At 61.3% G+C, this 113,605-nt stretch carries 101 protein-coding genes and 1 pseudogene (2 of these 102 cut by a window edge); 59 read left to right on the top strand and 43 right to left on the bottom strand.

Going from position 1 to position 113,605, the window contains the following annotated elements; all coding sequences use genetic code 11:
- On the top strand, positions 1-193 hold the 3' portion of the coding sequence (locus Q9451_RS31115; protein ID WP_012274863.1) for a GlsB/YeaQ/YmgE family stress response membrane protein. The gene continues 53 nt to the left of window position 1, outside the view; only the last 193 of its 246 coding nucleotides appear in the window; its start codon lies off the left edge, out of view; the stop codon is at positions 191-193.
- A 48-nt stretch (positions 194-241) separates the two neighbouring features.
- Entirely contained in the window at positions 242-775 is a 534-nt protein-coding gene (locus tag Q9451_RS31110) for a DUF3299 domain-containing protein (protein ID WP_012274862.1), read from the top strand.
- A 62-nt stretch (positions 776-837) separates the two neighbouring features.
- On the opposite strand, the gene Q9451_RS31105 is transcribed toward Q9451_RS31110, so the two are convergent.
- Together Q9451_RS31105 and Q9451_RS31100 are read right to left on the bottom strand one after the other, a co-directional pair.
- Complete coding sequence (locus Q9451_RS31105; RefSeq protein WP_041166621.1) at positions 838-1,734, bottom strand: D-hexose-6-phosphate mutarotase; 897 nt, start codon at positions 1,732-1,734, stop codon at positions 838-840.
- Between the two features lie 71 nt (positions 1,735-1,805).
- Positions 1,806-2,204: an acyl-CoA thioesterase gene (locus Q9451_RS31100; RefSeq protein WP_012274860.1), complete on the bottom strand. Its 399-nt coding sequence runs from the start codon at positions 2,202-2,204 to the stop codon at positions 1,806-1,808.
- 360 nt (positions 2,205-2,564) lie between these two features.
- Between Q9451_RS31100 and Q9451_RS31095 the strand changes: the two genes are divergently transcribed.
- The 11 genes from Q9451_RS31095 to Q9451_RS31045 all read left to right on the top strand — a co-directional run bounded on the left by Q9451_RS31095 (position 2,565) and on the right by Q9451_RS31045 (position 17,622).
- A complete protein-coding gene (locus tag Q9451_RS31095; protein ID WP_012274859.1) occupies positions 2,565-3,854 on the top strand; it encodes an MFS transporter in 1,290 nt (429 codons plus the stop codon).
- Positions 3,855-3,981: 127 nt separating this feature from the next.
- Positions 3,982-6,570, top strand: a complete 2,589-nt coding sequence (locus tag Q9451_RS31090) for an S-type pyocin domain-containing protein (protein ID WP_012274858.1) — start codon at positions 3,982-3,984, stop codon at positions 6,568-6,570.
- Between the two features lie 3 nt (positions 6,571-6,573).
- Positions 6,574-7,047, top strand: a complete 474-nt coding sequence (locus Q9451_RS31085) for a hypothetical protein (protein WP_123108838.1) — start codon at positions 6,574-6,576, stop codon at positions 7,045-7,047.
- Complete coding sequence (locus Q9451_RS31080) at positions 7,037-8,554, top strand: S-type pyocin domain-containing protein (RefSeq protein WP_012274857.1); 1,518 nt, start codon at positions 7,037-7,039, stop codon at positions 8,552-8,554. The genes Q9451_RS31085 and Q9451_RS31080 overlap by 11 nt, the downstream gene beginning before the upstream one ends.
- Before the next feature lie 159 nt (positions 8,555-8,713).
- Positions 8,714-9,712, top strand: coding sequence for a phosphate ABC transporter substrate-binding protein PstS (locus tag Q9451_RS31075; protein ID WP_012274856.1), 999 nt, complete (start codon positions 8,714-8,716; stop codon positions 9,710-9,712).
- A gap of 138 nt (positions 9,713-9,850) precedes the next feature.
- Positions 9,851-12,139: an ABC transporter permease subunit gene (locus Q9451_RS31070; protein ID WP_012274855.1), complete on the top strand. Its 2,289-nt coding sequence runs from the start codon at positions 9,851-9,853 to the stop codon at positions 12,137-12,139.
- A gap of 71 nt (positions 12,140-12,210) precedes the next feature.
- Positions 12,211-13,827, top strand: a complete 1,617-nt coding sequence (pstA, locus tag Q9451_RS31065) for a phosphate ABC transporter permease PstA (protein WP_171577244.1) — start codon at positions 12,211-12,213, stop codon at positions 13,825-13,827.
- Positions 13,828-13,899: 72 nt separating this feature from the next.
- Positions 13,900-14,733 carry a phosphate ABC transporter ATP-binding protein PstB gene (gene pstB / locus Q9451_RS31060; RefSeq protein ID WP_012274853.1) on the top strand — a complete coding sequence of 278 codons (834 nt, stop codon included), beginning with the start codon at positions 13,900-13,902 and terminating at the stop codon, positions 14,731-14,733.
- Between the two features lie 63 nt (positions 14,734-14,796).
- The gene (gene phoU, locus Q9451_RS31055; RefSeq protein ID WP_012274852.1) at positions 14,797-15,567 is read left to right on the top strand and encodes a phosphate signaling complex protein PhoU; all 771 of its coding nucleotides are present in this window, start codon (positions 14,797-14,799) and stop codon (positions 15,565-15,567) included.
- Positions 15,568-15,720: 153 nt separating this feature from the next.
- Positions 15,721-16,611 (top strand): response regulator, encoded by an 891-nt coding sequence (locus tag Q9451_RS31050; protein ID WP_012274851.1) that lies wholly within the window; start codon positions 15,721-15,723, stop codon positions 16,609-16,611.
- Positions 16,612-16,725: 114 nt separating this feature from the next.
- Entirely contained in the window at positions 16,726-17,622 is an 897-nt protein-coding gene (locus Q9451_RS31045; RefSeq protein WP_012274850.1) for a peptidoglycan DD-metalloendopeptidase family protein, read from the top strand.
- A 33-nt stretch (positions 17,623-17,655) separates the two neighbouring features.
- Here the strand turns inward: Q9451_RS31045 and Q9451_RS31040 are convergent, their stop codons facing one another.
- The 3 genes from Q9451_RS31040 to phoB all read right to left on the bottom strand — a co-directional run bounded on the left by Q9451_RS31040 (position 17,656) and on the right by phoB (position 21,268).
- Positions 17,656-18,996, bottom strand: a complete 1,341-nt coding sequence (locus Q9451_RS31040; protein ID WP_012274849.1) for a hemolysin family protein — start codon at positions 18,994-18,996, stop codon at positions 17,656-17,658.
- Between the two features lie 226 nt (positions 18,997-19,222).
- Positions 19,223-20,530 (bottom strand): phosphate regulon sensor histidine kinase PhoR, encoded by a 1,308-nt coding sequence (gene phoR / locus Q9451_RS31035; protein WP_012274848.1) that lies wholly within the window; start codon positions 20,528-20,530, stop codon positions 19,223-19,225.
- 48 nt (positions 20,531-20,578) lie between these two features.
- On the bottom strand, positions 20,579-21,268 hold the full coding sequence (phoB, locus tag Q9451_RS31030) for a phosphate regulon transcriptional regulator PhoB (RefSeq protein ID WP_003253341.1): 690 nt from the start codon (positions 21,266-21,268) through the stop codon (positions 20,579-20,581).
- A gap of 172 nt (positions 21,269-21,440) precedes the next feature.
- Between phoB and Q9451_RS31025 the strand changes: the two genes are divergently transcribed.
- Positions 21,441-21,809 carry a hypothetical protein gene (locus tag Q9451_RS31025; protein WP_041166620.1) on the top strand — a complete coding sequence of 123 codons (369 nt, stop codon included), beginning with the start codon at positions 21,441-21,443 and terminating at the stop codon, positions 21,807-21,809.
- A 33-nt stretch (positions 21,810-21,842) separates the two neighbouring features.
- On the opposite strand, the gene ubiA is transcribed toward Q9451_RS31025, so the two are convergent.
- Both ubiA and Q9451_RS31015 read right to left on the bottom strand, forming a co-directional pair.
- A complete protein-coding gene (gene ubiA, locus Q9451_RS31020) occupies positions 21,843-22,733 on the bottom strand; it encodes a 4-hydroxybenzoate octaprenyltransferase (protein ID WP_012274846.1) in 891 nt (296 codons plus the stop codon).
- On the bottom strand, positions 22,733-23,290 hold the full coding sequence (locus Q9451_RS31015; RefSeq protein ID WP_012274845.1) for a chorismate lyase: 558 nt from the start codon (positions 23,288-23,290) through the stop codon (positions 22,733-22,735). The genes ubiA and Q9451_RS31015 overlap by 1 nt, the downstream gene beginning before the upstream one ends.
- Before the next feature lie 173 nt (positions 23,291-23,463).
- On the opposite strand from Q9451_RS31015, the gene Q9451_RS31010 reads away from it, so the two are divergent.
- The 4 genes from Q9451_RS31010 (at position 23,464) to Q9451_RS30995 (ending at position 25,811) form a co-directional block, all read left to right on the top strand.
- Positions 23,464-23,631: a rubredoxin gene (locus Q9451_RS31010; RefSeq protein ID WP_003253349.1), complete on the top strand. Its 168-nt coding sequence runs from the start codon at positions 23,464-23,466 to the stop codon at positions 23,629-23,631.
- Positions 23,632-23,647: 16 nt separating this feature from the next.
- On the top strand, positions 23,648-24,796 hold the full coding sequence (locus tag Q9451_RS31005) for an FAD-dependent oxidoreductase (protein WP_012274844.1): 1,149 nt from the start codon (positions 23,648-23,650) through the stop codon (positions 24,794-24,796).
- Between the two features lie 187 nt (positions 24,797-24,983).
- Positions 24,984-25,289 carry an HU family DNA-binding protein gene (locus Q9451_RS31000; RefSeq protein WP_012274843.1) on the top strand — a complete coding sequence of 102 codons (306 nt, stop codon included), beginning with the start codon at positions 24,984-24,986 and terminating at the stop codon, positions 25,287-25,289.
- Positions 25,290-25,436: 147 nt separating this feature from the next.
- The gene (locus Q9451_RS30995) at positions 25,437-25,811 is read left to right on the top strand and encodes a helicase (protein ID WP_012274842.1); all 375 of its coding nucleotides are present in this window, start codon (positions 25,437-25,439) and stop codon (positions 25,809-25,811) included.
- Between the two features lie 33 nt (positions 25,812-25,844).
- On the opposite strand, the gene Q9451_RS30990 is transcribed toward Q9451_RS30995, so the two are convergent.
- From Q9451_RS30990 to exbB, 6 genes are all read right to left on the bottom strand, one after another.
- Complete coding sequence (locus Q9451_RS30990) at positions 25,845-27,248, bottom strand: aminoacyl-tRNA deacylase and HDOD domain-containing protein (protein ID WP_012274841.1); 1,404 nt, start codon at positions 27,246-27,248, stop codon at positions 25,845-25,847.
- A 78-nt stretch (positions 27,249-27,326) separates the two neighbouring features.
- Positions 27,327-29,405, bottom strand: coding sequence for an ATP-dependent DNA helicase RecG (gene recG, locus Q9451_RS30985; RefSeq protein ID WP_012274840.1), 2,079 nt, complete (start codon positions 29,403-29,405; stop codon positions 27,327-27,329).
- A gap of 3 nt (positions 29,406-29,408) precedes the next feature.
- Positions 29,409-30,335, bottom strand: coding sequence for a hydrogen peroxide-inducible genes activator (locus tag Q9451_RS30980; protein ID WP_012274839.1), 927 nt, complete (start codon positions 30,333-30,335; stop codon positions 29,409-29,411).
- Positions 30,336-30,429: 94 nt separating this feature from the next.
- Positions 30,430-31,161 carry an energy transducer TonB gene (locus Q9451_RS30975; RefSeq protein WP_012274838.1) on the bottom strand — a complete coding sequence of 244 codons (732 nt, stop codon included), beginning with the start codon at positions 31,159-31,161 and terminating at the stop codon, positions 30,430-30,432.
- On the bottom strand, positions 31,158-31,586 hold the full coding sequence (gene exbD, locus Q9451_RS30970) for a TonB system transport protein ExbD (RefSeq protein WP_012274837.1): 429 nt from the start codon (positions 31,584-31,586) through the stop codon (positions 31,158-31,160). The genes Q9451_RS30975 and exbD overlap by 4 nt, the downstream gene beginning before the upstream one ends.
- Before the next feature lie 3 nt (positions 31,587-31,589).
- Entirely contained in the window at positions 31,590-32,570 is a 981-nt protein-coding gene (gene exbB, locus Q9451_RS30965; protein WP_012274836.1) for a tonB-system energizer ExbB, read from the bottom strand.
- A 190-nt stretch (positions 32,571-32,760) separates the two neighbouring features.
- Here exbB and Q9451_RS30960 point away from each other — a divergent pair, with 190 nt between their 5' ends.
- Positions 32,761-33,630 carry an SDR family oxidoreductase gene (locus Q9451_RS30960; RefSeq protein WP_012274835.1) on the top strand — a complete coding sequence of 290 codons (870 nt, stop codon included), beginning with the start codon at positions 32,761-32,763 and terminating at the stop codon, positions 33,628-33,630.
- A 141-nt stretch (positions 33,631-33,771) separates the two neighbouring features.
- Here Q9451_RS30960 and Q9451_RS30955 read toward each other — a convergent pair whose 3' ends face one another.
- From Q9451_RS30955 to Q9451_RS30935, 5 genes are all read right to left on the bottom strand, one after another.
- Positions 33,772-34,503 (bottom strand): hypothetical protein, encoded by a 732-nt coding sequence (locus tag Q9451_RS30955; protein ID WP_041166619.1) that lies wholly within the window; start codon positions 34,501-34,503, stop codon positions 33,772-33,774.
- Between the two features lie 59 nt (positions 34,504-34,562).
- On the bottom strand, positions 34,563-34,943 hold the full coding sequence (locus Q9451_RS30950; protein ID WP_012274833.1) for a RidA family protein: 381 nt from the start codon (positions 34,941-34,943) through the stop codon (positions 34,563-34,565).
- 23 nt (positions 34,944-34,966) lie between these two features.
- The gene (gene spoT / locus Q9451_RS30945; RefSeq protein ID WP_012274832.1) at positions 34,967-37,075 is read right to left on the bottom strand and encodes a bifunctional GTP diphosphokinase/guanosine-3',5'-bis pyrophosphate 3'-pyrophosphohydrolase; all 2,109 of its coding nucleotides are present in this window, start codon (positions 37,073-37,075) and stop codon (positions 34,967-34,969) included.
- A 59-nt stretch (positions 37,076-37,134) separates the two neighbouring features.
- Positions 37,135-37,398: a DNA-directed RNA polymerase subunit omega gene (rpoZ, locus tag Q9451_RS30940; protein ID WP_003253383.1), complete on the bottom strand. Its 264-nt coding sequence runs from the start codon at positions 37,396-37,398 to the stop codon at positions 37,135-37,137.
- Between the two features lie 240 nt (positions 37,399-37,638).
- A complete protein-coding gene (locus Q9451_RS30935) occupies positions 37,639-38,511 on the bottom strand; it encodes a LysR family transcriptional regulator (RefSeq protein WP_012274831.1) in 873 nt (290 codons plus the stop codon).
- A gap of 205 nt (positions 38,512-38,716) precedes the next feature.
- On the opposite strand from Q9451_RS30935, the gene Q9451_RS30930 reads away from it, so the two are divergent.
- The 3 genes from Q9451_RS30930 (at position 38,717) to Q9451_RS30920 (ending at position 42,532) form a co-directional block, all read left to right on the top strand.
- A complete protein-coding gene (locus tag Q9451_RS30930; RefSeq protein WP_012274830.1) occupies positions 38,717-40,099 on the top strand; it encodes a glutamine synthetase family protein in 1,383 nt (460 codons plus the stop codon).
- 4 nt (positions 40,100-40,103) lie between these two features.
- Positions 40,104-40,871 carry a gamma-glutamyl-gamma-aminobutyrate hydrolase family protein gene (locus Q9451_RS30925; protein ID WP_012274829.1) on the top strand — a complete coding sequence of 256 codons (768 nt, stop codon included), beginning with the start codon at positions 40,104-40,106 and terminating at the stop codon, positions 40,869-40,871.
- A gap of 119 nt (positions 40,872-40,990) precedes the next feature.
- Positions 40,991-42,532, top strand: a complete 1,542-nt coding sequence (locus Q9451_RS30920; RefSeq protein ID WP_012274828.1) for an APC family permease — start codon at positions 40,991-40,993, stop codon at positions 42,530-42,532.
- 115 nt (positions 42,533-42,647) lie between these two features.
- Here the strand turns inward: Q9451_RS30920 and gmk are convergent, their stop codons facing one another.
- Entirely contained in the window at positions 42,648-43,268 is a 621-nt protein-coding gene (gene gmk / locus Q9451_RS30915; RefSeq protein ID WP_012274827.1) for a guanylate kinase, read from the bottom strand.
- A 13-nt stretch (positions 43,269-43,281) separates the two neighbouring features.
- Complete coding sequence (locus Q9451_RS30910; RefSeq protein WP_012274826.1) at positions 43,282-44,145, bottom strand: YicC/YloC family endoribonuclease; 864 nt, start codon at positions 44,143-44,145, stop codon at positions 43,282-43,284.
- Between the two features lie 228 nt (positions 44,146-44,373).
- Between Q9451_RS30910 and rph the strand changes: the two genes are divergently transcribed.
- On the top strand, positions 44,374-45,096 hold the full coding sequence (gene rph, locus Q9451_RS30905) for a ribonuclease PH (protein WP_012274825.1): 723 nt from the start codon (positions 44,374-44,376) through the stop codon (positions 45,094-45,096).
- 61 nt (positions 45,097-45,157) lie between these two features.
- On the opposite strand, the gene Q9451_RS30900 is transcribed toward rph, so the two are convergent.
- Positions 45,158-45,937, bottom strand: coding sequence for an exodeoxyribonuclease III (locus Q9451_RS30900; RefSeq protein ID WP_003253401.1), 780 nt, complete (start codon positions 45,935-45,937; stop codon positions 45,158-45,160).
- 80 nt (positions 45,938-46,017) lie between these two features.
- Between Q9451_RS30900 and pyrE the strand changes: the two genes are divergently transcribed.
- The gene (gene pyrE / locus Q9451_RS30895; RefSeq protein ID WP_003253405.1) at positions 46,018-46,659 is read left to right on the top strand and encodes an orotate phosphoribosyltransferase; all 642 of its coding nucleotides are present in this window, start codon (positions 46,018-46,020) and stop codon (positions 46,657-46,659) included.
- Positions 46,660-46,738: 79 nt separating this feature from the next.
- Here pyrE and argB read toward each other — a convergent pair whose 3' ends face one another.
- From argB to coaBC, 4 genes are all read right to left on the bottom strand, one after another.
- A complete protein-coding gene (gene argB, locus Q9451_RS30890; RefSeq protein ID WP_012274824.1) occupies positions 46,739-47,644 on the bottom strand; it encodes an acetylglutamate kinase in 906 nt (301 codons plus the stop codon).
- Positions 47,645-47,674: 30 nt separating this feature from the next.
- The gene (locus tag Q9451_RS30885) at positions 47,675-49,075 is read right to left on the bottom strand and encodes a phosphomannomutase/phosphoglucomutase (RefSeq protein ID WP_012274823.1); all 1,401 of its coding nucleotides are present in this window, start codon (positions 49,073-49,075) and stop codon (positions 47,675-47,677) included.
- Positions 49,076-49,186: 111 nt separating this feature from the next.
- Positions 49,187-49,642, bottom strand: a complete 456-nt coding sequence (gene dut, locus Q9451_RS30880; protein ID WP_012274822.1) for a dUTP diphosphatase — start codon at positions 49,640-49,642, stop codon at positions 49,187-49,189.
- A 5-nt stretch (positions 49,643-49,647) separates the two neighbouring features.
- A complete protein-coding gene (gene coaBC / locus Q9451_RS30875; RefSeq protein WP_012274821.1) occupies positions 49,648-50,859 on the bottom strand; it encodes a bifunctional phosphopantothenoylcysteine decarboxylase/phosphopantothenate--cysteine ligase CoaBC in 1,212 nt (403 codons plus the stop codon).
- Positions 50,860-50,987: 128 nt separating this feature from the next.
- On the opposite strand from coaBC, the gene radC reads away from it, so the two are divergent.
- Positions 50,988-51,668: a DNA repair protein RadC gene (gene radC, locus Q9451_RS30870; RefSeq protein ID WP_012274820.1), complete on the top strand. Its 681-nt coding sequence runs from the start codon at positions 50,988-50,990 to the stop codon at positions 51,666-51,668.
- Between the two features lie 61 nt (positions 51,669-51,729).
- On the opposite strand, the gene Q9451_RS30865 is transcribed toward radC, so the two are convergent.
- Positions 51,730-53,337: an ABC transporter substrate-binding protein gene (locus Q9451_RS30865; protein ID WP_012274819.1), complete on the bottom strand. Its 1,608-nt coding sequence runs from the start codon at positions 53,335-53,337 to the stop codon at positions 51,730-51,732.
- A 361-nt stretch (positions 53,338-53,698) separates the two neighbouring features.
- Between Q9451_RS30865 and rpmB the strand changes: the two genes are divergently transcribed.
- Together rpmB and rpmG are read left to right on the top strand one after the other, a co-directional pair.
- A complete protein-coding gene (rpmB, locus tag Q9451_RS30860; RefSeq protein WP_003253504.1) occupies positions 53,699-53,935 on the top strand; it encodes a 50S ribosomal protein L28 in 237 nt (78 codons plus the stop codon).
- A gap of 11 nt (positions 53,936-53,946) precedes the next feature.
- Positions 53,947-54,102, top strand: coding sequence for a 50S ribosomal protein L33 (rpmG, locus tag Q9451_RS30855; RefSeq protein WP_003253507.1), 156 nt, complete (start codon positions 53,947-53,949; stop codon positions 54,100-54,102).
- Positions 54,103-54,172: 70 nt separating this feature from the next.
- Here rpmG and Q9451_RS30850 read toward each other — a convergent pair whose 3' ends face one another.
- A complete protein-coding gene (locus Q9451_RS30850) occupies positions 54,173-54,532 on the bottom strand; it encodes a cupin domain-containing protein (RefSeq protein ID WP_012274818.1) in 360 nt (119 codons plus the stop codon).
- A gap of 196 nt (positions 54,533-54,728) precedes the next feature.
- Between Q9451_RS30850 and Q9451_RS30845 the strand changes: the two genes are divergently transcribed.
- The gene (locus tag Q9451_RS30845; RefSeq protein WP_012274817.1) at positions 54,729-56,222 is read left to right on the top strand and encodes an aldehyde dehydrogenase; all 1,494 of its coding nucleotides are present in this window, start codon (positions 54,729-54,731) and stop codon (positions 56,220-56,222) included.
- 104 nt (positions 56,223-56,326) lie between these two features.
- Positions 56,327-57,466: an MFS transporter gene (locus Q9451_RS30840; protein ID WP_012274816.1), complete on the top strand. Its 1,140-nt coding sequence runs from the start codon at positions 56,327-56,329 to the stop codon at positions 57,464-57,466.
- Positions 57,467-57,505: 39 nt separating this feature from the next.
- Here the strand turns inward: Q9451_RS30840 and Q9451_RS30835 are convergent, their stop codons facing one another.
- Entirely contained in the window at positions 57,506-59,059 is a 1,554-nt protein-coding gene (locus Q9451_RS30835; RefSeq protein ID WP_012274815.1) for a phospholipase D family protein, read from the bottom strand.
- Positions 59,060-59,119: 60 nt separating this feature from the next.
- The gene (locus Q9451_RS30830) at positions 59,120-60,550 is read right to left on the bottom strand and encodes a PLP-dependent aminotransferase family protein (protein ID WP_171577243.1); all 1,431 of its coding nucleotides are present in this window, start codon (positions 60,548-60,550) and stop codon (positions 59,120-59,122) included.
- 178 nt (positions 60,551-60,728) lie between these two features.
- On the opposite strand from Q9451_RS30830, the gene Q9451_RS30825 reads away from it, so the two are divergent.
- Positions 60,729-60,959 carry a DUF1127 domain-containing protein gene (locus tag Q9451_RS30825; protein WP_012274813.1) on the top strand — a complete coding sequence of 77 codons (231 nt, stop codon included), beginning with the start codon at positions 60,729-60,731 and terminating at the stop codon, positions 60,957-60,959.
- Positions 60,960-61,115: 156 nt separating this feature from the next.
- Here the strand turns inward: Q9451_RS30825 and Q9451_RS30820 are convergent, their stop codons facing one another.
- A complete protein-coding gene (locus Q9451_RS30820) occupies positions 61,116-62,408 on the bottom strand; it encodes an FAD-binding oxidoreductase (protein ID WP_012274812.1) in 1,293 nt (430 codons plus the stop codon).
- Positions 62,409-62,555: 147 nt separating this feature from the next.
- Between Q9451_RS30820 and Q9451_RS30815 the strand changes: the two genes are divergently transcribed.
- Positions 62,556-62,909: a YkgJ family cysteine cluster protein gene (locus Q9451_RS30815; RefSeq protein WP_012274811.1), complete on the top strand. Its 354-nt coding sequence runs from the start codon at positions 62,556-62,558 to the stop codon at positions 62,907-62,909.
- A gap of 2 nt (positions 62,910-62,911) precedes the next feature.
- Here the strand turns inward: Q9451_RS30815 and dadR are convergent, their stop codons facing one another.
- Positions 62,912-63,400 carry a transcriptional regulator DadR gene (dadR, locus tag Q9451_RS30810; protein WP_003258963.1) on the bottom strand — a complete coding sequence of 163 codons (489 nt, stop codon included), beginning with the start codon at positions 63,398-63,400 and terminating at the stop codon, positions 62,912-62,914.
- A gap of 156 nt (positions 63,401-63,556) precedes the next feature.
- Between dadR and dadA the strand changes: the two genes are divergently transcribed.
- The 5 genes from dadA to Q9451_RS30785 all read left to right on the top strand — a co-directional run bounded on the left by dadA (position 63,557) and on the right by Q9451_RS30785 (position 69,320).
- A complete protein-coding gene (dadA, locus tag Q9451_RS30805) occupies positions 63,557-64,861 on the top strand; it encodes a D-amino acid dehydrogenase (RefSeq protein WP_012274810.1) in 1,305 nt (434 codons plus the stop codon).
- 146 nt (positions 64,862-65,007) lie between these two features.
- On the top strand, positions 65,008-66,081 hold the full coding sequence (gene alr, locus Q9451_RS30800) for an alanine racemase (protein WP_012274809.1): 1,074 nt from the start codon (positions 65,008-65,010) through the stop codon (positions 66,079-66,081).
- A gap of 109 nt (positions 66,082-66,190) precedes the next feature.
- The gene (locus Q9451_RS30795; RefSeq protein ID WP_012274808.1) at positions 66,191-66,739 is read left to right on the top strand and encodes a cupin domain-containing protein; all 549 of its coding nucleotides are present in this window, start codon (positions 66,191-66,193) and stop codon (positions 66,737-66,739) included.
- 154 nt (positions 66,740-66,893) lie between these two features.
- Complete coding sequence (locus Q9451_RS30790) at positions 66,894-67,298, top strand: c-type cytochrome (RefSeq protein ID WP_033693936.1); 405 nt, start codon at positions 66,894-66,896, stop codon at positions 67,296-67,298.
- A gap of 165 nt (positions 67,299-67,463) precedes the next feature.
- Positions 67,464-69,320 (top strand): acetyl-CoA hydrolase/transferase C-terminal domain-containing protein, encoded by a 1,857-nt coding sequence (locus Q9451_RS30785; protein WP_012274806.1) that lies wholly within the window; start codon positions 67,464-67,466, stop codon positions 69,318-69,320.
- A 122-nt stretch (positions 69,321-69,442) separates the two neighbouring features.
- Here Q9451_RS30785 and Q9451_RS30780 read toward each other — a convergent pair whose 3' ends face one another.
- Positions 69,443-70,015 (bottom strand): xanthine phosphoribosyltransferase, encoded by a 573-nt coding sequence (locus tag Q9451_RS30780; RefSeq protein WP_003253535.1) that lies wholly within the window; start codon positions 70,013-70,015, stop codon positions 69,443-69,445.
- Between the two features lie 64 nt (positions 70,016-70,079).
- A complete protein-coding gene (rep, locus tag Q9451_RS30775; protein ID WP_012274805.1) occupies positions 70,080-72,089 on the bottom strand; it encodes a DNA helicase Rep in 2,010 nt (669 codons plus the stop codon).
- A gap of 293 nt (positions 72,090-72,382) precedes the next feature.
- Here rep and Q9451_RS30770 point away from each other — a divergent pair, with 293 nt between their 5' ends.
- Complete coding sequence (locus Q9451_RS30770; protein ID WP_012274804.1) at positions 72,383-74,047, top strand: bifunctional diguanylate cyclase/phosphodiesterase; 1,665 nt, start codon at positions 72,383-72,385, stop codon at positions 74,045-74,047.
- A 71-nt stretch (positions 74,048-74,118) separates the two neighbouring features.
- On the opposite strand, the gene Q9451_RS30765 is transcribed toward Q9451_RS30770, so the two are convergent.
- Positions 74,119-75,507 (bottom strand): NorM family multidrug efflux MATE transporter, encoded by a 1,389-nt coding sequence (locus tag Q9451_RS30765; protein WP_012274803.1) that lies wholly within the window; start codon positions 75,505-75,507, stop codon positions 74,119-74,121.
- 157 nt (positions 75,508-75,664) lie between these two features.
- On the opposite strand from Q9451_RS30765, the gene Q9451_RS30760 reads away from it, so the two are divergent.
- On the top strand, positions 75,665-76,591 hold the full coding sequence (locus tag Q9451_RS30760; RefSeq protein ID WP_345960868.1) for a LysR substrate-binding domain-containing protein: 927 nt from the start codon (positions 75,665-75,667) through the stop codon (positions 76,589-76,591).
- Between the two features lie 51 nt (positions 76,592-76,642).
- On the opposite strand, the gene Q9451_RS30755 is transcribed toward Q9451_RS30760, so the two are convergent.
- Both Q9451_RS30755 and Q9451_RS30750 read right to left on the bottom strand, forming a co-directional pair.
- Complete coding sequence (locus Q9451_RS30755) at positions 76,643-78,037, bottom strand: VOC family protein (RefSeq protein ID WP_012274801.1); 1,395 nt, start codon at positions 78,035-78,037, stop codon at positions 76,643-76,645.
- A 140-nt stretch (positions 78,038-78,177) separates the two neighbouring features.
- A complete protein-coding gene (locus tag Q9451_RS30750) occupies positions 78,178-79,068 on the bottom strand; it encodes a LysR family transcriptional regulator (RefSeq protein WP_012274800.1) in 891 nt (296 codons plus the stop codon).
- A gap of 136 nt (positions 79,069-79,204) precedes the next feature.
- Between Q9451_RS30750 and Q9451_RS30745 the strand changes: the two genes are divergently transcribed.
- Together Q9451_RS30745 and Q9451_RS30740 are read left to right on the top strand one after the other, a co-directional pair.
- A complete protein-coding gene (locus tag Q9451_RS30745; RefSeq protein ID WP_012274799.1) occupies positions 79,205-80,695 on the top strand; it encodes an aldehyde dehydrogenase family protein in 1,491 nt (496 codons plus the stop codon).
- Positions 80,696-80,882: 187 nt separating this feature from the next.
- The gene (locus Q9451_RS30740; RefSeq protein ID WP_012274798.1) at positions 80,883-82,169 is read left to right on the top strand and encodes an FAD-binding oxidoreductase; all 1,287 of its coding nucleotides are present in this window, start codon (positions 80,883-80,885) and stop codon (positions 82,167-82,169) included.
- Between the two features lie 46 nt (positions 82,170-82,215).
- Here Q9451_RS30740 and Q9451_RS30735 read toward each other — a convergent pair whose 3' ends face one another.
- Positions 82,216-83,643, bottom strand: a complete 1,428-nt coding sequence (locus Q9451_RS30735; RefSeq protein ID WP_041166807.1) for a mechanosensitive ion channel family protein — start codon at positions 83,641-83,643, stop codon at positions 82,216-82,218.
- 232 nt (positions 83,644-83,875) lie between these two features.
- On the opposite strand from Q9451_RS30735, the gene ycaC (Q9451_RS30730) reads away from it, so the two are divergent.
- From ycaC (Q9451_RS30730) to Q9451_RS30720, 3 genes are all read left to right on the top strand, one after another.
- The gene (gene ycaC / locus Q9451_RS30730) at positions 83,876-84,505 is read left to right on the top strand and encodes an isochorismate family cysteine hydrolase YcaC (RefSeq protein ID WP_012274796.1); all 630 of its coding nucleotides are present in this window, start codon (positions 83,876-83,878) and stop codon (positions 84,503-84,505) included.
- A 116-nt stretch (positions 84,506-84,621) separates the two neighbouring features.
- On the top strand, positions 84,622-84,930 hold the full coding sequence (locus tag Q9451_RS30725) for a hypothetical protein (protein WP_012274795.1): 309 nt from the start codon (positions 84,622-84,624) through the stop codon (positions 84,928-84,930).
- A gap of 166 nt (positions 84,931-85,096) precedes the next feature.
- Positions 85,097-87,079: an amidohydrolase gene (locus Q9451_RS30720; RefSeq protein ID WP_012274794.1), complete on the top strand. Its 1,983-nt coding sequence runs from the start codon at positions 85,097-85,099 to the stop codon at positions 87,077-87,079.
- Between the two features lie 76 nt (positions 87,080-87,155).
- Here the strand turns inward: Q9451_RS30720 and Q9451_RS30715 are convergent, their stop codons facing one another.
- Positions 87,156-88,067 carry a LysR substrate-binding domain-containing protein gene (locus Q9451_RS30715; RefSeq protein WP_012274793.1) on the bottom strand — a complete coding sequence of 304 codons (912 nt, stop codon included), beginning with the start codon at positions 88,065-88,067 and terminating at the stop codon, positions 87,156-87,158.
- 135 nt (positions 88,068-88,202) lie between these two features.
- Between Q9451_RS30715 and ycaC (Q9451_RS30710) the strand changes: the two genes are divergently transcribed.
- Entirely contained in the window at positions 88,203-88,832 is a 630-nt protein-coding gene (gene ycaC / locus Q9451_RS30710; protein ID WP_012274792.1) for an isochorismate family cysteine hydrolase YcaC, read from the top strand.
- 115 nt (positions 88,833-88,947) lie between these two features.
- Here ycaC (Q9451_RS30710) and Q9451_RS30705 read toward each other — a convergent pair whose 3' ends face one another.
- From Q9451_RS30705 to Q9451_RS30695, 3 genes and pseudogenes are all read right to left on the bottom strand, one after another.
- On the bottom strand, positions 88,948-89,241 hold the full coding sequence (locus Q9451_RS30705) for a hypothetical protein (protein WP_012274791.1): 294 nt from the start codon (positions 89,239-89,241) through the stop codon (positions 88,948-88,950).
- A gap of 391 nt (positions 89,242-89,632) precedes the next feature.
- The gene (locus Q9451_RS30700) at positions 89,633-91,420 is read right to left on the bottom strand and encodes a monovalent cation:proton antiporter-2 (CPA2) family protein (protein WP_012274790.1); all 1,788 of its coding nucleotides are present in this window, start codon (positions 91,418-91,420) and stop codon (positions 89,633-89,635) included.
- A 175-nt stretch (positions 91,421-91,595) separates the two neighbouring features.
- Positions 91,596-92,240 (bottom strand): annotated as a pseudogene (locus Q9451_RS30695) (ATP-binding protein); the annotation flags it as partial.
- A 258-nt stretch (positions 92,241-92,498) separates the two neighbouring features.
- Between Q9451_RS30695 and Q9451_RS30690 the strand changes: the two are divergent.
- The 4 genes from Q9451_RS30690 (at position 92,499) to Q9451_RS30675 (ending at position 98,361) form a co-directional block, all read left to right on the top strand.
- Positions 92,499-93,047 carry a TnsA endonuclease N-terminal domain-containing protein gene (locus Q9451_RS30690; RefSeq protein WP_345960965.1) on the top strand — a complete coding sequence of 183 codons (549 nt, stop codon included), beginning with the start codon at positions 92,499-92,501 and terminating at the stop codon, positions 93,045-93,047.
- The gene (locus Q9451_RS30685) at positions 93,044-94,966 is read left to right on the top strand and encodes a DDE-type integrase/transposase/recombinase (protein ID WP_345960867.1); all 1,923 of its coding nucleotides are present in this window, start codon (positions 93,044-93,046) and stop codon (positions 94,964-94,966) included. The genes Q9451_RS30690 and Q9451_RS30685 overlap by 4 nt, the downstream gene beginning before the upstream one ends.
- Positions 94,963-95,853 (top strand): TniB family NTP-binding protein, encoded by an 891-nt coding sequence (locus tag Q9451_RS30680; protein ID WP_345960866.1) that lies wholly within the window; start codon positions 94,963-94,965, stop codon positions 95,851-95,853. Before Q9451_RS30685 ends, Q9451_RS30680 begins: the two co-directional genes overlap by 4 nt.
- A 1,716-nt stretch (positions 95,854-97,569) precedes the next feature.
- Positions 97,570-98,361, top strand: a complete 792-nt coding sequence (locus Q9451_RS30675) for a hypothetical protein (RefSeq protein WP_345960865.1) — start codon at positions 97,570-97,572, stop codon at positions 98,359-98,361.
- A 1-nt stretch (position 98,362) separates the two neighbouring features.
- Here the strand turns inward: Q9451_RS30675 and Q9451_RS30670 are convergent, their stop codons facing one another.
- Positions 98,363-100,093, bottom strand: coding sequence for a hypothetical protein (locus Q9451_RS30670; protein WP_345960864.1), 1,731 nt, complete (start codon positions 100,091-100,093; stop codon positions 98,363-98,365).
- Between the two features lie 452 nt (positions 100,094-100,545).
- Between Q9451_RS30670 and Q9451_RS30665 the strand changes: the two genes are divergently transcribed.
- Genes Q9451_RS30665 through Q9451_RS30655 form a run of 3 tightly spaced genes read left to right on the top strand, consistent with a single transcriptional unit; the run spans position 100,546 to position 103,199 of the window.
- Positions 100,546-101,661 carry an alcohol dehydrogenase catalytic domain-containing protein gene (locus tag Q9451_RS30665; protein WP_345960863.1) on the top strand — a complete coding sequence of 372 codons (1,116 nt, stop codon included), beginning with the start codon at positions 100,546-100,548 and terminating at the stop codon, positions 101,659-101,661.
- Between the two features lie 52 nt (positions 101,662-101,713).
- Positions 101,714-102,253 carry a cupin domain-containing protein gene (locus tag Q9451_RS30660; protein WP_345960862.1) on the top strand — a complete coding sequence of 180 codons (540 nt, stop codon included), beginning with the start codon at positions 101,714-101,716 and terminating at the stop codon, positions 102,251-102,253.
- A 28-nt stretch (positions 102,254-102,281) separates the two neighbouring features.
- The gene (locus Q9451_RS30655; protein WP_345960861.1) at positions 102,282-103,199 is read left to right on the top strand and encodes a transporter; all 918 of its coding nucleotides are present in this window, start codon (positions 102,282-102,284) and stop codon (positions 103,197-103,199) included.
- On the opposite strand, the gene Q9451_RS30650 is transcribed toward Q9451_RS30655, so the two are convergent.
- Positions 103,194-103,859 (bottom strand): GntR family transcriptional regulator, encoded by a 666-nt coding sequence (locus Q9451_RS30650; protein ID WP_345960860.1) that lies wholly within the window; start codon positions 103,857-103,859, stop codon positions 103,194-103,196. The two genes, Q9451_RS30655 and Q9451_RS30650, sit on opposite strands and share 6 nt — an antisense overlap.
- 338 nt (positions 103,860-104,197) lie before the next feature.
- Between Q9451_RS30650 and mhpB the strand changes: the two genes are divergently transcribed.
- The 8 genes from mhpB to Q9451_RS30610 all read left to right on the top strand — a co-directional run.
- Positions 104,198-105,142, top strand: coding sequence for a 3-carboxyethylcatechol 2,3-dioxygenase (mhpB, locus tag Q9451_RS30645; protein ID WP_345960859.1), 945 nt, complete (start codon positions 104,198-104,200; stop codon positions 105,140-105,142).
- Between the two features lie 23 nt (positions 105,143-105,165).
- Positions 105,166-106,023 (top strand): alpha/beta fold hydrolase, encoded by an 858-nt coding sequence (locus Q9451_RS30640; RefSeq protein ID WP_345960858.1) that lies wholly within the window; start codon positions 105,166-105,168, stop codon positions 106,021-106,023.
- Positions 106,024-106,035: 12 nt separating this feature from the next.
- The gene (gene mhpD / locus Q9451_RS30635; protein ID WP_345960857.1) at positions 106,036-106,830 is read left to right on the top strand and encodes a 2-keto-4-pentenoate hydratase; all 795 of its coding nucleotides are present in this window, start codon (positions 106,036-106,038) and stop codon (positions 106,828-106,830) included.
- Between the two features lie 13 nt (positions 106,831-106,843).
- Positions 106,844-107,782: an acetaldehyde dehydrogenase (acetylating) gene (locus Q9451_RS30630; protein WP_345960856.1), complete on the top strand. Its 939-nt coding sequence runs from the start codon at positions 106,844-106,846 to the stop codon at positions 107,780-107,782.
- Positions 107,783-107,793: 11 nt separating this feature from the next.
- Positions 107,794-108,804 (top strand): 4-hydroxy-2-oxovalerate aldolase, encoded by a 1,011-nt coding sequence (mhpE, locus tag Q9451_RS30625; RefSeq protein ID WP_345960855.1) that lies wholly within the window; start codon positions 107,794-107,796, stop codon positions 108,802-108,804.
- Positions 108,805-109,062: 258 nt separating this feature from the next.
- The gene (gene mhpT / locus Q9451_RS30620) at positions 109,063-110,280 is read left to right on the top strand and encodes a 3-(3-hydroxy-phenyl)propionate transporter MhpT (RefSeq protein ID WP_345960854.1); all 1,218 of its coding nucleotides are present in this window, start codon (positions 109,063-109,065) and stop codon (positions 110,278-110,280) included.
- A gap of 43 nt (positions 110,281-110,323) precedes the next feature.
- On the top strand, positions 110,324-111,592 hold the full coding sequence (locus Q9451_RS30615) for an OprD family porin (protein ID WP_345960853.1): 1,269 nt from the start codon (positions 110,324-110,326) through the stop codon (positions 111,590-111,592).
- A 418-nt stretch (positions 111,593-112,010) separates the two neighbouring features.
- A protein-coding gene (locus tag Q9451_RS30610) for an FAD-dependent monooxygenase (RefSeq protein WP_345960852.1) crosses the window boundary here: on the top strand, positions 112,011-113,605 show its 5' portion. 154 nt of this gene lie beyond the right edge of the window; the window shows 1,595 of its 1,749 coding nt (coding positions 1-1,595); its start codon is at positions 112,011-112,013; its stop codon lies beyond the right edge, outside the window.

Raw genomic sequence — 113,605 nt, 5'->3', positions numbered from 1 at the left:
CTTCATCAAGCCGGGCGACGACAGCATGGGCTGGATCATGACCATCCTGCTGGGTATTGCCGGCTCCCTGTTGGCCACCTATGGCGGCCAGGCGCTGGGCATTTACCAGGCTGGGCAGGCAGCAGGCTTCCTTGGCGCCTTGATTGGTGCGGTCATCCTTCTGGTGATCTACGGATTCATCAAGAAACGCTGAATACTGGTTAGAATGCCCGGCAATTCATCCGAGTTGCCGAGCATTTCCATGCGTGCCTTTTTCCTTGTCCCCCTGCTGTTGGCCAGCGCCCTGGCCCATGCTGAACTGCCTGAAACCGACTGGCTGGAGCTGATGCCCAAGTCGGACCAGAAGGCGCTCGAGCAAATGCCCGAAATCGACCACAACTCGCCAGAAGCCATGGGCACCTTTACCGACAAGGGTGGCCTCAAGCAGAGCAAGGGCTTGCCGGCGGTGATGTACTCGACCAAGACCGTGGCGGCCATGAACGGCAAAGACATCCGCTTGGGCGGTTACCCGGTGCCGCTGGAAAGCGATGCCAAGGGCAACAGCACGCTGTTTTTCCTGGTGCCGTACCCAGGTGCATGCATCCATGTGCCGCCACCGCCGCCGAACCAGTTGGTGCTGGTGCGCTACCCGAAAGGGTTGAAGATCGATGACATCTACACACCGCTGTGGGTCAGCGGCAAGCTGAAGGTGGAAAAGGTCAGCAACGACCTGGCCGATGCGGCCTATGCACTGGATGCGGGGAAGGTGAGGGTGGTGGAAGACGCAGACCTCTGATTATCTGCACGGGCCCCTTCGCGGGTAAACCCGCGAAGGGGCCCGAAAAACCACGGCAAAACTCAGATCATTTCACAACCGATCTGCAGTCCCAGCGAATGACTTGCCCCCGGCTTCAGTTCCACCAGGTCATCCCACACATTCGCCGTTTCGATGCACAGCATTCGCTGCCAGCCATCGTCGGCCATATCTGCCAGCTCCCGCGCCCGCTCGGTCCAGGGGTTCCAGATCACCGCCGAACGTGATCCATTGCTGGTCAAGGTAACTCGCCGGTTCCAATGCGGGTCGACAATGCTCAGTCGCGATGGAGTGTCGAGGTAAATCCGGTCAGTCTCCCCGGTAAACGCCAGTGCTCCCAGCTGCTGGCGCTGTTCCCAGTCCGCCAGGGTTTCGATATAACCCAGCCCCTCGACCCCTTCGACCCGTGCCTGGCGTACATCGCTGACGGCAAAGTAGCTGTGCAGGGCTTGGCTGATAGTAACGGAGGTATTGCCCATGTTGCGGCTGGTCAGGTTCAGCTTCAGCGCCTCGCCCAGCTCCACCACCAGCTTCAACTCGACGTCATGAGGCCAGCCGGGCAGGTCGCCCTGCGCTTCAGGCAGTTCGAATTCAATGCGCAGGCCGCCGCCCACCTCCTCGATGCCCAGCAACTGCCAGTCACGCGAGCGCGCCAGCCCGTGAGCAGGTGCCTGCTCAGCGTGGTACATGGCCTGCACGGCCTCGGGGTTGCGTTGCAGGTTGCCAAACCACGGCCAGCACACCGGTACCCCGGCGCGTACCGACTTGCCCTGGCGGAAGATGTCCTGGTCGCTCAGCCACAGCAGCGGTGGTTCGCCCACCCGCTGGTAGCTGAGGATCTGTGCGCCCTGCTGGGCGATCAGGAGTTCGGCGCGGTCGCTGCTGATACGCCAGCAGTTGAGTTCGCCATGTTGCTCGGTTACGACCTGGAAGGTAGCCATTGCGTTCATCTCATTGATTGCCAGTGGGCCTTGGACCCGGGCACATGCAATGAGTTTACCGCCGGCGTGGCTCAGCGACGAGGCACGGAGCGGGTGCGGCCACTGCCGTCGATGGCGACGAAGACGAATGCCGCTTCGGTGACCTTGCGCCATTCGCTGGACAGCGGGTCGTCGCTCCACACTTCGACCATCATCTGGATCGAGCTGCGGCCGATTTCCAGGGTCTGGGTGTAGAACGACAGCTGCGCGCCTACTGCCACCGGTACCAGGAAGGCCATGCGGTCGATGGCCACGGTGGCCACGCGGCCGCCAGCAACACGGCTGGCCATGGCGGTGCCGGCCAAATCCATTTGGGCAACCAGCCAGCCGCCGAAGATGTCGCCAAACCCGTTGGTCTCGCGCGGCAGTGCGGTGATCTGCAAGGCCAGGTCGCCTTGCGGGATCGGATCTTCTTGTTCGAGCTCAATCATGCGATGGGGCCTCTGACCCGTGACGCTTTCGTTGGTGTGGCGCAAAGGCCGGGTAAACGATTCAGCTTGAAACATACTACGCCGATTTCGTTTCACTGGGCGGCCGTAGGGAAACTCTGCGAAACCGCCTGACATAAAGACCGGAGTTTTCGCACAACATCCCACGCTAGCAGCAACCTTTTCCTACGAACTGCCAGTATATAGAGCATAACGGCCAGCGACGACCGTGCATTCATGAATATCTGTAGGGATTTTGTATCGCTTTCGGCGCAGCTCGGCAATTTGCTATCTTCGCTTGTCTCCCAATCCAGAAGCCGCGTGCCAAGCGGCCTGCATGCCCTACAAAGAGAACAACGAGCGATGACTTCCGTGCCGAGCAGTATCGAGCAGCCCTCGCGGCCGCTGACCCGCAGTGACTACAAGACCCTCTCACTGTCCGCCCTGGGCGGCGCGCTGGAGTTCTACGACTTCATTATTTTCGTGTTCTTCGCCACGGTGGTGGGCAAGTTGTTCTTCCCGGCCGACATGCCGGAGTGGCTGCGCCTGATGCAAACGTTCGGCATCTTCGCCGCTGGCTACCTGGCGCGGCCGTTGGGCGGCATCATCATGGCCCATTTCGGCGACCTGCTCGGGCGCAAGAAGATGTTCACCCTGAGCATTTTCATGATGGCCGTGCCGACCCTGATCATGGGCCTGCTGCCGACGTATGCACAAATCGGCATGTGGGCACCTATCCTGCTGTTGCTGATGCGCGTGATCCAAGGCGCGGCGATCGGCGGCGAGGTGCCGGGTGCCTGGGTGTTCGTCTCCGAGCATGTGCCAGCGCGCAACACTGGCTACGCCTGCGGTACCCTGACGGCAGGCCTGACCGCCGGCATTCTGCTTGGCTCGCTGGTAGCGACACTGATCAACAGTGTGTACAGCGTGGAAGAAGTGGCCGATTACGCCTGGCGTATCCCGTTCCTGCTGGGTGGCGTGTTCGGCCTGTTCTCGGTCTACCTGCGCCGCTGGCTGCACGAAACCCCGGTGTTCGCCGAAATGCAGCAACGTAAGGCACTGGCCGAGGAGCTGCCACTGCGCGCCGTGCTGCGTGACCACCGTGGCCCGATCATCCTGTCGATGTTGCTGACCTGGATGCTGTCGGCCGGGATCGTGGTGGTCATCCTGATGACCCCGGCGCTGCTGCAGAGCTTCTACCACATCAGCCCGACCGACTCGCTCAAGGCCAACAGCCTGGCCATTGTATTGCTTAGCTTTGGCTGCATCGGCGCCGGCAGCCTGGCCGACCGCTTTGGTGCGGGCCGGGTGTTCGTGATCGGCAGCCTGCTGCTGCTGGCCAGCTCCTGGACCTTCTACCACAGCCTGCCAACCCGGCCCGAGCTGCTGTTCCCGCTGTATGCCGTGACCGGCCTGTGCGTGGGCGTGATTGGCGCGGTGCCTTATGTAATGGTCAAGGCATTCCCGGCGGCGGTGCGCTTCAGCGGGCTGTCGTTCTCGTACAACGTGGCCTACGCGATCTTCGGCGGTTTGACGCCGATGGTGGTGACCGCGCTGCTGAAGGTGAGCCCGATGGCGCCTGCCTACTATGTGGCAGGCTTGTGCGCCGTTGGTCTGGCTGTGGGGCTGTACCTGCTCGCCAACAAGCGCTGATCTGCGCTGGGGCTGACTCTCGTTTGCTGCAACATGTTGAAAGACGTGAACAAGGACAGAGGAATAAGTAACGCAGTGACCGACGGCTAGATCGTCAGCCTGAGCCATACAGAGAAGGAGAATCTGTATGGCTCAAAACACACTTCATGACAGCTCCACGGGTGATGTTGTCATCACCCCTGGCTCCTCAGGTTCCAGTAGCGGCGGGGGCGGCTTCTTCAGCATTGGCGGCGGCGGTGGCTTCGGTGGTGGCTTTGGCGGTTCCAGCCGACGTCGCAAGAAGAAGCGTGCCAGAGCGCGTGCTGCTGCCTTGGCGCAAGCAAGAGCCCAGGAGCAGGCTCGCCAAGCGGCAGCCGCAAGGGCTCATGCCGAAATGCTGGCTGCATTACATAGGCAGCAAGTGGAGGCTCATAGCCAGGCACGTGAAGTTCGGCGCGTGCAGCTTGATGCGCATTTCGCTGGCCAGGCGCAAGGCTTGGCACAGGCGCTACAGCAGGAGATCAACGCAGCGCGCAAACGCCCGGAATACGACGGCAGTGAGCGTTGGCAGCTTTACCAGATCACCAAAGCGCAAAACGAAACCAAAGGGCTTATAGCCGCCAAGCAGCTTGAGTTGGCGAATCGGCAGGCGTTGGCCGGGGCTTTTGCTGGCCATGATGCTGATGCAGGTACATACGCCGCCCGACTGGCCGGGCTGGCGACCGCGCAACACATGCAGCAACTGCATCAGGGCTGGGAAACAGCGTACGTAGCGGCCTCAGAGGCTCGTTTGCTGCAGGAGGCAATTGCCCAGCTGTCGCAGCGCTCAGCCGAGCTGGCTGTAGAACATGCCCAACAGGAACAGCTCTGGCGCGCCAGGGAGGCGGAATGGGAGCGTCAGCGGCAATACGCTGAGCTGCGCGAATCCAGAATTCGCTACAAGCAGCAGGTTGACGAAGACCGGCGCCTTGTTCGGCTGAAGGAGGCCGCCACGCTGACCGTGCCAGTAGCGGCTGCGTCGGCTGGGGGCGTGTTGCTTGGTCAGGCAGGCGCGCAGGTTGCGGCTGAGCTGGCAACGGCTATCGAGCAGGCGATTGCTAGCGCGGCCAAGGAAGTGCTGAGGGTTGCAGCTATCCGCCTTGGTCAGGCGGTCGGTCTCTCGGCCACGGCCATGCTGTATTCGCCGGCGCTGGGGAATGGCGAACTGACCGAAGCCCAGCGCAGGCGTCACTTCGAAGGTTTGGGCATACATGCAGACCTGCTGGGCATTGCGCCAGGGCAGGATCTTCAGGCTATCGCCGATGCGGGTGGGTCGGCCCGTCTGGGTCAGCGCATCAAGATCGAGCATCTTCCAGGTGGCAGTGCGATAGCGGTGGCCGCCACAGGCGCCGGAATCGCCCCGGAGGTCCGGGTCAGGAATGCCGTTTACGACCCCGTCACCGATACCTACCGAGTCGAGGCACAGACGCCCGACGGGAAAACCATCGTTCTGGGTAACGCTACCCCGGTGGCGGAAAGCCCGTCCAACGGCCGGATGCTCGCGCTTGAGCCACAAGCTGCAGAGGTTGGCGCTGGCGTGGACCTTCGCTTCGATGACTGCATCGTCTGTATCCCTGGTCAACTGCCCCAGTACTTTTCATTCGTAGTTTCGCCGGCGGGTACTGGTGTTGTCAGCGGTAATGGCCAAGTCGCTGGCGCTGACTGGTGGCCCGCGAATGGCGCTGCCGCTGGCGTAGCAATGCCGGTGCAGGTTGGTAACCAGCTACGCGGCCGCTTGTTCACCGGCATGCCGGCATTCGAAAGCGCGGTATGGCGGGCCATTGCGGCGGAGCAGGGGTTGCTCGGTCAATTCGATGAGGTGAATCAGCGTCGAATCATCAGGGGTTTTCCACCCGTGGCCCCGCGAGCAAGTTGGAGCGGCGCGCGACACGAGTTTGAGCTTCGTCATGTTGGAGCTGTTGATGTTGGCTCTGGGTTGTACAACCTTGACCAGCTAAGAATCCACACACCAGCGGACACTCTAGGCGTGCCGGCAGTGGTCCTGCCGTTCGAGCCGTGGTTCGCCGCCAGTCTGGCCCTTGAGTTCGATGCTGGCATTGTTCAGGGCCAACCATCACGCACCTGGACGCCGTTGGTGGCCCCAGGCGCGGAGCTGCTCGGCCCGACACCCTTGCCGGAGGGGCCGTTACTGCCGGGCATTCTGCCAGGCGATACCTTGGATCCTGTGGGGCCAAGTCTTGAAATACTTCCTGGCGAGAATCCGGACGAGACAGGGGCCATAATTCCTGGATTCGGTGGTGATGTAGATCTGCCGGAGCCTGGGCTGGTTAATAATGAACCTGCAGAAGTCGGAGAAACTGGGAATTATAATGACTTGGAGCGTCGCAGCATAAGGGATGACATGGACGTGGACCACATTCCATCTCAATCCGCATTGAAACGATGGTTACAGAAAAATTTTCCAGACCTGCAACTGTATGAAATATACCAAATACTAAGGCGTGCACCTGCTGTCGTTATTCCTACAGAAGTGCATCGAAAGTACAGCGAAACGTACGGCGGGCGTAACACCAAAGCTAAACAAGCTCTAGATGCCAAAGATCCCTTGTCAGCTATTGGCAGTAATGTTGAAGCACTAAAGAAAGGTTTAATAGAAAATGGAATTTCGCCTGAACGTGTTGAGGGTATCAAGGTGGAGCTTACAGAATTGCTCAAAAAACTGATTAATAAAAGGTGACGCATGAAAAGGATTGTAGCAGTTGAGCCTTGGCTGGAAAGCGTTAACAGGACTTATGCTGATTTAGTTGAGAATGGGCTTGATCCGAATCTGCGACATATCAAGCTTTACCCGGGGGCGGAGGATTTTTACCTAGAGCCGGAGCCGGGTGTTAGTTTTGAGTTTGATTCAGACAGCAAAATGTTAAAAGCGGTGGCTATAACTATCATAAGGCGAGTGGATTTGGCGCCTGAATTTAAAGATTGTTTATCTGAGCCCTACGGTTGTTTAGATAAGAGCGCTGTTAGAACTGCTTGGGGTAGTCCTCTAAGAACGAGCGAGCCGTTGGTAATGCCGGAACCGATAGGTAAGACGGGTGGGTGGGATATGTATCGACTCTCCGGTGCGGGCTTTGGGTATATTGATTTGATTTATTCGTACACTAAGGATTTTGTTGTATCCGGTCTGGTTTTAAGGGGCGCGGAAGATGAAGCTTGAAAGTCGACTGCAAGATCACGACGAGCAAAGTTTCTTATCGCTAGTCACTACGCTATGGAACGTTGAGACTCAGAGGTCTGAGCACAACGCTCTCATCGATCATTTCGACCAGATAGTCGGCCACCCCGCCGGTAGTGACCTTTTGTTCTACTCAAACGCCGATGCCGTCGGCGCTATAAACTCGCCAGAGCATATCGTTGCAACAATCAAATCGTGGCACCAGAGAAATGGCCTTCCGGCCTTCAAGGGGCAGCATTTACAGCCGTCAAGAGCGCTTCGAAGCATGGCGAGCGAACAGCGTGCCAGCCAGTCTTCCACTCGCAACCTGGAGAAAGTGCGCAAGTTGGTGGCGCAGGTTCATGCCGCTGAGCAGCAGGCAACGCTGCAGCTTGCTGCACTTGAGCAACAGCTAACCATTGACCCAGTGGCCAGCACGCCGGAACAGCAACTGGCTTTCAGCCTTGCTACGCTGCGTGCTCTGGAATCCATTCAGCACCAAGCTGCGCAGGCAGTGTTTCAACTTGAGCGGTTGCACATGTCGGTCAAGTTCGCACTCGACGCTGCCGTGCGTGATGCTACCAGCCCCTTCCTGGACGCAGCGATTCAGGCCGTGGCGCTGCAAGAAATGAATGCCGGTAGCCAGCGTCATGCTGCGGCCTTGGCCATGGCGCAAGGGCGTCATTCCGTGTTGTACGCTCGCGGTGTGACACTGATAGAACATCTGGAAGCACGTATTGCCCAGTTGGCCAAAGCGACCGGGGCTGGCCCAGGGCATGGGCCTTTGACGTTGGTAGCGGCAGCTGATGCCTCAAACCTGCACCCGGCATTGCTGATGTCGCAGGGCTTGAACGGTGACGTTGCCCAACAGCAACGCCATCTGATCAAGACCGTGCGCTCGGCGGTGGCAGAGCTGGAGTGGCAGGCGACCTCCTTGCAAGGTGACCACCCCGGTACGTATGCGGATTTAATCGAGTTTGTGCAGGGAACCCCAAGCGATGACCCGCGTTTCGGGCTGACGGTGCCACTTGCTGAAATACTCGACGAAGATCGGCAGGATTGGGCCGATCTGGCCGCTGAACGGGCAGAGGTGGATCTGCCCATGCGTCTGTGCTCGATGGTGCGTGGTGCCCGCTCCGGCAGCACCAAAGGTGTAAAACCCTTTACCCGTTACTGTCATGTGCTGATGACCTCGACGCAGGGCCCCATCGTGCCTTCGCGCGTGCGGGTGCGGGAAGCTGGTTGGGATGCGGGTCGGCGGGCTTTCGCATTCACTAGCGAGACCGGGGCGCCTGTTACCGTTCTGTGGCAGAAGGGCAGCGCGCCCTATCCGCCGATAGACATCTCCCGGCCGCCGAGCATTAGCTATCTGCACATGCCCAATGTGCCTATCATAGAGCGCTTCATGGACCTGACGCAGGTTCAATTCGATGACTACATCGTGGTGTTTCCGCCGCAGGCTGGGCTGGCACCGGTATACGTCATGTTCAGGGATCGCCGCGAGCTTTAGCGCCGCCAGTTTCCCAGCGATATCAAGTCAGGCCATCCCGGATAACCGATGATGGCCTTTCATCCAATTGTCACAATGAAGTCATATCGTGTTCATGCGGCCTGCCGATACTTGGGCCCGTTCCATCCAACACCCCAATATTCCTGCTAGGAGCAAGGCATGAAACTGAAGCGTTTGATGGCGGCCCTCACCTTTGCCGCCGCTGGCGTTGCAACCGCCAACGCGGTAGCCGCTGTCGATCCTGCGATCCCGACCTACACCAAGACCACCGGTGTATCGGGCAACCTCTCCAGCGTTGGTTCCGACACCCTGGCGAACCTGATGACGCTGTGGGCCGAGGCCTACAAGAAGGAATATCCGAACGTAAACATCCAGATCCAGGCAGCCGGCTCCTCCACCGCGCCACCCGCGCTGACCGAAGGCACCGCCAACCTCGGCCCGATGAGCCGCAAGATGAAAGACGTCGAGCTGCAGGCCTTCGAGCAGAAGTACGGCTACAAGCCGACCGCAATCCCGGTCGCCGTCGATGCCCTGGCCGTGTTCGTGCACAAAGACAACCCGATCAAGGGCCTGACCATGGCTCAGGTCGACGCCATCTTCTCCTCCACCCGCCTGTGCGGTGGCAAGGCCGAGATCAAGACCTGGGGTGACGTCGGTGTGACCGGCGACCTGGCCAACAAGCCAATCCAGCTGTTCGGCCGCAACTCGGTCTCGGGCACCTACGGCTACTTCAAGGAAGAAGCCCTGTGCAAAGGCGACTTCAAGCCTAACGTCAACGAGCAGCCTGGCTCGGCTTCGGTCGTGCAGTCGATCAGCTCTTCGCTGAACGGCATCGGTTACTCGGGCATTGGTTACAAGACTGCCAGCGTCAAGACCGTGGCCCTGGCCAAGAAGGAAGGCGGCGAGTTCGTCGAAGACAACGAAACCAACGCCCTGAATGGCAGCTACCCGCTGTCGCGCTTCCTGTACGTTTACGTCAACAAGGCGCCGAACAAGCCTCTGGCTCCGCTGGAAGCCGAGTTCGTCAAGCTGGTGCTGTCGCAAGCTGGCCAGCAGGTCGTGGTGAAGGATGGCTACATTCCGCTGCCGGCCAAAGTCGTCGACAAGACCCTGGCTGACCTAGGCCTGTCCCACGCGGGTAACGTTGCAAAGAAGTAAGTAATTAAGAAGAGGCCGGAGCCACTGCCCGGCCTCTTCCACGAATTTCCAGTCCGAAGCCAGGTTCCCTGTGCGGCGGGCTTTCGCGCGTCACCACTTTGTAATGTTTTTGTCACACGGGACCGCTAGGGTGTGCGCATGAATGATCTGGCCAATTCCAACATGACCCAAAACTCCCAGCCCGTGCGCATTGATTTCAATACGCCCGAGTTGCAACGCAAGCGCCGCATGCGCGCGCTCAAGGACCGCCTGACCCGCTGGTATGTGCTGGTCGGCGGTCTTGCCGTACTGGCGGCAATCACCCTGATCTTCTTCTACCTGGCGTACGTGGTACTGCCACTGTTCCAGGGCGCCCAGCTGACCAGCAAGAAAGCCCTGGAGCCGACCTGGCTGCAGCAGGATGCCGGCAACCCGCTGATGATCGCGCTTGAAGAGCAGAACCTGGTGGGGATGCGGGTTTCGGACAAGGGCCAGGCATTGTTCTTCGATACCAAAACCGGCAACGCGCTCAAGCGGGTCGACCTGCCGGTGCCGGCAGACACCCAGGTCACGTCGATCAGTACCGACCAGCCGGGCAGCCCGCTGGTGGTGCTTGGCTTGTCCAATGGCCAGGCGCTGGTGTTCCACCACACCTACAAGATCACCTACCCCGACAACAAGAAAACCATCGCCCCCGGCATCGACTACCCGTACGGCGAGCAGCCGTTCGTGCTCGACGAACAGGGCCGCGCGCTGGAGCACGTGAGCGTCAACGTCAATGGCGACACCTTGCTGCTGGCCGGTTCCACTGGCGCGCACCTGCAGGTGGTCGAGCTGACTCGCACGGAAAACATGATGACCGAAGAGGTCACCACCGAGCAGAACCGTATCGCCCTGCCGCAGATGACCGAAACGGTGAAGAACATCTTCATCGACCCGCGCCAGCAGTGGTTGTACGTGATCAACGGTCGCGCCACGGCTGACGTGTTCAGCCTGCGCGACAAGAGCCTCAACGGCCGTTACAAGTTGTCTGAAAGCGCCGACACTGAAATTACCGCCACGGCCCAGCTGGTCGGTGGCATTTCGCTGATCATCGGTGACTCCAAGGGCGGCCTGGCCCAGTGGTTCATGGCCCGCGACCCGGATGGCGAATCGCGCTTCAAGCAGATTCGTACCTTCCAGATGGGCAAGGCGCCTATCGTGCAGATCGACGCCGAAGAGCGCCGCAAGGGCTTCATCGCCCTCGACGCCGACGGCAAGCTGGGCGTGTTCCACAGCACCGCGCACCGTACCTTGCTGGTCGAGCCGGCTGCCGAAGGCCCTGGCATCCTGGCCCTGTCGCCACGCGCCAACCGCATCATCATCGAAGAAGGTGGCAAGCTGCTGCCGCTGAGCCTGCGCAACCCGCACCCGGAGGTTTCCTTCAGTGCGCTGTGGGGCAAGGTGTGGTACGAGAACTACGACGAACCCAAGTACGTCTGGCAATCGACCGCTTCGAACACCGACTTCGAGCCCAAGCTCAGCCTGTCGCCGCTGACCTTCGGTACCCTCAAGGCCGCGTTCTACGCGATGATCCTGGCCGCCCCGCTGGCCATTGCCGCTGCCATCTACACCGCCTACTTCATGGCCCCTGGCATGCGCCGCAAGGTCAAGCCGGTGATCGAGCTGATGGAAGCGATGCCGACGGTGATCCTCGGCTTCTTCGCCGGCCTGTTCCTGGCCCCATACCTGGAAGGCCACTTGCCGGGTGTGTTCAGCCTGTTCCTGCTGATGCCGTTTGGCATCCTGCTGGCCGGCTTCGTCTGGAGCCGCCTGCCGGAGTCGATCCGCCTGCGTGTGCCGGATGGCTGGGAAGCGGCGATCCTGATCCCGGTCATCCTGTTCACCGGCTGGTTCGCCCTGACCATGAGCCCGCACCTGGAAAGCTGGTTCTTCGGCGGTGACATGCGCCTGTGGATCACCAACGACCTAGGTATCACCTACGACCAGCGCAACGCCCTGGTAGTGGGCATCGCCATGGGCTTCGCGGTCATCCCGAACATCTATTCCATTGCCGAAGATGCGGTGTTCAGCGTGCCACGCAGCCTGACCCTCGGCTCGCTGGCACTGGGCGCGACGCCCTGGCAGACCCTGACCCGCGTGGTCATCCTCACCGCCAGCCCAGGCATCTTCTCGGCGTTGATGATCGGCATGGGCCGGGCAGTGGGCGAGACCATGATCGTGCTGATGGCCACCGGCAACACCCCGGTGATGGAAATGAACCTGTTCGAAGGCATGCGCACCCTGGCCGCCAACGTGGCCGTGGAAATGCCGGAATCGGAAGTCGGTGGCAGCCACTATCGCGTGCTGTTCCTGGCCGCCCTGGTGCTGCTGATGTTCACCTTCATCATGAACACCTTGGCCGAGCTGATTCGCCAGCGTCTGCGCAAGAAATACTCGTCGCTTTGATAGAAAGGTAGCGATCCGTGAAAAAGGATTCCCTCAAAGGCTGGTTCAAGAGCGGCGCCCCAGGCGTCTGGATGAGCGGCGGCGCGGTGGCCATGGCGGTGATCATGACCGTCGGCCTGCTGGCGGTGATCGCCGTGCGCGGCCTGGGCCACTTCTGGCCGGCCGATCTTGTCCAGGCCACCTACAAGGTGCCGGGCCAGGCTGATCACATCGTTATCGGCGAAGTGGTGCAAAAGGAAGAGGTGCCGCGTGCCCGCCTCAAGGGCGCCGGCCTGCCGGTACCGGACCAAGGCCCGGAGTTCATGACCCGCGAGCTGATCAAGGTGGGTAACCGCGACCTCAACGGCAGCGACTTCACCTGGGTGGTTGGCGATTGGTTGGTCGACGAACAGCGCCCGGCCGACCTGATCGCCCTGGAGCGCCGCGAGTGGGGTAACTTCTACGGCTACCTGGTCAGCGTCAAGGAACAAGGCCGCGTGGTTGCCGAAGGCCCTGCAGCCTGGACCGAGCTGCAAGCCCGTCTCAAGCGTGCCAACCACCTTAATGGCGAGCTGCAGCAACTGGAAAAGAAGGACATCGGTGCCATCAACCATGGCCTCGAGCGCCTACGCCTGCAGGCCCGCAAGCTGGAACTGGACGGCAAGCTGGACGCTGCCGCCCAGGCCGACATGGACGCCGACCGCGCCGAGCTGAACAGCCGCTACAAGGCCATCGAAGACCGCCTGACTGGCCTGCACCAAGCCTTCGCCCGCGACAGCCTGGTGGCGAGCGATGGCAATGGCCGTGAAGTGGAAATCAACCTGAGCAAGGTGGTGCACGCCATCCAGCCGAACGGCATGTCCGGTTTCACCAAGCTGGGCACCTACTTTGCCAAGGTCTGGGAGTTCCTCAGCGACGACCCGCGTGAAGCCAACACCGAGGGCGGTATCTTCCCGGCCATCTTCGGTACGGTGATGATGACCCTGATCATGGCCGTGATCGTCACCCCGTTCGGCGTGCTGGCCGCTGTCTACCTGCGTGAATACGCAAGGCAAGGCCCGGTGACCCGTTTGATCCGCATTGCGGTGAACAACCTGGCCGGTGTGCCGGCGATCGTCTACGGCGTGTTCGGCCTGGGCTTCTTCGTCTACGTGCTGGGTGGCTCGATCGACCGCCTGTTCTTCCCCGAAGCACTGCCGGCGCCGACCCTGGGCACCCCTGGCCTGCTGTGGGCATCGCTGACCCTGGCACTGCTGGCGGTGCCGGTGGTGATCGTGGCGACCGAAGAAGGCCTGGCGCGTATCCCACGCACCGTGCGTGAAGGTTCGCTGGCGCTGGGTGCGACCAAGGCGGAAACGCTGTGGAAGATCGTCCTGCCAATGGCCAGCCCGGCCATGATGACCGGCATGATCCTCGCCGTGGCCCGCGCTGCCGGTGAAGTGGCGCCGCTGATGCTGGTGGGTGTGGTGAAGCTGGCGCCGTCGCTGCCGGTGGACGGGAACTACCCGTACCTGCACCTGGACCAGAAGATCATGCACCTGGGCTTCCATATCTATGACGTCGGCTTCCAAAGCCCGAACGTCGAAGCCGCGCGGCCGCTGGTATATGCCACGGCGCTGCTGCTGGTGCTGGTGATCGCCACCCTCAACCTGTCGGCCGTGTGGATCCGCAACCACCTGCGCGAGAAGTACAAGGCGCTGGACAGCTGACCCTGATTGCAAGCGTGCCGCCCGAACGCCGGGCGGCCCTTTGAAACGAATTGATAGCGTATGGAGTTGACCATGCAGCAAGATTCCCATACCCACGGCATCGACATGTCTGCCCTGGGCCGCAACAAGCAGAGCCTGCGCCTGGCCGAAGAAACCGTGGCCATCGAAGTACCGGGCCTGAGCCTGTTCTACGGCGACAAGCAGGCGTTGTTCGACGTCAGCATGAACATCCCCAAGCAGCGCGTGACCGCCTTCATCGGGCCGTCCGGCTGCGGCAAGTCGACCCTGCTGCGCACCTTCAACCGCATGAACGACCTGGTTGACGGTTGCCGCGTGGAAGGCGCCATCAACCTGTACGGCAACAACATCTACCGCAAGGGCGAAGACGTGGCCGAGCTGCGCCGCCGTGTGGGCATGGTGTTCCAGAAGCCCAACCCGTTCCCCAAGACCATCTACGAGAACGTCGTCTACGGCCTGCGCATCCAGGGCATCAACAAGAAGCGCGTGCTGGATGAAGCCGTCGAATGGGCGTTGAAGGGCGCGGCCTTGTGGGATGAGGTGAAAGATCGCCTGCACGAGTCGGCGCTGGGCCTGTCCGGTGGCCAGCAGCAGCGCCTGGTCATCGCCCGCACCATCGCCGTGGAGCCGGAGGTGCTGTTGCTCGATGAACCCTGCTCCGCGCTGGACCCGATCTCGACGTTGAAGGTCGAAGAGCTGATCTACGAATTGAAATCCAAGTACACCATCGTCATCGTGACCCACAACATGCAACAGGCGGCCCGTGTTTCGGATTACACCGCGTTCATGTACATGGGCAAACTGGTCGAATTCGGCGATACCGATACCCTGTTCACCAACCCGGCGAAGAAGCAGACCGAAGACTACATCACCGGTCGCTACGGCTAAGCCCGACCCGCCAGGGAACGAGACGAACTACTTGAAGCTTGCAGCTTCTTCGCGGAGCGAATGATGATCAACAAAGAAAGCCTTACCCATCACATTTCCCAGCAGTTCAACGCCGAGCTCGAAGAGGTGCGCAGCCACCTGCTGGCCATGGGCGGGCTGGTGGAAAAGCAGGTCAACGACGCGGTGACCGCGCTGATCGAAGCCGACTCTGGCCTGGCCCAGCAAGTGCGTGAGGTCGACGAGCAGATCAACCAGATGGAGCGCAACATCGACGAGGAGTGCCTGCGCATCCTCGCCCGCCGCCAGCCGGCGGCCTCCGACCTGCGCCTGATCATCAGCATTTCAAAGTCGGTGATCGACCTGGAGCGCATTGGTGACGAGTCGACCAAAATCGCCCGCCGCGCTATCCAGCTGTGCGAAGAAGGCGAGTCGCCACGCGGCTACGTCGAGGTGCGCCACATCGGCGACCAGGTGCGCAACATGGTCCGCGATGCGCTTGACGCCTTTGCTCGCTTCGATGCCGACCTGGCGTTGTCGGTGGCCCAGTACGACAAGACCATCGACCGCGAATACAAGACAGCGCTGCGTGAGCTGGTCACCTACATGATGGAAGACCCGCGTTCTATCTCGCGGGTGTTGAGCGTGATCTGGGTGCTGCGCTCGCTGGAGCGTATTGGCGACCATGCGCGCAACATCTCCGAATTGGTTATCTACCTGGTGCGCGGCACCGACGTGCGGCACATGGGCCTCAAGCGCATGACTGCAGAAGTGCAGGGCACTGCTGTCGTCGACGGCGAAAAGGCTAATGTTCCAGGTGAATCTGACGATAAATAAGGTTGCTCCCGAGCATCGACGCCCGGCCTTGGCCGGGCGTTTTCGTTTGCGGTCGAGAGCCGGCAGGCACCCGCGAACGATCCCGGCGTGACCAGGTTGTAGCAAATGGCCAGTACTTGGCAGTAGGCTAGTCGGGATTCAGAAGGAGTATCGATGAGTAAAGTGAATGTGCTGGTCGTGGATGACGCCCCGTTTATCCGTGACCTGGTCCGCAAGTGCCTGCGCAATGCCTTCCCGGGCATGGCCATCGACGACGCGGTCAATGGTCGCAAGGCCATGGCCATGCTCGGCAAGGAAGCGTTCGACCTGGTCCTGTGCGACTGGGAAATGCCGGAAATGTCCGGCCTGGAGCTGCTCACCTGGTGCCGCCAGCAGCCTGCGCTGAAGCACCTTCAGTTCATCATGGTGACCAGCCGTGGCGACAAGGAAAATGTCATTCAGGCGATCCAGGCGGGCGTTTCCGACTTTGTCGGCAAGCCGTTCACCAACGAACAACTGCTGACCAAGGTGAAAAAAGCCCTGACCAAGATCGGCAAGCTCGACAGCCTGATGGCTATTGGCCCGGCGCGTACCAATTCGGCGTTCGCGAACGATTCGTTGAACGCGCTGACCGCCGGCAAGCCGGAAGCGGTCAAGGTTTCGGCGCCTGCGCCAGCACCGGCTAAGCCTCTGGTCACGGCGCCCGCACCTGCTGCCTCCGCGCCGAGCGGCCGTGGTCAGGGCCAGCTGCGCCTGGCCAGTGGCATGCAGCCGTGCGTGATCAAGGCGCTTAGCCTGAAAGAAGCGCTGCTGGTGGTACGCCGCAGCGAAGCGCTGCCACAGGTGCTCGAAGGTGCGGTGCTGGACCTGGAGCAGGGCGAAAGCGCCGAAGTCGCTCGCCTGAACGGTTACCTGCATGCTGTCGCGGCGCTGGAGCCCAAGCCTGACAGTGACTGGCTGCAGTTGACGTTCAAGTTCGTCGACCAGGATGCCCAGAAGCTCGACTACCTGTCGCGGCTGATTGCCCGAGGGACTGCGCAGAAGCACTTCACCCCCGGCGCCTGAGGCAGGGGCAGGGGCAGCACAGGGCTGCTCCTGCGCCATCCGACCAACTGCAATACCCGCCACAAAACCCGCTGCTAGGCTTCGACAGATCATAACTGTCAAAAAGCCACTATCATGCCCGCGCGCCTGCTGCTGTTCTGTGCATTGCTCATGGCCTCGGCGTCGAGCCTGGGTGTGACGCTCTACAAGATCACTGACGAATCCGGTGTGATCTCCTACTCCGACCGGCCCGGCCCCGGCGCCAAGCCCCTGGTGTTGCTCGAACCCATGGTCGAAACGCTCGAAGGCCAGGTGCTGCTTAACGCAAAAACCTTCGACGGTGGTGTGAGCTTCTCGGCACGCAACGAGCTGCATGTGCCGGTAGAGGTCGAGTTACGGCTGGACAACCTGGTGAACGCACAAGGCGGCGATGCCCCGCGTATCGTGCGCCGGCTGCTACCGCCGCGCACCACGCAGATGCTCAGCGTGCTCAGGGGGCGGCCAGGGCTGCTGCTGAACTACCGTTCGACCCTGCTACAGGCCATGGGTGACCCAGGCAAACGGCCCCAGGGCTTTCGCTATGCGTTCCCGTGGATCGGCGGGCCGTTCCGCGTCACCCAGGGGCCCAATGGCCGTGTCAGTCATTTTGGACCCAAGGGGCGCTATGCCATGGATATCGCCATGCCCGAAGGCACGCCCATCATCGCGGCGCGGGAAGGGGTGGTGGTGAAGATGCAGAACAGCCAGAGCGGGCGCGAGCCCAACCCGTCGGGCAATTTTGTCAGGATCCTGCACCCGGATGGCACCATGGGCGTTTACCTGCACCTGATGCGTGGCTCGGTGGTGGTGGCGGAGGGGCAGCGGGTACGGCAGGGGCAGATGCTGGCCAAGTCGGGTAATACCGGCAACAGCACAGGGCCGCACCTGCATTTCGTGGTGCAGCGCAATGTGGGGTTGGCGCTGGAGTCGATACCTTACCGGTTCGACAGGCCAATCAGCGGGTTGCCCGACTTTACTGCGGGTAACCCCTGAGATGTTTGGGGCTGCAAAGCAGCCCCATGGCCCTCAATCCAGCTTCAGTACCTTGGCCAGCACGATCTTGGGCCCTTTCATCTTCTTGATGATGATGCGCAGCCCTTCGACCTCCAGCACTTCCTCTTCTTCAGGCACTCGCTTGAGGGTTTCGTAGATCAACCCGGCCAGGGTTTCTGCCTCGATGTGGTCGAGGTCGATGCCCAGCAGACGCTCGACCTTGAACAGCGGTGTGTCGCCGCGTACCAGTAGCTTGCCCGGCTGGTAGGCGAGGATGCCGCGTTCGGTCTTGCGGTGTTCGTCCTGGATATCGCCTACCAGCACTTCCAGCACGTCTTCCATGGTCAGGTAGCCGATTACCTTGCCGTCGGCTTCCTCCACCAGGACGAAATGCGCGCCGCCCTTGCGGAACTGCTCCAGCAGTTGCGACAGCGGCATGTGCCGCGATACGCGCTCCAGTGGCCGGGCTAGGTCTTCCAGGTCGATGGTCTCGGGCAAATGCTCAAGCTCAGCTAGCTCTAGCAGCAGGTCCTTGATGTGCAGCAGGCCGGTGAATTCTTCGCGCTCGGCGTCATACACCGGGTAGCGGCTGAATTTGTGGCGGCGCACCAGGGCCAGGATCTGCTTCAGCGGCGCATGCGCGTCGATGCTGATCATGTCCTCACGCGAGTTGGCCCAGTCGACCACTTCCAGCTCGCCCATTTCCACGGCCGAGGCCAGCACGCGCATGCCTTGGTCGCTTGGGTCCTGACCGCGGCTGGAGTGCAGGATCAGCTTCAGTTCTTCGCGGCTGTAGTGGTGCTCGTGGTGCGGGCCGGGCTCGCCCTGGCCGGCAATGCGTAGGATGGTGTTGGCGCTGGCATTGAGCAGGTAGATGGCCGGGTACATTGCCCAGTAGAACAGGTACAGCGGCACGGCCGTCCACAACGACAGCAGTTCTGGCTTGCGAATGGCCCAGGACTTGGGGGCCAACTCGCCAACCACGATGTGCAGGTACGAGATGACGAAGAAGGCGACGAAGAACGAGATCGCCTTGACCAGCTCGGCGCTGTCCACGCCAAAGTAGGCCAGCAGCGGCTCCAGCAGGTGGGCGAAGGCGGGCTCACCCACCCAGCCAAGGCCCAGCGAGGCGAGGGTGATGCCCAACTGGCAGGCCGACAGGTAGGCGTCGAGCTGGTTGTGTACCTTGCGCAGGATGTTGCCGCGCCAGCCGTGCTGCTCGGCGATGGCCTCTACGCGGGTGGCGCGCAGCTTGACCATGGCGAACTCGGCGGCAACGAAGAAGCCGTTGAGCAGCACCAGCAGGAAGGCAAAGATGATCATGCCGAAGTCGGCGAATAACGAGGTTAGGCTGATACCAGGGGAAGGGTCCATGATGGAGTTTTTACGGGGTCCGTCTTTGAGATAGAGAAAAAAAGTGCCAGCTTTTGCTGGCACAGGGGATCCAATGTAGCGGCTGGGGCCGCAAAAGCAAAGGGCGATGGATTCTTTGGGGGCGCTTTGCGCCCCATCGCGACACAAGGCCGCTCCTACAGGAGACCGCGATCCCGTTAGGAGCGGCCTTGTGTCGCGATGGGCTGCAAAGCAGCCCCCGAGGCCCTCAAGCCTTGCCGTTGGCCAATTGTGCCGGCGCAAAGTGACAGGTAAAGGTGCTGCCATGCCCCGGCACGCTGCTGATTTCCAACTTGCCGCGGTGGCGCATCAGCACATGCTTGACGATTGCCAGCCCCAGCCCGGTACCGCCGGTGTTCGACGCACGGCTGGAATCTACACGGTAGAAACGCTCGGTCAGGCGTGGCAGGTGCTTGGCATCGATGCCCACCCCCGAATCCTGCACCGACAGATGCGCACCCTGGGCATCGGCCCACCAGCGGATGCGGATGTTGCCTTCGTCCTGAGTGTATTTGACCGCGTTGAATACCAGGTTGGAAAAGGCGCTGCGCAGCTCCGACTCGCTGCCCTTGAGCTTCAAACCAGGCGCAGCTTCCAGGCTGATGCGCTGGTTGCGCGGCCCGGACAGGGCCTGGGCGTCGCCCTTGATGGCAGTGAGCAGGGCATCGACCGCCACCGGCTGGTTGTCCGAGGGGTAATCGGTGGCTTCCAGCTTGGCCAGCAGCAACAGGTCGTTGAGCAGGGTCTGCATGCGCGAACCTTGCTGGCTCATCTGCTGCAGTGCGCGGCTCCAGCGTGGGTTCACGTCTTCGACGTTGTCCAGCAGGGTTTCCAGGTAGCCGGTGATCACCGTCAGCGGCGTGCGCAGCTCGTGCGACACGTTGGCGACGAAGTCCTTGCGCATCTGTTCCAGCTGGTGAATGCGGGTGACATCGCGCACCAGCATCAGGTGTTCGTTGTTGCCGTAACGGGTGATGTGCAACTGCACACGCATGCGGTCATTGATTGGCGAAGGGATTTCCAGCGGCTCGAGGTAGTTTTCTGCCTCGAAGTATTCCTTGAAGCGCGGGTGGCGTACCAGGTTGGTCACTTGCTGGCCGCCGTCCTGCGGGGTCTTGAAGCCCAGCAGGGTCTCGGCAGCGCGGTTCCACCATTCCAGGTTACCGTCGCTGTCGAGCATGATCACTGCGTCACGTAGCGCGGCGGTGGACTCCTGCACCCGGTCGATCACGGCCTGCAGGCGGCCCCGAACACGTTGGTCGCGGCGTTGCAGGTGGTAGATGCTGTCGAACACCTCGCCCCACAGGCCGTAACCATCGGGCGGTGCTTCGTCGGGCTGGTGATTGCGCAGCCAGTCATGCAGGCGCAGCAGTTGCTTGAGGGTCCAGCCCAGGTAGAGCGCCAGGCCAATGGCCAGGCTCCAGCCATAGTAGCCGCTGACCAGCCCGCCGATCAGGCAGACGGTAATCAGCAACAGCAGATGGCGAATCAGGGTTGCATGCCAGTTCTGGTTCAATTGACGGTCCTTGTACAACGACGTGCAGCTTGGCGCTTTTGAACTCGATCAGCTCTTGGTCGAGAAGCGGTAGCCAGTGCCCCGGACGGTTTGTACCAGATTTTCGTAGGCTTCACCCAGCGCCTTGCGCAGGCGACGGATGTGCACGTCAACGGTGCGCTCCTCGACGTAGACGTTGCCGCCCCACACCTGGTCCAGCAGTTGGCCACGGGTGTAGGCGCGCTCCTGGTGGGTCATGAAGAATTGCAGCAGGCGGTATTCGGTCGGGCCCATCTCGGCCGGCTTGCCGTCGATGGTCACGCGGTGGCTGATCGGGTCGAGCAGCAGGCCGCCGACTTCGATCGGTGCTTCGCTGTCGCTCGGGCCGGTACGGCGCAGCACGGCTTTCAGTCGTGCAACCAGCTCACGCGGCGAGAACGGCTTGGTGATGTAGTCGTCGGCACCCACTTCCAGGCCCTGGATCTTGTTGTCCTCTTCGCCCTTGGCGGTGAGCATGATGATCGGGATGTCGCCCGTCAGCTCATCGCGCTTCAGGCGGCGGGCCAGCTCGATGCCGGAGGTGCCCGGCAGCATCCAGTCGAGCAGGATCAGGTCCGGCTTGCGGTCGACGATGATCGCGTGGGCCTGTTGGGAGTTTTCCGCTTCCAGGCAGTCATAGCCGGCCATTTCCAGGGCAACGGCGATCATCTCGCGAATGGGCGCTTCGTCGTCGACGATCAGAATGTTCCTGCCAACCATGCTCAAAACCTCTCCTGGATTCGGTGTCTTGGCCCGCATTAGATAACGGAATTATTGCAGCTGTGTGACAGGGTGTTGGCCGTTCTGGCGACATTCCATGACTGAACTAGGCTTGAAAGGGCCGCAATCGCGGCAACCCGAACTCAATTCCCCCGAAACAATGGTGAATCCAATGACACGACAAACGCTGAGCTGGATGGCCCTTTTCGCTGCGCTGGCGCTTCCGGGGGTGGCGTCCGCCCACCATGCCATGGAGAAGGACGGCATGTGGGTCGATCATGCCGGCATGACCCTTTACACCTTCGACAAGGATGCGGGTGGAAAGTCGATGTGCAATGGCGATTGCGCCACCAACTGGCCGCCGCTGAAAGTGATGGATGGCGAAAAAGCCGAGGGCAAGTGGACGCATATAAAGCGTGATGACGGCTCGATGCAATGGGCCTATGACGGCAAGCCGCTGTATACCTTCGTCAAGGACAAGAAGGCTGGGGACATGACGGGTGATGGCGTCAAAGACGTGTGGCACGTCGCCAAGCCTTGAAACTGCCGGGGCCGCACAGCGGCCCCAACCTATTCAGCGAAACGCGTAATCCAGCACTACCCCAATGAACACCAGCAACCCCGCCCAGTGATTGTGCAGAAACGCCTTGAAGCACGACTCCCGGTCCAGCTTGCGTGTCGACCAGTATTCCCAGGCAAAGCACGCCGCAGCGCCCAGCAGCCCCAGGTGGAACCAGCCCCCCAGGTCAAAGCGGCTACCCGCCAACAACAAGCACCCCAGCGACAGCAACTGCAAGGTCAGGATGATGTTGCGGTCCGCGTCACCGAACAGAATCGCCGTGGACTTCACGCCAATCTTCAGGTCGTCATCGCGGTCGACCATGGCGTAGTAGGTGTCGTAACCCACCGTCCACAACAAGTTGGCGATGTACAGCAGCCAGGCGCTGGCCGGCAATTCGCCACCTGCGGCGGTGAAAGCCATGGGAATACCCCAGGAGTACGCCGCCCCCAGCACCACCTGTGGGTAGTAGGTGTAGCGCTTCATGAACGGGTAGCAGAACGCCAACGCCACCGCGCCGAACGACAGCCAGACCGTGCGGCTGTTGGTGCACAGCACCAGCAGGAAACTCACCCCGACCAGCATCGCAAACAGTGCCAGCGCCTCGCGTGGCCGCACGCGGCCACTGGCCAGGGGGCGGTCGGCGGTGCGCTTGACGTGGCCATCCACCTTGCGGTCAGCGAAGTCGTTGATGCAGCAGCCGGCCGCGCGCATCAGCACCACGCCAAGGCCGAAGATCAGCACATTGGCCAGGGTCGGTGAACCGTTGCCGGCAATCCACACTGCCGACAGCGTCGGCCATAGCAGCAGGTAGATGCCGATCGGGCGGTCCATGCGGCTGAGCTGGACAAAGTCCCAGGCCCGCGGGTGCAGGCGGTTGAGCGACTTGAGCAGTTGCAGGTACATCAGCGGTTTTCCTCCTTGGCCGCTTGCCACAATGCCGGCAGGAACACTTCTGCCACCAGCAGGTCCAGGCCGTCACGCTCGAAGCGCGAGCGGCGGCCCCAAAGCGCCGCATGGGCGGCTTCGGGCGGCAGCCAGGCCTGTGGATAACTGCACACTTCGAGCGGGTGGCGGATGAATGCCTGGTCGCAGAACAGCAACTCGCCCAGCGAGCGGCTGCCCAGGGTTTCCAGGTCCAGGCCACCACGCTCCAGGGCGCTGCGACTGGCCACGCTGCGGGCGAACACCCAAGGTTGGCCATGGCCGCGCAAGTACACCTCGCGCACCCAGCCTTCGGCGCCGGCGGCGATACCCAGCGCCTGGCATTCGTCATCGCGCAGCGGCTGCCAGCCCTCGAACAGCGGGGTGACGGAGAAGTGATCGAAGGACAGGCGGGTCAGGCGGCGAGTCAGCGAGCCCTCGTCGAACAGCCAGTCAAGAGTAGGCTGGTCGATGTCGGTCGCCAGCTGTGAATACGGCAGCCACGCGACAGCGGCTGCTAGCGGGGATTCGTACGACACGTCGGTCTGCTTGTTACAACCAGAGAGGCGGCGAGCTTAGCATGATTGCCCCGAGTGCTTGCATACTGCGGGCAGGGCCGATAAAAAGCCCCCCATGAATTGCGCGTCGGCACCTGCGAGAGGGCCCTCAGCAGCAACACGAAACCAAGCCTGAACCGAGGAAATCCACCCCCATGAAAAAGTGGCAATGTATTGTCTGTGGCCTGATCTACGACGAAGCCGAAGGCTGGCCCGACGACGGTATCGCCCCTGGCACCCGTTGGGAAGATGTGCCTGAAGACTGGCTGTGCCCCGACTGCGGCGTCGGCAAAAGCGATTTTGAAATGATCTCCATCGGCTAATCGAGGAAAGCACGACATGACGTCCCCTGTGGTAATCATTGGTACCGGCCTTGCGGGCTACAACCTGGCCCGTGAATTTCGCAAGCTCGATGCGCAGACGCCGCTGCTGCTGATCACCGCCGACGACGGTCGTTCGTACTCCAAGCCCATGCTGTCCATGGGCTTTGCCAAGCAGAAGGACGCCGACGGCCTGTGCATGGCCGAGCCGGGCGTCATGGCCGCACAGCTGAACGCCGAAATCCGCACCCACACCCGCATCAGCGGCATCGACCCGGGCCACAAGCGACTGTGGATCGGCGAAGAGGCCGTGGAGTACCGCGACCTGGTGCTGGCCTGGGGCGCACAGACCGTGCAGGTGCCGATCGAGGGTGATGGCAGCCACCTGGTGTTCCCGATCAACGACCTGGAAGATTACGCGCGCTTCCGTGCCGCCGCCGTCGGCAAGCAGCGTGTGCTGATTCTCGGAGCCGGCCTGATCGGCTGCGAATTCGCCAACGACATGAGCCTGGGCGGCTTCAAGGTCGATGTAGTGGCGCCATGCGAACAAGTCATGCCGACGCTGCTGCACCCGGCTGCCGCAGCGGCGGTGCAGGCTGGGCTGCAGGGCCTGGGCGTAAGCTTCCACCTGGGGCCGGTGCTGACCCGCCTGCAACAGGTAGCTCAAGGCCTGGAGGCGCACCTGTCGGATGGCAGCGTGATCGCGTGCGACCTGGTGGTATCGGCCATCGGCCTGCGCCCGCGTACCGACCTGGCCGCCGCAGCCGGCTTGCGGACCAATCGTGGTGTCAGCGTAGACCGCGAGTTGCGCACGTCCCACGCCAACATCTTTGCCCTGGGTGACTGTGCCGAAGTGGATGGCATCAACCTGCTCTATGTGATGCCGCTGATGAGTTGTGCGCGGGCACTGGCCCAAACCCTGGCAGGCAAGCCGACCGCGGTTGCCTACGGGCCGATGCCGATTACCGTGAAAACCCCGGCCTGCCCGCTGGTGGTTTCGCCACCGCCTCTGGGCAACGAAGGGACTTGGCAGGTGGAGGGGCAGGGCAGTGACCTCAAGGTGCTCTGCCATGGCGCTGACGGCAAATTGTTGGGCTATGCCCTGACCGGGGCAGCCGTGATGGACAAGCTGTCACTGAATCGCCAGTTGCCACCGGTGATGGCGTAAATAGAGGGCGTTCTGTCGGATTTATCCTGTTGTTGCCCGCACAATGGCCGGCCTGATACTGGCGCGGCCTCTGAGCACGTGCCATTCTCACTCCCGTCTGCCGCAGATTAGAGCCTGCGGTGCCTTGAGCGCTGCTCCTAAAGGCAGCACGGCATAACAACAAGAATTCCGTCAAAGAGGCTTCACTATGCGCAAACCAGAACTCGCCGCCGTCATCGCCGAAAAGGCCGATCTGACCAAGGAAAAGGCCAATCAGGTTTTGAACGCGATTCTCGACAGCATCACCGGTGCCCTGGACAAGGACACCGTGACCCTGGTCGGTTTCGGCACCTTCGAAAAACGCCATCGCGGTGCACGTACCGGCAAGAACCCTCAAACCGGCGAGCCGGTCAAGATCAAGGCCAGCAACACCGTGGCCTTCAAGCCAGGCAAGAACCTCAAGGACAGCGTCAATCCCCCGGCCGCGCCTAGCAAGGCCGCCAAGAAAAAGTAAGCTTGCGCTGACGACGCGTTGATCCCGAACGGGCGCCTTCATGGCGCCCGTTGTGCTTTACACGCAGTAACTGCTGCGAACTTGCATAATCAGGTCGTTAAGAGGATAAACTGCGCAACTTAGTCACTTTTCAATCGAGGCGCGTCGATGAAGTTCCGCTTTCTTCTCTGGGCCATGGGGCTGCTGATGGCCAGGGCCAGCCGTAACAATCCGGCATTCCAGCAGCAGCTCAAGGGCAAGGACCTGGTGTTCCAGATGCAGACGCTGGATGGCAAGGTTGCCAGGCACTTCGTCGTCAACAACGAGCGCATCAGCAGCAAGGGCGGGGCCCATCCGCAGCCTGCCTTTGCCATTGCCTTCAAGGACGCGGCCTATGGCTTTGCCACGATGCAGGCGGGCAACAAGCAGTTGGCGTTCATGCAGGGGATTCAGGACAAGAACATCCAGATCAAGGGCAATCCGGCGCTGGTGATGTGGTTCCAGGGGCTGATGAAGTACCTGAAACCCAAGAAGAAAGGCTGAAATTGCCGGGGCCGCAATGCGGCCCCAGAAGTCTCAATGCGGTGCGTGGAACTGCGAAGCCAGTTCTCGCAACAGGTTCTCGGCCTCGAGCACCTTGTTCACCACATCCTCGGCCTTGTCCCGGGTAATCCCCAAACGCTCCAGTAGCTCGTCAGGGATCTCTTCCTGCGGCCCAGTGCCGATCCCCCGTGAGCGCAGCAGGCGAGTGGCCAGGCACACCAGGTTGGGGAACGCCGAGTACTCGCCGTCATAGGCCGGGTCGTGCTGGAAGCGCAGGGCGGTCGACAGCTCTTCGGGCATGTCCCACAGCTTCATCAGCCAGGCCCCGATCTGCTCGCGGCTGATGCCCAGCAGGTGCTGCTCCACGTAGGTGTGGTTCAGGTGCGGGTTGACCTCCAGGTGGCGGCAGATCAGCGAGAAGTGCGGCGGGAACACATGCGCCAGCAGCAAGTAGCCAAAGTTGTGCAGCAGCCCGGCCAGGTAGGTGAGCCCGGCTTCGGGGCGCTCTGCCCGAGGCATGGCGCGGGTCAGGCCTTCGATGATTGCAGCGGTGTAGATCGACTGCTGCCAATAGGGCGTTGCCTGCTGTGGGTGGTCTTTTGGCAGGCTCAAGGTTTTGCCCAGTGCCAGGCCAAGGGCCAGATTGATCACCAGGTCGAAGCCCAGCACGCGGACAATGGCGTCTTCCACCGAGCGGATCTTGCCCGGCGAGGCGTAATAGGGCGACGCGGCCCAGCTCACCACTTGCGCTGCCAGCGCCGGGTCTGTTTCGACCACGCCCGTGATGTCATCGATACTGGCGTTGGGGTCTACCCGTAGCTTGATGATTTTTTGCGCGGTGTCGGCCAGCGGTGGGATTTCGATGGTTTCTTCCAGGCGCTTCTGAATGCGTCGGGCAGTGAAGGCCTGGACGGCATTGGTGATTTCCCGGGTGTCGTCATCGGGGCGGTCGAGGTTGGGGCTGATGGCCTCGACTTCCTGACCGAAGTTGCTGGCGCTGGCTTTGGCCAGCATACGCTTGAAGTTCGCGCGTTCGATTTCCAGCAGCAGGCCGGCTTCGCCCGACTGGATATAGACGGTCTCGGCGTCGAGCAGGCTCTTTTCGTACTGGCACGGCGAGCTGGTCAGCGCCGGGATACCCGGCAAGGCCTTGAGCTGGTGCTTGTCGAGCATCTGCTTCAGTCGCGGCACCGACACAGCGGTGAGCTTGCGCCCGGTCAGCTCGGCCAGGCGGTTGAGGTCCAGCAGTTGGCTCTGCGGGAACAGCACCATGAGGGCGCCGACCTCGTCGTCGAGAAGCACCGCCTGCACCCGCGAAGCCGCAGGCAGCTGCGGGTGTTCGACCACCTCGCGGTAGGCCACGCCGAGTTTGTCGAGCAGCAGCCTGATGACAGAGGGGGCGTGTGGGGTTGCGGTGTCCAGGGCAACTTCAGTCATGGTCCGTATCCACTGTTTCTTTTAAACGCGAAGTATAACCAGCCTGCGAGCAAATCTGGATCCATTCTGGGACTAGCGTCACACTTGGCCATATTGCTGGCCATGGCGCAGCCAGCGGTCGAGTAGCGGGCTGACATGATCCGGCCAGCGCGCGACCAGGGCTTGAGCGGCGTCTCGCACAGCCGGCAGCAGGTCGGCGTCGCGCATCAGGTCGGCGACCTTGAACTGCAGCAGGCCGGTTTGGCGGGTGCCCAGCATCTCGCCCGGACCACGCAGCTCAAGGTCCTTTTCGGCGATGATGAAGCCATCGTTGGTTTCGCGCATGATCCCCAAGCGCTCGCGACCGATCTGCGACAGCGGTGGGTGGTACAGCAGCACGCAATGGCTGACGGCGCTGCCCCGGCCAACCCGGCCGCGCAGCTGATGCAGTTGGGCAAGGCCCAGGCGTTCGGGGTTTTCGATGATCATCAGGCTGGCGTTGGGTACGTCCACGCCGACTTCGATGACAGTGGTCGCGACCAGCAACTGCAACTCACCGGCCTTGAACTGCGCCATGATCTCGGCTTTTTCGGCAGGTTTCATGCGGCCGTGAATCAGGCCCACACGCAGTTCGCCCAAGGCGCTGCCGAGTTCTTCATAAGTGCTTTCGGCTGCCTGACAGGTCAGCTCTTCAGACTCTTCGATCAGGGTGCACACCCAATAGGCCTGGCGCCCCTCGGCGCAAGCGGCGCGAACCCGCTCCACCACCTCGAAGCGGCGGCTGTCGGCCACCAGCACCGTGTTCACCGGGGTACGCCCAGGCGGCAGTTCGTCGAGCACCGAGGTGTCCAGGTCGGCATAGGCGCTCATGGCTAGGGTGCGCGGAATAGGCGTGGCAGTCATGATCAACTGGTGTGGGCACAGCTCGCCGGCCACGCCTTTTTTGCGCAGGGCCAGGCGTTGCTGTACGCCGAACCGGTGCTGTTCGTCGATGATCGCCAGGGCCAGGTGCTTGAACTTGACCTCTTCCTGGAACAGCGCGTGGGTGCCGACCACCATGGGGGCACCGTTGGCGATCTGCTCCAACGAGGCTGCCCGGGCCTTGCCCTTGAGCTTGCCAGCCAGCCACGCCACTTCGATGCCAAGCGGTTCGAGCCAGCGTTTGAAGGTGATGTAGTGCTGTTCGGCGAGAATCTCGGTGGGTGCCATCAGCGCCACCTGGTAGCCCGCTTCCAGGCCCTGCAACGCAGCCAGGGCGGCAACCACGGTCTTGCCCGCCCCCACATCGCCTTGTACCAGGCGCATCATTGGCGCGTGCTGGCTGAGGTCGTAGGCAATTTCGTTGGCTACCCGCTGCTGCGCGCCGGTCGGCTGGAAGCCTAGGTTGGCCAGGTATTGCGCCTGCAGGCGCGTGGCCTTGGGCAATACCGGTGCACGCAGGCTGCGCAGGCTTTCGCGCAGGCGTTGTTGCGACAGCTGATGGGTCAGCAGCTCTTCGAAGGCCAGGCGGTGCTGGGCCCAGTGCTGGCCTTCGGCAAGCTCGTCGAGGTCGGCGTCGGCCGGTGGGTTGTGCAGGTAGCGAATGGCTTCGTCCAGCGGCGCCAGCTGGTAGTCCCGCGCCAGTTCGTCCGGCAACCAGTCGGGCAGGCTGCGTGGGCCGAGCAGGCCAAGGCTCTGTTGGCACAACAGGCGCAGGCGTTGCTGGGTAAGGCCTTCGGTGGAGGGGTAGATCGGCGTCAGGGTCTGCTCGACCGGTGGCGGCGGCTCGTCGCCGTTCAGTGCGCGGTACTCTGGGTGGTAGATTTCCAGGCCCGAAGCGCCGGGGCGGGCTTCGCCGTAGCAGCGCAGGTGAGTGCCGCGCTTCAGGCCCTCCTTCTGCGCGTTGCTGAAGTGGTAGAAGCGCAGTGTCAGCACGCCGCTGCCATCACCCAGGCGCACCACCAGGCTGCGGCGCTTGCCCATGGTCACGTCGCTACCACTGACCACCCCCTCGATCACCGCATCCTGGCCGGGGCGCAGTTGGCCAATCGGTACCACTCGGGTGCGGTCCTGGTAGCGCAGGGGTAGGTGGAACAGCACGTCCTGCAGGTTTTCCAGGCCGACCTTGGCGAGCTTTTCCGCCATGGCCTCACCAACACCTTTCAGTACCGTGACCGGGACTTTCGACAGCTCACTCATGACTCAGGCCGGCTGTTCCGCAGGGTTTTTTGCGACCGAGCACAGGCGGATCGAGTCAGCGAGGATCTCGATGGCCTTGGGCCGAGGGAAGCTGGCGCGCCAGGCGATGGCCACGGTACGGAAAGGTGCCGGTGCCGTCAGCGGGCGCACTTCGATGACGCCGGGGGCGTAGTGATGGCTGTGCACGGCCGACAGCGGCAGGATCGACACGCCAAGGCCCGAGGCCACCATGTGGCGGATGGTTTCCAGCGAACTGGACTCGACCGTGGTGTGCCTGGAGCCTTCTCCCCCCTTGTTCAAGGTTGGGCAGGCTTCCAGTACCTGGTCACGGAAGCAGTGGCCTTCACCGAGCAGCAACAGGCTCTTGTCGTTGAGCATGGCGGTGTCGATGGTCTTCTTCGCCGTCCACGGGTGGTCGGCAGGCATCAAGGCGCAGAACGGTTCGTCGTACAGCGGCAAGGTCAGCACGTCGGCTTCGTTGAACGGCAGGGCGATGATCACCGCGTCCAGTTCGCCGTTGCGCAGCTTTTCGCGCAGTACGTGGGTGAAGTTTTCTTCGATGTACAGCGGCATCTGCGGCGCCACGCGGTGCAGTTGCGGGATCAGATGCGGGAACAGGTAGGGGCCGACGGTGTAGATGGCACCGACCTTGAGCGGGGCGGTCAGCTGGTTCTTGCCGGCCTGCGCCAGTTCGCGAATGCCTTGGGCCTGCTCCAGTACCTTCTGCGCCTGGGCAACGATGCTTTCACCGACCGGGGTCAGGCGTACCGCGCTTTTGCTGCGCTCGAAGATCAGAACGCCAAGCTCATCCTCGAGCTTCTTCACACCGACCGACAGGGTCGGCTGGCTCACGTGGCAGCGCTCGGCGGCGTGGCCGAAGTGCTGTTCCTGGGCGAGTGTGACGATGTAGCGTAATTCTGTGAGGGTCATAACGTGCGTCCATGAAGTTGCGGGCCCAGCATAGCGGCTGCAATCGATAGACGCACGTTATCAGACTTGCCGATTTGTGACAGAAACAAAAGTCTCAGCGGCGGTCCAGTGAGTAGACGAACGGTGCCACGACTTCGATCGTGCCATTGTTCAGCAACTCGGGTGGCGGCTTGGGTACCGTGCCGGCCCGACGGATCATTTCCAGGGTCGCCCGGTCCAGTGCGGCGCTGCCCGAACCACCGGCCATGGAGTACGACACCACCTTGCCTTCGGCGTCGACCACGAAGCGCAGGCGGTTGATGCCTTGCAGGCCGCGACGGCGCGCGTCTTCCGGGTAACGCTTGTATTTGGCCAGGTGGCGCAGCAGGTCGCTCTGCCAGGTGGGCAGGGCGTTGCTGTTGGACGCAATGCTCGGTGCCGGTGCCGCGGACTTCTGCGGTGGCGTGTTGCTGGGCGGTGCGTCTACCGTTTGCTCGGTTGGCGGCGCTTCCTTCGGCGGCTCAGGCTTTTTCTCGGGCTTGGGCGGCTGTGGCTTGGCCTTCGGCTTGGGCGGCTTGTGGACGGCGATCTTGGGCTTGGGCGCTTCCACCAGCTTCGGCAATGGCAGTTCTTCGACCGGTGCCGGTGGCTGTGGAGCCGCTTTCGGTGGTGGTGGTGGCGCAGGCTCCGGTAGCGGTGCCAGTTCGACCATCATCGCTGCCGGGGGCAGTTCGATGGCCTGGGGCACCGACCAGTTGAGCGTCAGCAGCACGGCGACCACGTGCACGCCCAGCACGATCGCCAGGCTGCCACCGTAGCGCGCCATGTTCGAGCGCGTTTTCGTCATTTCTTGGCTGCCGTCTCGAGACCTACCAGACCGACCTTGAGGTAGCCGGCCGCGCGCATGTTGTTCATCACTTCCATCAGGTCACCGTAATCCACGCCTTTGTCGGCCTGGAAGAAGATGGTGGTTTCCTTGTCACCCTTGGTCTTGGCGTCGAGCATCGGGCCAAGCTGTTCGGGCGCAGCAACCTGATCGTCGCCGACGTACAGCTTCTGGTCGGCCTTGACGCTGACGAACACCGGCTTCTCGGGCCTCGGCGCCGGTTTGGCGGTCGAGGCCGGCAGGTCGACCTTGATGTCGACCGTGGCCAAGGGGGCTGCGACCATGAAGATGATCAGCAGCACCAGCATTACGTCGATGAACGGCGTAACGTTGATTTCGTGGTTTTCGGCGAGGTCGTCGCCACCTTCGTTGAGATGCAGGCCCATGGTTTACCCCACTTTCACCATGTGCGGGGCAGCGCGCTCGCTGCCCTGGTGGTCCAGGTCACGGCTGACCAGCAGCAGTACCTGTGCGGAGGCGTCGGACACCTGGGCCTTGTAGCCGGCAATGGAGCGGGCGAAGACGTTGTAGATGACCACAGCCGGGATTGCCGCGACCAGACCCAGGGCGGTGGCCAGCAGGGCTTCGGCGATACCTGGGGCAACCACGGCCAGGTTGGTGGTCTGGGTCTTGGCGATGCCGATGAAGCTGTTCATGATGCCCCATACGGTACCGAACAGACCGACGAACGGCGCGGTGGAGCCGATGGTGGCCAGGACGCCGGTGCCGCTGCTCATGGTGCGGCCGCTGGCATGCACCAGGCGCTCCAGGCGGAAGCTGACGCGTTCCTTGATACCCTCTTTTTCACGGGCGTTGGCCGACAGACGCATTTCTTCGAGGGCATCGTGGACCAGCGTGTGGGCCAGGGTGCCTTCCTTGTTGGAGACTTCGCTGGCTTCTTTAAGGGTGGTGGATTTCTTCAGCTGGGCAATTTCACCCCGCAGGCGACGTTTGGCGCCCATCAGCTCGAAGCCTTTGGCGATCCAGATGGTCCAGGTGATGATGGAGGCGATGGCCAGGCCGATCATGACGATCTTCACCACGATGTCGGCGTTCTTGTACATGCCCCATGGGGACAGGTCGTGCGCCATGCCCAGCGAGGTGTCTTCAACCAGTGTATCGGTGGCGGGGTCGACCAGTACCTGCGAATCTGCCGGGGCGGCAGCTTGCGCTTGGCCTGCAGGTGCCTGGCCTTCCACGGCAGGTGCTGCCGGAGCGGCCGGAGCAGAAGCAGCGGCAGGCGTGGCGGCATTGGCAGTTGGCTCATCGGCCATGGCCACCGGGGCCAGCACCAGGCTGAGCGTCAGCGCGGCGATGGCGCGCCAGGCGCGCGACGGGGTTGGCGAAGCGGAAGGTTGAGTACGTGTCATGCTGGCCGGACCTGATGAAGAAAAAAGTGAGCGTTCTCCAAGGCCTCGAGGTAGGCCGAGAACAAATTGGCCGCCATTATTGCAAGTAATTCTTGTTAACAAAAGTAATCTTGTTGCTTTTTTCGCCTATGGTCTAGCCGCCCATCGTGTAGCGTGGCCGGGATGATCAATTGGTCTAGGGAGTTTAAAGATGTCAGACCTTTCCGTGATGGTGGTGGGTTGTGGTGATGTGGGTGGGCGTCTTGCCCTGCAGATGCTGGCTAAAGGTTGGCAGGTGAGTGGCCTGCGACGTTCGGTCGAGCAGCTGCCAGCGGGCGTTCAACCAGTCGCCGCGGACCTGGCCGAGCCTTCGATCCCGCAAGCCTGGCCACAAGGCCCACTGGACTACCTGGTTTACTGCGTGGCGGCCAGCCAGCACGACGAGGCGGGTTACCAGGCGGCCTATGTTGATGGCTTGCGTCATGTGTTGGCCTGGCTGGTTGAGCGTGGCCAGCGCCCGCGTCGGCTGCTGTTCGTCTCCAGCAGCAGCGTGTATGCGCAGAAGGATGGCGAGTGGATCGAGGAAGGCGCGGCCACCGAACCGGAGGGCTATTCCGGGCGGGTGATGCTGGAGGCGGAACAGCTGGCGCGGGCCAGTGGCATCCCGGCGAGCGTGGTGCGCCTGACCGGTATCTATGGCCCAGGCCGCGAGTGGCTGTTGAGCCAGGTTCGCCAGGGCTACCGTGTGGCCGAGGAGCCGCCGCTGTATGGCAACCGCATTCATGCCGAGGATGCTGCCAGCCTGCTGGCGTTTCTGCTGCAGGCTGATGCCGATGGCATGGCGCTGGACGAATGCTACATCGGTGTCGACGACGACCCTGCGCCGCTGGCCGATGTGGTGGCCTGGCTGCGGGCGTACATGGGCGTTACCGAGTGGTCCGATGAGCAGCGGGTACGGCGCACCGGCAGCAAGCGCTGCAGCAATGCCCGGGCGCGCGCGTTGGGCTGGGCGCCGGTGTACCCAAGTTACAAGGAAGGCTATGCCGCGATCCTTCAAGGAAAAAATCAGTCTCAGGCCTGATGCGGTCCCTGTAGGAGCGGCCTTGTGTCGCGATGGGGCGCGCAGCGGCCCCAGGATTTCAGCGTCGCCGCATAGAATGCGGGGGCTGCTTCGCAGCCCTATCGCGATACAAGGCCGCGCCTACAGGAACCGCGCTCGATTTCAGCTGCGCTCCAGCACCCACTGACGCTTGCCTGCTGCCAGTTCCGGCATGTCGTCCGGCTGAGCACGGTTAACCGCCTGGAAAATCTCCAGCTTGTCGCCATCACGCTTGATGATGAACGGTGCACCACGCTGGTTGCGCTCCAGCCACAGGCTGTCATTGCTGCCGCCCATGGTTGCGCAATCGCCCGCCAGGCACAGGGCGAAGCGGTCCGGACCGGGCAGGCCGGTGACGCTACCGGTGTCGCTGAAACGTACATTGGCACCTTTGCCCTGGCCTTCGACGATCTTCCAGTCGCCGCCCAGGTAAGCCTGGTACAGCGCCTTTTCGAAGCTGCTGCCCAGTGGCGCATTGGCTGCAGCTGGCGCCTTGGCACGCACGAAGGTCTGCTTGGCGCCGCGCTGGTCGACAGCCAGCAACGCGTCACCATCAAGCGACAACTGCTCGGTCTGGCCGCCCTCGAAGCTGGCCTGCCATTGCTTGTCATTGGCGCTCAACTGGCCGTCAGCGGCCTCGAAACCATTGCTGTAGCTGGCTTGCTGGCTGGCAACGTCGAGTTTCCACTCGAATACCGGGCCGTGCTCGTTCAGTGCTTGGCGCAGGCTGCCGCCTTTGACCGCCGCAGTGATGGCGTCCTGGTTGATCCAGGTGCCGTTGAAATCTTCGGGTTTGTGGCTGGCGCAGCCGCCCAGTAGCAGGGCTGCCAGCGCGAGGGGCAGTGCTTGACGCATGACGGGTTGACCTTGCAGAGGAGAGAGGGTGACGGGCAGGGCGCCCGTCACCAGGGGCATCATTCGATGACCAGGATGGCGTCCATTTCGACCTGGGAGCCTTTCGGCAGCGCGGCTACGCCGATGGCGGCGCGGGCTGGGTAGGGCTGTTCGAAGTAGCGGCCCATCACCTCGTTGACCTTGGCGAAGTGGCTCAGGTCGGTGAGGAAGATGTTCAGCTTGACGATGTCCTTGAACGAACCACCAGCGGCTTCAGCCACGGCCTTGAGGTTCTCGAACACTTGCACGGTCTGGGCTTCGAAGCCTTCGACCAGTTCCATGGTCTTCGGGTCCAGCGGGATCTGGCCCGACATGTACACGGTGTTGCCGGCCTTGATCGCTTGCGAGTAGGTACCGATGGCGGCTGGGGCCTTGTCGCTGGTGATGACGGTCTTGCTCATGATGACTCCTTGCGGTTGGCGGACTACGTACGCATGCGGGTGATGCGGACCACACCGGTCAGGGTACGCAGCTTCTTGATCACACGCGCCAGGTGCACGCGGTCGTGCACGCTGACCACCAGTTGGACCACGCTGATACGGCCGTCGCGTTCGTCCATGCTGATTTTCTCGATGTTGCCGTCGGCGGCGTTGACGCTGCTGGCCAGCAGGGCGATCAGGCCGCGCTGGTGTTCCAGTTCGACACGCAGTTCGACATTGAACTCGCCGGTGATGTCCTTGGCCCAGGAGAGCTGTACGCACTTTTCCGGGTTATGGCGGATTTCACTGATGTTGCGGCAGTTTTCCAGGTGCACGACCATGCCCTTGCCTGCCGACAGGTGGCCGACGATCGGGTCACCTGGGATCGGTGTACAGCACTTGGCGTAGCTCAGCACCAGGCCTTCGGTACCGCGGATCGCCAGCGGGCCTTCCGGCGCCGGCAGCTGTTCGCCTTCGGCCGACAGCAGGCGACGGGCGACCACGTAGGCCATGCGGTTGCCCAGGCCGATGTCCTCGAGCAGGTCTTCGATCAGCTCCAGGCGGTACTCGGCCAGAATCGCTTGAATGCGCTCCGGGGGGATTTTTTCCAGGCTGCTGTCGAAGCCGGTGAGGACCTTGTTCAGCAGGCGCTCGCCCAGGCTGATGGACTCGGAGCGGCGCTGCTGCTTGAGCGCGTGGCGGATGTGCGTGCGCGCCTTGCCGGTGACCACGAAGTTGAGCCAGGCCGGGTTCGGTCGGGCGCCCGGGGCACTGACGATTTCCACTGTCGAGCCGCTTTGCAGCGGTTCGGACAGCGGCGCCAGGCGACGGTTGATGCGGCAGGCGATGCAGCTGTTGCCGACGTCGGTGTGCACCGCGTAGGCGAAGTCGACGGCCGTGGAGCCTTTGGGCAGCTCCATGATGCGGCCCTTGGGCGTGAACACGTAGACCTCGTCCGGGAACAGGTCGATCTTCACGCTCTCGATGAATTCCAGCGAGTTGCCGGCACGTTGCTGCAGCTCGAGGATGCCTTTGACCCACTGACGCGCGCGGGCGTGGCTGCCCTTGGGCTGTTCGTCGTCGTTGGACTTGTATAGCCAGTGCGCGGCGATGCCGTTGTTGGCCATCTCTTCCATCTCGCGGGTGCGGATCTGGATTTCGATGGGCACGCCGTGCATGCCGAACAGCGTGGTGTGCAACGACTGGTAGCCGTTGGCCTTGGGGATCGCGATGTAATCCTTGAAGCGACCGGGCAGCGGCTTGTACAGGTTGTGCACGGCGCCAAGCACGCGGTAGCAGGTATCGACCTTGTCGACGATGATGCGGAAGGCATACACGTCCATGATCTCGTTGAAGGCACGGCGCTTGCCGCGCATCTTCTTGTAGATGCCATAGAGGTGTTTCTGCCGGCCGCTGACCTCGCCCTCGATACCATCGGCGGCCAGGCAGTTGGCCAGCGAGTGCTCGATCTTGGCGACGATCTCTTTACGGTTGCCGCGTGCGCTTTTCACCGCTCGGTGAATCAGCGACGAGCGCATCGGGTGCATGGCCTTGAAACCGAGGTCTTCGAACTCCACGCGCACGGTGTGCATCCCCAGGCGATTGGCGATGGGGGCGTAGATTTCGAGGGTTTCCTTGGCGATGCGCCGGCGCTTTTCGCCGGACAGCACTTCCAGGGTGCGCATGTTATGCAGGCGGTCGGCCAGCTTGACCAGGATCACGCGGATATCGCGAGCCATGGCCATGGCCATCTTCTGGAAGTTCTCGGCCTGCGCCTCGGCCTTGGTCTCGAAGTTCATCTGGGTCAGCTTGCTGACCCCATCGACCAGCTCGGCCACGGTCTCGCCAAACTGCTGGCTGAGGGCTTCCTTGGCGATGCCGGTGTCTTCGATCACATCGTGCAGCATGGCCGCCATCAGGCTCTGATGGTCCATGTGCATGTCGGCGAGGATGCTGGCCACGGCCAGCGGATGCGTCACGTAGGGCTCGCCACTGCGGCGGCGCTGCCCATCGTGGGCCTGTTCGGCATAGAAATAGGCGCGCCGGACCAGGTTGACCTGTTCGGGGCCAAGATAGGTCGACAGCCGTTCGGCCAAGGCTTCTATACCCGGCATGGGTTCACCTCCTGCCGAGGAAGAGGGCCTTGCGCCGTGCGACGTCGACCTGGCATCAATCAGACAGCCTCGTTGTTCTCGTCCTCGAACGCGGCGAACACCGGATCCTCGGTGACGATCTCTTCAGCGGCGATGAATTCGTTGGTGACGATGCCTTCGGCGATTTCGCGCAGGGCAACAACGGTCGGCTTGTCGTTTTCCCACGCAACGCGTGGCTCTTTGCCGCCGGTCGCCAGCTGGCGAGCGCGCTTGGTCGAGAGCATGACCAGCTCGAAGCGGTTATCCACGTGTTCCAGGCAGTCTTCAACAGTTACGCGGGCCATGGTCTTCCTCAGTAGCAATTGCGGTGGGCGTGCAGCCCAATAATGGGCAGGCGGACTCGATAGTATAAAAATTCACCAGCCAATAGGGAAGCGCTGTTTTGCCGGGCGGTCACCTAGAAGCCCTGTGTTTGCTTCTTTGTGGCCAACCCGCTCGCTCAGGCATCGCCTGCCCCGTGGAAGTGGGTTGGCCCGCGAAAGAGCCGGAACAGACAGCCGCGATACTTGAGCCTGACGATAACCTCAGAGCATCGCGTCACGCAACCGCGGGGTCAGTTCCTCGAACAGGGTCTGAACCGAGCGCAATGCACGGCAATCCGGCCGGGTCAGCAGCCACAGCTGGGTGTCGCAGCCGGGCAGCGGGCCGCTCAGTGCATCCACCCCAGGCAGCGCGTGCACCATGTAGTCCGGCAATGCCGCCACGCCCAGGCCTGCGGTGACCAACTGGGCGATGGTCGACATGCTGCTGCACTGGTAGCGTGGGCTCAGCCCTGGGTGCTGCTGGTTGCGCCAGACCACCGTGGGGTGGTCCTGCATCGAGTCGTCAGGGGCGATCCACGGCACGCTGCCGGGCGACTCGGTCAGGCGTTCGCGCCACTGCGGCTGGCCGCAGACGACATAAGAAGTAGAGCCCAGGTTGCGGCCCACCAGGTGCTCTGGTGGCGTGTTGGTCAGGCGCAAGGCGATGTCGGCGTCGCGCCGGCTGAGGTTGGCGAAGGTGTTGGAGGTGCCCATCTCCAGCGACAAGGCCGGGTAGTTGGGCATGAACTCGGCCAGTGCCGGCAGCAGCAGGCTGTGCATCACCGCCTCGGTACAGGTCACGCGCACCGTGCCGCTGACCACTTGCTCGCCACTGGTCATGGCAATGCGCGCCGCCTCCAGCGCCTGCTCGGCGCGCTCGGCCTGCTCGGCCAGGGCCTGGGCGGTGTCGGTCGGCAAGTAGCCCTTGCGGCTCTTGACGAACAAGGCTGTGCCCAGCGCCGACTCCAGCCGGCGGATCGAGCGGAACACCGTCGAAACGTCGACTTTGAGTAGCTCGGCGGCTTTGGCCAGCGAGCGGCCACGTTCCAGTGCCAGGACCAGAGAGAGGTCGGCGTGGGTAATCTGATATTGCATTGGTGCACGCTCTGCTTGCCGAATTGCCAATGTCTGTTGCGTCGGAGCCATTTTATAGTGAAACGGCCCCCCGGAATCAATGCGCCCGGTCGGGTAACCAATCCCCACGATGGGAAAGTGAAAAGAACAACAGCTGCAACCATCGTCGCCCGTGAGGCGCCAGCCGTATCCCCACATCGCCGCAGCACATCAAAGGATGTACACCATGACGTCGGTAACCCCGTGCGCCAGTTCTTCCAGCGAGATGAATGACTTCCTCCAGGCCCATCCGGACACGCAGTATGTAGACCTGCTGATCTCCGACATGAATGGCGTGGTACGTGGCAAGCGCATCGAGCGGGCCAGCCTGCACAAGGTGTACGAGAAGGGCATCAACCTGCCGGCTTCGCTGTTCGCCCTGGACATCAACGGCTCCACGGTCGAGAGCACCGGCCTTGGCCTGGACATCGGCGATGCCGACCGCATCTGCTTCCCGATCCCCGGCACGCTGTCGGACGAACCCTGGCAGAAGCGCCCCACCGCGCAGCTGCTGATGACCATGCACGAACTGGATGGCCAGCCGTTCTTCGCCGACCCGCGTGAAGTGCTGCGCCAGGTGGTGAGCAAGTTCGACGACCTGGGCCTGGATATCTGCGCGGCGTTCGAGCTGGAGTTCTACCTGATTGACCAGGACAACCTCAACGGTCGCCCACAGCCGCCGCGCTCACCGATTTCCGGCAAGCGCCCGCAGTCAACCCAGGTGTACCTGATCGACGACCTCGACGAATACGCCGACTGCCTGCAGGACATGCTCGAAGCAGCCAAGGAACAAGGCCTGCCCGCCGACGCCATCGTCAAGGAAAGCGCCCCGGCGCAGTTCGAGGTCAACCTGCACCATGTGGCTGATCCGCTGAAAGCGTGCGACTACGCGATTCTGCTCAAGCGCCTGATCAAGAACGTGGCCTACGACCATGAAATGGACACCACCTTCATGGCCAAGCCCTACCCAGGTCAGGCAGGCAATGGTCTGCACGTGCACATTTCGCTGCTGGACAAGAAAACCGGCAAGAACATCTTCGCCAGTGACGACCCGCTGCAAAGCGACACGCTGCGCCACGCCATTGGCGGCGTGCTGGAAACCATGCCGGCGTCGATGGCCTTCCTGTGCCCGAACATCAACTCCTACCGCCGCTTCGGTGCGCAGTTCTACGTGCCCAATGCGCCTAGCTGGGGCCTGGACAACCGCACCGTGGCAGTACGCGTGCCCACCGACAGCAGCGACAACGTGCGCCTGGAGCACCGTGTGGCTGGCGCCGACGCCAACCCGTACCTGATGCTCGCCGCGATCCTTGCCGGTGTTCACCACGGCCTGACCAACAAGGTCGAGCCCCAGGCGCCGATCGAAGGCAACTCCTACGAACAGCTGGAGCAAAGCCTGCCGAACAACCTGCGCGACGCTCTGCGCGCGCTGGATGACAGCGAAGTTCTCAACCAATACATCAGCCCGGACTACATCGATATCTTCGTGGCCTGCAAGGAAAGCGAACTGGCCGAGTTCGAAGTGTCGATTTCCGACCTCGAGTACAACTGGTACCTGCACACGGTGTAAGCCCATGAGCGCAACTGCGGTCCCCTTGATCGGTGTCAGCGCCTGCCGTCAGCAGGTGGGGAAGAACTCGTCGCACACGGTGGGCGACAAGTATGTCGAGGCGGCCGGCTTTGCCGGCTTACCGCTGATCTTGCCGGCCCGTGATGGCGGCAGCGACACGCATGCGCTGCTGGCTCGCCTGCACGGCATTGTTTTTACCGGCTCGCCTTCAAATATCGAACCGCATCATTACAATGGCGCCCCCAGTGTGGCAGGTACCCGGCATGACCTGGCGCGTGATCGCCTGACCCTGCCGCTGCTGCAGGCGGCCATTGCCGCCGGTGTGCCGGTGTTCTGCATTTGCCGTGGCTACCAGGAACTGAACGTGGCCCTTGGCGGCAGCCTGCACCAGCGCGTGCAGGAACTGCCTGGATACCTGGATCACCGCGAACCTGAGGATGCCCCCCTGGAGGTGCAGTACGGCCCTCGTCACCCGGTCGGCATCGAGCCTGGCGGGTTGTTCGAGCGCTTGGGCCTGGCGGCGCAGTTCGAGGTCAACTCGCTGCACAGTCAGGGCATCGACCGCCTGGCCCCAGGCCTGCGTGTCGAGGCACGGGCCCCGGATGGCCTGATCGAAGCAGTGTCCATGCCCGACGCGCCGGGCTTTGTGCTTGGCGTGCAGTGGCACCCGGAGTGGCGCTTCAACGAAAACCCGGTCTCGCTGCGCCTGTTTCAGGCGTTTCGCGAGGCCTGCATTGCCTATGCAGCACGGGAGGGTGCACGGCAGGAATGATTCTGACGTCAGCCGAAGGTCTCGGATGACTTGTCCCCGGCAGCAAGCTTTCAATGAGTGAAAGCGGGCCTTGTACGCAAGGCCTGTGAAAACAATTCCAAAATTTACGGCAAATACTCATGAGCAATTATACAGAAGCCGGCCGCCCACCCGACGTGGCGGCCGACGCGGGCAACACTCAACGCAGCAAAGGCCTGGCCAAAGGCCGTTTGGGCTTGTTGGCCAGCGTGGTGCTGGGCATTTCCACCATCGCCCCGGTCTACACCCTGACCGGCGCCCTTGGCCCGACCGTGCGTGAGGTCGGTGCCCACCTGCCTGCCGTGTTCATCGTCGGCTTCCTGCCGATGTTGCTAGTGGCCCTGGGCTACCGCGAACTGAACTCGGCAGAGCCGGACAGCGGCACTTCGTTTACCTGGTCGGCGCGTGCATTCGGCCCGATGATCGGCTGGATCGGCGGCTGGGGACTGGTGGTTGCCACGACTATCGTGCTGTCGAACCTGGCGGGGGTGGCAGTCGACTTCTTCTACCTGTTCCTGGGCCAGATCACCGGCAAGCATGAGCTGGCGGCATTGGCTGACAACCTGCTGATCAACATCACCACCTGTTGCGTGTTCATCGCCCTGGCGGTGTGGATCTGCTGCCGCGGTATAGCCACCACCATGACCGTGCAATACGGCCTGGTGGCCTTGCAGTTGGTGGTGTTGATCGGCTTTGCCGTTGCCGCCTTCGGCGGTACCACGGCGCCGCCACCGCTGGAGTTCGACTTCGCCTGGTTCAACCCGTTCGGCGTCGAGTCGTTCTCGGCCTTTGCCGCCGGGCTGTCGTTGTCGATCTTCATCTTCTGGGGCTGGGACACCTGCCTGACCGTCAGTGAAGAATCGGTGGGCAGCGAAGAGGTGCCGGGCAAGGCCGCCACTTGGACCGTGATGCTGATTCTTGGCCTGTATCTGTTCACCGCCATCGCCACCCTGCAGTTCGCGGGTATCAGCGAAACGGGCCTGGGCCTGAACAACCCGCGTATCCAGGAGAACGTGTTCGCTCACCTGGCCGGCCCGGTCATGGGGCCGCTGGCGATCCTGATGTCCATCGCAGTGCTGGCCAGCACCGCGGCGTCGCTGCAGTCCACTTTCGTGGCACCGGCGCGCACCCTGTTGGCCATGGGTTACTACGGTGCGGTACCGCCGAAGTTCGCCAGCGTCTGCCCGCGTTCGCAAACCCCGCGCTACGCCACCATCTGCGCTGGCCTGGCGGCAGGGCTGTTCTACGTGACCATGCGTACCCTCAGCGAGAACGTGCTGGCGGATACCATCACCGCGCTGGGCATGATGATCTGCTTCTACTATTCGCTGACCGCGTTCGCCTGCGTCTGGTATTTCCGCGACAGCCTGTTCGACAGCCTGCGCCACTTCATCATGCGCGGCCTGTGCCCGCTGGTGGGTGGGGTGATCTTGTCGGTGATCTTCGCGCGTACCGCCATCGACAGCGCCTCGCCGGACTTCGGCAGTGGCTCGCATGTGGGCGGGCTGGGGCTGGTGTTCGTGATTGCCGCGATCATCTCGGTGCTGGGCATCGGGCTGATGATGCTGTCGCGCATGCGCGCGCCGGCATACTTCCTGGGGGCTACCCTGCGTCAGCAGGCTACCCTGCCGCTGCAGGAATAAAGCGGGGGGCGCTTTGCGCCCCTGGCGCGACACAAGGCCGCTCTCACAAGGAACTCAATCTCCTGTGGGAGCGGCCTTGTGTCGCGAAAGGGCCTCGAAGAGGCCCCATCAATCTTCAGCCGATCATTTGCTTCAGCAGCGCCGCATGACGTTGTTGCTGTTTCTTCAACAGCAGGCGATTGGAGCGGAACACCGCTTTCAAGTCTTCCAGCGCCACGTCGAAATCATCATTGATGATCACGTAGTCATACTCGTCGTAGTGCACCATCTCGCTGACCGCTTCCTTCATACGCCCGGCGATGATTTCTTCGCTGTCCTGCCCGCGGCCGTCCAGGCGCTGACGAAGCGCTTCCTGGCTTGGCGGCAAAATGAACACCGACAATGCCTGTGGCATCAGCTTGCGCACCTGCTGGGCGCCTTGCCAGTCGATTTCCAGGATCAGGTCATAGCCCTGGTCCAGGGTCTGCTGCAGCGCACTGCGCGAGGTGCCGTAGAAGTTGCCGAACACTTCGGCATGCTCCAGGAAGTCGCCTTGCTGGATCAGCGCCTTGAATTCTTCGTGGACCACGAAGTGGTAGTTCACCCCGTGTTCCTCGCCCGGGCGCATGGCACGGGTGGTGTGCGAGACCGAGACGCGGATTTGCTGGTCGTCCTTGGTCAGGGCCGTTACCAGGCTGGTCTTGCCGGCGCCCGAAGGGGCCGAAACGATGTAGAGGGTGCCGCTGCTGTGGTTCATGGTCGGGGTGGCCTTACTCGATGTTCTGTACTTGTTCACGCATCTGTTCGATCAATACCTTCAGGTTGACCGCCGCTTGCGTGCTGCGTGGGTCGAAGGCCTTGGAGCCGAGGGTGTTGGCTTCGCGGTTGAGTTCCTGCATCAGGAAATCCAGGCGTCGGCCGGCGGCGCCGCCACCCTTGAGTACCCGGCGCACTTCGGTAACGTGAGTGCTGAGGCGGTCGAGTTCTTCGGCCACGTCGCTCTTCTGGGCCAGCAGCACCATCTCCTGCTCCAGGCGCTGCGGGTCCAGCTCAGCCTGCATATCGCCGAAGCGGTCGAGAATCTTTTGCCGCTGTGCTGCCAGCATCTGCGGGACCAAGGCGCGCAGGGTGGTGACTTCGCTGGCCATGTTGTCCAGGCGCTCGTTGATCAGCCGGGCCAGTTCCTGGCCTTCGCGCTGGCGCCCGGCCTTGAGCTCGGCCAGTGCTTCGTCGAACAGCGCCATGGCTTCAGCGTTCAGGGCCTGCGGGTCGCTGGTGTCAGCCACCAGCACGCCCGGCCACGACAGCACTTCCAGGGGGTTCAAGGGCGCCGGCTGCTTGATCAGGCTGGCGACTTCCTCGGCCGCGGCAACCAGTTGCGCGGCGCGCGCGTGGTCCACCTTCAGCGGTTTGCCGTTGCTGTCTTCGTTGAGGCGCAAGGTGCACTCCACCTTGCCTCGCGAAAGGCCCTGGCGCAGGCCTTCACGTACACCGCCTTCGAGGTCGCGCAGGGCCTCGGGCAGACGCAGGTGCGGCTCCAGGTAGCGGTGGTTGACCGAGCGCAGCTCCCAGACCAGGGTGCCTTGGCTGCCGGCGCGCTCGACACGAGCAAAAGCGGTCATGCTGTGCACCATGGGGAGTACCTCGCGTAGATGAATGAACGATGGCAGCCTCTTGGCTGCAAGGCGCAGGATTGTAGCGCAGTGGGGCCGTGGCGCCCAATCCACCTATGTTACCGACGGGTGGCCGCGCAAGTAGGAAAAGGCGACGGGCTGTGCCGGGCGCGACAATAGGCATGTCTTCCCCAGGCTGCGGGCTCTATAATGCTCGGCAGATTCAAAGTCCCAGTACAGGTATCCCAGATGAAACGTCCAAGTGGTCGCGCCGCCGATCAGCTTCGCTCGATCCGCATCACCCGCAACTACACCAAGCACGCCGAAGGGTCGGTACTGGTTGAGTTCGGTGACACCAAGGTCATTTGCACGGTCAGCGTGGAAAACGGTGTACCGCGCTTCCTCAAAGGCCAGGGCCAAGGCTGGCTGACCGCCGAATATGGCATGCTGCCGCGCTCCACCGGCGAACGTAACCAGCGCGAAGCCAGCCGTGGCAAGCAGGGTGGCCGCACCCTGGAAATCCAGCGCCTGATCGGCCGTTCGCTGCGTGCGGCGCTCGACATGAGCAAGCTCGGTGACATCACCCTGTACGTTGACTGCGACGTGATCCAGGCCGATGGCGGTACCCGTACCGCGTCCATCACTGGCGCCATGGTCGCCCTGTGCGATGCCCTGGCGGTGATCAAGAAGCGCGGTGGCCTCAAGGCCGGCAACCCGCTCAAGCACATGATCGCTGCCGTGTCGGTGGGCATGTACCAGGGCGAAGCCGTACTCGACCTGGACTACCCGGAAGACTCCGCTGCCGAAACCGACCTGAACGTGGTCATGACCAGTGCCGGCGGCTTCATCGAAGTGCAGGGTACTGCCGAAGGCGCACCGTTCCAGCCGGAAGACTTCAACGCCATGCTCGCCCTGGCGCAGAAGGGCATGAACGAGATCTTCGAACTGCAGCAGGCCGCACTGGCTGACTGACTGTTCCTGTAGATTCGAAAAAGCCGACATCAATGTCGGCTTTTTCGTATCTGAACAGCACTCAGATGGTCAACGTCCAGTCATAGTCCACGATCAGCGGCGCATGCTGGGAGAAGCGCGGCTGACGCGGCAGGCGAGCATTGCGCACGAAGCGGCGCAGGCCCGGCGTGAGGATCTGGTAGTCGAACCGGTAGCCCAGGTTGAGCATCTCGGCCTGCTCGTTGTCTGGCCACCAGCTGTACTGGTCGCCTTCACGGCTGACTTCGCGCAGGGCATCGACGTAGCCCATCTCGCCAGTGATCGCATCCATCCAGGCGCGTTCCGGCGCCAGGAAACCCGGCGACTGCTGGCTGTCACGCCAGTTCTTGATGTCGAGCTTCTGCTGCGCCACGTAGAACGAGCCGCAGTAGATGTATTCGCGACGCTTGCGACGCTGCTTGTCCAGGTACTTGGCGAAGTCGTCCATCAACTTGAACTTCTGGTTCAAGTCTTCGTCGCCGTTCATGCCCGAAGGCAACAGCAGGCTGGCAATACTGACTTTGTCGAAATCTGCTTGCAGGTAACGCCCGTAGCGGTCGGCTGTCTCGAAGCCCAGGCCGGTGATGACTGCCTTGGGCTGCATGCGCGAATAAAGGGCCACACCACCTTGGGCGGGCACCTCCGCGTCGCAGGCATAAAGGAAATAGCCATCGAGCTGGAAAGCTGGGTCGTCGAGTTCAAAGGCCGAGGCGCGGGTATCCTGAAGGCAGATGACGTCGGCATTCTGGGCTTGCAACCAGCTGAGCAATCCACGCTCGGCTGCAGCCTGAATGCCATTAACGTTCACACTGATGATCCGCATAAATGGCCCCAAAAATCTCGTGCGTGTATGATACCCGAGCTCAACCCATTTAGCTAAATCCGTGGTATCCGGGACTATCCATGCAGCCGTATCAGCGCGACTTTATCCGTTTTGCCATCGATCGCGGGGTACTGCGTTTCGGTGAATTCACCCTGAAATCGGGGCGTACCAGCCCGTATTTCTTCAATGCCGGCCTGTTCAACACCGGTTCCGCATTGGCGGAGCTGGGGCGTTGCTATGCCGCCGCCATCGTCGACAGCAAGATCCCGTTCGACGTGCTGTTCGGCCCGGCCTACAAGGGTATCCCTTTGGCGGCGACCACCGCCGTGGCCCTTGCCGACCAGCATCAGCTCGACGTGCCTTGGTGCTTCAACCGCAAGGAAGCCAAGGACCATGGCGAAGGCGGCAGCCTGGTCGGCGCGCCGCTGGCCGGTGACGTGCTGATCATCGACGACGTGATCACTGCCGGTACCGCTATCCGTGAGGTCATGCAGATCATCAACGCCCAGCAGGCCAAGGCCGCTGGCGTGCTGATCGCGCTGAACCGCGAAGAGCGTGGCAATGGCGAACTGTCGGCGATCCAGGAAGTGGAGCGTGACTTCGGTATCCCGGTGGTCAGCATCGTTTCGCTGACCCAGGTGCTGGAGTTCCTGGCGGACGATCCGCAGCTCAAGCAGCATCTGCCGGCTGTAGAGGCGTACCGGGCGCAGTACGGGATCTGATCCCGGCCTGGTAACGAAAAAGGCGACCTTCGCAAGAGGGTCGCCTTTTTTGTATCACCTGTACCGGCTAATCAATCACTCAGCGCGGCTTGCGGTTGGTGATCAGGGTACCCACGCCGCTGTCGGTGAAGATTTCCAGCAGCACAGCGTTCGGCACGCGGCCATCGATGATGTGCGAGCTGTTCACGCCGCCCTGCACCGCATCCAGCGCACACCTGATCTTCGGCAGCATGCCGCCATAGATGGTGCCGTCGGCGATCAGTTCGTTGACCTGCTCGGTGGTCAGGCCGGTCAGTACCTGGCCCTGCTTGTCCATCAGGCCGGCGATGTTGGTCAGCAGCATCAGCTTCTCGGCCTTCAGCGCCTCGGCTACCTTGCCTGCCACCAGGTCGGCGTTGATGTTGTACGACTCACCGTTGGCGCCCACGCCGATTGGCGCGATCACCGGGATGAAGTCGCCTTTCACCAGCATGTTCAGCAGGTCGGTGTTCACGCTCACCACTTCGCCCACGTGGCCGATGTCGATGATTTCCGGGGTGGTCATCTCGGGCGTCTGGCGGCTGACGGTCAGCTTGCGGGCGCGGATCAGCTCCGCATCCTTGCCGGTCAGGCCGATCGCGCTGCCGCCGTGGCGGTTGATCAGGTTGACGATGTCCTTGTTCACCTGGCCACCCAGCACCATCTCCACCACATCCATGGTCGCCGAGTCGGTGACGCGCATGCCATCGATGAAGTGGCTTTCGATCGACAGGCGCTTGAGCAGGTCGCCGATCTGCGGGCCGCCACCGTGGACTACCACGGGGTTGATGCCCACAGCCTTCATCAGCACGATGTCGCGGGCGAAGCCGGTCTTGAGCTCCTCGCTTTCCATCGCGTTGCCGCCGTACTTGATCACCAGGGTCTTGCCGACAAAGCGGCGGATGTAAGGCAGTGCTTCGGACAAAACCTCGGCTACATGGGAAGCGGCATCGCGATCGAGGGTCATGCAGGGCTCCTGTAAGGAACAGATAGTCGGTCAGAACGGCAGTTGCAGCTCAGGCTCAACCCGCAGCAACTGGGTACGGAATACATCCTTGATACGTTGCAATTCGGCGTCGCTGTCGGCCTCGAAGCGCAGCACCAGCACCGGGGTGGTGTTGGAGGCGCGAACCAGGCCCCAGCCGTGGGCGTAGTCCACCCGCACACCGTCGATGGTGGTCAGGCTGGCTTCGCCCCAGTCGGCGTCGCGTTGCAGTGCATCAATGATGCTGAATTTACCCTCGTCGGTCACATCAATATTGATTTCCGGCGTGGAAATATCGTTCGGGAAGGCGGCAAACAGGTTTTCGGCGCTCTGCCCGGCCTTGCTGAGGATCTCCAGCAGGCGCGCGGCGCTGTAGATGCCGTCGTCAAAACCGTACCAGCGTTCCTTGATGAAGATGTGACCGCTCATTTCGCCGGCCAGCAGCGAACCGGTCTGTTTCATCTTCTTCTTGATCAACGAATGGCCGGTCTTCCACATCAGCGCGCGGCCGCCGTGTTGCTCGATCAGCGGGGTCAGGCGACGGGTGCATTTGACGTCGAAGATAATCTCGGCACCGGGGTTGCGCGCCAGTACATCCTGGGCAAACAGCATCAGCAGGCGGTCGGGGTAGACGATGCTGCCCGTGTTGGTCACCACGCCGACGCGGTCGCCGTCACCGTCGAAGGCCAGGCCGATGTCAGCGCCGGTTTCCTTGACCTTGGCGATCAGGTCTTCGAGGTTTTCCGGCTTGCCTGGGTCTGGGTGGTGGTTGGGGAAGTTGCCGTCGACCTCGCAGAACAGCGGGATCACTTCGCAGCCCAGGGCTTCGATCAGCTGCGGTGCGATCACGCCGGCGGCGCCGTTGCCGCAGTCCACCACCACCTTGAGCTTTTTCGCCAGCTTTACGTCGCCGACGATCTGCTGGAAGTAGCGGTCAAGGATCTCGACCTTTTCCACGCGGCCTTGGGCCAGGGTCAGGTCGTTGGTTTTCAGGCGGGTCAGCAGGGCCTGGATCTGCTCGTTGGCCAGGGTGTCGCCGGCAATGACGATCTTGAAACCGTTGTAGTCCGACGGGTTGTGGCTGCCGGTCAGCATCACGCCGGACTTGCCGGCCAGCACATTGGCCGCGTAGTACAGCGCCGGGGTGGGTACCAGGCCAACGTCGCTGACCTGGCAACCGGCATCGACCAGGCCTTTGATCAGCTGTTCGACCAGCATCGGGCCCGACAGGCGGCCATCGCGCCCTACCGAAACCTGCGGTTCGCCCTGGGCCAGGCTCTGTGCACCGATGGCGCGGCCGATCCAGTAGGCGGTATCGGCATGAAGGGTTTTGCCGACCACGCCGCGAATGTCATACGCGCGGAAAATGCTGTCTGGTAGTGCGGCGGGGACCAGGTGGGCCATGTCGTTCATCTCTGGAAGCTCCAATAATCAAAGGCTTTCTGGGCAGGCGCAAACTGAACGCTTGGACGGTGCTTTCGCCAGAGAGTTCGCCATCCTTGGCCTGAACGGTCATTTGCCGGCTCAGTGGCTGCCGGAATGACCAAAGCCGCCAGCGCCACGCTGGCTTTCATCGAATGCTTCGACGATGTCGAAATGGGCCTGCACCACCGGTACCAGCACCAGCTGGGCGATACGTTCGCCAACTGCGATGGTGAACGGCGTGTTGCTGCGGTTCCAGCACGAAACCATCAGCTCGCCCTGGTAGTCCGAGTCGATCAGGCCGACCAGGTTGCCCAGCACGATGCCGTGCTTATGGCCCAGGCCCGAGCGCGGCAGGATGACTGCCGCCAGGCCTGGGTCGCCGATATAGATCGACAGGCCGGTCGGAATCAGCAGGGTCTGGCCTGGCTCGAGGACGGTGTCTTCCTTGAGCAGGGCGCGCAGGTCCAGGCCGGCGGAGCCGGGGGTTGCGTAAGTCGGCAGCGGGAATTCGCTGCCCAGGCGTGGGTCGAGGATCTTGGCTTGAAGAGCGTGCATGTAACTTATTGAACCTGGTTGAGCCGTTCGGCGATGAAGGCGACCAGTTGCCGGGCGATCTTGCCCTTGCTGGTCTGCGCGAAGAGAGTCTGGTGCTGCTGGCGGTCGATCACGGTCAAGGCGTTTTCTTCGCTGTTGAAGCCGATGCTGGGGTTGGCCACATCATTGGCGACGATCAGGTCGAGGTTCTTGTCCTTGAGCTTGCGCGTGGCGTAATCGAGCAAGTGCTCGGTTTCGGCGGCGAAGCCGACACTGAACGGGCGGTCGGCGCGGCCAGCAAGGGTGGCAAGGATATCGGGATTGCGCACCATCTGCAGCAGCATGCCGTCGCCGGTCGTAGGATCTTTCTTGAGTTTCTGTGTGGCAACCACTTCAGGACGGTAGTCCGCGACCGCCGCCGAGGCAATGAACAGGTCGCACGGCATGGCCGCTTCACAGGCCGCGAGCATGTCCCGCGCGCTGACCACGTCGATGCGGCTGACCCGGTCGGGGGTTGGCAGGTGCACAGGGCCGGTGACGAGGGTAACCCGAGCCCCGGCTTCGGCAGCCGCTTCGGCCAGGGCGAAGCCCATCTTGCCGGAGCTATGATTGGTGATGTAGCGCACCGGGTCGATGTTTTCCTGGGTCGGGCCGGCGGTGATCAGCACGTGCTTGCCGGTCAGTGCCTGGCGCTTGAAGCTTTCTGCGGCGCACCAGGCCAGGTCGGTGGCTTCGAGCATGCGGCCAAGCCCCACGTCACCACAGGCCTGGCTGCCGGAGGCAGGGCCGAACACCTGGATGCCACGGCTCTTGAGCAGCTCAAGGTTGGCTTGTGTAGCCGGGTCGCGCCACATGGCCTGGTTCATGGCCGGGGCGACGGCGACGGTGGCGTCGGTGGCCAGCACCAGGGTGGTCAGCAGGTCGTCAGCCATGCCTTGGGCCATGCGCGCCATGAGGTCGGCCGTGGCCGGGGCGATCAGCACCAGGTCGGCCCACTTGGCCAGTTCGATATGGCCCATGGCCGCTTCGGCGGCCGGGTCCAGCAGGTCCATGTGCACCGGGTGGCCCGACAGCGCCTGCAGGGTCAGCGGGGTGATGAACTCGGCACCACCACGGGTCATGACGACGCGCACCTGCGCGCCGTGCTCCAGGAGACGGCGAATCAGCTCGGCGCTTTTGTAGGCGGCAATGCCGCCACCCACGCCGAGAACGATGCGCTTGCGATACAGCCGCTGCATAGGCTTGCCTTTTTCCAGTGAGAGCGGGCGGCGACGTTTGAAATTGCCTGCGGCAGTACGTCGCATGTACGAGGCGAAATAGATTAACACAGGGTCGAAATGGGCCGCAGCAAGGGCAGGGGGCGGGGATGAATATCAGGGAGTGGCCGGCGGAAGAACGGCCTAGGGAGAAGTTGTTGCAGCGAGGGGCGGTGGTGTTGACGGACGCCGAATTGCTTGCCGTGTTGCTGGGCTCTGGCGTTGCCGGGCGCAATGTGTTGGACCTTGCGAGGGGGCTGTTGGTGCGTTTCGGCGGGCTCAGGCAGTTTCTTGAAGCTGAGCGCGAAGCGGTGTTACGTGAGCCAGGCATTGGGATGGTGAAGTACGCACAGTTGCAGGCGCTGTTGGAGATTGGTCGGCGATATCTGGACGAGAACATCAAGCGCGCAGCGGCTCTTGACGGCCCGGCGGCGGTGCGGCGGTACCTCAAGGCCATGTTGCGCCATGAGGTCAGTGAAGTTTTCGGTTGCCTGTTTCTCGACAGCAAGCACAGGCCGTTGGCTTTCGAAATCCTGTTCAGGGGCACGATAGACCGGGCAAGTGTCTACCCTCGGGAGGTGGTGCGGCGGGCGTTGCTGCATAACGCAGCGGCTTTGATCCTGTGCCACAACCACCCTTCGGGTAGCAGTGAGCCGAGCCAGGACGATGTGCATTTGACCCTGTCGCTGAAGAGGGGGCTGGCATTGATCGATGTGCGGGTGCTGGACCACATTATCATCGGCGACGGGGAGCCGTTGTCGATGGTCGAGCATGGGTGGATTGTGGCTTAGGCCTTTGTGCTGCCTGTTAGGGCCTCTTCGCGGGCGAGCCCGCGAAGAGGCCGGTGCAGGTTTACTTGGTCACCGACACCTTGCTGAAATCCAGTCGCCCGAACGGGCTCACCTGATACCCCTCGACCTCCTGGCGCAGCAAGGTCGCCGCCGTCGGGTGCGCAAGTGGCACCCACAGCGCCTGCTGCTGAATCAGCGTCTGCGCCTGCTGGTAAAGCCGGCTGCGCACACTTTGGTCGTTGGTGGTGCGCCCGGCGCTGATCAGCTGGTCCAGGCGGTTGTCGCAGAAGCGGGCAAAGTTGGTGCCCGACTCGACCGCCGCGCAGGAAAACTGCGGGCTGAGGAAGTTGTCCGGGTCACCGTTGTCGCCTGCCCAGCCCATGAACAGCAAGTCATGCTCGCCGGCCTTGGCGCGGCGGATCAGCTCGCCCCATTCGATCACGCGAATCTCGGCCTTGATGCCGATCTTGGTCAGGTCGGCTTGCAGCATCTGGGCGCCAAGGCTGGGGTTGGGGTTGAGCAGGCTGCCCGACGGGCGGGTCCAGATGGTGGTGCTGAAGCCTTCGGCCAAGCCGGCTTTGGCCAGCAGCGCCTTGGCTTTCTTCAGGTCCAGCGGGTAGCCGGGCAGGTCCTTGGCGTAGCTCCAGGTGTTGGGCGGGTAGGGGCCGTTGGCGGCCACTGCGGAGTCTTCGAACACGGCTTTGAGGTAAGCCTGCTTGTCGAAGGCCAGGTTGATGGCCTGGCGCACTTCTGGCTTGTCCAGCGGTGGGTGCTGGCTGTTGATGGCGACGAAGGCGGTCATGAACGCCGGCGTCGTGGCTACCTTGAGGTTGCTGTCCTTGCCTGCTTCGGCAATGTCCAGCGGCTTGGGCGACAAGGCAACCTGGCACTCGCCCCGCTTGAGCTTCTGCAGGCGCACATTGGCATCGGTGGTAATGGCGAAGATCAGCGGGTCGACCGCCGGCTTGCCGGCGAAGTAGTCCGGGTTGGCGCGGTAGCGCACCACGGCGTCCTTCTGGAAGCGCTGGAATACGAACGGCCCGGTGCCGATCGGCTGGCTGTTGAGCTTCTCGGGCGTGCCGGCCTTGAGCAGCTTGTCGGCATACTCGGCGGAGTAGATCGAGGCGAAGCCCATGCTCAGGGTGGCCAGGAAGGTAGCGTCCGGGTGGCTGAGGGTGAAGCGCACGGCGTTCGGTGCAGGTGCCTCGATCGCCTTGATCAGGCTGCCCAACTGCAGCGACTGAGCATGCGGGTAGCCGCCCGGTGCCGTCTTGTGCCACGCGTGTGCCGGGTAGAGCATGCGCTGGAAGCTGAACAACACATCGTCGGCGTTCAGCTCGCGGCTTGGCTTGAAGTAGGCGGTGCTGTGGAACTTCACGCCGTCGCGCAGGGTGAAGTCATACACCAGGCCGTCGGCCGATACTGTCCAACTGGCCGCCAGGCTTGGCACCACCTTGCCTTGCGCCGCGTCGAACTCCACCAGGCGGTTCATCAGCACGTCAGCCGTGGCGTTGGTCGTGGTCAGCGAGTTGTACTGCACCACGTCGAAGCCTTCGGGGCTGGCTTCGCTGCAAACGCTCAGCGGCGCGGCCTGAGCTGCGCCGGCAGCGAACAGAGCGCCGGCGGCGAACAGAGAGTTGAACAATAAGGAAAGGGCGGCAGCACGCATGGTGGCTCCTTGGCTGTCAGTGGCCCATCTGCCAGTGCAGTCTGGAAAAGGCTTACCCTAGTGCGCCTGCCGGCAAATGACCACACCCTTTTTTACAAATCTGGCGACGAGTGGTCGACGGCTGGCGGGGCCTGCCGCTATGCTGGCCCGGCGCGTTCTGGCGTGCGGCAATGTGCATCTCCTGTTGTTGCAGCCAAGTCTTTCTGGTATAAAGCAGCGCTCTTTTCTAGGGGCTCGGCCTGTCGCATAAGCGGATCCGGTCGATAAGACCTCCAGAATCACGGCGCCCAGGCGCCAAAGACTGAGAGATTAAGCGGCCAACCCATGCCGGGTTGGGCATGTGGTTTTAGAGGGCTGAGTCATGTCGAGAGTCTGTCAAGTTACTGGTAAGGGTCCAGTAACCGGGAACAACATTTCCCACGCAAACAACAAAACCCGTCGTCGTTTCCTGCCGAACCTGCAGCACCACCGTTTCTGGGTTGAATCCGAGAAGCGTTTCGTGCGTCTGCGCGTTTCCGCCAAGGGCATGCGTATCATCGACAAGCGCGGCATCGACGCCGTTCTGGTTGACATCCGTAAAGCTGGCGCCAAGGTTTAAGGGAGAACATCATGCGTGAATTGATCCGTCTGGTTTCGAGTGCCGGTACCGGCCACTTCTACACCACCGACAAGAACAAGCGCACCACTCCGGACAAAATCGAGATCAAGAAATATGATCCGGTTGTTCGCAAGCACGTGGTGTACAAGGAAGCCAAGATCAAGTAATTGATCGGCAACCTGAAAAAACCCGCATCCGAAAGGACGCGGGTTTTTTTATGCCTGCGTTGGCCTCAGGTCATTTCTGCTCGAACATCACATAGATCTTGCGGCACGGCTCCAGCACCTCCCAGGTGCCCTTGAACCCGGCGGGGATGACAAACCGATCGCCGGCACGCAGGGTTTTCGCTCCGCCGTCCTGGTCGCGCAGCACCGAAACGCCCTGAACGATCTCGCAGTATTCATGCTCGGTGTAGTTCACCGTCCACTGGCCCACCTCACCCTCCCACACGCCAGCGGCAAACTGCCCGCACGGGCTGGAATAGTGGTTGTAGACCGCCTGGTCTGGCTCACCCTTGAGGATTTTTTCCGCCGCTGGGCGGTAGCGTTCGGCCTCTGTGATGACCTGGGCGAAGTCGATGATGCTGTCTATGCGCATGGTGCGGCTCCTGTTGTTGTTTAATAAAATGAACATCAGTAGGCATTTGGGCCTTCCGTGTCAAATATATTGATAGTTTACACCGGCTGGTTTAGGGTATCGCTAGCCAGTGTGCGCTCGTCGCCCGGCCAGAATTCTGACAACGCCTGTGAGTCCTCAGTGCGGCGTTGCACCTAAACAAGAGGAGGAGTTTCGTATGACCACCCTGACCCGTGCGGACTGGGAACAACGTGCCCAGCAACTGAAGATCGAAGGCCGTGCCTTCATCAACGGCGAATACACCGATGCCGCATCCGGTGAAACCTTCGAGTGCCTGAGCCCGGTCGACGGACGCTTCCTGGCCAAGGTTGCCAGCTGCGACCTGGCCGATGCCAATCGCGCTGTGGAAAACGCCCGTGCCACCTTCAACTCCGGCGTCTGGTCGCAACTGGCTCCGGCCAAGCGCAAGGCCAAGCTGATTCGCTTCGCCGACCTGCTGCGCAAGAACGTCGAAGAGCTGGCGCTGCTGGAAACCCTGGACATGGGCAAGCCGATCGGCGACTCCTCCAGCATCGACATCCCAGGTGCGGCCCAAGCCATCCACTGGACTGCCGAAGCCATCGACAAGGTCTACGACGAAGTCGCCCCGACCCCGCACGACCAGCTTGGCCTGGTTACCCGCGAACCGGTGGGCGTGGTGGGTGCCATCGTGCCGTGGAACTTCCCGCTGCTGATGGCTTGCTGGAAACTCGGCCCTGCGCTGGCCACCGGTAACTCGGTGGTGCTCAAGCCGTCCGAAAAATCGCCGCTGACGGCCATTCGCATCGCCCAGCTGGCCATCGAGGCCGGCATCCCGGCTGGTGTGCTGAACGTGCTGCCAGGTTACGGCCACACCGTGGGCAAGGCTTTGGCCCTGCACATGGACGTCGACACCCTGGTGTTCACCGGTTCCACCAAGATCGCCAAGCAGTTGATGGTTTACGCGGGCGAATCGAACATGAAGCGCATCTGGCTGGAAGCCGGCGGCAAGAGCCCGAACATCGTCTTCGCCGATGCGCCGGACCTGCAAGCTGCCGCTGAGGCCGCTGCCAGCGCCATCGCCTTCAACCAAGGCGAAGTGTGCACCGCAGGCTCGCGTCTGCTGGTCGAGCGTTCGATCAAGGACAAATTCCTGCCGATGGTGGTCGAGGCCCTCAAAGGCTGGAAGCCAGGCAACCCGCTGGACCCACAGACCACGGTCGGTGCCCTGGTCGACACCCAGCAGATGAACACCGTGCTGTCGTACATCGAGGCTGGCCACCAGGACGGCGCCAAGCTGCTGGCCGGCGGCAAGCGCACCCTGGAAGAGACTGGCGGCACCTACGTCGAGCCGACCATCTTCGACGGCGTGACCAACGCCATGCGCATTGCCCAGGAAGAAATCTTTGGCCCTGTGCTGTCGGTGATCGCCTTCGACACCGCCGAAGAAGCCATCGCCATTGCCAACGACACGCCGTATGGCCTGGCGGCTGGTATCTGGACCTCGGACATTTCCAAGGCCCACAAGACCGCCCGTGCCGTGCGCGCTGGCAGCGTCTGGGTCAACCAGTACGACGGCGGCGATATGACCGCGCCGTTCGGTGGCTTCAAACAGTCGGGTAACGGCCGTGACAAGTCGCTGCATGCGCTGGAGAAATACACCGAGCTGAAGGCGACCTGGATCAAGCTGTAATCCAGTGAAGGGGGCTGCACAGCAGCCCCAGCCATAGCCGGGTCGGCTTACGCTGCCCCGGCTTCGTCGTTTTTGCTGTTCAAGAATTCTGCTGGGAGGCTGCAATGCGTTGGGGTACCTATTTCGCCGTACTGGCATCGGTGCTCAGCGTCGGGCTGGCGCTCGGCGTGAGCATGCCGCTGGTGTCCCTGCGCCTGGAGGCCTGGGGCTACGGCAGCTTTGCCATCGGCGTGATGGCGGCGATGCCGGCGCTGGGGGTATTGGCAGGTGCCAGCCTGGCCAGCCGCCTGGCAGGCTGGGTGGGCGTGCCTTCGGCGATGCGCCTGTGCCTGTGGGGTGGGGCGCTGTCGATCGGCCTGCTCGCACTGTTGCCCAGTTACCCGCTGTGGCTGCTGCTGCGGCTGATGATCGGCATGTCCCTGACCGTGGTGTTTATCCTCGGCGAAAGCTGGATCAACCAATTGGTGGTCGAGCAGTGGCGTGGCCGGTTGGTGGCGCTGTATGGCAGCAGCTACGCCCTGAGCCAGCTGGCCGGGCCGTTGGTGCTGGGCTTTCTCGGCTCTGATGACGACTTCGGTTTCTGGGCCGCGACCGGCCTGTTGCTGGCCGCGCCGCTGGTGCTGCTGGGGCGTGGCGGTGCGCCGAGCACCGAAGCCTGCAGTGTCACCTTCCGCGACCTGTTCGCCTTCTGCCGGCGTTTGCCGGTAATCGCCTGGGCCATTGCCCTGTTCGCTTCGTTCGAGGCGATGATCCTCACCTTGCTGCCGGTGTATTGCCTGCAGCAGGGCTTCAGCACCGAAATCGCCCTGTTCATGGTCAGTACCGTGGTGGTGGGTGATGCAGTGTTGCAGTTGCCTATCGGCGCGCTGGCTGACCATATGTCGCGCCGTACGCTGTTTACAGGCTGTGCAGTGACGTTGCTGGTTTCCAGCCTGGCGATTCCGCTGCTGTTGCATACGCCGGTGATCTGGCCGTTGTGGGTGTTGTTCGGCGCCAGTGCTGGTGGCCTGTTTACCCTGTCGCTGGTGCTGATTGGCGAGCGCTACCGGGATGATGAATTGGTGCGGGCCAATGCCCATGTTGCGCAGTTGTGGGGTATTGGCTGCTTGCTCGGGCCTTTGCTGGCGGGGGCGGGGAGCCAGTGGGTCAGCGGGCATGCGTTGTTGTTCCTGATGGCAGCAGGGGCTGCCGGGCTGGTGGTGTTGACCCAGCGGCGCGGGGCTTTCGAGGCAGTGTCTGCCTGATGGATTTTGGGGCCGCAAGGCGGCCCCCCGCATTTGCGGCTACAGCATCTTCTCCAAGCCAACCGCCTTGCTGACCCAGGCATTGAACCGCCGCCAGATCCCCCCTGGCTCAGAGGTCAGCATATGCCGCTGGCCATGGTCCTCGGTTGCCCACACCAGCTTGTCGCCTACCAGCTTCACCTGGTAGCTCAACGCAGGCGCCATACCCTGTTGGGCCAGCTCGCGGGTGTATTCAGCCAGCTCCGGGCTGTCCACCAGTACCCCAACTTCAGTGTTCCACAGCACTGAACGTGGGTCGAAGTTGAACGAGCCGATGAACGTCTTGCGCCGGTCGAACACGATTGCCTTGGTGTGCAAGCTTGAATCTGAACTGCCACGCAAGCTCAGCCGTCTCGCGCTGGGGTCGCCCGGCTGGCGGCGCAGTTCGAACAGTTGCACGCCATGCTCGAGCAAGGCACGGCGATAGGGCGCATAACCGCCATGCACCGCCGGCACATCGGTTGCCTCCAGCGAATTGGTCAACAGCTTCACCGAGGCGCCGGCGTCGGCGCGGCCGGTCAGGTACAGCAGGCCCGGTTCGCCCGGTACGAAGTAGGCTGACATCAGGATCAGCTCGCGGTGCACGCTGGCCAGGTCCGGCGCCAGTTGCTGGCTCAGCAGCAGTTGCGGGTCTGGTTCGTCGTCGGCCAGCACCTTGCTTGGCGCATCCCATAGCGCCTGGGCGTGGGCCCAGATGAGCTCATTGCGCCAGACGTCCAGGCGCGGCTGCGACTGGTAGGCCATCAAGCGATCGTACAGGGCCTTGCGCCGGGTTCTGGCTTCGGCCAGCGACACTTCCAAGCGGTGGCGGCTGGCACGCAGGTCGTTGGCATCCGGGTCATACCAGAGGAAGTCGGTGATCGGCCGGCTAAGGGCGCTGTTCCAGTACTGGTCGAAGCTGTGCCCCAGCTGCTCGGCCACCGGGCCCACACCTAGCAAGTCGATGTCGGTGAAGTTGAGGTTGGGCTCGGCATCGAAATACTCGTCGCCCAGGTTGCGCCCGCCGACGATGGCCATGCTGTTGTCCACCAGGAACAGCTTGTTGTGCATGCGCCGGTGCTGGCGCGACAGGTTGAACAGCCGGCCGGCAGCGCGCGTAAAACCGGTGCTGCGGCCCAGGTGCAGCGGGTTGAACACACGAATCTGGATGTTCGGGTGGGCATCGAGGGTGCCCATGATGGTGTCCAGGCCATCGCTGGTGGTGTCGTCCAGCAGGATGCGCACGCGCACGCCACGGTCGGCGGCGCGCAGCAGCTCATGCACCAGGGCGCGGGTGCTGAGGCCGTCGTGGACAATGTAGTACTGCAGGTCGATGCTCGCCTGGGCGTTGCGGATCAGCTCGGCACGGGCGCGGAATGCCTCGTTGCTGTTGGGCAGCAGGCGAAAGCCCGAGCGGCCGCCGTATGGCGCGGCCTGGCGTAGCACCGAACGGCCGAATGCCGAGTCGTTGGCGGGCAGCGCCTGGCTGGTTTCGCGGGGCGCACTGACGCTGGCGCAGCCGGCAAGGCCGAGCGACAGCACCAGCAGCAGAGGCAAGGCTCGCTGGAGTGTCAAGGGTGGATCGTCCTGTGCAGCAAGGGCTTTAGGGGTTGGACCGTGGCGGGCGGCGCAAAGTTACGCGTCGGCGCTTTCTTCATCCAGTAGACGAAGGGCGGTTTCACCTACCTTGCGCACGGCGGCTTCGATCTGCGGCGTCGGCCGCGCGGCGAAGTTCATGCGCAGGCAGTGGCGGAACTTGCCCGAGGCCGAGAAGATGCTGCCTACGGCAACCTGCACGCCCTGCTCCAGTAAAGCGCGGTTTAGCCGCAGCGTATCGAAATGTTCGGGTAATTCCACCCACAGCATGAAGCCGCCCTGGGGCCGGCTGACCCGGGTGCCTGGCGGGAAATAACGGGTTACCCAGTCGCTCATCAGGTCGCGGCCACGCTGGTACTGGCTACGCATGCGCCGCACGTGGGGCTGGTAGTGCCCGCCGGCGATGAAGTCGGCGATGGCCAGTTGCGGCTGGCTGGCGCTGCTGCCAGTGCTGATGTACTTCATGTGCAGCACGCGCTCCAGGTAGCGCCCGGGCGCCACCCAGCCGACCCGCAGGCCGGGGGCGAGGGTCTTGGAGAACGAGCTGCAGAGCAGCACGCGGCCATCGTCGTCGAACGACTTGAGGGTGCGCGGGCGCGGGTAGGTGTAGGCCAGGTCGCCGTACACATCGTCTTCCAGAATCGCCACGTCATAGCGTTGAGCCAGGCTCAGCAGGGCCTTCTTGCGCGCCTCGGGCATGATGTAACCCAGCGGGTTGTTGCAGCTGGGGGTGATCTGGATGAGTTTGATCGGCCACTGCTCCAGAGCCAGCTCCAGCGCTTCCAGGCTGATGCCGGTGACCGGGTCAGTGGGGATTTCCAGCGCTTTCATGCCCAGGCCCTTGAGGGTTTGCATGGCGCCGTGGAAGCTCGGCGAGTCGACCGCAACGATGTCGCCAGGCTCGCAAACCGCTCGGATGCTGCAGGACAACGCCTCATGGCAGCCGGTGGTGATCACCAGGTCGGCAGCACCCAGGCGGCAGCCGGAGTCGAGCACCAGCCGGGCCACCTGTTCGCGCAGGGCCAGGTTGCCATGGATGTTGTCGTAGTACAGGCCAGGCATGTCCTGGCGCCGGCTCAGCTGGGCGAGGCTGCGCAGCAGCGGCTTCAGGGTGGGGCTGTCGATGTCGGGCATGCCACGACCAAGCTGGATCACGTCCTTGCGCGGGGTGCTGCGTATCAGCTCCAGCACCTGCTCCCACTGTGAAATATCCACCGGGCGCTGGGCCGGGCGGCTGACGGCAGGCAGGGCCGGCAGGTGGCGGTGGTCACTGACGAAGTAGCCGGACTTGGGCCGTGGCGAGACCATGCCGCTGTCTTCGAGCATGCGATAGGCCTGCTGCACGGTGCTTAGGCTGACCCCATGCTCCACGCTCAGGGCTCGTACCGACGGCAGGCGTTGGCCGGGGCGGTACAGGCCCTGCTCGATGCGGGCGCCGAGTAGTTCGGCGAGGTTCAGGTAAAGGGTCACGGCATACTCCTGCGCTGCATTGGCATAGCGACCGGTACAGTTGGGGTGAAAATACAGCATTCAGTCGGCCAATGACCAATTCTGTATGGGAATAATAAGGCTGTATTGGATCTGTATTGTCGATGGTGCCGACGCGCATGCTTTCTCCACGGTATCAACTGAACGGGAGGGTGCAGTGATGGGTGGCATGAGCGATGTACGCTTGCAACTGTTGGCCAAGGAGCTGGAAGCCGGGCAGCAGGCCAAGGTGTTCAACGCGCCGCAAGGACTCGGGCGTTTGGGGCTGATGCTGCATCGCTGGCATACCCGCAGGGCGCTGCTGCAACTGACCGATGACGAGTTGCGCGATGTCGGGCTGAGCTGGGAGCAGGCCCGTACAGAGGGGCGCAAACCCTTCTGGAAGGACTGACCAATGTGACGCTGCGCGGTCCCTGTAGGAGCGGCCTTGCGTCGCGAAAGGGCCGCAAAGCGGCCCCAGCGATATCTGTGGCGAAGCTGGAAACCTGGGGGCGCTTCGCACCCCTTTCGCGACGCAAGGCCGCTCCTACACTGACCGCGCCAGCTGTCAGGCCAGCTCTTTGAGCCTGTGCCACAGCATCCCCAACGCCAGTAGCGGCGAGCGCAGGTGCTTGCCGCCAGGGAAGGTGATATGTGGCACCTTGGCGAACAGGTCGAAGCGCCCGCTTTGCTGGCCACTGATGGCCTCGCCCAACAGGCGCGCGGCCAGGTGGGTGGCGTTGAGGCCATGGCCCGAGTAGGCCTGTGCGTAATACACGTTCGGCTGGCTGGCCAGGCGGCCGACCTGCGGCAGGCGGTTGGCGCCAATGCCGATCATGCCGCCCCACTGGTAGTCGATGCGCACGTCGGCCAACTGCGGGAACACTTTGAGCATCTTCGGCCGCATGTAGGCGGCGATGTCTTTCGGGTCGCGCCCTGAATAGTGGCAGGCACCGCCGAACAGCAGGCGATGGTCGGCGGACAGGCGGTAGTAGTCCAGCGCCACGCGCTGGTCGCACACCGCCATGTTCTGCGGCAGCAATGTGCGGGCGCGTTCTTCGCCCAGTGGCTCGGTGGCGATGATGTAGCTACCGGCCGGGAGCACCTTGCCGCCCAGCTCGCGGTTGAGGCCGTTGAGGTAGGCGTTGCAGCACAGTACCAATGTCTTGGCGCGTACCCGGCCCTGGGCGGTATGCACCTGCACTTCGGGGCCGTAGTCGATGCGGGTGACCTCGGACTGCTCGAACAGCTTCACGCCCAGGCGGCTGGCCACGGCCGCTTCGCCCAGGGCCAGGTTCAGCGGGTGCAGATGGCCGGAACCCATGTCGATCAGCCCGCCCACATAGCAGTCGGCACCGACCACGCTGTGGATATCGTCCTTGCCGACCAGCCGTAGCTCATGCGCATAGCCCAGGCTGCGCAGCTCCTCGGCGTCTTCGGCAAAGCCCAGCAGTTCGGCGGGTTTGTTGGCCAGGTCGCAGTAGCCCCACGTCAGGTCGCAGGCGATGGCATGCTTCTCGACGCGCTCGCGGACGATCTGCACGGCTTCCAGGCCCATCAGCTTCATGCTGCGCACGCCGTCCTCGCCAATCACCGGGAGGAACTGCTCCAGGCCGTGACCGACGCCACGGATCAGTTGCCCGCCATTTCGCCCACTGGCACCCCAGCCAAGTTTGCGTGCCTCCAGCAGGATCACCGATAAGCCGCGTTCGGCCAGCTCGATGGCAGTGTTGAGGCCCGAGTAGCCGCCGCCGACGATACATACATCGGCGCTGTGCTCGCCTTGCAGGAAGGAGTAGTCAGGGTGTGGCGCGCTGCTGGCGGCGTAATAGGAGGCGGCGTGCTGCGCGCTGTGGACCATTGGCTCGTTCCTGGGGGTGGTGGGCTAGGGGAGGAGGATAAGCCGGGGTAGGGTGGTGGGCAACAAGGCGAGGGCTGCGCCCTCGTTCGCGGCCTTGCCCGCGAATGGGCTTATAATCCAACTTATCTACCCGCTTTGTACTAGGCCATGTCCTGCAACCGCCACAAGATCCACTTCCTGCGCGAACTCATCCCCTCATTCGAGTGCGAGCCCGGCTGCCACGACTGCTGTGGCCCGGTCACCACGTCGGCGGAAGAGATGGCCCGCCTGCCGCGCAAGTCCCAGGCCGAGCAGGAAGCCGCTCTGGAGCGCCTGGATTGCGTGCACCTGGGCCCCGATGGCTGCACGGTGTATGAAGAGCGGCCGATGATCTGCCGCCTGTTCGGCACAACCCCGCGCATGGCCTGCCCGCGTGGCCGTGGCCCTGAGCCGATGATCGACCCCGCCGCCGAGCAGCTGGTCCACCAGTTCATAGCCACCACCCGCCAGGTGCTGGTCTAGCCTCAGTCCGGGATCGGCAGGCAGAGGCTTTCTTTGACTTCTTCCATCACGATGTAGCTCTTCGATTCGCGCACGTGCGGCAGCTTCAGCAGGATGTCGCCAAGCAGCTTGCGGTACGAGGCCATCTCCGAAATACGCGCCTTCACCAGGTAGTCGAAGTCACCGGATACCAAATGGCACTCCAGTACGTGCGGCAGCTTCAGCACCGCACGGCGGAACTCCTCGAAGGTGTCGCCCGACTTGTAGTCCAGGCTGATTTCCACGAACACCAGCAGGCTGCCCTTGAGGTGCTGCGGGTTCAGGCGGGCGTTGTAGCCCATGATGATGCCCTCGCGCTCCAGGCGGCGAACCCGCTCGGTGCAAGGGGTTGTGGACAGCCCAACTTTCTCGCCCAGTTCGGTGAAGGAAATACGGCCGTCATTCTGCAGGATCCGCAGGATGTTGCGGTCGATCTTGTCCAGTTCACGCTTGCTCTGGTGCTGGGTTCTCATAGGGGATGCCCCTCCGTGAAAGGCGATTTTGCCGAGAATTCTCGCCAATAATAGGCTTTTATATAGTGAATTGCACTGGTCTCAAATTCCTATACTGCGCGCATTCATGCCATTTCAATAAAAGTCTGCGGCGTGCCGCGTGTGAGGGATAGAACGATGCGAGTTTTGGTACTTGGTAGCGGTGTAATCGGAACCGCCAGTGCCTATTACCTGGCCCGGCAAGGTTTTGAAGTGACGGTGGTCGACCGCCAGCCGGCGGTGGCCATGGAAACCAGCTTTGCCAACGCCGGCCAGATCTCGCCCGGCTACGCCTCGCCCTGGGCCGCCCCTGGTGTACCACTGAAGGCCATCAAGTGGCTGCTCGAACGCCACGCGCCCCTGGCCATCAAGCTCACCGGCGACGTCGATCAGTACCTGTGGATGGCGCAGATGCTGCGCAACTGCACCGCCAGCCGTTACGCGGTGAACAAGGAGCGCATGGTGCGTCTGTCCGAGTACAGCCGTGACTGCCTCGATGAACTGCGCGCCGAAACCGGCATCAACTACGAAAACCGCAGCCTGGGTACCACCCAGCTGTTCCGCACCCAGGCCCAGGTGGATGCCGCGGCCAAGGACATTGCCGTGCTCGAGCAGTCCGGCGTGCCTTACGAGCTGCTCGACCGCGACGGCATTGCCCGCGTCGAACCTGCCCTGGCCGGCGTCAAAGACATCCTGGCCGGTGCCCTGCGCCTGCCAAATGATCAGACGGGCGACTGCCAGCTGTTCACCACCAAACTGGCCGACATGGCGCTGAAACTGGGCGTGGAGTTCCGCTTCGGCCAGGACATCCAGCGCCTGGACTTCGCAGGCGACCGCATCAATGGTGTGTGGATCGACGGCAAGCTGGAAACTGCCGACCGCTATGTGCTGGCGCTGGGCAGCTACTCGCCGCAGATGCTCAAGCCGCTGGGCATCAAAGCCCCGGTGTACCCGCTGAAAGGCTACTCGCTGACCGTGCCGATCACCAACGGCGACATGGCGCCGACGTCGACCATCCTCGACGAAACCTACAAAGTCGCCATCACCCGTTTCGACAACCGCATCCGTGTCGGCGGCATGGCTGAAATCGCCGGTTTTGACCTGTCGCTGAACCCGCGTCGGCGCGAAACGCTGGAGATGATCGTCAACGACCTTTATCCTCGCGGCGGTGACCTGAGCCAGGCCAGCTTCTGGACCGGCCTGCGCCCGGCGACCCCGGACGGCACGCCAATCGTTGGCGCCACAGCGTTCCGTAACCTGTTCCTGAACACCGGTCACGGTACCTTGGGCTGGACCATGGCGTGTGGCTCCGGTCGCCTGCTGGCCGACCTGATCGCGCGCAAGAAGCCGCAGATCAGTGCCGAAGGCCTGGACATTTCCCGTTATGGCAACAGCCGGGAAGTGGCCAAGCACGGGCAGACCGCGCCGGCTCACCAGCAGTAATAGCCTGCACCGGCCTCTTCGCGGCTAAAGCCGCTCCCACACGGACCGCATGTTCATGGACATTGAGGGGTCCTCTGTGGGAGCGGCTTTAGCCGCGAAGAACCCAACACCGTTTTCAACCTGTGAACCACCATAAGGCAGCCGCCATGCGTCCCGCCCGCGCCCTGATCGACCTCCAGGCCCTGCGCCACAACTACCGTCTGGCCCGTGAACTGACCGGTGCCAAAGCCCTCGCCGTGATCAAGGCCGATGCCTATGGCCACGGTGCCGTGCGCTGCGCCCTGGCCCTGGAGGCCGAAGCCGACGGCTTCGCCGTGGCCTGCATCGAAGAGGCGCTGGAGCTGCGCGCCGCCGGTATCAAGGCCCCGGTGCTGTTGCTGGAAGGCTTTTTCGAAGCCAGCGAGCTGGCGCTGATTGCCGAGCACGACCTGTGGTGCGTGGTGCACTCGCTGTGGCAGCTCGAAGCCATCGAGAAAACCCAGCTGCACAAGCCGCTCACCGTTTGGCTGAAGCTAGACAGCGGCATGCACCGTGTTGGCCTGCACCCCAAGGACTACCACGACGCCTATCAGCGTCTGCTGGCCAGCGGCAAGGTTTCGCGCATCGTATTGATGAGCCACTTCGCCCGTGCCGACGAGCTGGACGCTGATGCTACCGCCCAGCAGATCGCCGTGTTCGAGGCCGCCCGCCAGGGCCTGGCGGCCGAATGCAGCCTGCGCAACTCGCCCGGCGTGCTGGGTTGGCCGCAGGCGCCCAGTGACTGGGTACGCCCGGGCCTGATGCTGTACGGCGCCACGCCGTTCGAAGTGCCCCAGGCAGAAGCCGCGCGGTTGCAGCCGGTGATGACCCTGCAATCTCGGGTGATCAGCGTGCGTGAGTTGCCTGCCGGCGAGCCGGTAGGCTATGGCGCCAAGTTCGTCAGCCCACGGCCAACCCGCGTTGGTGTGGTCGCCATGGGCTACGCCGATGGTTACCCACGCCAGGCGCCCAACGGCACCCCAGTGCTGGTCGCCGGCCAGCGCACCCAGCTGATTGGCCGGGTGTCGATGGACATGCTCAACATCGACCTGACCGACGTGCCTCAAGCCACCGTCGGCAGCCCGGTCGAACTGTGGGGCAAGCAGGTGCTGGCCAGCGAAGTGGCCGCACAGGCGGGCACCATTCCGTACCAGATCTTCTGCAACTTGAAGCGGGTGCCGCGGGACTACATCGGCGAATGACACGCTGAAGCGGACAGGTTGAAGGGCGGTGTGTTGTAAATACTGAACGGCATTGCCATGATATCGTTCACATTCACCCCCCTTCCCACCGTTTCAGGAGGCTCCAGCTTTGGACGTCGGCGAACGACTGCAAGCCATCCGCAAGCTCAAGGGCCTGTCCCAGCGCGAACTCGCCAAGCGTGCCGGCGTGACCAACAGCACCATCTCGATGATCGAGAAGAACAGCGTAAGCCCCTCCATCAGCTCGCTGCGCAAGGTGTTGAGTGGGATTCCCATGTCCATGGTCGAGTTCTTTTCGGTCGAGCTGGAACCTGAAAGCCCCACGCAGATCGTCTACAAGGCCCATGAGCTGATCGATATCTCGGACGGTGCGGTGACCATGAAGCTGGTCGGCAAGTCGCACCCCAATCGTGCCATCGCCTTTCTCACCGAGGTGTACCCGCCAGGTGCCGACACCGGTGCCGAGATGCTCACCCACGACGGCGAGGAAACCGGCATCCTGCTTGAGGGGCGCCTGGAACTGGTGGTCGGCAACGAGATCTTCATCCTCGAAGAAGGCGATAGCTACTACTTTGAAAGCACCCGCCCGCATCGCTTTCGCAACCCGTTCGACCAGCCGGCGCGGTTGATCAGTGCGGCGACGCCTTCAAACTTTTGATCCAGCGCAGTGCATTGATTCGGCAATACCCCTTTCCTGTGTGGGGTCGTTTCACGGCCTCTGGGTTCCCGCTATACTTTTCAACGCTCGCCGATCCGTGGCCGCGAGCGTGATTAGCCACCATGAGGGTGTTCGCGTGAACCAAATCAAGAAGATGCTGGCCGTACCAGCAGCCGTATTCGCCCTCTGGGCAATGAGCGCAACCGCTGCGACCAATGACGACATCGCCAAACGCCTGGAACCGGTTGGCCAGGTGTGCGTCCAGGGCCAGGAATGCAAGGGCATGGAAGTGGCTGCAGCAGCGGGGGGCGGGGGCGCCAAGACGCCAGATGACATCATCGCCAAGCACTGCAATGCCTGTCATGGCACTGGCCTGCTGGGGGCACCGAAAATTGGCGATACCGCCGCGTGGAAAGAGCGCGCCGATCACCAGGGCGGCCTCGACGGTATCCTGGCCAAGGCCATTACCGGTATCAACGCCATGCCGCCCAAAGGCACCTGCGCGGACTGCTCGGATGACGACCTGAAAGGGGCGATCAAGAAAATGTCCGGGCTGTAAGACACAGCTGAATCGCACGAGGCCCGCCATTGATGGCGGGCTTTGTTTTTGGGGTGCCGGCACTCTCCCTGTCGCGGGTTCGCCCGTGAAGGGGCCGGTACAGGCAACCAATCACGCTCGGACTGTGTCCAACCCCTGAACCCATGGATGTCTCAGGAGGCCCCGATGCACCTCTGCTCCATCGACCTGGCTGTCGAGCAAGTCCTGTCGCGCCTGCCTGCTCATATCCACATGGGCCTGCCGTTGGGCTTGGGGAAACCCAATGCATTCGTCAACGCGCTCTACGCCCGAGTGCGCGAGTTGCCCGAGCGACGGCTGACCATCTACACCGCGTTGTCCCTCGGCCGCCCGCCATTGGGTGACGGCCTGCAACGGCGCTTTCTCGAACCCTTCGTCGAGCGCGTCTTCGCCGACTACGAAGAGCTCACCTACCTCGCCGACTTGCGCAACGACAGCCTGCCACCAAACATTCGCGTAGAGCAGTTCTTCATGCAGCCCGGCAGCCTGCTGCACAGCGAATCGGCCCAGCAGGACTACATCAGCAGCAATTACAGCCACGCCGCCCGCGACATCAACGCCAAAGGTTTGAACCTGATTGCGCAAATGGTGGCCGCCACACCTGAAAAGCCTGTTCACTTGAGCCTGGCCTGCAACCCCGACATCACCCTCGACCTGCTGCCGATGATCGCCAAGCGCCGTGCGGCCGGCGAAACCATCCTCATGCTCGGCCAGGTGCACGCCGAGCTGCCTTACATGCCGGGCGATGCGGAACTGCCCATCGATGCCTTCGACCTGTTGATCGACGAAGCCGAGCAGCGCCGGCTGTTCTCCACGCCGAACATGCCGGTCGGCACCCAGGACCACTGCATCGGCTTGCACGCCAGCAGCCTGGTGCGTGACGGCGGCACTTTGCAAATCGGCATCGGTGCCATGGGTGATGCAGTCGCCGCCGCGCTGCTGGCGCGCCAGGGTGACAACGCAGGCTACCGTGCCTTGCTGGAAGAATTGGATGTTGGCCCTTGGCAGTCACTGATCGAGCGGGAAGGGGGGCTGGATACGTTTGCCCAAGGCCTGTACGGCTGCAGCGAAATGTTCGTCAACGGCCTGCTGGTGCTGGCCGAAGCAGGCCTGCTGCGGCGCCCGGCGGATGAGCAGGGGCCCGTGGTGCATGGCGGTTTTTTCCTTGGCCCGCAGGCGTTCTACCAACGGTTGAGGGAAATGCCACTGGAACAGCGCGCGCGGTTTGCCATGACCCGCATCAGCTTCATCAACGAGCTGTACGGGCAGGAGGAACTGAAGCGCCGTCAGCGACGCGATGCGCGTTTTATCAACACGGCGTTCGGCATGACCTTGCTCGGCGCCGGGGTGGCCGATCAACTGGAGGACGGCCGCGTGCTCAGCGGCGTGGGCGGGCAGTACAACTTCGTCGCCCAAGGCCATGCGCTGGAGGGCGGACGTTCGATCCTGTTGCTGCGCAGTTGGCGCGAGGCGGGTGGGGAGGTGAGCTCGAACCTGTTCTGGACCTATGGCCACTGCACCATCCCCCGGCACCTGCGCGATATCGTGGTGACCGAATATGGCATTGCCGATTTGCGTGGGCAGACCGACAGCGAAGTGATTGCGCGGTTGCTGGCGGTGTGTGATTCACGGTTCCAGCAGGGGCTCATCGAGCAGGCCAAAGCGGCCGGCAAGCTGCCCAAGGGCTTTCAGCTGGACGCTCGCTTTACCGACAATACGCCACAGCGGCTGGAGGCGATCAAGGCGCGGCATGCGCGGTTGTTCCCGGAGTACCCGATGGGGACGGACTTTACGGCTGAAGAGCGGGACTTGTTGCGGGCGCTGAACTGGTTGAAGAGCAAGTTCAAGCTGAGCGAGGTGCTGGAGCTGGGCAAGGCAGCGTTGGATGCGCCGGGGCCGGAGGGGTATGAGGGGCACCTGAAGCGGATGCAGCTTGATAGGCCGCATGGGCTGAAGGAAGAGCTTTATCAGCGGTTGCTACTGGCGGGGTTGGCGGCGTCCTGATGAATAGCTGGGGCTGCTTTGCAGCCCATCGCGACACAAGGCCGCTCCTACAAGGGTTATGCGTATTCCTGTAGGAGCGGCCTTGTGCCGCGAAAGGGCCGCAAAGCGGCCCCCAATGGTGCTTATTCGATGAAGCTGACCACACCACCTTCCAGCGACTTCACCCGGGCCAGCGATTCAACGCGGTAGCCCTGGCTGTCCAGCTCGGCACGGCCGCCCTGGAACGACTTCTCGATCACGATGCCCAGGCCTGCCACGGTGGCGCCGGCTTGCTTGATGATCGAGATCAGCGCCTGCGAAGCCTTGCCGTTGGCCAGGAAGTCGTCGATCACCAGCACGCGGTCGCTGCTGTTGAGGTGGCGTGGCGAGATGGCCACGGTGTTCTCGGTCTGCTTGGTGAAGGAATACACCGAGGCAGTCAGCAGGTTTTCGGTCAAGGTCAGCGACTGATGCTTGCGCGCGAAGATCACCGGCACGCCCAGCTTCAGGCCAGTCATCACCGCCGGGGCAATGCCCGAGGCTTCGATGGTGACGATCTTGGTCACGCCGGCGTCGGCGAACAGGCGGGCGAACTCGTCACCGATCAGCTGCATCAGCGCCGGATCGATCTGGTGGTTGAGAAACGCGTCGACTTTGAGAACCTGATCGGAAAGCACGATGCCTTCTTCGCGAATCTTCTGATGCAGTGCTTCCACTTTGTTTTCCTCGATGTAGCAAAGGTGGCCGCAAATAGCGGCAAAGTTAAAGAGTAATGGTTGATCAGCGTTTGAGCATTGCCCGGATATCGGCCAGGGCGTTGTTGCCGCGTGCGGCCTTCACCTCGACCGGTGCATCGTCCAGGCCCTCCCAGGCCAGGTCGTCCGGAGGCAGTTCGTCGAGGAACCGGCTTGGCGTGCAGTCGATGATTTCACCGTACTGCTTGCGCTTGGCAGCGAAGGTGAAGGCCAGAGTCTGGCGCGCGCGGGTAATGCCCACGTAGGCCAGGCGGCGTTCCTCTTCGATGGTGTCGGCCTCGATGCTGGAGCGGTGCGGGAGGATTTCCTCTTCCATGCCCATGATGAATACGTAAGGGAACTCCAGGCCCTTGGAGGCGTGCAGGGTCATCATCTGCACACCTTCGGCGTTTTCTTCCTCTTCCTGCTGGCGCTCGAGCATGTCGCGCAGCACCAGCTTGCCGATGGCGTCCTCGATGGTCATGTCACCCTCTTCATCCTTCTCGAGGGTGTTTTTCAGCGCTTCGACCAGGAACCAGACGTTGCTGATACGGAAGTCCGCAGCCTTGTCGCTGGCGGTCTGCTGGCGGATCCAGTTCTCGTAGTCGATGTCGCGGATCATCTCGTGCAGTGCGGCAATCGGGTCTTCCAGGGCGACCTTGTGACGCACCCCGTCCAGCCAGTGCTTGAAGCGCTGCAAACGTTCGGTGTAGCGGGCGTCCAGGTGCTCGCCCAAGCCCAACTCCTCGCTGGCGGCGTACATCGAAATGCCGCGTTCGGTGGAGTAGTTGCCGAGCTTTTCCAGGGTGGTGGAGCCGATTTCCCGGCGCGGTACGTTGATCACCCGCAAGTAGGCGTTGTCATCGTCCGGGTTCACCAGCAGGCGCAGGTAGGCCATCAGGTCCTTGACCTCCTGGCGGCCGAAGAAGCTGTTGCCGCCCGACAGGCGATACGGCACCTGGTGGTGCTGCAGCTTCAGTTCGATCAGCTTGGCCTGGTAGTTGCCCCGGTAGAGGATGGCGAAGTCGCTGTACGGGCGGTTGGTGCGCAGGTGCAAGGTGAGGATTTCCATGGCCACGCGTTCGGCCTCGGCTTCCTCGTTTTTGCAGCGGATCACGCGGATCTCGTCGCCTACGCCCATTTCGCTCCACAGCTGCTTTTCGAACGCGTGCGGGTTGTTGGCAATCAGCACGTTGGCGCAGCGCAGGATACGGCTGGTGGAGCGGTAGTTCTGTTCGAGCATGACGATCTTCAGGGAGGGGTAGTCCTCCTTGAGCAGCATCAGGTTTTCCGGGCGGGCACCTCGCCAGGCGTAGATCGACTGGTCGTCGTCGCCCACCACGGTGAACTGGTTGCGCATGCCGATCAGCATCTTCACCAGCAGGTACTGGCTGGCGTTGGTGTCCTGGTATTCGTCCACCAGCAGGTAGCGCACGCGGTTCTGCCAGCGCTCCAGCACTTCAGGGTGCTCCTGGAACAACTTGACCGGTTGCAGGATCAGGTCGTCGAAGTCCACCGCGTTGAACGCCTTGAGCGTGCGCTGGTAGTGGGTGTAGACGATGGCGGCGGTCTGCTCGCGCGGGTTGCGCGCTTTTTCCAGGGCCTCTGGCGGCAGGATAAGGTCGTTCTTCCAGGCACCGATCATGTTCTTGATCTCGTCGATGCCGTCGTCGCCGGAGTATTCCTTCTGCATGATGTCCGACAGCAACGCCTTGATGTCGGACTCGTCGAAGATCGAGAAGCCCGGCTTGTAGCCGAGGCGCTCGTGCTCCTTGCGGATGATGTTCAGGCCCAGGTTGTGGAACGTGCACACCGTAAGCCCTCGGCCTTCCCCCGGGCGCAGCAAGGTGCCGACACGCTCCTTCATCTCGCGCGCGGCCTTGTTGGTAAAGGTCATCGCCACGATGTACTGGGCACGGATGCCGCAGTTCTGGATGAGGTGGGCAATCTTGCGCGTGATCACGCTGGTCTTGCCCGAGCCTGCACCGGCGAGCACCAAAAGAGGGCCGCCGACATAGTCACGGGCTTCCTGCTGCCGGGGATTGAGTCGGGACATGCTAGAAACCGGGGGTCGCCAGAAAATAGCCGCGCATTCTAACAGGCATGGAGCGGTTGTGGCGCGACCGTCTGACGTCTGAGTCAGACTTTTGTCCGCCTAACTATTAGTGCCACTAATGCTAGTAGCTGAAAAAATCATATTTGCCGGTTTGTTTCGTTTCGCGCAGGATGCACGACAAAATACGTCGGGCTGCTACACCAGAAACATGTATAAAAGTGAAAATCATTTTCATTAAATACAGTAGCATACCCGCCAGATCTCGTTGCACCGTCAAGCCCTAAGGAGCCCGCTTGTCCACGCCTGTCGAACCTTTGCGTTTGCTGCTGTTGGCCGATGAGCCGGAATGGGCCGCCGTGTTGCGCGCGTGCATGCCTGCACTGGGCGGCAGCGCCGTACTGTTGACCGCGCCGAACTGGGAGGCGATCGACAGCCTGTTCAGCCATGATCGCCATGCCGTCGTGTTGGCGACGCCAGCCTTGCAGCCCGCTCCCGGGCGTTGCGAGCTGCCGACCATCCTGCTGCTCGACCATGAGCCCGAGGCACCGCCCAGCGCCGTCAGCGACTGGCTGGTGCGCGACCAGCTCAATGCCGATGGCCTGCGCCGCTCACTGCGCCATGTGCGTGAGCGCAGCGTGCTGGTGGCCACCTTGCAGCGCCTGGCCGAGCAGGACCCGCTGACCGGCATCGCCAACCGCCAGGGCTTCCAGGCTTTGCTCAACGCACGCCTGGCCGAAAACGAAGGCCGTGGCGTTGCGCTTGGCCACCTGGACCTGGACAACTTCCGCCACGTCAATGACGCCCTTGGTCACCAGAGTGGTGATCGCCTGATCCTGCAGGTAGTGGCACGGCTGAAACATCAGCTGGAGGCGGGTGACCAGCTGGCACGTCTGGGTAGCGACGAGTTCGCCTTGTTGATCGACACCCGCCGCGACGCCAATCGCGCCGAATGGATTGCCGAACGCATCGTCGAGGCCTTGGCCGAACCCTACTGGATCGACGGCGAAAGCCTGCTGCTGGGCTGCAGCCTGGGCCTGGCCCATGCTCGCGCGCAGAGCGGGGCCGATCCGCTGATGTGGCACGCGCATATCGCCATGCGTCAGGCCAAGGGCAGCCAGGGCTGCACCTTCCATGTGTTCAACGAACGTATCAACCGCAACGCCCGCAGCCTTGCCGACCTGGAAAGCGAACTGCGCCGTGCCCTGCGCCGCGACGAGCTGGAGCTGCACTATCAGCCGCGGATGAACCTGGCAGACGGGCGCATCGTCGGCCTGGAAGCGCTGGTGCGCTGGCGCCATGCCGAGCGCGGGCTGCTGCCACCCAGCGAGTTCGTGCCACTGGCCGAGCAGAGCGGCCTGATCGTGCCCTTGGGTTACTGGGTGATTTCCCGCGCCCTGCGCGATATGCAGGCCCTGTGCGAGCGCGGCCTGGAGCCGTTGCACATGGCGGTAAACCTGAGTTTCCGCCAGTTCCAGGACAGCCAGTTGTTGGCCACCTTGAGCCGGTTGATCCTTGAGCACGGTGTGGATGCCCGCTGGCTGGAGTTCGAACTGACCGAAACGGCGGTGATGCGTCGTAACGAGCTGGTGCGCCAGACCATGGACGCGCTGGGGCGCCTGGGTGTGCGCTTTTCGCTCGATGATTTCGGCACCGGGTTTTCTTCGTTCGTGCACCTCAACAGCCTGCCGATCACCTTGCTCAAGGTGGACCGCAGCTTCGTTGCGGAAATGGAAATGCGTGAAGAGAACCGCAAGCTGGTGCACGCCATGATCAACCTGGCGCACAACCTCAACCTCGAGGTGGTGGCCGAGGGGGTGGAGCGTGAAGAGCAGTTGGCGCTGTTGCGCGGGTTTGGGTGTGACCAGGTGCAGGGCTTCTTGGTCAGCAAGCCATTGCCGGTCGGGGAGTTGATCGAGTTCTTGCTGGATTGCAGCAGGCCGAAGCTGGTTAGCCTGTGAGGTCGTAGGGGAGGGCTTTGCCCTCCATCGCGGCCTTGTGTCGCGATAGGGCTGCAAGGCAGCCCCTGCAATCAAACAGACACCGCAGTCCCACCAGACAAATCAGCCTTTCTCAACAGCCGCTTCATCCGCCACTCAAAGCCAAAGGTCAGCGCCACCGCCGCACACGCCAACCCCAGCGCCAGCCCCCACCAGATACCCACTGCTCCCCCGCCCAGGGTGAAGGTGAACAACCAGGCGCTCGGCGCCCCCACCAGCCAGTAGCACACCAGACCGATCAAGAAGGTGGTCTTGGCGTCCTTGAGCCCACGGATCGAGCCCATGGCAATTGTCTGCATGCCGTCGAACAGCTCGAACCACGCTGCCACCATCAACAACTGCACGGCCACTTGGAAAATCGCGGCGAAGGCTGGGTCATTGCGGTCGATGAACAGCCCCACCAGCGCCTCGGGCAGCAGCAGGAACAACGCGGCAAAGGCAAACATGATCATTGCCCCGAAGCCAATGCCCACACGCCCGGCGCTGCGTGCTGCCAGCAGGTTGCCAGCGCCGTAGTACAGGCCCACGCGCATGGTGACCGCATACGACAAGCCAGTCGGTACCATGAACGCCGTGGACACGATCTGCAGGGCGATCTGGTGCGCCGCCAGTTCGGTGCTGCCCAGCACGCCCATGCACAGCGCGGCGAAGGCGAACAGGCCCACTTCCACCATATAAGTGCCGCCAATCGGCAGGCCCAGCCGCCACAGCTCGCGCAGTGCCGGCAGCGATGGGCGCGACAGGCCCTTGCGCAGTGGGTAGGCGGCGTAGGCCGAGTGCCAGCGGATATACAATGCCAAGGCAATGGCCATGCCCATCGACACCACGGCGGTGACCAGGCCGATGCCCATCAGGCCCAGCTTGGGCAGGCCGAACATGCCTTCGATCAACGCCACGTTGAACAGGTAGTTGAGCACGGTGCCGACCAGGCTGATGACCATCACCGGGGTCGAGCGGCCCAGTGCGCTGGTGAAGCCGCGCAAGGCCATGAAGGTCAGGTAGCCGGGCAGGGCCAGCGGCAGCAGGGTGAGGAATTCTGCGGCCGAGGCCACGTTTTCGGGCTGTTGCCCGAACAGCAGCAGAACCGGCTGAAGGTTCCACAGCACCAGCGCGGCGAACAGCGCCAGGCCCCAGGCCAGCCACAAACCGTTCTGCGCCAGGCGGGTGGCACCCTCGATGTCATTGGCGCCCTTGCGAATTGCAACCAGGGTGCCGACTGCGGCGATCACGCCCAGGCAGAAAATCGACACGAACGAGTAGCTGGCCGCCCCCAGGCCACCACCGGCCAAGGCCTGGGGGCTGATGCGGGCCATCATCAGGGTGTCGGTCAGCACCATCAGCATGTGCGCCAACTGCGAGGCAATCAGCGGCCCGGCCAGGCGCAGCAAAGCCTTGAGTTCTGTGGTGGGCGCGACGTGCATGGGGGCGATCCTTCATTCTGGGGTGATCAACGAACGGCGATTCTGAGGCTTCGGTCAACTTTGCACAAAAGGATAAATCCGATAGTTGGCATGAGTTGAACTCATGCATATATGCTCCTCGGTGATTCACGTCATACGCCCATATTGCAGGTACCACATGTCACGCCAGCTACCACCGCTGTATGCCTTGCGCGCATTCGAAGCTGCCGCGCGGCTAAGCTCCTTCACCCGTGCTGGCGAGGAGCTTTCGATCACCCAAAGCGCCATCAGCCGGCATATCCGCACACTCGAGGAGCATTTTGCCTGCCGCCTGTTCGTGCGCAGTGGCCGCAGCCTGCAACTGACCGAAGCGGGGCGGGTGTTGCTGCCGGGTGTACGTGAAGGTTTCGCAGCGTTTGAGCGGGCTTGCGAAACCTTGTGTGGCGAAGACGATATTCTGCGCATGAAAGCCCCATCGACCCTGACCATGCGCTGGTTGCTGGCGTGCCTGAGCCGTTTTCGCCACCTGCAACCGGGTAACGAGGTGCAACTGACCAGCGCGTGGATGGACGTCGACCATGTGGACTTCAACCAGGAGCCGTTCGATTGCGCGGTGTTGCTCAGTGATGGGGTGTTCCCCGCAGACTGGGAGGTGCGCAAGCTGTTCCCGGAGCTGCTGATCCCGGTCGGTGCGCCTGACCTGCTCGACGAACAACCCTGGGACGTGTGCCGGCTGGCTAGCATCGAGTTGCTGCACCCCACGGTGGACAAGCGCGATTGGCGGGAGTGGCTGGAGCGCATGGGGCTTGGCGACAAGGTGTCGCTCAAGGGTGGCCAGGTGTTCGACACACTGGAGCTGGGCATGATTGCCGCCGCGCGGGGCTACGGGATTTCAATGGGCGATTTACTGATGGTGGCCGAGGACGTGGCGCAAAAGCGCTTGAGCCTGCCTTGGCCGACGACCGTGCCCAGCGGGATGGATTACTACCTTGTGTGGCCGCGAACCCGGCGAGGCGGCGAGCGGTTGCGGCGCTTGAGTGTGTTTCTGGAGCAGGAGGTGGCGGCGATGGATTTGCCCGATGTGGAAATCCTGCCGCCTCTCTGATCGCCTGTGCCGTCCCTTTCGCGGGCGAGCCCGCGAAAGGGACGGAAGCCCTTACATCGAACCCAGGTTCAATGCTTGTGCGCAGGCTTGCAGCGAGCGGCGTTCGCTTTGTGCATACAACGCCAGCTCATCCTGCACCTGCAGCCCCAACGCCGCTTCGAAGGCATCGCGGTTGGCGTTGCTGCCGTACTCGGCCTGCGCGTCGTCGCCCAGGTTGGACTGGAAGATCCCCGCCGCGCTCACCGGCAGGAAGTCCTCGTACACCAGCGCTTCGAAGTGCACATGGCCAGCGTCGATCAGCCCTTGCAGGGTAGTCGGGCGGCCTTCCTGGTCACGCGCGGCCAGGCCTTTCTCAGTCGCGAAATAGCGGAAATACGCCAGGCCTTGCTCGCGCATCTGCGCCAGGTCGTCCGGGAATTCGGCAAAGGTTGCCTTCAGCAGCGCCATGTAGCGCTCGGCATTGGCCTCGGCCGGTGCGCCACCCAACGCGGCGCGGGTAGCGTCGAGCAGTTTGTCGTACAGCTGGCGGCCTTTCGGCGTCAGCGCCGCGCCGCGTTGCTCGATCTCGCCAAAGCGCGCGGTGTGGCTGCCTTCGCTACCTTGCTGGTCGCTGAACGCGACCCTTTCCTGCAGGGCCTTGAAGCTGGTCTGGCGCAGCAGGATCGGGTGGCGACGAGTGGGCGGGCCTTCGACCACGGCCTTTGGCGGGATGCCCTTGGCCGGCATGCCGACCTGGATTGCATCGATGTCCAGGGTACGCGGCGTGAGGTGGTTGATGTGCGGGCCCTTGAAGGCCACCACATCGGCGATCAGGCGATGCTGGTCGTGCAACTGCTGGTATTGCTCGGCTGTGACGGTGGCGTCATGGTGCCAGCGGAAGGTGTGCAGGGCTTCTTGCACGAAGGCTTCGGCATCCGCTGCGTTAAGGCCGCCATCACGTTCGCACTGGGCGATCAGCTCGAGGGCGCGGGTGGTGAAAATTTGGCGTTTGGCCAGAATGCTCTGGGCCAGCTCGCGCAGCTGCGGGTTGTCGATCAGCTCCAGGCGCAGCAGCGAAGTGAACACACGGAACGGGCTGACGTGCAGCGCCTGCTCGTGCACCGCACGGAAGGCAGTGGAGTGCACCGGCACGCCGGCAGAGCTGAGGTCGTAGTAGCCGACCGGCTGCATGCCCATGACCGCGAACAGACGCGCGATGGTGGCCAGCTCTTCAGCGGTGCCCACGCGGATGGCGCCGTGGCGCTCCTGGTCCAGGCGTTCGATTTCGCCGGTCCAGCGCAGGGCCTCGGCCACTTCGGGTTGCTGGGCCATGACCTGCTGGTTGATTTCGCTCACCAGCTCCAGCAGCGTGCCGTACAGCGGCACTTCCTGTTTGTACATGAGCGACATGGCGGCAGAGAACTGCGCGCGAATGCTGTCTGGGCTGACGAAATCGTGGGCGGGCATCGCTAGCTTCCTGGTTGGGTTCGGACGCTTACATGAAAGCTGGGAATGCACTTGGCTCACAAGCGAAAAAAAGTGAGTGTGTCATTCCTTTTTTGATCGACCTTCAGGGCGCTTTCGCAGGTAACTCCGCGAAGAAGCCCTCAAGCCTGAAGTTGCTCACGAATCCATTCCACCAATGCCCTTACCTTGGGCACCTCCGCCGCATGCTCGGCATACGCCAGGTAATGTGCCCCGGCACTGCGCATCGCATGGTTCCACGGCACCATCAGGCTACCCTCGGCCAACTCCTTTGCCGCCAGGTAGCGCGGTACCAGCGCCACGCCGCACCCGGCCTGTGCCGCGCTCAACGCCATATAGAACGTATCGAAGCGCGGCCCGTGATAGGCGCTGACGCTCTGCAAGCCCAGCTCCTGGAACCACTCATGCCACGCTTCCGGCCGCGACGTGCTTTGCAGCAGCACCAGGTCGGCAAGCTCTGCGGCATCGCCCAGCGTGCGCCCGGCCAGCAGCTCCGGCGCGCACACCGGTACCACCTCTTCGCGGAACAGCTCCACGCAGGTGGCCCCCGGCCACGTGCCCTGGCCATAGAAGAACACCACGTCAGCCGAACCCTGCAGCAAGGCGAACGGCTCCATCTCGTTGCGGATGTCCAGGTGGATATTGCTGTGCCGTTTGCCAAAGCCCTTCAGGTGCGGGATCAACCAGCGCACGCCAAAACTCGGTTGCGTGGCTACCGTCAATATCTCGGTCTGCTCGCCATAAGTGAGCACGTAGCGGCTGGACATATCCACCTGGGTGAGGATCTTGTTGACCTCGGCCAGGTACAGGCTTCCGGCCGGGGTCAGCTGCAGGCGCCGGCGGATGCGCAGGAACAGGTGGTGGCGCAGCATGTCTTCAAGCTGCGCCACCTGCTTGCTGACCGCGCTCTGGGTCAGGTGCAGCTCTTCGGCGGCACGGGTAAAGCTCAAGTGGCGGGCTGCAGCTTCAAAGCACTGCAGGGCGGTCATGGAAGGCACCAGGCGTTTGGACATAGCGGTCTCTGCGGCTCGAATCATTACCTGGCGGAATGATATGCGGAATAAAGGTCGTTTGTTGTACCTATGTGATCGGATTAATACTGATCCCCATCAATTTTCCACCCCATCACCCGATGTAGGAGAAGCACTAATGGTTGCTGGATTGCTCGAGCGCCTTGGCGTTGCCGCCGAGGCTTACACCCAGGGCGACTACCCTGTTCACACGCCGATCGACGGCAGCCAGATCGCCTCGGTGAAACTGCTCGGCAAGGCCGAGACCATCGCCCGCATCGATCAGGCCCAAAGCGCCTTCGACGCCTGGCGCACTGTGCCGGCCCCGCGCCGTGGCGAATTGGTACGCCTGTTCGGCGAAGTGCTGCGCGAGCACAAGGCCGACCTGGGCGAGCTGGTTTCGATCGAAGCCGGCAAGATCACTCAGGAAGGCCTGGGTGAAGTGCAGGAAATGATCGACATCTGCGACTTCGCCGTGGGCCTGTCGCGCCAGCTGTACGGCCTGACCATCGCCTCCGAGCGCCCAGGCCACCACATGCGCGAAACCTGGCACCCGCTGGGCGTGGTCGGCGTAATCAGCGCCTTCAACTTCCCGGTTGCGGTGTGGGCCTGGAACACCGCGCTGGCCCTGGTGGCCGGTAACTCGGTGGTGTGGAAGCCGTCCGAGAAGACCCCGCTGACCGCCCTGGCCTGCCAGGCGCTGTTCGAAAAAGCCCTGAAAGCCTTTGGCGACGCCCCGGCTGGCCTGGCGCAACTGGTGATCGGCGGCCGTGAAGCCGGCGAAGCCATGGTCGATGACCCGCGTGTCCCGCTGGTCAGCGCCACCGGCAGCACCCGCATGGGGCGCGAAGTCGGCCCACGTGTGGCCGCCCGCTTTGGCCGCAGCATCCTGGAACTGGGTGGCAACAACGCCATGATCCTGGCCCCGAGCGCGGACCTGGACCTGGCCGTGCGCGGCATCCTGTTCTCCGCTGTCGGCACCGCCGGCCAGCGTTGCACCACGCTGCGCCGCCTGATCGTGCACCGCTCGATCAAGGACGAAGTGGTTGCCCGCGTCAAAGCCGCCTACGGCAAAGTGCGCATTGGCGACCCGCGCAAGGACAACCTGGTGGGCCCGCTGATCGACAAGCTGTCGTTCGACGCCATGCAAGGTGCGCTGGCCAAGGCCCGCGACGAGGGTGGCCAGGTATTTGGTGGCGAGCGTCAGCTGGCCGACCAGTACCCGAACGCCTACTACGTGTCGCCTGCCATTGCCGAAATGCCGGCGCAAAGCGACGTGGTGCGCCACGAAACCTTCGCCCCGATCCTGTACGTGCTGGCTTATGACGACTTCGAAGAGGCCCTGCGCCTGAACAACGAAGTGCCACAAGGCCTGTCGTCGTGCATCTTCACCACCGACATTCGCGAAGCCGAGCGCTTCCAGAGTGCTTCGGGCAGCGACTGCGGCATCGCCAACGTCAACATCGGCACCAGCGGCGCCGAGATCGGCGGTGCGTTCGGTGGCGAGAAGGAAACCGGTGGTGGCCGTGAGTCGGGTTCGGATGCCTGGAAGGGCTACATGCGTCGTCAGACCAACACCGTGAACTATTCGCGTGAGCTGCCGCTGGCACAGGGTATCGTGTTCGACTGATGGTTTGATGCTGCATGGCCGGGGGCTATGCCCCCGGTTCGCGGGTGAACCCGCTCCCACAGGGACAACACAGCTTTCGGAACCTGTGATGTCCCTGTGGGAGCGGGTTCACCCGCGAATGGGCCGCAAAGCGGCCCCAATAAACCAGATGCACCTGCAATAAGAACAACACTGCTGGAGCCGGGCCATGTCCGAACTGCGTCAAGAATGCTTGTGGGAATTCGTCAGCAAACCGAGCGTTGCCGCCCAGGCCCTGGCCGGTGAGCACAAGGCCGATGTCTGCGTGATCGGCGGCGGTATCACCGGTCTGTCGGCAGCCATCCATCTGCTCGAACAGGGCAAGTCGGTGATCTTGCTGGAGGCGTGGAAGATCGGCCACGGTGGTTCCGGGCGCAACGTCGGCCTGGTCAACGCTGGCACCTGGATCCGCCCCGACGACGTCGAGGCCACCCTCGGCCAGAAGCAAGGCAGCCGCCTGAACAAGGTGCTTGGCGAAGCCCCGGCTGAAGTGTTCGCCATGATCGAACGCCTTGGCATCGACTGCCAGGCCCAGCACAAAGGCACGCTGCACATGGCGCATAACGCCACGGGCATCGCCGACCTCGAAGCCCGCCACGAACAATGGCGCCGCCGTGGTGCCGACGTCGAGCTGCTGACCGGCGCCCAATGCCAGGAATACTGCGGCACCAACAAGATCTCTGCCGCGCTGCTCGACCGCCGCGCCGGCACCATCAACCCGATGGGCTACACCCAGGGCCTGGCCGCCGCCGTGGCCCGCCTGGGCGGCAAGCTGTTCCAGCAGTCTTCGGTCGAAGGCCTGGAGCGTGACGGCGATGCCTGGCGGGTGAAGACTGCGCGGGGTTCGGTGCGCGCCGACAAGGTGGTGATTTCCACTGGTGCCTACACCGAAGGCGACTGGAGCAACCTGCAGAAGCAGTTTTTCCGCGGTTACTACTACCAGGTGGCTTCCAAGCCTTTGCAAGGCGCAGCCGCCGACAAGGTGCTGCCGCATGGCCAGGGCTCGTGGGACACCCGCACCGTGCTCAGCAGCATCCGCCGCGACGACCAGGGCCGCCTGCTGCTCGGCAGCCTGGGCCGGGTCGACAACAAGCCAGCGTGGTTCGTGCGCAGCTGGGCGGACCGGATCCAAAGCCACTACTACCCGGAACTGGGCAAGGTCGAGTGGGAAATGCACTGGACCGGTTGCATCGACTTCACCCCCGACCACCTGATGCGCCTGTTCGAGCCGGCGCCGGGGCTGGTGGCGGTGACGGGGTACAACGGGCGGGGCAATACCACGGGCACCGTGATCGGTCGGGCATTTGCCGAGTTTTTGCTGAAAGGGGAAGCGGACAGCCTGCCGATTCCGTTTTCGCCCATGAGCGGGGTGAGTGCGCCTTCATTGCGCACCGCGTTCTATGAGTCCGGCTTCTCGCTGTACCACGCGGGGCAATGCTTGAGAGTTGTGCTGTAAGCATTGGCCTCTTCGCGGGTGAACCCGCGAAGAGGCCAGTACCGGCTTACTTGTGTAACCAGCTGAGGAAGCCGCCTTTCTTGATCAGGGCCGGCTTCTGCAGCAACAACGACTCGCGGTTCTGCCGCCGAAACCGCTGCAACTTGCTCAACGCCGTCTGCACTTCGCCACGCTGCTGCAGGCAGCTCTTCACCTGTTCCTTGTCGATGCGGTACAGCACGCAGCTGGTCAGCGTGCGGAACTCGGCCAGCGAATCGTCTTCGTCGATGATGCCCTCGATCCCCAGCACTTCACCCGGCCCCATGCGCCCGGCTTCCAGCAGTTTGTCGCCATCGCGCACCGACGCCGATACCACCCCGCTGCCAATCACCAGCAAATGATCTGAATGCTCGCCAACCCCCAGGATCACCTGGTCCGGCAGGTACTCCACTGCGGTCATGCGCTGGCTCAAGGCGTCTCGCTCTTCATCGCTCAGCGAGCGGAACACGCGGACCTCGTCCAGCACTTCGCGCTGGCGGCTGCGCGGCGGCACGGCCAGGTCGACGTTCCACATCACTCCGCTGGCTTCCAGATGCCGGTGCGCCAGGTCGAACAGCTGGTTGCGCGCGTCACCCTTGGCGCCCATATCGGCCACGAAGCCACTGGCCTCGTACTCCACTGACTCCAGCGTCGAGGCCTTCACCGTTACTTTCGGTTTTGGGGTGGCAAGAATGGCACTGACGCCTTGCAAGGCCTTTTCCAGCGCGTCGAACACCCGCTTGGGGCGCACCTTGGCCGGCACCACCACGCTGATCGTGACCCCATGCACATCGGCCGGGCGGCTGTGGTTGAGCAGCCGTGCCTTGGCCGCCACCGAGTTGGGGATCACCGCCAAACTGCCGCTGCCGGTGAGCAAGCGGGTGGCGCGCCAGTCGATGTCCAGCACCTTGCCTTCGGTGCCGTCGATAGAGATGGAATCGCCGATCTGGTAGGGCCGCGTGGTGTTCAGCACGATGCCGCTGAACACGTCGGCCAGGGTGCTCTGCAACGCCAGGCCAATGACGATGGCCATCACCCCGGAGGTGGCCAGCAGGCCCTTCACCGGCAGCTGCATCACATAGCCTGCGGCAGCCACCACGGCGGCCAGGAAGATCAACGCCCCCAGCACATCCTGCAGCAACCGCCCGCCATGGCTGCCACGGGCTACCAGCAACAGGCCGAACACCACGGTCACCGTGCGTGCGCCAAACAGCCACCAGCCGATCGCCAGTACCGTGGCCATCAGGTTGCGCGAGACATCGTCGGGCCAGGGTGGCGGCTGCAGCGGGCTCATGCCGGCGGCCACCAGTACCGAACTGAACAGCAGGAATATCACCAGCCGCGTACCGATGCGCCAGGCTCGGCGTTGCATGGGGATGGCTTGCCAGAGCACGAGGTCGAGCAGGATCAGGGCGGTACCGAGCAACAACGGGGATGACTGGATGAACGCCAGCATGGTGGTCTCGGGGTGAGGGGAGGGCTGTGGGTAGTAATAGAGCAGGTTTGCAGGGCAGGCAATGGCAGCCCGCGAAGAGGCCAGCAAAACCAACGCCAATCTATCGTTCCTAAAACAGAACGCTAAAGCCAAAAACCACCATCTACCGCTCCAAAGGTCCTGGTTTTAATCTTCAAACATCAACGCGAAACACCCTACTTACTGAAAATCAAAACCATCAGGAGCTGCCACCATGACCCACTTCAAATACAACCGCCTGAACAAAGACGACGCCGCCGTACTGCTGGTCGACCACCAGGCAGGCCTGCTGTCCCTGGTCCGCGATATCGAACCCGACGCATTCAAGAACAACGTGCTGGCCCTGGCTGACCTGGCCAAGTTCTTCAGCCTGCCGACCATCCTCACCACCAGCTTCGAGCAAGGCCCCAACGGCCCGCTGGTGCCAGAACTGAAAGCCCTGTTCCCGGATGCCCCGTACATCGCCCGCCCAGGCCAGATCAACGCCTGGGACAACGAAGACTTCGTCAAGGCCGTGAAGGCCACCGGCAAGAAGCAGCTGATCATCGCCGGCGTCGTGACCGAAGTGTGTGTTGCCTTCCCGGCCCTGGCGGCACTGGAGGAAGAGTTCGAAGTGTTCGTGGTGACCGATGCCTCCGGGACCTTCAACGCCATGACCCGTGACGCCGCCCATGACCGCATGAGCCGGGCCGGTGCGCAGCTGATGACCTGGTTCGGCGTGGCCTGTGAGCTGCACCGCGACTGGCGCAACGACATCGAAGGCCTGGCCGCGCTGTGCTCCAACCACATCCCGGACTACCGCAACCTGATGACCAGCTACAACGCCTTCAACGCCGGCAAGTAAGCCAACCTTTCCGGGCACCCCCAGGCGGTGCCCGGCCAGGGCTGCATACCCATCCAATCCACCGCCCGTCCGCCGTTGCACAGTGGATGCGGGCAAGCTCATCCCAAGGAACGCCGATGAACACCGCACTCCAAGACAACCGCGAAGTGGTGACCGTATGCCTGCAACACAAGGTGCTCGGTAGCCCAACGGGCGCCACGGTAGCTCAACCGCCGCGCTGGAAGCAGGCGCTGCTGACCTACCTGGTGATCTGCCCGATGACCATGGTCATTCCGCAACTGCTGGCGCCGCTGTTCGCACGCTTCCCGCAGCTGGGCGGCCCGATCACCGGCAACCTGGTCGTGAACCTGTTCGTCATCCTGCCCGTGGTGTTCTACATCATGCCTTGGGTAACCCGCCGCTGCGCCAATTGGCTGCGTGGGTGAGCCGCGCCGTCTCGGGCTTGACCTCGAATGGGCAGCCTTGGCGGCACAAAATTTGATCAGGGCTAACCTTCTACAACCCATCGCACAGCCATCCAGGCCCTGACCCAGCACCAACCGGCATGCTCCACAGTTGCGCCTGCCACCGCACCCAGAGACGGAGAAAATCATGTCCCAGGACCGCAACGACAAGACCCGTCGCCAGTTCCTCGCCACCAGCACCGTGCTCGGTGCCGCCGGCGCGCTCTGGTCCGCATTGCCCTTCACCGGCCAAGCCGGTTCAGCTCACGCATCCAGCCAAGGAGGTTCCATGTCCGCCGACCTGATTCTGTTCAACGGCAAACTACACACCGTTGACCGTGAAAAACCTACCGCGACTGCTGTCGCCATCAAGGATGGCCGCTTCGTCGCCGTGGGCAACGATGCCGAGGCCATGGCCCACAAGGGGGCAGCCACGCAAATCATCGACCTCAAACAGCGCACGGTGATCCCAGGCCTGAACGACTCGCACCTGCACTTGATCCGCGGCGGCCTGAACTACAACCTGGAGTTGCGCTGGGAAGGCGTGCCGTCGGTGGCTGATGCCTTGCGCATGCTCAAGGACCAGGCCGCACGCACGCCTACGCCGCAGTGGGTGCGTGTGGTCGGTGGCTGGAACGAATTCCAGTTCGCCGAGAAACGCATGCCGACCCTGGAAGAGATCAACCAGGCCGCGCCCGACACCCCGGTGTTCCTGCTGCACCTTTACGACCGCGCACTGCTCAACCGCGCGGCACTCAAGGCTGTTGGCTACTCCAAGGACACGCCGAACCCGCCGGGTGGTGAAATCCAGCGGGACAAGTTCGGCAACCCGACCGGCATGCTGATCGCCCGCCCCAATGCAATGATCCTCTACGCCACGCTGGCCAAGGGGCCGAAGCTGCCACTGGAGTACCAGGTCAACTCCACCCGCCAGTTCATGCGTGAACTCAACCGCTTGGGCCTGACCAGTGCCATCGACGCCGGTGGCGGCTACCAGAACTTCCCCGACGACTACTCGGTGATCCAGGAGCTGGCCGACAACAACCAGCTGACCGTGCGCATTGCCTACAACCTGTTCACCCAGAAGCCCAAGGAAGAACTGGACGACTTCAAGAAGTGGACCGCCAGCGTCAAGCTGCACAGCGGCACCGACTTCCTGCGCCATAACGGCGCCGGTGAAATGCTGGTGTTCTCGGCCGCCGACTTCGAAGACTTCCTCGAGCCGCGCCCGGACCTGCCACAGACCATGGAGGAAGAGCTGGAGCCGGTGGTGCGCCACCTGGTCGAGCAACGCTGGCCATTCCGCTTGCACGCCACCTACAACGAATCGATCACGCGGATGCTCGACGTGTTCGAGAAGGTCAACCGCGACATCCCGTTCAACGGCCTGCCGTGGTTCTTCGACCACGCCGAAACCATCACCCCGCAGAACATCGAGCGCGTGCGCGCCTTGGGCGGTGGTATCGCCGTCCAGGACCGCATGGCCTTCCAGGGTGAATATTTCGTCGATCGCTACGGCGCCAAGGCGGCTGAGCAGACCCCGCCAATCAAGCGCATGCTCGACATGGGCGTGCCGGTGGGCGCTGGTACCGACGCCACCCGTGTGTCCAGCTACAACCCGTGGACCTCGCTGTACTGGCTGGTCAGCGGCAAGACCGTTGGCGGCATGGCGCTGTACCCGGAAGGCCTGAGCCGCGATACCGCGCTGCAGCTGTTTACCCAGGGCAGTGCCTGGTTTTCCAGCGAACAGGGCAAGAAGGGCCAGATCAAAGTGGGCCAGTTGGCCGACCTGGCGGCGTTGTCGCTGGACTTCTTCAGCGTCGATGAAGAGGCGATCAAGGGCATCGAGTCGGTGCTGACGATCGTCGATGGCAAGGTGGTGTACGGCGCAGGTGAGTTCGACAAACTGGGCCCGCCGCAGGTGCCTGTGTTGCCGGAATGGTCGCCGGTGGTCAAGGTGCCGGGGCACTGGCGCGTCGGTACGCCATCGTTGGCCGCCGCCGTGCACCAGTGCAGCGGGCCATGCGGGGTGCATGCGCACAGCCATGAGAAAGCGCGGCATTCGAGCGTACCGGTGAATGACTTCCAGGGCTTCTGGGGTGCGCTGGGTTGTTCATGCTTTGCTTTCTAAGCTGAACTGATGTGAAAAAGGGGGCCAGTTTTGGCCCCCTTTTCTGTTCTTTCACTGCTGGCGCTTTCGCCGGTGCTCAAGCCATGTCGCTGATGGCAAATTCCTCAGCCAGATGATCGATCAACGCTCGCACCGACGGCAGCAACCCGCGCCGCGACGGGAAGATCGCATGGACGATCCCGCAACGCGGGTGCCACTCAGGCAGCAGCTCTACCAGCCGCCCTGCCGCCAGGTCTTCACGCACCGCCACTCGCGGCAAGTGGGCAATCCCCACGCCTGCCACCACGAAGTGGCGCAACGCGAACAGATCGTCAGTCACCATGCGCGGCTTATGCGGGATGACGATGCTGCGGCTGTTGCCCTCACCCTGAAACAGCTCCCACTGGTACTCACGCTGGGCACTGCCCCAGTGCACGCTCGGTAGCGTGCCGAGCAGCTGTGGGTCGAAACCTTTGGGCAATTGCTCCAGGTATTGCGGCTGGCCGACCAGGCACTGGGTGCTGTTGCTCAGCACCTTCATCACCATGTCGGTGTTCTCCAGCGGCGGAAAGCGCACCCGCAGGGCAATGTCGAAGCCCTCGTGCAACAGGTCGACACGGCGGTTGGTACTTTCGATGAACAACTCCACCTGCGGGTACTTGAGCATGTAGCGGGTCAGCATCGGCCCAACCCAGGAATTGAGCAGGGTAGTCGGGCAACTGATGCGCACCAGCCCGCGTGGTTCGCTGCGGTTGCGCTCGATGATCTCTGCCGCGCCCTCGGCCTCTACGCGCATGGCCAGGCAGCGGTTGTAGTAGGCCTGGCCGATCTCGGTCAGTGAGCAGTGCCGGCTGGTGCGGTGCAGCAAGCGCACGCCCAGGCGGTCTTCAAGGTCGGCGATGCGCCGGCTGAGCTTTGACTTGGGCATGTCCAGCGCCCGGCCGGCTGGGGCGAAGCCACCGTGCTCAACGACTTGGGTGAAGTAGTAGAGGGAGTTGAGGTCTTCCAATGATCGTTCTCCAAATGGAACGCTAAAGGCATTTTTCGCAGTCTACCGCCGTGAAGGTGATGATTTTAATCTGTGCCCATCAACGCGAAACACCCCGAATTGCTGAAAAATTCATAACCCTTAGGAGCACAGACCATGAGCAAATTCACCTACAACCGCCTGAACAAAGACGACGCCGCCGTGCTGCTGGTGGACCACCAGGCTGGCCTGCTGTCCCTGGTGCGCGACATCGAGCCGGACAAGTTCAAGAACAACGTGCTGGCCCTGGCTGACCTGGCCAAGTTCTTCAACCTGCCGACCATCCTCACCACCAGCTTCGAGCAAGGCCCCAACGGCCCGCTGGTGCCAGAACTGAAAGCCCTGTTCCCGGACGCCCCGTACATCGCCCGCCCAGGCCAGATCAACGCCTGGGACAACGAAGACTTCGTCAAGGCGGTGAAGGCTACCGGCAAGAAGCAGCTGATCATTGCCGGTGTGGTGACTGAGGTCTGCGTAGCCTTCCCGGCGCTGTCGGCGCTGGAAGAAGAGTTCGATGTGTTTGTGGTGACTGATGCTTCCGGTACTTTCAACGAAATGACCCGCGATGCCGCCCATGACCGCATGAGCCAGGCGGGCGCCCAGCTGATGACCTGGTTCGGCGTGGCCTGTGAGCTGCACCGCGACTGGCGCAACGATGTGGAAGGGCTGGCTGCGCTGTGCTCCAACCACATTCCGGACTATCGGAATTTGATGACCAGCTACAACGCGTTGACTGCGGGGAAGTAATCAACCGATAGCAGCACGCACAAAGGCCGGCTCTCTCTATAGGGGGCCGGCCTTTTTTGTTTGCTGTGCTGGCCTCTTCGCGGGTTCACCCGCGAAAGGGCCGGTACAGGCGGCATCAATTCATTGGCTGTGACTCAATCCCATCCAGCAGTGCCTCAACCAGCCCTTCTGCCATTTCGAGTGAGTTTAGGTTGCTCCAGAACAGGCTTTTGCCTGTCTCATCCAGATGCTCCAGGGCTTTGTAGCCACAGTCGTAGGCACCGCGCAGGTACTGGGCGACATGTACCAGGGCGTCGTGGGCTGAGACGCCGGGGTTTACGGTGAACAATGGGGGATGGCCGGCATCGCAGCGGCTGAAAGGGCGTTGTGTGGTGTTGGGGAGGGGTGGATCGGGAACAATCTTTTTCATAGCCAAACTCCGATAGAGGTTGGCCGGCACCATCCGTTTCCACGCGAAGGGTGGCGGCTGCACGCGGGGTGGAAAGCCGGGCTATCGGAACCCCGGCAGGCCATACGGCCTCCCGCGTGCAACTGCCATGACGACAGCTGTTCCGATTACCTGCCGGGTTTCCACACCCGATCGCTGAACCGACAGCGACCCGGTCAGCCTAGAGAGCAGGCCTTTCCCGGACAATCAGACGGGCGTCGACACGGGGTGTAGGATAAATCCTCGGGATCGGCGGTGACGTAGGAAATGGTTGGTCGGGAAGTAGGATCTTGCTGAGAATCGGACGATTCCGTGATGGTTTCTTGGGTGCGCGTAATGGCGCCACAACCCTCAAGGCGTACGACAAAGGCCCTCAATCCGCATCCGAATCAAACAACCGCGCCAGCTCCACCCGCGCCTCCTTGGCCGTCTGCATCACCTTGGCCCGGTCATCGCGCACATGCCCCTGGGCCACCAGCACTTCTTCGTCATGTTGGGTAAACCGCGCAATACGGTCCGCCGCCTGTTCATCGCTCAAGCCCAACCCCACCAGCGCCCGGCGGGTCATTTCCAGGCTGGAGTAGAACGTCTCGCGAATCGGCTCGGCGCCTGCATCCACCAACTTGTGCACATGCTGGCGGTTACGTGCCCGGGCGAGCACTTTAAGGTGTGGGTACAGGCGTTTCACCCGTTCGGCGGTATGAATGGCAGCTTCAGGGTCATCGATGGTGATGATGAAGTACTCCGCTTCACCCACCTTGGCGGCGTGCAGCACCTCGGGGCGCAGGGGGTCGCCGTAGAACACCGGCACCTGTTCGAACATGCGGGTCATCTCGATGGTGTCCACCGAGGTTTCCAGGGCAATGAACGGGATCTTCTGCGCACGCAGGATGCGCGCGACGATCTGGCCCATGCGGCCCATGCCGACGATCACCACCCGCGGCGTATCCGTCTGGATCTGCTTGTACTGCTCGGGCACTTCACGCGCCGGTTGCGGGCGTTTGAGGGCGCGGGCGCAGCCCAGCATCAGCAGCGGGGTAATGGCCATCGACAGGGTGATGGTCATCAGCAGCAGGTCGTAGGTCTGGGTGTCGAACAGGCCCTGGTCCTTGCCCAGCTTGAACACCACGAAGGCGAACTCGCCACCCGCCGCCAGCACCATGCCCAGGCGCAGGGCGCTGGCGCTGTTCAGGCCACCAACCATTCGGCCGACGCCTATCAGCAGCACCAGCTTTACCGCCACCAGCAGCAGGGTCAGGCCCAGCACCACCAGCGGCATGTCCAGCAGCAGGCGAAGGTTGGCGCCCATGCCCACGCTGATGAAGAACAGCCCCAGCAGCAGGCCCTTGAACGGCTCGATCTGCGATTCCAGCTCGTGGCGATATTCCGAATCGGCCAGCAGCAGGCCGGCGAGGAAGGCGCCAAGGGCCATGGAAATGCCGGCTTCTTCCATCAGCCAGGCCGTGCCGATCACCACCAGCAGCGCGGTGGCGGTGGACACTTCCGGCAGGCCGGTGCGGGCCACGGTGCGGAACACCGGGCGCAGCAGGTAGCGGCCGCCGATGATCACCACGGCGATGCTGGCGAACACCTTGAGGCCGTGTTGCAGGCTGTCGCCGTGACTGGTGTCCGGGCCACTGGCGGCCAGCAGCGGCACCAGGGCGATAAGCGGTATGGCGGCGATGTCCTGGAACAACAGGATGGCGAATGCCAGGCGGCCGTGCGGGGCGTTGAGCTGCTTGCTCTCAGCCAGGCTCTGCAGGCCAAGGGCGGTGGAGGATAGCGCCAGGCCCAGGCCGAGCACGATGGCAGCCGGCAGTGTCTGGCTGAAGCCGAACAGGGCGATGGCACCGATCAGCGCGCCGGTCAGCAGCACCTGGGCAGTACCGACACCGAACACCGACTTGCGCATCAGCCACAAGCGCTTGGGCGACAGTTCCAGGCCGATGATGAACAGCAGCAGCACCACCCCCAGCTCGGAAATGTGCGCCACGCTTTCGGTGTCGCGGATCAAACCCAGCGCTTGCGGGCCGATGACCACGCCGGCCAGCAGGTAACCGAGCACGGCACCCAGTTGCAGGCGCTTGGCCAGCGGGACAGCGAGGACGGCGGCAAGCAGGAAAATCACCGCGGTTTGCAGAAGGCTGCCTTCGTGTGGCATTGGCTCGTACTCCATGAGCTGCCGGGGCAGCGTTTGAACAGTTTGGCCGACGATTCTGGGGCTTGGAGTGGGGGCAGACAATCTGCTACCAGGGAGAAACATTGTCCTGATAGAAGAGACGATAGCGGTGGCCAGCGATCAATTGGCGAGCAGCCATGGGCTGCACAAGGCGAATCTAACCGCTCCCTGGTCGGTATTGCAGGGCCTCGGCCAGATGCGGCCTGCCAATCGTCTCACAACACTCCAGGTCCGCCAGTGTCCGCGCCACTTTCAATAACCGGTGTGCCGATCGCAACGACAAGGTCAGCCGCTCGCAGGCCCCTTCCAGCCAGGCCTGGTCCGCCGGCGCCAACCCGCAGTGGCGGCGCAAGCCCTCGAGATCGAGAAAAGCATTCGCACACCCTTGCCGCTTGTGCTGCACCGCGCGCGCCTGGGCCACTTTGGCCGCCACATCGGCACTGGGCTCACCGCAGGGTTGGTTGTTCAGCGTGGTGCTCTCGCGGGCCACGGTCAGGTGCAGGTCGATGCGGTCCAGCAGTGGCCCGGACAGCTTGTTGCGATACCGTGCGATCTGCTCGGTGCTGCAGCGGCAGCGGCCGGTGGGGTCGCCCAGGTAGCCGCAAGGGCACGGGTTCATCGCCGCCACCAGTTGGAAGCGCGCTGGGAAGCGCACCTTGTCGCGGGCCCGGGCAATCACGATTTCGCCCGACTCGAGCGGCTCGCGCAGCACCTCCAGCACGCGCCGCTCGAACTCTGGCAGCTCATCCAGAAACAGTACGCCGTGATGGGCCAGGGTTATTTCGCCTGGTTGCGGTCGGCTGCTGCTGTCGGCTTTCGAAATAGCTGCGAAACCATTACTCTAGAGGGCGCGAGGTGCCGTTTTTGCTTGCACAAATAGCTGCGAAAAATTTTCGAATTGGATGCGACAGGATTGAAAATGACTCGAAATAGCTGCGACAAACCTCAGCAGGTCCGCCCTATCAAACCGACACGTCGTAGCGTCTCAGGGTTTTTGCCCTTCCGCGGCGCAGGAGGTGTGCCATTCGAGTCACTGCTCGAGCGCGATTTTCTGAAGCGGATGAGGTTCTCTCATCGAGTTGAGTCTGTGATTGCTCAGCCTGTTCGCGTCGACTTCGTTGACTCCCTTGGGCGATCCCAAACCTATACCCCTGACTTTCTAGTGCACTATCGCCAGCCCGCCGACGTTGATTACATGGATTACATCAAGCCGATGCTAGTCGAGGTAAAGCCCGCCTACGAATGGCGCAAGAACTGGCGCGTTTGGCTTGGAAAATGGAAGGCCGCGCGTCGTTACGCACGGCAGGAAGGATGGAGTTTCAGCATTTACGATGAATCACGCATCCGTGGATTACCGCTCGAAAACATCACCTTCTTGGAGCGATTCGAGCGGTTGGATTTCGATCTCGTAGAAATAGAGATGGTCCTGAGAACGCTTCAGGAGATGGAGTTTGCTCCTGTCCACTACTTGCTGGCACGCCATTTCAAAGGCGTCTACCGCGATCGTGGTGTGGCTCTCTTGTGGCACCTGATCGCCACAGGGCGGGTGGAATGCGATATCACCGAGCCTTTGAACGAATATCTTGAGCTGTGGGTGGCTACGCGATGAACATCTATGAGATCGACACGGACGAGCACTTTGTCCCTTTCGAACCGTCCAGGGAGCGTGTGCGTGTTGAAGTGGGCGAGATGGTCCGCTGCGACAAACAGATCTTCCGGATCGTCCAGTTACTCGACTTTCAGAATGTCGTCGGCGTCGAAGTGGAGACTGGCCGAAGCGTGTCGCTTCGGATCGCAGAGCTGCTCCCAGTTGAGCAAGAGCGGGTTGATGGGTTGTACGTTAACTATGACGTTTCGACGATCAGCTCGGATGAATGGGCAGTGGCTCAGCGGCGCTTTTCAGCGATCAAGCCACTGTTGCGTGACTCAGTCCTGCCAAGAAGCAGCGTAGAAGAGCGTGCCAAGGAAGTTGGTGTGGATACCGCCACGCTTTATCGCTGGCTTGAACGTTACCAAAGCTGGCACGAGGTTCTGGCGCTGGTACCTCGCAAACGTGGATGGCAATCGGGTAATAGTCGGTTGAGCGCCCAAGCGGACAAGCTCATCGATGACGTGATTGATCAGCACTACCTGACCATTCAGCGTAGAACGGTTCAGTCGACCATTGCAGAAATCGAGTCGCAGGCAAAAGCTCTTGGAATCAAACCTCCCAGTGCTTCTGCGATCAGGGCCCGTATCAAGCGCATTCCTGAAAAGGTCGTTCTACGCAGGCGTGGTTACGCTGACAAGGCTCGGAACCGGCACACACCTTCCGTAGGGAAATTCCCCGGTGCTGACTACCCGTTGTCTGTAATCCAGATCGACCATACGCCCATCGACTTGATCATAGTGGATGACCGACATCGCAAGCCAATTGGTCGTTTGTGGCTGAGCTTGGCGATCGACGTGTACTCGCGGATGATTACTGGCTATTACTTGGCCTTGGAAGAGCCTTCAGAAATTTCCGTAGGCATGTGCTTGGCACACTCAATTTTGCCGAAGGAAGCCTGGCTGAACCTCCACAATGTACGAGGTGAGTGGCCTGTGTGGGGCTTCCCTCGTGTGGTGCACACCGATAACGGTCCTGACTTCCAGGCTGAGAATTTCCGTCGATCGTGTGCAAACTACAACATTGAGAACCAGTTCCGGCCGGTGAAGCGTCCCAAATACGGCGGTCATATCGAGCGCCTGCTCGGCACCTTTATGAGCGAGCTACATGAACTGCCAGGTACTACGCATAGCAGTGTTCCTGATAGAGATGGTTACGACTCGGACAAGCACGCTGCGCTCACGATGAGTGAATTCGAGGAATGGTTGGTGAAAACGATCATCCTCTATCACAACCGAAACCACTCAGCGATCTACATGAGTCCTGCGCGAAAGTGGCACATCGGTTTCTTCGGCAGCCGTGAAGTCGATGCCTTGGTGAGTATTCCTCCGCGGCCTGCAGATCAGCTGACTGTCCAACTGGACTTCATGCCTTCTTATCGCCGCACCGTCCAGCACTATGGTGTGCAGCTTGACGTCTACTACTACTCGGAAGCCTTGCGTCATTGGATCGGGACTACAGATCCTGCAACCGGCCAAGCCCGCAAGTTTGTCTTCAGAAGAGACCCGCGTGATATCAGCGTTATTTGGTTCTATGACCCAGTACTCAAGCAATACTTCCGGGTGCCTGTGGCCAACCAGGCTTTTCCAGCAGCGACCCTTTGGGAGTTCCGTGCAGCGAAGAAGCAAGCGGTTGATGAAGGCCGGCAGCATATTGATGAGGCATTGATTGGCAGGCTGATCCAGGAACGCCGTCAGATCGTGAGTGAGGCCTCGGCAAGTACCAAAAAGGCGCGTCGTGATGCTCAGAAGCACAAGGTGCACAGCAAAAACGTCACCCCAGCGCAGCCTGTCAAAATCCCTGTAGAACCACTATCTCCAATTCCTTCAGACGAAGGGCTGCTGCTTGATGATGTAGACCTGATTGGTGATATCCAATGACTGAGTACACACACCTTCACGCCGACTTCAGGCCTGTGTTGCAGCTTTCCGCCCGAGAGCGTATTCGCTTCATGGGCGAGCCTCGTTGGATTGGCTACAAGGCTGCTCATCATATTCTAGACAGCCTTGAGTGCCTGCTTGATGCTCCCAAGCGACCTCGAATGCCTAACATGCTCATTGTCGGTGACTCAAACAACGGCAAGACCACCATCGTTCAGCATTTTGAGAAGACGCATGGTGAGGGCTACGTTGACGAAAACTCCGAGCCTGTGCGGCCGATAATCTTGGCCGAGGCGCCGCCGTCTGCTGAGGAGAAAGATCTCTACATTGCGATTCTTGATCGCATGTGGATGCCGTACAAGACCACCGATTCCAAGGTCACGCTGAGGTTCCAGGTCATTCACGCGCTGCGAGAGCTCAAAGTGCGTATGTTGATCATCGATGAGGTTCATTCGATGCTCGTAGGCCCCGCCACAAAACAGCGGGAAGTCATGAACGCCCTTAAGATGTTGTGCAACACGTTGATGATCCCGATCATTGGGGTGGGCACTCCCAACGCAGTGCAGATCCTGCACCTGGATCCGCAGCATGCCAGTCGATTTGACGTCATCAAGTTGGAAACCTGGAAGCTGAATGCGGATTTCCAACGCTTGCTCAAGGCATTCGAGGCCATATTGCCGTTGAAGAAGGCCTCTGAGCTCTACAAGCCGGAGCTGGCCCAGCTGATCCATTCCATTTCGGGTGGCAATACGGGGGACGTACACGGCTTGCTGCTCGAATGTGCCACGGAAGCTATTAACTCTGGGAAGGAATGCATCGATCGACAGCTCATTGAGAGTAAATCGTGGAAGCGTCCTACACGTGGCATCCGGGAGCGCGTTGTGTAAACCCGCGGTGGCCGCTTACCCCGCCCATATTGCCCGATGAGCTGTTTTCTTCGTGGTTAGTGAGAACAGCACATGCTCATGGCTGCCTGCCCAGTGCTCTGACTGCTGCAGTTTGGCCGGGTAGCCATGCATGGAGCGTCGACCTTGATCGAGCGCATCCTTGGGCTAACTTGGAAAGGTTGTCCGGCCTGTCCGGCCTGAGCTCAAATCAGCTTTTAGCCAGTACGCTGTGGCCGGTTGTGCAACGATTGCATCCCAGGCCTGTTCTCCAACGCTCAATGTACTTGCCATGGATATTGCCGCTGGGTTGCAGGAGCCGATCACATGCAGGAGGGCTCTTGTGTTGCCCTGACTGCATCAACAGTGGTGTTCCCCACTTTCGGCTACAACACCGCTTAGCCTGGCATACAGCGTGCCCATGGCACAACTTGCTTCTGATTGATCGTTGCGGCGTATGCTGTTCGGCGCTTCAGCCTGCGCGGCTGTGTCTCGATCGCCCACTTTCCGAGTGTCACCAATGCGGCCAGCCCTTAGGAAGAGCTGCATTGACTCCACCGGTTGAGGCAGCGCTGAAGTTTCAAGCTTTCGCCGATTCAGCGAGCCAGTCGATGCCGTTTTATGGGCGGGTGCCGTTGGGTTTTTCGGAATGGATGTGTATCGCTCGCGTTATGGTCAGTTACCTTGAACAGGTAGCGCGGCATCCTTCAGCCGGATCGCATCTTTTTTGCGAGGCAATTGGTGTGGATTTATCACAGCTGCAGGCTTCATCGCTTGGACTGCCGTTTGAGTACGGTACCCCTTCCGAGCGTGCTGGGCTGTTGGGGCCCGCTTGGGTGATAATGCAGGCCGGGCCGGAACGATTCATGGAGATTGCAGCTGAGGCTAAGCTGCCCATGACTTCATTTCCATTGCCTGCAGTAAGTATGCCCGACATCCTTCACCAGATGCTTTCGGTGCTCACCAAAACGCCGCACAAGCCGGGTCGCATAGGCCTCAAACGCACGCACTCGTCTCTAGAGGTGTGGCGTAGGTGGAACCGTTTGCAGAGAAGGACGCATAGAAATGGAATCTGAAGACACATCCACCCATGCAGGATGCGCTGGATGTAGTCGGGAGATGGCGAAAGCCAAGAAGGTGCATGCGGGCAAACGGTATTGCGACACGTGTTACCCACGGCTATTCAAGCGGCGTATGTGCGCCGCCTGCGGCAACTTCGCTCGCCTTCCCGTATTTGACCTGACTGCCCGTTGCACAGCCTGCGAGCGGGCTGGGCCTTGCGTGAGATGTGGTAAAACTGAGTTTGATACGGCGCTACGCACTGAATACGGTCCCGTCTGCAAACCTTGCAGACACCATTTCCGAGCAGCTGAGTCCTGTGAAGTCTGCGGAAAGCTCTCTCAGCGGCTTGCTCGAAGTAAGGTGACGGGGTTAAGGCGCTGCCCAGGTTGCAGTGGTCCCGAGATGGCAACCTGCCCAAGCTGCCGACACTACCGAGTACTCGTCACTACCGCTGATGCTGTTGCGCGCTGCGAGCCTTGCGCTTCCAATCCCGACCATCCTTGTGAGTCCTGTGGCGCCCCCACACCGGCCGGGCGTGGCCGCAAGTGCGAAGAGTGTACGTGGCTGAGCACATTCCAGAAGCGGTTAGCGATTAACGTCCAGGGTTTCAGTAGCGGTAAATTCGGGGAGCTTTTCGCTCAATTCGGGGCCTGGCTATTGGAAAGGGTTGGTGCCCAGAAAGCGGCACTGAGCATCAACGGTCATTACCCCTTCTTCCAGGCATTGGATGCAAGCTGGGGAGTGGTACCGAATTACGAGAAACTCCTACAGCATTTCGGTGCGGTAAGGCTGCGCAAGGCAGAAAATCCGATGCGCTTTCTTGCTGAGAAATGCTTGGTAACTGTTAGTCCGATGCTGCGTGAGCAGTCTATTGAACAGGGCCGATTGGCTGCGATTCTAAACGAGCCACGCGATAGCTGGTCGAACCAGCTACTGATTGAGTATCTGGACCTCCTGAAGGCGCGGGTGGAGCAAGGCAATACTGACCTACGTTCAGTTAGGCTGGCAGCTCGCGCCGCAGCAAATCTGTTGGAGGGTGCTCAGCTGGATCTAGGCGCTTTGCCAACGCAAAAAACGCTCGAGTCATTCTGGAAGCGATCACCCGGACAGGTGGCGGCAGTGACAGGATTTGTTGGCCACCTAAATAGGCGTCACGGACTGAAGCTACAAGCGAAACCTGATGCTCGCTGGTTGTCCCACGCCAAGCGGCAGAAGGCTGAGCGCGAGTTGGTAGCGATGTTGAATGAATCCGCCGACGAGGACTTCGAAGGACGCTGGATCGTGAAGGGTCTTGCGTACTTTCACGATGTGGCGAGGGTAAGCCGCAAAGCCTTGATCTATCAACCGCACGACTACCGTGGGGTCGCCGGGTACAACGTCATCCATAAAGGTGAAACGCTTTGGGTGCCTTCTGCGAGCAGCTACCAACGCAGCGGTTATTCCAATTGAGTCATTTCAGTACCACACCGATATCCTTGAAGGCGTTGATCAGCCTGCTCCGATAGAACACTTTTGCGTCCTTCTGGTGGTGCTTGAAGATCTTCGTATCAGAAGGAAAGAACGACTCCATCCTCTTGAATCGTCCGACTTCGTAGCGGATTTGTGAGCAAACTTTTTGAACGAAATCCTCGAATTCCGCCATCGACGTGACATGTGATTTCATGAGCACACCGCGGTACTCAGGCTTTTCAGGCTTGATCGGCTGTATTTCGAAACAGAAATAGTTCTGTCCGTCTACTTCGATGCGAAGCACCATCAGGCCGCGGCACTCACCGGTTTTTTTGTCCAGGTAAACCCAGCTGGGAGCTGATTTGTCGTCCGGTTCCCAGTCCACTGTTGGCTGCAACCGAATTGCCCGCGGTGGTCCTTGGTTTTGAAACTTCGGGGGCGTATACCAGTTCACTTTGGTAACCCGATCTGGGTTGTCCTCCATGATCGAACGGAAAGCGTTCCAGATGTCATAAAGGAAACCTTGGGTCTCCAGTTCGGCCTCGGGCGCATGCTCGAGCTTCCCAACATTCTTGCCTGTTCCGCTTCCATCTCCGGAAGAATGACTGCCAGCTTCAGATGGGTGGGGCCCAAGCCGGCCACGGTCAGTTTTGATGACGTCCTTCGTTTTCTTAATGGATCGTTTTGACCCGATGACTCCAAAGGGTGGCGGTTTGACGACAATGATTTCCGAATGGCTGTCCGGGACAGTGTGGGAATTTTCGTTGAGGAACTCATCGGCTTCAGCGGTTCGGACAGGCCTCGGCAGAACGAGCCGTCCTCCTTCCTTACCTTCGCTGCTATCAAACTTTTTGGTCTGCCATTCGATTTCCTCCCCATCCGGTTGGGTTGAGCGGCTCAGGTTGAGGCACAGAAATGTGTTGCCATCGTTGAGCCACCTGCCACGACACTCAAGCTGCCCTTTGCCTGTAAACCAAGGCGTTGCCTCCATGAAAATTTGGGCGGTGGGGTCTCTAGAGATGAACTGGGCATTTACGCGCCTGATTTGTTCATCTGCGTAGTCGTCATACAGTAGATGTGCGAGGAACACTGCGTCATAACCGCGCATTTTCACAGAAGGTTTTACAATCCAACGGTGCTCGTCGCGTCGAGTGTCATCAAAGAGCACTGACTTCACATCCGACCAGCGCAAGGTGGCTAGAGCGCGGCAAACCTCCATGTTTCTGGCATAGGCGCGAATGAAGTACTCAGTGCAAGGGATGAGTAAGCTCTTGCCGTCGTCCTGCTTGAATCGAAGCAGTCGTGTCAGGTCATGCTGGTACTGCAGGGGGTACTCATGATGACTGAAGATGTGGCCATTGCCCTGTTTGATGAGCTCCGCCCTTGAGGTGACCGACCAGCCGGCTTTCCCGAAGTCGACGTCGAAGACGCGAGTGGTTGAGGCAAGGTTCGTGTCGGATATGCACTTGCCGTTGCGCCAGATGGTGCCTTTCCGATAGTGCGGCAAGCTGCTCAAAGGGACGATGGCTGAGGTACGAGGCCCAGGCTTGTCGTTGAACAACTGTCTAAAATGCACCTTGGCCAAAGGAATGGAACGCGGTCTTGTGTTTTGTCGTATCGGGCCGTACCACCAAACGAGCTGGTCGCCTTGAAGCACTTTGACCTGGCTATCAGGATGCCTGAGGTCAGCGCGGATGTATGAGACGTCTACACGTTCAACCAGCTCAACCAAACCGAAACTCCAATCATGTTAGATCGCCATCTTTCGGAGTCTACGCATTAACGCCCTTGCTTGCGACGGCAAATGGGCGCCTGATTAATGACGCGGCGTGTGTGTCCGAGGCGCTCTACCGGTCAGGTCGGACCCGTAGAACCCTCTCTTGGCGCTGCCGACTGTCGCATGAGTACTTGCATGCTAGCATCCTAACATGCATCATCTGGCTATAAATACAAACAAGCGGTGCCCATCATGGTCAGCATTGCGTGCGTAAAACCCCCTATCCCCAGGCTAGCTACGACTGCTCTCTGCCGAGTGCTCGCTAGCTATTCTTCGCGTATCCATCCGCCTCTATCCCCACCCATCACTGAAAAAGAGCTCTGCATCGCGTAAGCGAATAGATCAGGTCTCTGGATCTGTGTGTCTGCGTTTTGGCCCCCGGCCTACTTGAAACAGGAAAATAAGAAATGAGCATGATGAAAGCTGCCCGACTGCACCAGGTTGGTCCGACCTTCCAGGTCGATTCGATCGACATCCCCCAGCTGCGTGCGCACGATGTGCTGGTGGAGGTGAAAGCGTGCAACCTAGTTCCTAACCTGCGTAACGTGATCGAAAGCTACCCGACCTGGTTCCCATACCTCCCACTGCCTAAGCTTCCAGCGGTCTACGGCCTGGATGCCGCCGGCATCGTCAAAGAGGTCGGGCCAGGGGTTCATGGCATCAAGGTGGGTGACCGGGTTTATGTGAACCCTGGACGCAGTTGTGGTTCCTGCCACGCGTGCCTGCGCGGGCAACACATCAATTGCACCGCCTATACCTTCCAGGGCTACTTCGGCTTTGGGCCTGGGTCGCAAGAAATTTTCGAAGACTATCCGTATGGTGGCCTGTGCCAGTACATGACGGCTCCTGCGTCCGGTCTGGTGAAACTGCCTGAGGCAATTTCCTTTGAGCAAGGCTGCCGGTTTGGCTACCTGGGGACTGCCTATTCGGCATTGCGCAAGGCGGGTGTCTGCTCTGGTCAATCTGTCTTGATCAGTGGCGCTTCTGGAACGCTCGGACTGGGAGCTGTGCTTTTGGCGCTCGCAATGGGAGCGACCAAGATTTTCGCGATGGCTCGTAACCGTGAACTGCTGGAGCGAGTTCGAGCGATTGCTCCGGATCGTATCTCTACCCTTTCAGTCGGTGAGCGTGACATTGGCGACTGGGTACGAGAGAACACCAACGGTCTTGGTGCGGATGTATTCGTAGATGCAGTAGGTCCAGGTGCTCCTCACGAACTGAGCATTGATGGCATCAATGCGCTGCGCCGTGGCGGGCGTATGGTCGACATCGGCGGCATGTCTGAGGATCTGCCAGTACCGATGTTCAAGCTCATGTGCTTCCAGATCAGCGTTATTGGCTCCCTGTGGTTCACGGTAGCTGAAGGTCAAGACATGGCCGAAATGGCTGCGGCAGGCACCCTTGACCTGTCAGTCTTTGATCAGGAAGTGTTCCCACTTGAGCGCGTTAACGAGGCCATGGATGCCATGGCATCTCGAAAAGGTGGCTTCACCAACTTCGTTATCGACCCTAGCCTGAGCTGAGCCGAGGCGCCGCTCGTTGGCGAGCGGCGCTTGCTTTCAGTGGAGCCTGATCATGAAAGTAAGACGCGTTGTAGCGGGTACCCAGAGTGGAAAATCTGTTTTCCTGAGTGACGGCTTGGCTCCTCATACCTATGAGTACGAGCATGTACCGGGTTTTGCGACCTCGCTCATTTGGGGGACCACTTCACTTCCTGTAGTTCCAGAAGGCTTAGTTGACCCAGTGCGAGAGTCGTCCTCGCTACTGCCCAAGCCGGGAGAAACAAAATGCCTGGCGGTCAGCTTCCCGCCTGACTCGGTGTTCGGGTCTCCAGACTTTGATCCTAACGACGCCAACGCGGAGCAGCAGCGCAAGCTCCTGGGGCTTTACGAGTGCTTCGATCCGGAACGCCCTGGCATGCATGCCTCGCCCACTATCGATTACGGAATCGTCGTCAAAGGACCCTTGATCCTAGAGCTAGATGACGGTGAGATCCGAGAATTGTCCAGCGGAGATGTAGTAGTGCAGCAAGGGAATGTCCACGCCTGGCGAAATCCGGGCAGTGAGCCTGCACTTGTTACATTTGTGCTGATCGGTGCCCATATCGAGCAGTAATCGGTAGACATTACATAGGATAATAAAAATGAAAAGTTATGTAACCCGTGCCGGCTTAGTCGGTGCGATCGGATGCTCTTTGCTCGCATCTTGGAATGTTAAAGCCACCGAAAATGGTGATACTGTCTGGCCGCTCGGGGTGCAAACGGTGCTACCCGCGATTCTGCCGGCTCCAGGCGATACATCGCTATACAGCTACACCGCCTATTACAAGACTGACAGCTTTAAGGATAAGCATGGTGATTCGGCGATTCCTGGCTTTAGTCTGGAGAACTTCATTCAAGCTGTGCGGGTAGTGCATACCTGGGATGCCAAATTCGACAGCGGCATTACGCTGAGCAGTGGCGTAATTGCTTCCGCGAATAAGATAAAAGTAGAGGCTTTTGGGAATAGCGATACCGATTCTGGGTTTAGACAGCTGTATCTCACTCCGCTGTACATCGGATACTCGCCGTCTGAAAATCTGCACCTGCTTACAGGCTTCAGTGCTTTTGTTCCACTTGGGAACTACGATGGAAGCAAGCTGGCAAACAGCCCAACCGGTAACGCGAGCTACACTCAGGAGTTCGATCTGACCTGGTTCCCGCACCCAAACTGGGAGGTCTCAGTAGCCCCTACCTTCACCATCAACGCGAAAAACGATGACACTGACTACCGGTCAGGGAACGTGCTGAACATCGACTATTTACTGGGATACAGGCTGCAGTCGAACCCGAAGGTCCAGCTTGGTCTGGTAGGCTACTACACCAAGCAGGTCACCGATGATCAGTGGGATCACGGTGAGCTGGATGATGGGAATCGCCTGCGCAAATTTGCTGTCGGGCCGCAGATTTTTTACGCCTTTGACCAGACCTCTGGGGTTGTTTTGAAGTGGATGCGCGAGACCTCCGTTAGGAACGGTCCCAAGGGTGATTCTCTCTGGCTGGAGTTCGCTTTTCCTCTATGAGGCAAGCTTCGCGTCGGCAGACATTTTAGAAACCACATCCCGCGCTACGCTATGAATATGGCTCGCAGCCGCTTCGGCTGCGGCCTTTTTGTTTCTAGTTTTCAGCGCTGCAATAATTCCATCGTGCTCATCTGTGGCTGCGCCCAGGTGCACTTGAAAGCCGCAAGTTTGTACGATGAAGAAGTCGGACAATTCAAAATTCGCAATTTGACGAGCCGAAAGGATGGGGGATTTGGCCATAGAGTGCAGCAGTCGATGGAAGTCGACATTGAGCGCACGATAGCTCTCGGCTGCGTCACTGTGCTGCGGATTGATGCTCCTGATCTTGTCGTTGATTTCGGTCATTCTCAAGACTTCTTCGGGCGACCCGCGCTCGGCTGCAAGCCCGGCAATGAGTGCCTCGTTGTTTGCGAACATCTCGTAGAAATCATCAACCTCCAGCTGAGTAGGGTGTACCACTTCGCATCCGACCTGAGCCGTGATCACCACGAAGCCCCTTTCTTGCAGACTGTTCAGTGCAGTCATGATCGGCTGGCGGCTGACACCGGTCTCTTCGCCAATTTCCTTGACCAGAATCTTTTGCCCGAACTCATATCTGCAAGTGAGTAGGCGCTCCAAGATATGTTGGTAGATAGCGGTCTTTTTATTTGCCACTTGCATTCGAGTCGAATTCCCAGGTCGGTTGTTGCGAATTGATGTCAGGATCAGGCTTACATTCTAGCATTTCTGATAGTAAACCAGATTCCAGTCAATTTCGCTGTTGTCGCTCGTCGGCGGGCGGCTCTCGTTCTGGTGCTGGGCGGTCGATCACAGAGCGATGAGCGGGTCTTGTTGTACTTGCATGCTAGCATTCTAGCGTGCATGATGATTGGGCAGACAAAAACAAATCTACCTGCATGGCGTTATCCCGCCGCCTCATGGGCGTAGCAGGGTTCCGCTCATGCCGTCCCAGTGCGAGGCGGCCTGCACTGGGGCATTGACGTAAAGGTTCCGTACCGATGAACGCTTACCTACATTGCCTGTCGCACACCCCCCTTATTGGGCATTTCGACCCAACCCAAGACGTGCTGGATGAAGTGGCCGAAGTGGTTAGGGCCGCTCGAGCGCGGATCGAGGCGTTCAACCCAGAGCTCGTGGTGCTCTTTGCGCCTGATCACTACAACGGCTTTTTCTACGACGTGATGCCGCCTTTCTGCTTAGGTATAGCCGCAGAAGCTATCGGCGATTTCGGTTCACTCGCCGGCACGCTGTCCGTACCCAAAGACCTGGCCGAAGCCTGTGCTGAATCTGTTCTGACATCGGGTATCGATCTGGCCGTGTCCTACAGGATGCAGGTCGATCATGGCTTTGCTCAGCCACTTGAGTTTCTGCTCGGCGGCTTGGACAAATATCCCGTTCTTCCTGTTTTCGTGAACTGTGTGGCACCACCTCTGCCGACGTTTGAGCGTGTCCGGTTGCTCGGTGAAGCGATTGGCCGCTTCACCCGCGGGCTTAATAAGCGGGTGCTGTTCTTGGGCTCGGGCGGTCTGTCTCATCAGCCCCCAGTGCCAGAATTGGCAAAGGTCGATGCACGCATGGCCGACCGGCTGATGGGCAGTGGTCGGAATCTACCGCCTGAAGAGCGCGACGCCCGTACGCAACGAGTCGTCGTGGCCGCTGAACGATTTGTTGAAGATCAAAACACCCTTCATCCACTGAATCCCAAGTGGGATCAGTACTTCCTGGATGTCGTTGAGCAGGATCTGTTGAGCCAGCTTGATGACCTGAGTAACTCCCATCTCTCGGAGCTGGCTGGCAAATCGACGCATGAGGTCAAGGCCTGGGTCGCTGCGTTTTCGGCCTTGGCGGCTCACGGCGCCTACACCGCTACCGACCGCTACTACCGACCGATTCCTGAGTGGATCGCAGGCTTCGGCTCTATCAGTGCGCATACCCAGCGCTAATACACCTTCACGGAGACTTAATCGTGACTGCAATCACTGAAAAAGAAACCAGCAAATTCGTTCGCATCCAGGATGGCGATCTGGATTTGAACATCCACTACAACGACTGCGGTGAAGGCAAAGAAACCGTTGTAATGCTCCACGGCTCAGGGCCTGGTGCGAGTGGCTGGGCCAATTTCAATCGGAACATCGAGCCACTGGTGAACGCCGGTTTTCGCGTCATCTTGATGGACTGCCCAGGTTGGAGCAAAAGCGATTCGATCGTGAGTACCGGTTCTCGCTCTGATCTTAACGCCCGGGTGCTCAAAGGACTGGTCGACAAGCTGGACCTGGACAAGATTCACATCCTCGGCAATTCCATGGGCGGTCACACCGCAGTTGCCTTCTCCCTGACCTGGCCAGAGCGCGTTGGCAAACTGGTCCTGATGGGGGGCGGCACAGGTGGTGTTAGCCCATTTGTGCCAATGCCTAGCGAAGGCATCAAGCTGCTCAATGGCTTGTATCGCGAGCCAACAATCGAAAACCTCAAGAAGATGATGAACATCTTCGTGTACGACACCAGTGATCTGACCGAGGAGCTGTTCCAAGCCCGGTTGGACAACATGCTGGCCCGCAAAGACCACCTGGAGAATTTCACTGCAAGCCTTGCTGCCAACCTGAAGCAATTCCCAGATTTCGGCCATCGCTTGGGTGAAATCAACGCAGAGACCTTGGTGATCTGGGGACGCAACGACCGTTTCGTTCCGCTCGACACCGGGCTGCGCCTGGTTGCTGGCATCCCTAACTCCCAGCTGCATGTCTTCAACAAATGCGGGCACTGGGCGCAGTGGGAGCACGCGGACACCTTTAACCGCATGGTTCTCGATTTCCTCACCCACTGACCGAGGTCACGCATGAACATTACACAAGAGACCCTTGAGCGCTTGGCGGCTGACCTGCGCAGAGCCGAAGGAAAGGGCGAGCCGATTGCGCCATTACGTGACGTCATCGGGGCCACGAATGTGGAACATGCCTATGCGATTCAACGTTTGAACCAGGCTTACGCCATTGCCAATGGCCAGCGTCTGGTGGGCCGCAAAATCGGGTTGACCAACCCAAAGGTTCAGGCCCAGCTCGGTGTGGATCAACCGGACTTTGGTTGCTTGTTTGCTGACATGGCCTACGGCGATAACGAGGTCATCCCATTTGAGCGCGTCCTTCAGCCGAAGATCGAGGCTGAGATCGCATTAATCCTGGAGCGTGACCTGCCGAGTGCATCTACTACGTTCGCAGATGTCATTGCTGCAACTGGCTGGGTTGTGCCGGCACTGGAAGTTGTCGGCAGCCGTATCGAAGGTTGGAACATCAAGTTCGCCGACACCGTGGCTGACAACGCTTCTAGTGGCTGCTTCGTCTTGGGCGGTCCAGCCCGGCGTATCGACGGGCTCGACCTGCGAGGCGCGACCATGCGCATGTCCAAGAACGGTGAAGTCGTGAGCTCTGGCAGTGGCGGTGAATGCCTGGGTAATCCGCTGAATGCTGCGGTATGGCTAGCCCGCACCATGGCTGAGTTCGGTGAGCCTCTCAAGGCCGGTGACATCATTCTCACCGGCGCCCTGGGACCGATGGTAAGTGTCAGCGCGGGTGATCATTTTGAAGCCGAGATCGAAGGCCTTGGCCGAGTCGGCGTGTCGTTCAGTGTCGTGTGACGGAGGTTTAGAAATGACTACCAAACGTAAAGTCGCCATCGTGGGCTCCGGAAACATCGGCACAGACCTGATGATCAAGATCCTGCGCAACTCCAAGCATTTGGAGATGGCTGTCATGGTCGGTATCGATCCTGCCTCTGATGGATTGGCTCGCGCTGGCCGCATGGGTGTTGCGACCACTCACGAAGGGGTTGCCGGCCTTGTGAAGATGCCAGAGTTTGCTGGCATCGATTTTGTCTTCGACGCGACCAGTGCCGGCGCTCATGTAAAAAACGACGCGCTGCTGCGTGCGACCAAACCAGGCATCCGGGTGATCGACCTAACTCCTGCGGCTATTGGTCCGTATTGTGTTCCCGTCGTTAACCTTGAGCAGCATGTCAACGCAGAGAATCTCAACATGGTGACCTGTGGTGGCCAAGCGACCATCCCTATGGTGGCTGCTGTATCGCGCGTCGCCAAAGTGCACTATGCGGAAATTGTTGCATCCATCGCTTCCAAGTCCGCTGGTCCAGGCACACGAGCAAATATCGACGAGTTTACCGAGACCACCTCGAAGGCGATTGAGGCGATCGGCGGCGCGGCGAAGGGTAAAGCCATCATCATCATGAACCCGGCGGAACCGCCGCTGATGATGCGTGACACCGTATATGTGCTCTCTGAAGCTGCAGATCAAGACCATGTTGAAGCTTCGATCGAAGAGATGGTTGCCGCGGTGAATGCTTATGTGCCGGGCTACCGCCTCAAGCAACAGGTGCAGTTCGAAGTGATCCCTGAAACTGCTCCTCTGAACATCCCTGGTCACGGCAAATTCAGCGGTCTGAAGACCTCTGTGTTTATTGAGGTTGAAGGTGCTGCCCATTACTTGCCGGCGTATGCAGGCAATCTCGACATCATGACTTCCGCTGCGTTGGCGACTGCTGAACGTATGGCACAGTCGATGAGCCAGGCCTGAGGAGCACAGTTATGAATGGTAAAAAGCTCTACATCTCCGATGTGACCCTGCGCGATGGTATGCATGCCATTCGCCATCAGTATTCCCTGGACCAAGTGCAGGCGATTGCTCGCGCGCTTGATGCTGCCAAAGTGGATTCCATCGAAGTGGCTCACGGCGATGGCCTCCAGGGTTCCAGCTTCAATTACGGTTTTGGTGCGCACACCGACATCGAGTGGATTGAAGCCGCTGCTGATGTCGTCAAACACGCCAAGATCGCGACCCTGCTGCTTCCGGGCATCGGTACTCTGCACGATCTCAAAGCTGCCTATACGGCGGGTGCTCGGATAGTTCGTGTAGCTACCCATTGCACCGAAGCCGATGTGTCGAAGCAGCACATCGAATACGCCCGTGAGCTTGGTATGGACACGGTCGGGTTCCTCATGATGAGCCATATGCAGACGCCCGAAGGCCTCGCCCAGCAGGCGAAGCTGATGGAAACATACGGTGCCACTTGCATCTACGTCGTGGACTCGGGCGGTGCGATGAACATGGATGACATCCGTGCGCGCTTCCGCGCCGTCAAAGCTGTTCTCGATCCGGCGACCCACACTGGCATCCATGCCCACCACAACTTGAGCCTGGGTGTTGCCAACTCGATTGTTGCCGTCGAAGAAGGGTGTGATCGGATTGATGCCAGCCTTTCCGGTATGGGCGCCGGTGCAGGTAATGCTCCGCTGGAAGTATTTATTGCGGCCGCGGACAAGCTGGGTTGGAACCACGGCACTGATCTCTACGCCCTGATGGATGCTGCAGATGATCTGGTGCGTCCACTGCAAGATCGCCCAGTACGCGTCGACCGTGAAACCCTGGCTCTGGGTTACGCCGGTGTGTACTCCAGCTTCCTTCGTCATGCGGAGGTTGCTTCGGCTCGCTACGGCATTAAGGCCGTCGACATTCTCGTTGAGCTTGGCAAACGCCGGATGGTCGGCGGTCAGGAAGACATGATCGTTGACGTCGCCCTGGATCTGCTGAAGCGCTGAGGTTCGCAGACAGCTCCACGCAAGCTGTCTGCAGCGATGCCCCCTTCCTTCGGGAAGGGGGTTTTAAGCACAACAATAAGAGAGCTCAACAAAATGAATGCCTTGCCAAATTACCCCCTTCAAAACCCCAGAATACGCTGCGCGCAGTTGAGTGCACCTCTCACATTGTGAGTGTCTCTTCGCTTACCTGACTTTCCAGCGTTTCACACCAATCACTTTGTGTTCCGAAGTTTTCTGAGAGCTTTGGAAGGGGTTGCTATGACTGACAAAACGGATAAGACCAAACTCTTCATCACTATCGCATTGTGCTTTCTGGTTGCCTTGATGGAGGGATTAGACCTCCAAGCGCCGGGAATCGCAGCACACGGTATGTCTGCCGATTTCGGTCTGGACAAACTGCAAATGGGCTGGGTTTTCAGTGTCGGCGTTCTCGGTATGCTGCCGGGGGCCTTCGTTGGCGGCCGACTTGCCGACCGTTTTGGTCGAAAAAAAGTGCTCATCGTCTCGGTGGCGCTATTTGGTGTGTTCTCGCTCGTCACGACAATCGCCTGGAGCTTCAGCGCGCTGCTGTTTGCTCGGCTAATGACCGGAGTGGGATTGGGCGCATCGCTGCCAAACCTGATTGCCCTGGCTTCTGAGGCAGCTGGCGAGCGCATGCGTGGGACTGCTGTCAGCTTGATGTACTGCGGTGTTCCGCTGGGTGCGGCCTTGGCTGCAGCCATTGGCCTCCTCGATTTGGGCGTAGGCTGGAAACTGGTTTTTTACGTCGGCGGAGTTGTGCCTCTGGTTATCGTTCCGTTGCTGCTTCTCTATCTCCCTGATTTGTACAAGCAGGCAAATGCTCAAGTCGCTACGACCGAAATCCCTACTACCAAAAGCATTTTGGTTGGCGGTGGAACGCTCAAAATCACTTTGCTGTTATGGGTTAGCTTCTTCTTCACCCTCATGGTCACCTACATCCTGATCAACTGGCTGCCGAGCATTTTGATCGGACAGGGCTTCAAGCCGAGCGAGGCGAGCTTCGTCGTATTGTCCATGCAGTTAGGTGCTGCGGTGGGGACCCTGATGTTGGGTGTTGCCATGGATCGGCTTCCGATCTGGGCCATGTCAGGGTTGGTTTATGGCGGCATCCTTGTTTCTCTGGCGTGCCTGACTGCTGCTATCTCCATGCCAGCCATGATTGGCGCAGGCTTCCTCGCGGGGATCTTCACAACTGGCGGGCAATGCGTGCTTTACGCGCTCGCACCTCAATTCTATCCCGCCAACGGCCGCGCAACCGGAACCGGTGCAGCAGTGGCCGTTGGCCGTGTAGGTGCCATGGCCGGGCCTCTCGTGGTGGGGAAAATGATGGTTCTCGGTGCAGGTGCGAGCGGTGTGATGCTGGCTTCTGCACCTGGAATCGTGCTCGCCGCCATCTCGTTGATCTATCTGTCGTCACTAAAAAAAAGCCCTGAGCTGAAAGCTTCCGTGGTTTGAACCTCTCCAGCTTCACCAACAAGAACAAAAAAGAAGACACGACATGAGCAGATCTAGAACTGCAGCCCTAGCGGGCTTGCTTGCAGCACAGGCGACTTCCATCCAGGCGGCGGGATTCATCGAAGATTCGAAAGCCAAGGTCACCCTGCGCAACTACTACTTTGACCGCAACTACATCAACGAGACCCCGCAAGCTGCTGCTCGGGAATGGGCCCAAGGATTCATCGTCAATTTCTCTTCCGGCTTTACTGACGGGCCGGTGGGCTTTGGTATGGATGCTCAAGCCATGATGGGGTTACGACTGGACTCGTCGAGTGATCGGGTCGGAACGGGTCTGTTGCCTTTTTCGGCTAGCACCAGAGAGCCAGCCAGGGATTATTCCGAGCTGGGTTTGACAGCCAAAATGAAGATCTCCAAGACCGAGCTTCAGTACGGCACTGTCAGTACATTTCTGCCAATTGCATTCGCGAGTCCAACCCGTCTGCTGCCGCAGACCTTCCGCGGTACCTATCTACGTTCGCAGGACATTGATGGCCTGTCGCTGCATGCTGGGTGGCTTGACCGAATCAACCTGCGTGACTCGACCGATTACCAGAAGATGCGGATAGCGGCACCAAATGGCCGCTTCAATGGGGCAGCTGAATCAGATGCCTTCTATTTCTTGGGAGGCGATTACGCTTGGTCGAAGAACCTTACCCTCAAGTACTACTACGCGCAGCTTGAAGATATCTACGACAAGAACTACGTCGGGTTCGTGGACAACCGCGAAATCGGACCTGGTCGATTGACCTCTGATTTCCGCTTTTATGATTCGCGCGAAGACGGTGCTTCGAAAGCTGGGAAGGTAGACAACCGGAACACCGCGTTGATGCTCACCTACCAGCTGGGTGTGCACCGCTTGGGCGCTGGATACATGCAGTTAACCGGTGACACGGCTATGCCTTACCTATTTGGCACCGAGCCTCTTGTCATCACCGAAGGCACATTGAGCTCGGAGTTTCTCAATCCCAAGGAGAGAAGCTGGCAGGTCAAATATGACTACGATTTTGTAGGCGCGGGCATCCCTGGGCTGAAGGGAATGCTTCGCTATGTCAGTGGTGACAACATTGATCTGCCAAAGCTGGGGGGCAGCAACCTGCAGGAGACAGAGAAAGACGTTGAGCTTTCTTACGTGATCCAGAGCGGCACCTTCAAGGATGTCGCGTTTAGGGTAAGGCACGCTTGGTACCGCAATGACTTCGGGCCGGGGGCCACCCACCGAGATGACAACGAACTGCGTGTAAACATCGATTATACCTTTGCCCTTTGGTGAAGCCTGCGTAGACCCCTCCTACGTGCGACACCCTTTAGCCACGTGCTCACGCCGTGGCTTTTTTTTGAGCAATCTCGGGGACGAAAGGCAGTGAGGGGTGATTGCGACGGGTTTTCTTGCATGCTAGCATGCAAGTATGAATTGAGAGTTCTGCCTAACCAGCGATCAAGCTGAACAGACACTCTGATGGCCTGAAAAAAAATACAAGATCAGGAGGTACCATGAATCACCCATCCCCCATCCGGTCCACTTGGCCCCGCGCGCGGCTGAAGTAGGACGCGACTCTCCCTATAAATCTATCTCTCGAATGGCCACTCGGCGGCAACCGCTTGCCGGGCGAACTTCGGGATCTGTCGGACGTGTTCCGGGCTTGCGTGCAAGTTCTGAGCATCAATATGTAATGCCTGGAGAATAAGAAATGACTACCTCCAACAGCTTCGATACCGATGTTCTAGTCATCGGCACCGGCCCCGCAGGTGCGACTACTGCCTTGGCACTCGCCACTTATGGCGTGCGAGTCAAAATGGTCACCATGTTCAACTGGTTGGCGAACTCTCCACGAGCGCACATCACGAACCAGCGTGCTATGGAAGTTGTGCGCGACTTGGGCTTGGAAGACGAAGTGCTGAGAGCTGCTACCCCATGGGATCAGATGGGTGACACGTTATTTACCACAAGCCTGGCAGGTGAAGAAATCGCCCGTATGCGTACTTGGGGCACCGGTGACAAACGCAAAGGCGATTATGTCCAAGGTAGCCCCTGCACTATGTTGGACTTGATCCAGCCGGAGATGGAAGCAATCCTGCTCAAGAACGCTGCAGCTCGTGGCGCACAAGTCAGCTTCAACACCGAGTACATGAGTCACGAAGAAGACTCCGAAGGTGTAACCGCTCTCTTGAAAGACGTTCTCACTGGGGCTGAGTACCAGGTGCGAGCCAAGTACTTGGTCGGCGCCGACGGAGCTAACTCTAAAGTCGCCAAAGAAATTGGCCTGCCGATCGAAGGTGAGATGGCTCGGGCAGGCACTGCTTATGTGATCTTCAATGCCGACCTACGCAAATATGTTGAGCACCGTCCCAGCATTTTGCAGTGGATCGCCACGCCAGAGGCTGGTTTTGGGGAAATCGGCATGGGCCTGCTGCGTGCTATCCGCCCGTGGGATCAGTGGATTGCTGGGTGGGGCTTTGACATGACCAAAGGCTCCCCAGACCTCTCGCCAGAAGCAGTTCTGCAGAAGATTCGCTTGTTGGTTGGTGACCCTAATCTGGAAGTTCAGATCGAACGCATGTCGACTTGGTACGTAAACCAAGCACATGCTACCGAGTACTCGCGAGGCCGCGTGTTCTGTGCCGGTGACGCAGTTCACCGTCATCCGCCATCCAGTGGCTTGGGTTCGAACACCTGCATGCAGGACGGTTTCAACCTAGCATGGAAATTGGCCTATGTACTTCAAGGCTTCGCGAGCCCAGGGCTGCTTGGAAGCTATACGGCCGAGCGTGCGCCTGTAGGTAAGCAGATTGTGGCGCGTGCGAACCAGTCGCGTAAGGATTATGCGTTGTTGAAGGAGTGTTTCAACTTCGGTAAAGGGGTCGACACTATCGCCAAGCTTTTGGAGCGCATGCGCGATCCAAGCCCGGCAGGGGTCGAGGTCCGCATGAATCTGCAGCGCGCGCTCGAGATCAAGAACCGTGAATTCAACGCCCAGGGTGTTGAGTTGAATCAGCGCTACCAGTCCTCTGCTGTTGTGGCCGATTCAAGTGCTGGTGAAGAGGTATGGGCTCGCGATAAAGAGCTCTACCTGCAGGCAACGACTCGCCCTGGTGCGAAGCTCCCGCATGCTTGGCTGGTAAATGAGACTGGCCATCGAGTATCTACCCTCGACGTAGTGGGTAAAGGGAAAATGACGCTGATCACCGGTCTTGCAGGGCAGGCATGGATTGATGCGGCGAAGCGCTTGGAGTTGCCGTTCCTCAAGACCGTCGTCACGGGTGCCAAAGGCACTGCAGATCTGTA

This window comes from Pseudomonas sp. NY8896 (assembly GCF_039634505.1).
Note: the sequence above shows the minus strand (reverse complement) of the source record. Positions and strands in the feature narration are given on the sequence as shown.

Coding starts and splice junctions, on each gene's coding strand:
- Q9451_RS30685 (WP_345960867.1), top strand. CDS start 93,044: ATGAACATCTATGAGATCGACACGGACGAGCACTTTGTCCCTTTCGAA.
- alr (WP_012274809.1), top strand. CDS start 65,008: ATGCGTCCCGCCCGCGCCCTGATCGACCTCCAGGCCCTGCGCCACAAC.
- Q9451_RS30825 (WP_012274813.1), top strand. CDS start 60,729: ATGGGTGGCATGAGCGATGTACGCTTGCAACTGTTGGCCAAGGAGCTG.
- Q9451_RS30995 (WP_012274842.1), top strand. CDS start 25,437: ATGAAGTTCCGCTTTCTTCTCTGGGCCATGGGGCTGCTGATGGCCAGG.
- Q9451_RS31050 (WP_012274851.1), top strand. CDS start 15,721: ATGAGTAAAGTGAATGTGCTGGTCGTGGATGACGCCCCGTTTATCCGT.
- Q9451_RS31100 (WP_012274860.1), bottom strand. CDS start 2,204: ATGATTGAGCTCGAACAAGAAGATCCGATCCCGCAAGGCGACCTGGCC.
- Q9451_RS30955 (WP_041166619.1), bottom strand. CDS start 34,503: ATGCGTCAAGCACTGCCCCTCGCGCTGGCAGCCCTGCTACTGGGCGGC.
- Q9451_RS30630 (WP_345960856.1), top strand. CDS start 106,844: ATGACTACCAAACGTAAAGTCGCCATCGTGGGCTCCGGAAACATCGGC.
- Q9451_RS30665 (WP_345960863.1), top strand. CDS start 100,546: ATGAGCATGATGAAAGCTGCCCGACTGCACCAGGTTGGTCCGACCTTC.
- Q9451_RS30910 (WP_012274826.1), bottom strand. CDS start 44,145: ATGGTGCACAGCATGACCGCTTTTGCTCGTGTCGAGCGCGCCGGCAGC.
- Q9451_RS30990 (WP_012274841.1), bottom strand. CDS start 27,248: ATGACTGAAGTTGCCCTGGACACCGCAACCCCACACGCCCCCTCTGTC.
- Q9451_RS31005 (WP_012274844.1), top strand. CDS start 23,648: ATGACGTCCCCTGTGGTAATCATTGGTACCGGCCTTGCGGGCTACAAC.
- Q9451_RS31000 (WP_012274843.1), top strand. CDS start 24,984: ATGCGCAAACCAGAACTCGCCGCCGTCATCGCCGAAAAGGCCGATCTG.
- Q9451_RS30755 (WP_012274801.1), bottom strand. CDS start 78,037: ATGCCCGCCCACGATTTCGTCAGCCCAGACAGCATTCGCGCGCAGTTC.
- Q9451_RS30930 (WP_012274830.1), top strand. CDS start 38,717: ATGACGTCGGTAACCCCGTGCGCCAGTTCTTCCAGCGAGATGAATGAC.
- Q9451_RS30760 (WP_345960868.1), top strand. CDS start 75,665: ATGTCACGCCAGCTACCACCGCTGTATGCCTTGCGCGCATTCGAAGCT.
- Q9451_RS31085 (WP_123108838.1), top strand. CDS start 6,574: ATGAAAAGGATTGTAGCAGTTGAGCCTTGGCTGGAAAGCGTTAACAGG.
- Q9451_RS31095 (WP_012274859.1), top strand. CDS start 2,565: ATGACTTCCGTGCCGAGCAGTATCGAGCAGCCCTCGCGGCCGCTGACC.
- argB (WP_012274824.1), bottom strand. CDS start 47,644: ATGACCCTCGATCGCGATGCCGCTTCCCATGTAGCCGAGGTTTTGTCC.
- Q9451_RS30850 (WP_012274818.1), bottom strand. CDS start 54,532: ATGCGCATAGACAGCATCATCGACTTCGCCCAGGTCATCACAGAGGCC.
- Q9451_RS30680 (WP_345960866.1), top strand. CDS start 94,963: ATGACTGAGTACACACACCTTCACGCCGACTTCAGGCCTGTGTTGCAG.
- Q9451_RS31110 (WP_012274862.1), top strand. CDS start 242: ATGCGTGCCTTTTTCCTTGTCCCCCTGCTGTTGGCCAGCGCCCTGGCC.
- Q9451_RS30975 (WP_012274838.1), bottom strand. CDS start 31,161: ATGACGAAAACGCGCTCGAACATGGCGCGCTACGGTGGCAGCCTGGCG.
- rep (WP_012274805.1), bottom strand. CDS start 72,089: ATGTCCCGACTCAATCCCCGGCAGCAGGAAGCCCGTGACTATGTCGGC.
- Q9451_RS31010 (WP_003253349.1), top strand. CDS start 23,464: ATGAAAAAGTGGCAATGTATTGTCTGTGGCCTGATCTACGACGAAGCC.
- pstB (WP_012274853.1), top strand. CDS start 13,900: ATGCAGCAAGATTCCCATACCCACGGCATCGACATGTCTGCCCTGGGC.
- dadR (WP_003258963.1), bottom strand. CDS start 63,400: ATGAGAACCCAGCACCAGAGCAAGCGTGAACTGGACAAGATCGACCGC.
- Q9451_RS30785 (WP_012274806.1), top strand. CDS start 67,464: ATGCACCTCTGCTCCATCGACCTGGCTGTCGAGCAAGTCCTGTCGCGC.
- Q9451_RS30700 (WP_012274790.1), bottom strand. CDS start 91,420: ATGCCACACGAAGGCAGCCTTCTGCAAACCGCGGTGATTTTCCTGCTT.
- pyrE (WP_003253405.1), top strand. CDS start 46,018: ATGCAGCCGTATCAGCGCGACTTTATCCGTTTTGCCATCGATCGCGGG.
- Q9451_RS30820 (WP_012274812.1), bottom strand. CDS start 62,408: ATGGTCCACAGCGCGCAGCACGCCGCCTCCTATTACGCCGCCAGCAGC.
- coaBC (WP_012274821.1), bottom strand. CDS start 50,859: ATGCAGCGGCTGTATCGCAAGCGCATCGTTCTCGGCGTGGGTGGCGGC.
- Q9451_RS30840 (WP_012274816.1), top strand. CDS start 56,327: ATGCGTTGGGGTACCTATTTCGCCGTACTGGCATCGGTGCTCAGCGTC.
- Q9451_RS30960 (WP_012274835.1), top strand. CDS start 32,761: ATGTCAGACCTTTCCGTGATGGTGGTGGGTTGTGGTGATGTGGGTGGG.
- dut (WP_012274822.1), bottom strand. CDS start 49,642: ATGCACGCTCTTCAAGCCAAGATCCTCGACCCACGCCTGGGCAGCGAA.
- Q9451_RS31040 (WP_012274849.1), bottom strand. CDS start 18,996: ATGGACCCTTCCCCTGGTATCAGCCTAACCTCGTTATTCGCCGACTTC.
- Q9451_RS30980 (WP_012274839.1), bottom strand. CDS start 30,335: ATGACCCTCACAGAATTACGCTACATCGTCACACTCGCCCAGGAACAG.
- Q9451_RS30920 (WP_012274828.1), top strand. CDS start 40,991: ATGAGCAATTATACAGAAGCCGGCCGCCCACCCGACGTGGCGGCCGAC.
- Q9451_RS30725 (WP_012274795.1), top strand. CDS start 84,622: ATGAACACCGCACTCCAAGACAACCGCGAAGTGGTGACCGTATGCCTG.
- exbD (WP_012274837.1), bottom strand. CDS start 31,586: ATGGGCCTGCATCTCAACGAAGGTGGCGACGACCTCGCCGAAAACCAC.
- ycaC (WP_012274796.1), top strand. CDS start 83,876: ATGACCCACTTCAAATACAACCGCCTGAACAAAGACGACGCCGCCGTA.
- Q9451_RS31070 (WP_012274855.1), top strand. CDS start 9,851: ATGAATGATCTGGCCAATTCCAACATGACCCAAAACTCCCAGCCCGTG.
- gmk (WP_012274827.1), bottom strand. CDS start 43,268: ATGAACCACAGCAGCGGCACCCTCTACATCGTTTCGGCCCCTTCGGGC.
- radC (WP_012274820.1), top strand. CDS start 50,988: ATGAATATCAGGGAGTGGCCGGCGGAAGAACGGCCTAGGGAGAAGTTG.
- Q9451_RS30740 (WP_012274798.1), top strand. CDS start 80,883: ATGTCCGAACTGCGTCAAGAATGCTTGTGGGAATTCGTCAGCAAACCG.
- spoT (WP_012274832.1), bottom strand. CDS start 37,075: ATGCCGGGTATAGAAGCCTTGGCCGAACGGCTGTCGACCTATCTTGGC.
- Q9451_RS30750 (WP_012274800.1), bottom strand. CDS start 79,068: ATGTCCAAACGCCTGGTGCCTTCCATGACCGCCCTGCAGTGCTTTGAA.
- Q9451_RS30735 (WP_041166807.1), bottom strand. CDS start 83,643: ATGCTGGCGTTCATCCAGTCATCCCCGTTGTTGCTCGGTACCGCCCTG.
- phoB (WP_003253341.1), bottom strand. CDS start 21,268: ATGGTTGGCAGGAACATTCTGATCGTCGACGACGAAGCGCCCATTCGC.
- Q9451_RS31090 (WP_012274858.1), top strand. CDS start 3,982: ATGGCTCAAAACACACTTCATGACAGCTCCACGGGTGATGTTGTCATC.
- exbB (WP_012274836.1), bottom strand. CDS start 32,570: ATGACACGTACTCAACCTTCCGCTTCGCCAACCCCGTCGCGCGCCTGG.
- Q9451_RS30765 (WP_012274803.1), bottom strand. CDS start 75,507: ATGCACGTCGCGCCCACCACAGAACTCAAGGCTTTGCTGCGCCTGGCC.
- Q9451_RS30660 (WP_345960862.1), top strand. CDS start 101,714: ATGAAAGTAAGACGCGTTGTAGCGGGTACCCAGAGTGGAAAATCTGTT.
- Q9451_RS30950 (WP_012274833.1), bottom strand. CDS start 34,943: ATGAGCAAGACCGTCATCACCAGCGACAAGGCCCCAGCCGCCATCGGT.
- Q9451_RS30655 (WP_345960861.1), top strand. CDS start 102,282: ATGAAAAGTTATGTAACCCGTGCCGGCTTAGTCGGTGCGATCGGATGC.
- mhpB (WP_345960859.1), top strand. CDS start 104,198: ATGAACGCTTACCTACATTGCCTGTCGCACACCCCCCTTATTGGGCAT.
- Q9451_RS30720 (WP_012274794.1), top strand. CDS start 85,097: ATGTCCCAGGACCGCAACGACAAGACCCGTCGCCAGTTCCTCGCCACC.
- Q9451_RS30865 (WP_012274819.1), bottom strand. CDS start 53,337: ATGCGTGCTGCCGCCCTTTCCTTATTGTTCAACTCTCTGTTCGCCGCC.
- Q9451_RS30885 (WP_012274823.1), bottom strand. CDS start 49,075: ATGAACGACATGGCCCACCTGGTCCCCGCCGCACTACCAGACAGCATT.
- mhpT (WP_345960854.1), top strand. CDS start 109,063: ATGACTGACAAAACGGATAAGACCAAACTCTTCATCACTATCGCATTG.
- Q9451_RS31105 (WP_041166621.1), bottom strand. CDS start 1,734: ATGGCTACCTTCCAGGTCGTAACCGAGCAACATGGCGAACTCAACTGC.
- Q9451_RS31080 (WP_012274857.1), top strand. CDS start 7,037: ATGAAGCTTGAAAGTCGACTGCAAGATCACGACGAGCAAAGTTTCTTA.
- pstA (WP_171577244.1), top strand. CDS start 12,211: ATGAGCGGCGGCGCGGTGGCCATGGCGGTGATCATGACCGTCGGCCTG.
- mhpD (WP_345960857.1), top strand. CDS start 106,036: ATGAACATTACACAAGAGACCCTTGAGCGCTTGGCGGCTGACCTGCGC.
- Q9451_RS30615 (WP_345960853.1), top strand. CDS start 110,324: ATGAGCAGATCTAGAACTGCAGCCCTAGCGGGCTTGCTTGCAGCACAG.
- ycaC (WP_012274792.1), top strand. CDS start 88,203: ATGAGCAAATTCACCTACAACCGCCTGAACAAAGACGACGCCGCCGTG.
- ubiA (WP_012274846.1), bottom strand. CDS start 22,733: ATGTACCTGCAACTGCTCAAGTCGCTCAACCGCCTGCACCCGCGGGCC.
- Q9451_RS30650 (WP_345960860.1), bottom strand. CDS start 103,859: ATGCAAGTGGCAAATAAAAAGACCGCTATCTACCAACATATCTTGGAG.
- dadA (WP_012274810.1), top strand. CDS start 63,557: ATGCGAGTTTTGGTACTTGGTAGCGGTGTAATCGGAACCGCCAGTGCC.
- Q9451_RS30925 (WP_012274829.1), top strand. CDS start 40,104: ATGAGCGCAACTGCGGTCCCCTTGATCGGTGTCAGCGCCTGCCGTCAG.
- rpmG (WP_003253507.1), top strand. CDS start 53,947: ATGCGTGAATTGATCCGTCTGGTTTCGAGTGCCGGTACCGGCCACTTC.
- Q9451_RS30935 (WP_012274831.1), bottom strand. CDS start 38,511: ATGCAATATCAGATTACCCACGCCGACCTCTCTCTGGTCCTGGCACTG.
- Q9451_RS30690 (WP_345960965.1), top strand. CDS start 92,499: ATGAGGTTCTCTCATCGAGTTGAGTCTGTGATTGCTCAGCCTGTTCGC.
- Q9451_RS31025 (WP_041166620.1), top strand. CDS start 21,441: ATGACACGACAAACGCTGAGCTGGATGGCCCTTTTCGCTGCGCTGGCG.
- Q9451_RS30845 (WP_012274817.1), top strand. CDS start 54,729: ATGACCACCCTGACCCGTGCGGACTGGGAACAACGTGCCCAGCAACTG.
- Q9451_RS30815 (WP_012274811.1), top strand. CDS start 62,556: ATGTCCTGCAACCGCCACAAGATCCACTTCCTGCGCGAACTCATCCCC.
- rph (WP_012274825.1), top strand. CDS start 44,374: ATGAAACGTCCAAGTGGTCGCGCCGCCGATCAGCTTCGCTCGATCCGC.
- Q9451_RS31045 (WP_012274850.1), top strand. CDS start 16,726: ATGCCCGCGCGCCTGCTGCTGTTCTGTGCATTGCTCATGGCCTCGGCG.
- mhpE (WP_345960855.1), top strand. CDS start 107,794: ATGAATGGTAAAAAGCTCTACATCTCCGATGTGACCCTGCGCGATGGT.
- Q9451_RS30790 (WP_033693936.1), top strand. CDS start 66,894: ATGCTGGCCGTACCAGCAGCCGTATTCGCCCTCTGGGCAATGAGCGCA.
- Q9451_RS31075 (WP_012274856.1), top strand. CDS start 8,714: ATGAAACTGAAGCGTTTGATGGCGGCCCTCACCTTTGCCGCCGCTGGC.
- recG (WP_012274840.1), bottom strand. CDS start 29,405: ATGAGTGAGCTGTCGAAAGTCCCGGTCACGGTACTGAAAGGTGTTGGT.
- Q9451_RS30705 (WP_012274791.1), bottom strand. CDS start 89,241: ATGAAAAAGATTGTTCCCGATCCACCCCTCCCCAACACCACACAACGC.
- Q9451_RS30900 (WP_003253401.1), bottom strand. CDS start 45,937: ATGCGGATCATCAGTGTGAACGTTAATGGCATTCAGGCTGCAGCCGAG.
- phoU (WP_012274852.1), top strand. CDS start 14,797: ATGATCAACAAAGAAAGCCTTACCCATCACATTTCCCAGCAGTTCAAC.
- rpoZ (WP_003253383.1), bottom strand. CDS start 37,398: ATGGCCCGCGTAACTGTTGAAGACTGCCTGGAACACGTGGATAACCGC.
- rpmB (WP_003253504.1), top strand. CDS start 53,699: ATGTCGAGAGTCTGTCAAGTTACTGGTAAGGGTCCAGTAACCGGGAAC.
- Q9451_RS30745 (WP_012274799.1), top strand. CDS start 79,205: ATGGTTGCTGGATTGCTCGAGCGCCTTGGCGTTGCCGCCGAGGCTTAC.